The 115,343-nt window shown below is 37.9% G+C and carries 112 protein-coding genes and 1 other annotated feature (2 of these 113 running past the window's edge); of the genes, 107 read left to right on the top strand and 5 right to left on the bottom strand.

What is annotated here, in order from left to right; translation table 11 throughout:
• From ACM26V_RS08800 to pyrE, 36 genes are all read left to right on the top strand, one after another.
• Positions 1 to 1,711: the 3' portion of a stage V sporulation protein D gene (locus ACM26V_RS08800; protein WP_416151046.1), read on the top strand. 221 nt of this gene lie to the left of the window's left edge; the window shows 1,711 of its 1,932 coding nt (coding positions 222-1,932); its start codon lies beyond the left edge, outside the window; the stop codon is at positions 1,709 to 1,711.
• Positions 1,712 to 1,791: 80 nt separating this feature from the next.
• Entirely contained in the window at positions 1,792 to 3,255 is a 1,464-nt protein-coding gene (locus tag ACM26V_RS08795) for a UDP-N-acetylmuramoyl-L-alanyl-D-glutamate--2,6-diaminopimelate ligase (protein ID WP_416151832.1), read from the top strand.
• A 1-nt stretch (position 3,256) separates the two neighbouring features.
• A complete protein-coding gene (locus ACM26V_RS08790) occupies positions 3,257 to 4,609 on the top strand; it encodes a Mur ligase domain-containing protein (protein WP_416151045.1) in 1,353 nt (450 codons plus the stop codon).
• Between the two features lie 15 nt (positions 4,610 to 4,624).
• Positions 4,625 to 5,602 carry a phospho-N-acetylmuramoyl-pentapeptide-transferase gene (gene mraY / locus ACM26V_RS08785; protein WP_416151044.1) on the top strand — a complete coding sequence of 326 codons (978 nt, stop codon included), beginning with the start codon at positions 4,625 to 4,627 and terminating at the stop codon, positions 5,600 to 5,602.
• A complete protein-coding gene (murD, locus tag ACM26V_RS08780) occupies positions 5,599 to 6,957 on the top strand; it encodes a UDP-N-acetylmuramoyl-L-alanine--D-glutamate ligase (RefSeq protein WP_416151043.1) in 1,359 nt (452 codons plus the stop codon). Before mraY ends, murD begins: the two co-directional genes overlap by 4 nt.
• Positions 6,958 to 7,044: 87 nt before the next feature.
• Positions 7,045 to 8,142 carry a stage V sporulation protein E gene (gene spoVE, locus ACM26V_RS08775; protein WP_416151042.1) on the top strand — a complete coding sequence of 366 codons (1,098 nt, stop codon included), beginning with the start codon at positions 7,045 to 7,047 and terminating at the stop codon, positions 8,140 to 8,142.
• A 230-nt stretch (positions 8,143 to 8,372) separates the two neighbouring features.
• Complete coding sequence (gene murG / locus ACM26V_RS08770) at positions 8,373 to 9,482, top strand: undecaprenyldiphospho-muramoylpentapeptide beta-N-acetylglucosaminyltransferase (protein ID WP_416151041.1); 1,110 nt, start codon at positions 8,373 to 8,375, stop codon at positions 9,480 to 9,482.
• A 7-nt stretch (positions 9,483 to 9,489) separates the two neighbouring features.
• The gene (murB, locus tag ACM26V_RS08765) at positions 9,490 to 10,395 is read left to right on the top strand and encodes a UDP-N-acetylmuramate dehydrogenase (RefSeq protein WP_416151831.1); all 906 of its coding nucleotides are present in this window, start codon (positions 9,490 to 9,492) and stop codon (positions 10,393 to 10,395) included.
• A 120-nt stretch (positions 10,396 to 10,515) separates the two neighbouring features.
• Complete coding sequence (locus ACM26V_RS08760; protein ID WP_416151040.1) at positions 10,516 to 11,301, top strand: cell division protein FtsQ/DivIB; 786 nt, start codon at positions 10,516 to 10,518, stop codon at positions 11,299 to 11,301.
• Positions 11,279 to 11,995 (top strand): DUF881 domain-containing protein, encoded by a 717-nt coding sequence (locus ACM26V_RS08755; protein ID WP_416151039.1) that lies wholly within the window; start codon positions 11,279 to 11,281, stop codon positions 11,993 to 11,995. The genes ACM26V_RS08760 and ACM26V_RS08755 overlap by 23 nt, the downstream gene beginning before the upstream one ends.
• Positions 11,992 to 12,690, top strand: a complete 699-nt coding sequence (locus tag ACM26V_RS08750) for a DUF881 domain-containing protein (RefSeq protein WP_416151038.1) — start codon at positions 11,992 to 11,994, stop codon at positions 12,688 to 12,690. Before ACM26V_RS08755 ends, ACM26V_RS08750 begins: the two co-directional genes overlap by 4 nt.
• Before the next feature lies 1 nt (position 12,691).
• A complete protein-coding gene (locus tag ACM26V_RS08745; protein WP_416151037.1) occupies positions 12,692 to 13,042 on the top strand; it encodes a small basic family protein in 351 nt (116 codons plus the stop codon).
• Between the two features lie 149 nt (positions 13,043 to 13,191).
• Complete coding sequence (ftsA, locus tag ACM26V_RS08740; protein ID WP_416151036.1) at positions 13,192 to 14,475, top strand: cell division protein FtsA; 1,284 nt, start codon at positions 13,192 to 13,194, stop codon at positions 14,473 to 14,475.
• Between the two features lie 48 nt (positions 14,476 to 14,523).
• Positions 14,524 to 15,672: a cell division protein FtsZ gene (ftsZ, locus tag ACM26V_RS08735; RefSeq protein ID WP_416151035.1), complete on the top strand. Its 1,149-nt coding sequence runs from the start codon at positions 14,524 to 14,526 to the stop codon at positions 15,670 to 15,672.
• A gap of 556 nt (positions 15,673 to 16,228) precedes the next feature.
• Entirely contained in the window at positions 16,229 to 17,137 is a 909-nt protein-coding gene (gene spoIIGA, locus ACM26V_RS08730; RefSeq protein WP_416151830.1) for a sigma-E processing peptidase SpoIIGA, read from the top strand.
• A 49-nt stretch (positions 17,138 to 17,186) separates the two neighbouring features.
• A complete protein-coding gene (gene sigE / locus ACM26V_RS08725; protein ID WP_416151034.1) occupies positions 17,187 to 17,906 on the top strand; it encodes an RNA polymerase sporulation sigma factor SigE in 720 nt (239 codons plus the stop codon).
• Positions 17,907 to 18,030: 124 nt separating this feature from the next.
• The gene (gene sigG, locus ACM26V_RS08720; RefSeq protein ID WP_416151033.1) at positions 18,031 to 18,819 is read left to right on the top strand and encodes an RNA polymerase sporulation sigma factor SigG; all 789 of its coding nucleotides are present in this window, start codon (positions 18,031 to 18,033) and stop codon (positions 18,817 to 18,819) included.
• 317 nt (positions 18,820 to 19,136) lie between these two features.
• Positions 19,137 to 19,400 (top strand): YlmC/YmxH family sporulation protein, encoded by a 264-nt coding sequence (locus ACM26V_RS08715; protein ID WP_416151032.1) that lies wholly within the window; start codon positions 19,137 to 19,139, stop codon positions 19,398 to 19,400.
• Positions 19,401 to 19,742: 342 nt separating this feature from the next.
• Positions 19,743 to 20,426: a YggS family pyridoxal phosphate-dependent enzyme gene (locus tag ACM26V_RS08710; protein WP_416151031.1), complete on the top strand. Its 684-nt coding sequence runs from the start codon at positions 19,743 to 19,745 to the stop codon at positions 20,424 to 20,426.
• A gap of 16 nt (positions 20,427 to 20,442) precedes the next feature.
• Complete coding sequence (locus ACM26V_RS08705; RefSeq protein ID WP_416151030.1) at positions 20,443 to 20,868, top strand: cell division protein SepF; 426 nt, start codon at positions 20,443 to 20,445, stop codon at positions 20,866 to 20,868.
• 21 nt (positions 20,869 to 20,889) lie between these two features.
• Complete coding sequence (locus ACM26V_RS08700; protein ID WP_416151029.1) at positions 20,890 to 21,153, top strand: YggT family protein; 264 nt, start codon at positions 20,890 to 20,892, stop codon at positions 21,151 to 21,153.
• Positions 21,154 to 21,170: 17 nt separating this feature from the next.
• Entirely contained in the window at positions 21,171 to 21,944 is a 774-nt protein-coding gene (locus ACM26V_RS08695; RefSeq protein WP_416151028.1) for an RNA-binding protein, read from the top strand.
• A gap of 78 nt (positions 21,945 to 22,022) precedes the next feature.
• Positions 22,023 to 22,526 carry a DivIVA domain-containing protein gene (locus tag ACM26V_RS08690; protein ID WP_416151027.1) on the top strand — a complete coding sequence of 168 codons (504 nt, stop codon included), beginning with the start codon at positions 22,023 to 22,025 and terminating at the stop codon, positions 22,524 to 22,526.
• Positions 22,527 to 22,607: 81 nt separating this feature from the next.
• Positions 22,608 to 22,851: a binding site (T-box leader), on the top strand.
• 152 nt (positions 22,852 to 23,003) lie between these two features.
• On the top strand, positions 23,004 to 25,766 hold the full coding sequence (gene ileS, locus ACM26V_RS08685; RefSeq protein WP_416151026.1) for an isoleucine--tRNA ligase: 2,763 nt from the start codon (positions 23,004 to 23,006) through the stop codon (positions 25,764 to 25,766).
• A 1,285-nt stretch (positions 25,767 to 27,051) separates the two neighbouring features.
• Entirely contained in the window at positions 27,052 to 27,519 is a 468-nt protein-coding gene (gene lspA / locus ACM26V_RS08680; RefSeq protein WP_416151025.1) for a signal peptidase II, read from the top strand.
• Position 27,520: 1 nt separating this feature from the next.
• Positions 27,521 to 28,432 (top strand): RluA family pseudouridine synthase, encoded by a 912-nt coding sequence (locus ACM26V_RS08675; protein ID WP_416151024.1) that lies wholly within the window; start codon positions 27,521 to 27,523, stop codon positions 28,430 to 28,432.
• A gap of 238 nt (positions 28,433 to 28,670) precedes the next feature.
• Entirely contained in the window at positions 28,671 to 29,216 is a 546-nt protein-coding gene (gene pyrR / locus ACM26V_RS08670) for a bifunctional pyr operon transcriptional regulator/uracil phosphoribosyltransferase PyrR (RefSeq protein ID WP_416151023.1), read from the top strand.
• Positions 29,217 to 29,364: 148 nt separating this feature from the next.
• Positions 29,365 to 30,684: a solute carrier family 23 protein gene (locus tag ACM26V_RS08665; protein WP_416151022.1), complete on the top strand. Its 1,320-nt coding sequence runs from the start codon at positions 29,365 to 29,367 to the stop codon at positions 30,682 to 30,684.
• Between the two features lie 166 nt (positions 30,685 to 30,850).
• Positions 30,851 to 31,759, top strand: a complete 909-nt coding sequence (locus ACM26V_RS08660; RefSeq protein WP_416151021.1) for an aspartate carbamoyltransferase catalytic subunit — start codon at positions 30,851 to 30,853, stop codon at positions 31,757 to 31,759.
• On the top strand, positions 31,743 to 33,047 hold the full coding sequence (locus tag ACM26V_RS08655; protein ID WP_416151020.1) for a dihydroorotase: 1,305 nt from the start codon (positions 31,743 to 31,745) through the stop codon (positions 33,045 to 33,047). The genes ACM26V_RS08660 and ACM26V_RS08655 overlap by 17 nt, the downstream gene beginning before the upstream one ends.
• Complete coding sequence (carA, locus tag ACM26V_RS08650) at positions 33,044 to 34,141, top strand: glutamine-hydrolyzing carbamoyl-phosphate synthase small subunit (protein WP_416151019.1); 1,098 nt, start codon at positions 33,044 to 33,046, stop codon at positions 34,139 to 34,141. The genes ACM26V_RS08655 and carA overlap by 4 nt, the downstream gene beginning before the upstream one ends.
• On the top strand, positions 34,134 to 37,346 hold the full coding sequence (gene carB / locus ACM26V_RS08645) for a carbamoyl-phosphate synthase large subunit (RefSeq protein ID WP_416151018.1): 3,213 nt from the start codon (positions 34,134 to 34,136) through the stop codon (positions 37,344 to 37,346). The genes carA and carB overlap by 8 nt, the downstream gene beginning before the upstream one ends.
• Positions 37,343 to 38,125, top strand: coding sequence for a dihydroorotate dehydrogenase electron transfer subunit (locus ACM26V_RS08640; protein WP_416151017.1), 783 nt, complete (start codon positions 37,343 to 37,345; stop codon positions 38,123 to 38,125). The genes carB and ACM26V_RS08640 overlap by 4 nt, the downstream gene beginning before the upstream one ends.
• Entirely contained in the window at positions 38,122 to 39,063 is a 942-nt protein-coding gene (locus ACM26V_RS08635) for a dihydroorotate dehydrogenase (protein ID WP_416151016.1), read from the top strand. Before ACM26V_RS08640 ends, ACM26V_RS08635 begins: the two co-directional genes overlap by 4 nt.
• Positions 39,033 to 39,743, top strand: coding sequence for an orotidine-5'-phosphate decarboxylase (gene pyrF, locus ACM26V_RS08630; protein WP_416151015.1), 711 nt, complete (start codon positions 39,033 to 39,035; stop codon positions 39,741 to 39,743). Before ACM26V_RS08635 ends, pyrF begins: the two co-directional genes overlap by 31 nt.
• Before the next feature lie 2 nt (positions 39,744 to 39,745).
• Positions 39,746 to 40,372, top strand: coding sequence for an orotate phosphoribosyltransferase (pyrE, locus tag ACM26V_RS08625; protein ID WP_416151014.1), 627 nt, complete (start codon positions 39,746 to 39,748; stop codon positions 40,370 to 40,372).
• Positions 40,373 to 40,707: 335 nt separating this feature from the next.
• Here pyrE and ACM26V_RS08620 read toward each other — a convergent pair whose 3' ends face one another.
• Entirely contained in the window at positions 40,708 to 42,075 is a 1,368-nt protein-coding gene (locus ACM26V_RS08620; RefSeq protein ID WP_416151013.1) for a transposase, read from the bottom strand.
• Between the two features lie 237 nt (positions 42,076 to 42,312).
• On the opposite strand from ACM26V_RS08620, the gene ACM26V_RS08615 reads away from it, so the two are divergent.
• From ACM26V_RS08615 to ACM26V_RS08600, 4 genes are all read left to right on the top strand, one after another.
• A complete protein-coding gene (locus ACM26V_RS08615) occupies positions 42,313 to 42,762 on the top strand; it encodes a MarR family winged helix-turn-helix transcriptional regulator (RefSeq protein ID WP_416151012.1) in 450 nt (149 codons plus the stop codon).
• Between the two features lie 126 nt (positions 42,763 to 42,888).
• Positions 42,889 to 43,866 (top strand): ring-cleaving dioxygenase, encoded by a 978-nt coding sequence (locus ACM26V_RS08610; RefSeq protein WP_416151011.1) that lies wholly within the window; start codon positions 42,889 to 42,891, stop codon positions 43,864 to 43,866.
• Positions 43,867 to 44,668: 802 nt separating this feature from the next.
• Complete coding sequence (locus ACM26V_RS08605) at positions 44,669 to 46,423, top strand: ABC transporter ATP-binding protein (protein WP_416151010.1); 1,755 nt, start codon at positions 44,669 to 44,671, stop codon at positions 46,421 to 46,423.
• Positions 46,424 to 46,436: 13 nt separating this feature from the next.
• Positions 46,437 to 48,287, top strand: coding sequence for an ABC transporter ATP-binding protein (locus ACM26V_RS08600; protein ID WP_416151009.1), 1,851 nt, complete (start codon positions 46,437 to 46,439; stop codon positions 48,285 to 48,287).
• Positions 48,288 to 48,515: 228 nt separating this feature from the next.
• On the opposite strand, the gene ACM26V_RS08595 is transcribed toward ACM26V_RS08600, so the two are convergent.
• Positions 48,516 to 50,240 (bottom strand): Rqc2 family fibronectin-binding protein, encoded by a 1,725-nt coding sequence (locus ACM26V_RS08595; RefSeq protein ID WP_416151008.1) that lies wholly within the window; start codon positions 50,238 to 50,240, stop codon positions 48,516 to 48,518.
• A 213-nt stretch (positions 50,241 to 50,453) separates the two neighbouring features.
• On the opposite strand from ACM26V_RS08595, the gene ACM26V_RS08590 reads away from it, so the two are divergent.
• From ACM26V_RS08590 to spoVM, 14 genes are all read left to right on the top strand, one after another.
• The gene (locus ACM26V_RS08590) at positions 50,454 to 51,323 is read left to right on the top strand and encodes a YicC/YloC family endoribonuclease (RefSeq protein ID WP_416151007.1); all 870 of its coding nucleotides are present in this window, start codon (positions 50,454 to 50,456) and stop codon (positions 51,321 to 51,323) included.
• 113 nt (positions 51,324 to 51,436) lie between these two features.
• Positions 51,437 to 51,700 carry an extracellular matrix/biofilm regulator RemA gene (remA, locus tag ACM26V_RS08585; RefSeq protein ID WP_416151006.1) on the top strand — a complete coding sequence of 88 codons (264 nt, stop codon included), beginning with the start codon at positions 51,437 to 51,439 and terminating at the stop codon, positions 51,698 to 51,700.
• Between the two features lie 97 nt (positions 51,701 to 51,797).
• Complete coding sequence (gene gmk / locus ACM26V_RS08580) at positions 51,798 to 52,409, top strand: guanylate kinase (RefSeq protein ID WP_416151005.1); 612 nt, start codon at positions 51,798 to 51,800, stop codon at positions 52,407 to 52,409.
• Positions 52,410 to 52,416: 7 nt separating this feature from the next.
• Positions 52,417 to 52,635 carry a DNA-directed RNA polymerase subunit omega gene (rpoZ, locus tag ACM26V_RS08575; RefSeq protein ID WP_416151004.1) on the top strand — a complete coding sequence of 73 codons (219 nt, stop codon included), beginning with the start codon at positions 52,417 to 52,419 and terminating at the stop codon, positions 52,633 to 52,635.
• Positions 52,636 to 52,842: 207 nt separating this feature from the next.
• A complete protein-coding gene (gene coaBC / locus ACM26V_RS08570) occupies positions 52,843 to 54,048 on the top strand; it encodes a bifunctional phosphopantothenoylcysteine decarboxylase/phosphopantothenate--cysteine ligase CoaBC (RefSeq protein WP_416151003.1) in 1,206 nt (401 codons plus the stop codon).
• Positions 54,048 to 56,483 carry a primosomal protein N' gene (priA, locus tag ACM26V_RS08565; RefSeq protein WP_416151002.1) on the top strand — a complete coding sequence of 812 codons (2,436 nt, stop codon included), beginning with the start codon at positions 54,048 to 54,050 and terminating at the stop codon, positions 56,481 to 56,483. Before coaBC ends, priA begins: the two co-directional genes overlap by 1 nt.
• A gap of 20 nt (positions 56,484 to 56,503) precedes the next feature.
• Positions 56,504 to 57,457 (top strand): methionyl-tRNA formyltransferase, encoded by a 954-nt coding sequence (gene fmt / locus ACM26V_RS08560; protein WP_416151001.1) that lies wholly within the window; start codon positions 56,504 to 56,506, stop codon positions 57,455 to 57,457.
• Entirely contained in the window at positions 57,450 to 58,814 is a 1,365-nt protein-coding gene (rsmB, locus tag ACM26V_RS08555; RefSeq protein ID WP_416151829.1) for a 16S rRNA (cytosine(967)-C(5))-methyltransferase RsmB, read from the top strand. Before fmt ends, rsmB begins: the two co-directional genes overlap by 8 nt.
• Before the next feature lie 67 nt (positions 58,815 to 58,881).
• Positions 58,882 to 59,634: a Stp1/IreP family PP2C-type Ser/Thr phosphatase gene (locus ACM26V_RS08550; protein ID WP_416151000.1), complete on the top strand. Its 753-nt coding sequence runs from the start codon at positions 58,882 to 58,884 to the stop codon at positions 59,632 to 59,634.
• On the top strand, positions 59,631 to 61,676 hold the full coding sequence (gene pknB, locus ACM26V_RS08545) for a Stk1 family PASTA domain-containing Ser/Thr kinase (protein ID WP_416150999.1): 2,046 nt from the start codon (positions 59,631 to 59,633) through the stop codon (positions 61,674 to 61,676). Before ACM26V_RS08550 ends, pknB begins: the two co-directional genes overlap by 4 nt.
• Before the next feature lie 20 nt (positions 61,677 to 61,696).
• Positions 61,697 to 62,581 carry a ribosome small subunit-dependent GTPase A gene (gene rsgA, locus ACM26V_RS08540; protein WP_416150998.1) on the top strand — a complete coding sequence of 295 codons (885 nt, stop codon included), beginning with the start codon at positions 61,697 to 61,699 and terminating at the stop codon, positions 62,579 to 62,581.
• Between the two features lie 2 nt (positions 62,582 to 62,583).
• On the top strand, positions 62,584 to 63,234 hold the full coding sequence (rpe, locus tag ACM26V_RS08535; protein ID WP_416150997.1) for a ribulose-phosphate 3-epimerase: 651 nt from the start codon (positions 62,584 to 62,586) through the stop codon (positions 63,232 to 63,234).
• A 235-nt stretch (positions 63,235 to 63,469) separates the two neighbouring features.
• Positions 63,470 to 64,129: a thiamine diphosphokinase gene (locus ACM26V_RS08530; RefSeq protein WP_416150996.1), complete on the top strand. Its 660-nt coding sequence runs from the start codon at positions 63,470 to 63,472 to the stop codon at positions 64,127 to 64,129.
• A gap of 123 nt (positions 64,130 to 64,252) precedes the next feature.
• On the top strand, positions 64,253 to 64,333 hold the full coding sequence (gene spoVM, locus ACM26V_RS08525) for a stage V sporulation protein SpoVM (protein WP_416151828.1): 81 nt from the start codon (positions 64,253 to 64,255) through the stop codon (positions 64,331 to 64,333).
• Between the two features lie 179 nt (positions 64,334 to 64,512).
• On the opposite strand, the gene rpmB is transcribed toward spoVM, so the two are convergent.
• A complete protein-coding gene (gene rpmB / locus ACM26V_RS08520; protein WP_416150995.1) occupies positions 64,513 to 64,701 on the bottom strand; it encodes a 50S ribosomal protein L28 in 189 nt (62 codons plus the stop codon).
• 269 nt (positions 64,702 to 64,970) lie between these two features.
• Between rpmB and ACM26V_RS08515 the strand changes: the two genes are divergently transcribed.
• The 12 genes from ACM26V_RS08515 to ACM26V_RS08460 all read left to right on the top strand — a co-directional run bounded on the left by ACM26V_RS08515 (position 64,971) and on the right by ACM26V_RS08460 (position 75,998).
• Positions 64,971 to 65,336, top strand: a complete 366-nt coding sequence (locus ACM26V_RS08515; protein ID WP_416150994.1) for an Asp23/Gls24 family envelope stress response protein — start codon at positions 64,971 to 64,973, stop codon at positions 65,334 to 65,336.
• 25 nt (positions 65,337 to 65,361) lie between these two features.
• Complete coding sequence (locus ACM26V_RS08510; protein WP_416150993.1) at positions 65,362 to 67,056, top strand: DAK2 domain-containing protein; 1,695 nt, start codon at positions 65,362 to 65,364, stop codon at positions 67,054 to 67,056.
• Positions 67,057 to 67,210: 154 nt separating this feature from the next.
• Positions 67,211 to 68,074 (top strand): DegV family protein, encoded by an 864-nt coding sequence (locus ACM26V_RS08505; RefSeq protein ID WP_416150992.1) that lies wholly within the window; start codon positions 67,211 to 67,213, stop codon positions 68,072 to 68,074.
• 200 nt (positions 68,075 to 68,274) lie between these two features.
• Positions 68,275 to 70,308, top strand: a complete 2,034-nt coding sequence (gene recG / locus ACM26V_RS08500; protein WP_416150991.1) for an ATP-dependent DNA helicase RecG — start codon at positions 68,275 to 68,277, stop codon at positions 70,306 to 70,308.
• Positions 70,309 to 70,387: 79 nt separating this feature from the next.
• Positions 70,388 to 70,966, top strand: coding sequence for a transcription factor FapR (gene fapR / locus ACM26V_RS08495; RefSeq protein ID WP_416150989.1), 579 nt, complete (start codon positions 70,388 to 70,390; stop codon positions 70,964 to 70,966).
• On the top strand, positions 70,963 to 71,970 hold the full coding sequence (plsX, locus tag ACM26V_RS08490) for a phosphate acyltransferase PlsX (protein WP_416150988.1): 1,008 nt from the start codon (positions 70,963 to 70,965) through the stop codon (positions 71,968 to 71,970). Before fapR ends, plsX begins: the two co-directional genes overlap by 4 nt.
• The gene (gene fabD / locus ACM26V_RS08485; RefSeq protein ID WP_416150987.1) at positions 71,967 to 72,914 is read left to right on the top strand and encodes an ACP S-malonyltransferase; all 948 of its coding nucleotides are present in this window, start codon (positions 71,967 to 71,969) and stop codon (positions 72,912 to 72,914) included. Before plsX ends, fabD begins: the two co-directional genes overlap by 4 nt.
• A gap of 4 nt (positions 72,915 to 72,918) precedes the next feature.
• Positions 72,919 to 73,659: a 3-oxoacyl-[acyl-carrier-protein] reductase gene (gene fabG / locus ACM26V_RS08480; RefSeq protein WP_416150986.1), complete on the top strand. Its 741-nt coding sequence runs from the start codon at positions 72,919 to 72,921 to the stop codon at positions 73,657 to 73,659.
• A 59-nt stretch (positions 73,660 to 73,718) separates the two neighbouring features.
• On the top strand, positions 73,719 to 73,952 hold the full coding sequence (acpP, locus tag ACM26V_RS08475; RefSeq protein ID WP_416150985.1) for an acyl carrier protein: 234 nt from the start codon (positions 73,719 to 73,721) through the stop codon (positions 73,950 to 73,952).
• A 171-nt stretch (positions 73,953 to 74,123) separates the two neighbouring features.
• Positions 74,124 to 74,888 carry a ribonuclease III gene (rnc, locus tag ACM26V_RS08470; RefSeq protein ID WP_416150984.1) on the top strand — a complete coding sequence of 255 codons (765 nt, stop codon included), beginning with the start codon at positions 74,124 to 74,126 and terminating at the stop codon, positions 74,886 to 74,888.
• A gap of 364 nt (positions 74,889 to 75,252) precedes the next feature.
• Positions 75,253 to 75,699: a GNAT family N-acetyltransferase gene (locus tag ACM26V_RS08465; RefSeq protein WP_416150983.1), complete on the top strand. Its 447-nt coding sequence runs from the start codon at positions 75,253 to 75,255 to the stop codon at positions 75,697 to 75,699.
• A 68-nt stretch (positions 75,700 to 75,767) separates the two neighbouring features.
• Complete coding sequence (locus ACM26V_RS08460) at positions 75,768 to 75,998, top strand: excisionase family DNA-binding protein (protein WP_416150982.1); 231 nt, start codon at positions 75,768 to 75,770, stop codon at positions 75,996 to 75,998.
• A gap of 104 nt (positions 75,999 to 76,102) precedes the next feature.
• On the opposite strand, the gene ACM26V_RS08455 is transcribed toward ACM26V_RS08460, so the two are convergent.
• Positions 76,103 to 76,492, bottom strand: coding sequence for a kinase-associated lipoprotein B (locus ACM26V_RS08455; RefSeq protein WP_416151827.1), 390 nt, complete (start codon positions 76,490 to 76,492; stop codon positions 76,103 to 76,105).
• A gap of 240 nt (positions 76,493 to 76,732) precedes the next feature.
• Between ACM26V_RS08455 and ACM26V_RS08450 the strand changes: the two genes are divergently transcribed.
• On the top strand, positions 76,733 to 77,860 hold the full coding sequence (locus ACM26V_RS08450; RefSeq protein WP_416150981.1) for an HD-GYP domain-containing protein: 1,128 nt from the start codon (positions 76,733 to 76,735) through the stop codon (positions 77,858 to 77,860).
• An 89-nt stretch (positions 77,861 to 77,949) separates the two neighbouring features.
• Here the strand turns inward: ACM26V_RS08450 and ACM26V_RS08445 are convergent, their stop codons facing one another.
• On the bottom strand, positions 77,950 to 78,177 hold the full coding sequence (locus tag ACM26V_RS08445) for a DUF1128 domain-containing protein (protein ID WP_416150980.1): 228 nt from the start codon (positions 78,175 to 78,177) through the stop codon (positions 77,950 to 77,952).
• 177 nt (positions 78,178 to 78,354) lie between these two features.
• On the opposite strand from ACM26V_RS08445, the gene smc reads away from it, so the two are divergent.
• From smc to fliM, 40 genes are all read left to right on the top strand, one after another.
• The gene (gene smc, locus ACM26V_RS08440) at positions 78,355 to 81,927 is read left to right on the top strand and encodes a chromosome segregation protein SMC (protein ID WP_416150979.1); all 3,573 of its coding nucleotides are present in this window, start codon (positions 78,355 to 78,357) and stop codon (positions 81,925 to 81,927) included.
• A gap of 24 nt (positions 81,928 to 81,951) precedes the next feature.
• On the top strand, positions 81,952 to 82,950 hold the full coding sequence (ftsY, locus tag ACM26V_RS08435) for a signal recognition particle-docking protein FtsY (RefSeq protein ID WP_416150978.1): 999 nt from the start codon (positions 81,952 to 81,954) through the stop codon (positions 82,948 to 82,950).
• A gap of 139 nt (positions 82,951 to 83,089) precedes the next feature.
• Positions 83,090 to 83,419, top strand: coding sequence for a putative DNA-binding protein (locus ACM26V_RS08430; protein ID WP_416150977.1), 330 nt, complete (start codon positions 83,090 to 83,092; stop codon positions 83,417 to 83,419).
• Positions 83,420 to 83,432: 13 nt separating this feature from the next.
• The gene (gene ffh, locus ACM26V_RS08425) at positions 83,433 to 84,791 is read left to right on the top strand and encodes a signal recognition particle protein (RefSeq protein ID WP_416150976.1); all 1,359 of its coding nucleotides are present in this window, start codon (positions 83,433 to 83,435) and stop codon (positions 84,789 to 84,791) included.
• A 144-nt stretch (positions 84,792 to 84,935) separates the two neighbouring features.
• On the top strand, positions 84,936 to 85,208 hold the full coding sequence (gene rpsP / locus ACM26V_RS08420) for a 30S ribosomal protein S16 (protein ID WP_416150975.1): 273 nt from the start codon (positions 84,936 to 84,938) through the stop codon (positions 85,206 to 85,208).
• A 36-nt stretch (positions 85,209 to 85,244) separates the two neighbouring features.
• A complete protein-coding gene (locus ACM26V_RS08415; RefSeq protein WP_416150974.1) occupies positions 85,245 to 85,472 on the top strand; it encodes a KH domain-containing protein in 228 nt (75 codons plus the stop codon).
• Between the two features lie 88 nt (positions 85,473 to 85,560).
• On the top strand, positions 85,561 to 85,974 hold the full coding sequence (locus tag ACM26V_RS08410; protein ID WP_416150973.1) for a YlqD family protein: 414 nt from the start codon (positions 85,561 to 85,563) through the stop codon (positions 85,972 to 85,974).
• On the top strand, positions 85,967 to 86,491 hold the full coding sequence (gene rimM / locus ACM26V_RS08405) for a ribosome maturation factor RimM (protein WP_416150972.1): 525 nt from the start codon (positions 85,967 to 85,969) through the stop codon (positions 86,489 to 86,491). The genes ACM26V_RS08410 and rimM overlap by 8 nt, the downstream gene beginning before the upstream one ends.
• Positions 86,488 to 87,240 carry a tRNA (guanosine(37)-N1)-methyltransferase TrmD gene (trmD, locus tag ACM26V_RS08400; RefSeq protein ID WP_416150971.1) on the top strand — a complete coding sequence of 251 codons (753 nt, stop codon included), beginning with the start codon at positions 86,488 to 86,490 and terminating at the stop codon, positions 87,238 to 87,240. The genes rimM and trmD overlap by 4 nt, the downstream gene beginning before the upstream one ends.
• A 111-nt stretch (positions 87,241 to 87,351) precedes the next feature.
• A complete protein-coding gene (gene rplS / locus ACM26V_RS08395) occupies positions 87,352 to 87,702 on the top strand; it encodes a 50S ribosomal protein L19 (RefSeq protein ID WP_416150970.1) in 351 nt (116 codons plus the stop codon).
• A gap of 252 nt (positions 87,703 to 87,954) precedes the next feature.
• Positions 87,955 to 88,506: a signal peptidase I gene (gene lepB, locus ACM26V_RS08390; RefSeq protein WP_416151826.1), complete on the top strand. Its 552-nt coding sequence runs from the start codon at positions 87,955 to 87,957 to the stop codon at positions 88,504 to 88,506.
• A gap of 13 nt (positions 88,507 to 88,519) precedes the next feature.
• Positions 88,520 to 89,371 (top strand): ribosome biogenesis GTPase YlqF, encoded by an 852-nt coding sequence (gene ylqF, locus ACM26V_RS08385; RefSeq protein WP_416150969.1) that lies wholly within the window; start codon positions 88,520 to 88,522, stop codon positions 89,369 to 89,371.
• Positions 89,372 to 89,865: 494 nt separating this feature from the next.
• Positions 89,866 to 90,636 (top strand): ribonuclease HII, encoded by a 771-nt coding sequence (locus ACM26V_RS08380; RefSeq protein WP_416150968.1) that lies wholly within the window; start codon positions 89,866 to 89,868, stop codon positions 90,634 to 90,636.
• Positions 90,637 to 90,669: 33 nt separating this feature from the next.
• A complete protein-coding gene (locus tag ACM26V_RS08375) occupies positions 90,670 to 92,484 on the top strand; it encodes a hypothetical protein (RefSeq protein ID WP_416150967.1) in 1,815 nt (604 codons plus the stop codon).
• Positions 92,481 to 92,795 carry an EscU/YscU/HrcU family type III secretion system export apparatus switch protein gene (locus tag ACM26V_RS08370; protein ID WP_416150966.1) on the top strand — a complete coding sequence of 105 codons (315 nt, stop codon included), beginning with the start codon at positions 92,481 to 92,483 and terminating at the stop codon, positions 92,793 to 92,795. Before ACM26V_RS08375 ends, ACM26V_RS08370 begins: the two co-directional genes overlap by 4 nt.
• Before the next feature lie 42 nt (positions 92,796 to 92,837).
• Complete coding sequence (locus ACM26V_RS08365; RefSeq protein ID WP_416150965.1) at positions 92,838 to 93,056, top strand: small, acid-soluble spore protein, alpha/beta type; 219 nt, start codon at positions 92,838 to 92,840, stop codon at positions 93,054 to 93,056.
• A gap of 310 nt (positions 93,057 to 93,366) precedes the next feature.
• Positions 93,367 to 94,530, top strand: a complete 1,164-nt coding sequence (sucC, locus tag ACM26V_RS08360; RefSeq protein ID WP_416150964.1) for an ADP-forming succinate--CoA ligase subunit beta — start codon at positions 93,367 to 93,369, stop codon at positions 94,528 to 94,530.
• 16 nt (positions 94,531 to 94,546) lie between these two features.
• Positions 94,547 to 95,455, top strand: coding sequence for a succinate--CoA ligase subunit alpha (gene sucD / locus ACM26V_RS08355; RefSeq protein ID WP_416150963.1), 909 nt, complete (start codon positions 94,547 to 94,549; stop codon positions 95,453 to 95,455).
• A 43-nt stretch (positions 95,456 to 95,498) separates the two neighbouring features.
• Positions 95,499 to 96,407 carry a DNA-processing protein DprA gene (dprA, locus tag ACM26V_RS08350; RefSeq protein WP_416150962.1) on the top strand — a complete coding sequence of 303 codons (909 nt, stop codon included), beginning with the start codon at positions 95,499 to 95,501 and terminating at the stop codon, positions 96,405 to 96,407.
• A 367-nt stretch (positions 96,408 to 96,774) separates the two neighbouring features.
• Positions 96,775 to 98,847: a type I DNA topoisomerase gene (gene topA, locus ACM26V_RS08345; RefSeq protein ID WP_416150961.1), complete on the top strand. Its 2,073-nt coding sequence runs from the start codon at positions 96,775 to 96,777 to the stop codon at positions 98,845 to 98,847.
• 224 nt (positions 98,848 to 99,071) lie between these two features.
• Positions 99,072 to 99,968, top strand: coding sequence for a tyrosine recombinase XerC (locus ACM26V_RS08340; protein WP_416150960.1), 897 nt, complete (start codon positions 99,072 to 99,074; stop codon positions 99,966 to 99,968).
• Between the two features lie 23 nt (positions 99,969 to 99,991).
• Positions 99,992 to 100,540 (top strand): ATP-dependent protease subunit HslV, encoded by a 549-nt coding sequence (gene hslV / locus ACM26V_RS08335; protein WP_416150959.1) that lies wholly within the window; start codon positions 99,992 to 99,994, stop codon positions 100,538 to 100,540.
• Between the two features lie 55 nt (positions 100,541 to 100,595).
• Complete coding sequence (gene hslU, locus ACM26V_RS08330; RefSeq protein WP_416150958.1) at positions 100,596 to 101,999, top strand: ATP-dependent protease ATPase subunit HslU; 1,404 nt, start codon at positions 100,596 to 100,598, stop codon at positions 101,997 to 101,999.
• Positions 102,000 to 102,015: 16 nt separating this feature from the next.
• A complete protein-coding gene (gene codY / locus ACM26V_RS08325) occupies positions 102,016 to 102,792 on the top strand; it encodes a GTP-sensing pleiotropic transcriptional regulator CodY (RefSeq protein ID WP_416150957.1) in 777 nt (258 codons plus the stop codon).
• A 611-nt stretch (positions 102,793 to 103,403) separates the two neighbouring features.
• Positions 103,404 to 103,808, top strand: a complete 405-nt coding sequence (flgB, locus tag ACM26V_RS08320) for a flagellar basal body rod protein FlgB (RefSeq protein WP_416150956.1) — start codon at positions 103,404 to 103,406, stop codon at positions 103,806 to 103,808.
• 6 nt (positions 103,809 to 103,814) lie between these two features.
• Positions 103,815 to 104,270, top strand: a complete 456-nt coding sequence (gene flgC, locus ACM26V_RS08315) for a flagellar basal body rod protein FlgC (protein ID WP_416150955.1) — start codon at positions 103,815 to 103,817, stop codon at positions 104,268 to 104,270.
• Positions 104,271 to 104,314: 44 nt separating this feature from the next.
• On the top strand, positions 104,315 to 104,596 hold the full coding sequence (fliE, locus tag ACM26V_RS08310; protein ID WP_416151825.1) for a flagellar hook-basal body complex protein FliE: 282 nt from the start codon (positions 104,315 to 104,317) through the stop codon (positions 104,594 to 104,596).
• A gap of 180 nt (positions 104,597 to 104,776) precedes the next feature.
• Complete coding sequence (gene fliF, locus ACM26V_RS08305; RefSeq protein ID WP_416150954.1) at positions 104,777 to 106,363, top strand: flagellar basal-body MS-ring/collar protein FliF; 1,587 nt, start codon at positions 104,777 to 104,779, stop codon at positions 106,361 to 106,363.
• Between the two features lie 14 nt (positions 106,364 to 106,377).
• A complete protein-coding gene (gene fliG / locus ACM26V_RS08300; RefSeq protein ID WP_416150953.1) occupies positions 106,378 to 107,388 on the top strand; it encodes a flagellar motor switch protein FliG in 1,011 nt (336 codons plus the stop codon).
• Positions 107,381 to 108,196: a flagellar assembly protein FliH gene (gene fliH / locus ACM26V_RS08295; protein WP_416150952.1), complete on the top strand. Its 816-nt coding sequence runs from the start codon at positions 107,381 to 107,383 to the stop codon at positions 108,194 to 108,196. The genes fliG and fliH overlap by 8 nt, the downstream gene beginning before the upstream one ends.
• Positions 108,186 to 109,508 carry a flagellar protein export ATPase FliI gene (gene fliI / locus ACM26V_RS08290; RefSeq protein WP_416150951.1) on the top strand — a complete coding sequence of 441 codons (1,323 nt, stop codon included), beginning with the start codon at positions 108,186 to 108,188 and terminating at the stop codon, positions 109,506 to 109,508. The genes fliH and fliI overlap by 11 nt, the downstream gene beginning before the upstream one ends.
• A complete protein-coding gene (fliJ, locus tag ACM26V_RS08285; protein WP_416150950.1) occupies positions 109,505 to 109,942 on the top strand; it encodes a flagellar export protein FliJ in 438 nt (145 codons plus the stop codon). The genes fliI and fliJ overlap by 4 nt, the downstream gene beginning before the upstream one ends.
• A gap of 14 nt (positions 109,943 to 109,956) precedes the next feature.
• On the top strand, positions 109,957 to 110,538 hold the full coding sequence (locus ACM26V_RS08280; protein WP_416150949.1) for a hypothetical protein: 582 nt from the start codon (positions 109,957 to 109,959) through the stop codon (positions 110,536 to 110,538).
• A 30-nt stretch (positions 110,539 to 110,568) separates the two neighbouring features.
• The gene (locus ACM26V_RS08275; protein ID WP_416150948.1) at positions 110,569 to 112,197 is read left to right on the top strand and encodes a flagellar hook-length control protein FliK; all 1,629 of its coding nucleotides are present in this window, start codon (positions 110,569 to 110,571) and stop codon (positions 112,195 to 112,197) included.
• Between the two features lie 14 nt (positions 112,198 to 112,211).
• A complete protein-coding gene (flgD, locus tag ACM26V_RS08270; protein ID WP_416150947.1) occupies positions 112,212 to 112,673 on the top strand; it encodes a flagellar hook assembly protein FlgD in 462 nt (153 codons plus the stop codon).
• A 20-nt stretch (positions 112,674 to 112,693) separates the two neighbouring features.
• Positions 112,694 to 113,083, top strand: coding sequence for a TIGR02530 family flagellar biosynthesis protein (locus ACM26V_RS08265; RefSeq protein WP_416150946.1), 390 nt, complete (start codon positions 112,694 to 112,696; stop codon positions 113,081 to 113,083).
• Between the two features lie 97 nt (positions 113,084 to 113,180).
• Positions 113,181 to 114,101, top strand: a complete 921-nt coding sequence (locus tag ACM26V_RS08260) for a flagellar hook-basal body complex protein (RefSeq protein WP_416150945.1) — start codon at positions 113,181 to 113,183, stop codon at positions 114,099 to 114,101.
• 98 nt (positions 114,102 to 114,199) lie between these two features.
• Positions 114,200 to 114,427, top strand: a complete 228-nt coding sequence (locus ACM26V_RS08255) for a flagellar FlbD family protein (RefSeq protein WP_416150944.1) — start codon at positions 114,200 to 114,202, stop codon at positions 114,425 to 114,427.
• Between the two features lie 2 nt (positions 114,428 to 114,429).
• Positions 114,430 to 114,861 carry a flagellar basal body-associated protein FliL gene (gene fliL / locus ACM26V_RS08250; protein WP_416150943.1) on the top strand — a complete coding sequence of 144 codons (432 nt, stop codon included), beginning with the start codon at positions 114,430 to 114,432 and terminating at the stop codon, positions 114,859 to 114,861.
• Positions 114,862 to 114,897: 36 nt separating this feature from the next.
• Positions 114,898 to 115,343 carry the start of a flagellar motor switch protein FliM gene (gene fliM / locus ACM26V_RS08245; protein WP_416150942.1) on the top strand. It continues 541 nt past the right edge of the window, so the window shows 446 of its 987 coding nt (coding positions 1-446); the start codon lies at positions 114,898 to 114,900; the stop codon falls past the right edge of the window.

Below are 115,343 nucleotides of genomic sequence, written 5' to 3'. Positions count from 1 at the left end.
TGTCACTGCCCCATCGATACTAGTTGCACCAAGGCAAATTAAAGATCCTTCAGCTGATGCAGAAAAATTGGCTGAAGTTTTATCTATTTCTACAGAAAAAGCTTATGAAAAACTGACAAAAAATGAATCTATTGTTCGAATAAATCCAGAGGGTAGAAAGATTTCTAATGAATTAGCTAACGAGGTTCGCTCGTTGGGCATAGAAGGAATATATATTGCAGAAGATTATCGAAGGCACTATCCATTTGGGAATTATTTATCTCATGTGTTAGGTTTTGCTGGAATCGATAATCAAGGGTTAACGGGTTTAGAGCTCTTTTATGATGATTTACTTAAAGGGGAACCAGGCCATGTATCGTTCTATTCTGATGCAAAAGGGAGAAGAATGCCTAATTTAGCTGACCGTTATACCCCTCCAAATGATGGGAAAGATCTAAAACTTACTGTGGATGCATCTGTGCAGACGATTATTGAGAGAGAATTAGACGAAGCGGAAGCAATCTATAATCCAGATGGTGCTCTTGCGATAGCGATGGACCCAAATAACGGGGAGATTCTTGCGATGTCCTCTAGGCCGGGATACGATCCTGAAAATTTTCAAGAAGTACCACCTGAAATATATAACCAAAACAAACCGATTTGGAGTCAATATGAACCAGGATCGACTTTTAAGATTATTACGTTAGCGGCAGCTCTTGAAGAGCAACTTGTTGACCTTCAAGAGGATGAGTTTTATGATCCAGGTTACATTAAAGTTTCTGGACAAAGGCTGCGTTGTTGGAAAAAAGGCGGACATGGATCGCAAACATTTTTAGAAGTTGTGCAAAATTCATGTAACCCTGGATTTGTCGTATTAGGAGAACGTTTAGGCAAAGAAAAGCTGTTCCAATATATTGATGACTTTGGTTTTGGACAAGAAACAGGGATTGATTTGCAAGGGGAAGCGAAGGGGATTCTGTTTGACAAAGAAGCTGTAGGACCATTGGAATTGGCTACAACGGCATTTGGTCAGGGAGTTTCAGTGACACCAATTCAGCAAGTTGCAGCCGTTGCAGCCTCTATTAACGGCGGAAAGCTTTACCAACCTTTTTTAGCAAAAGAATGGTTGGATCCATTAACAAATGAAACAGTCCTTGCCAATGGTCCTGTATTGAAGCGGAATGTTATTTCTGAGGAGACGTCAGCAGAGGTTCGATCAGCTCTGGAACACGTTGTAGCGAAGGGGACAGGTCGTGGAGCATTTGTTGATGGTTATCGCGTCGGTGGAAAAACAGGGACAGCTCAAAAAGCAAAAGATGGAAGATATCTTGAAAACAATCATATCGTCTCATTTATTGGGTTTGCTCCTGCTGACGACCCTCAAATAGTAGTCTACCTAGCGATAGATAACCCTAAAGATACTGTGCAATTTGGTGGCGTTGTTGCCGCGCCAATTGTTGGAAATATTATTGAAGATTCTTTGAGTGCGATGGGGATTCCAAAGAGAATAGACCAGATTAAAAAAGAAACAACATGGACAGATATACCAATTGTTGAAGTGCCAGATCTTGTGGGACGGACGATTAGAGATATTCATGAATCCTATTATGAACTGAAATTAGAAATAGATGGAGATGGGGAAGCTGTCGTCCTTCAATCACCGGAACCAGGGGTCCGTATTCAAGAAGGATCTACGATTCGCGTTTATATGGGTGACAAACCAAGCGAGTAACAGTAAAATGAAAATGAGAAATCATGAGATTTATGATTTTTAAAACAGGCTATTGAGAATGAAAGAGGGATTTATAAATGATACCGTTAAAAAAACTTGTCGATCTCTTACCTGCGTATAATTATATTGGGGAAGAAGATCCTTTAATTGAAAGTTTGGAAATGGACTCGCGTGAAATTAAAAAAGGGAGCTTATTCTTTTGTGTTCCAGGATACACAGTTGATGGCCACGATTTTGCAGAGCAAGCAGTGCAAATGGGGGCCGTGGCATTAGTCGTAGAAAAAGAGTTACCTGTAAATGTACCGATGATTAAAGTGAGAGATGTGAAGCGAACAATGGCGATTTTGTCTGCTCATTTTTATCAACTACCAAGTTCTAAAATGCATATGATTGGTGTGACAGGTACAAATGGGAAAACAACAACGACCCATCTTATTCATAAAATATTATCAGATTATCAAGTGGAGACAGCGATTATTGGAACGATGTATATGAAATATAAAGGAAAAGAAGTTAAAGTAAAAAATACAACTCCAGAGTCTCTCGTTCTTCAGAAAGAATTTTCTGCTATGTATAATGAAGGTGTAAAGGCAGTGGCAATGGAGGTTTCTTCTCATGCGCTTGAATTGGGGAGAGTGCATGGAACGGGCTTCAATATTGGCGTATTTACAAATCTTTCGCAAGATCACTTAGACTATCATGTAACGATGGAGAGGTATGGGCAAGCAAAAGGCTTGCTATTCTCACAGTTAGGTAGTAGTTATGATAAGTCAGAGCAAAACGTTGCTATTCTAAATATGGATGATTCGTTTTTCAATAAATTAGAAATAATGACTGCTGTTCCAATTCTCACATATGGGATAGACAGCCAAGCTGATTTTCGTGCAACGGAAGTAAATATTCATGAAAATGGCGCTAATTTCACACTTGATTTTGCTGGTGTAAACTATGACATTGATTTACAACTTACTGGAAGGTTCTCTGTTTATAATGCGTTAGCAGCAATAGCTACCGCTTATGCTTCGGGTGTTCCACTAGCTTCCATCCAAGCAAGTCTAGCGCAAATCCCAGGAGTTTCGGGGAGGTTTGAAAAAGTTGATATTGATGCCCCTTTTCATGTTATTGTAGATTATGCACACACGCCTGACAGTCTAAAAAATGTGTTGGAAACAATTAGGGAGTTTGCTAAAGGGAAAGTATCTGTCATTATTGGATGCGGTGGAGATCGTGATCGTTCTAAACGACCGAAAATGGCTTCAATCGCTGAGGAATTAGCAGATTTTGTCTATTTAACTTCCGATAATCCGCGCTCTGAAGATCCGCTATCGATCATTCGTGAAATGGAAACTGGGATGACAAAAGAAAACTATCAAGTCATTGAAAACAGAAAGTCCGCTATTTTCGCTGCAATACAACATGCGGAAGAAAATGAAGTGATTTTAATTGCGGGAAAGGGACATGAGACGTATCAAATCATTGGCAACGACACGTATGAATTTGATGATAGAACGGTAGCAATGGAAGCAGCAAAGGAGTTGAACTGACATGAATGGACATATCGATAGTCAACTCATAAAATCTGTATGTAATCAGATCGACGGAGCATTCACAATTACATTTTCTGCTAAAGGTGTTTGTTTGGATACGAATAGATTAAAACCTGGAGAGATATTTGTACCAATAAAAGGCCAACACTATGACGGTCACCACTTTATTGAGACGGCGATTGAAAATGGTGCGATTGCAACTTTTTGGCAGAAAGAAGAAACGCTCCCGAAGACTGTTCCTAAAGATTTTCCTGTTTTTTATGTTGATGATTCGTTGGATGCCGTTATACAAATGGCTGACCAATATCTATTTGAAATCGATCCGGTAACAATTGCTATTACTGGGGATTATTCAAGGTTTGTTACTAAAACGTTATTGGAAAAAGTTTTAGCCTCTTCGTATAATATTCACGAATCCAAACGGCATTCTGGAGATCGAACAGAAATTATTGAAACGATATTATCGATGCCACCGGAGACAGATGCTTTAATATGTGATTTATCCTCTAATTCAAAGGATTCTTTAATAAGTTCAAGTAAACTATTACAACCTAGTTTTGCAATCATCTCCGAGTCGGATGACTTTTCTAAGTATGGTGCTATTTCAAGTGCAATTGAACAAGGGATGAAACGGAGCGGAACTATATTTATTAATGGCGACCTCTCGATTTATGATGGGGATTGGAAAGCGGACGTAATGAAATACGGAATAAATGAAGAAAATCTTTTTCAAGTGCATAAGATTGAAAAAAGCGATGAAATCGTCACATTTCAGATCCCTGGAGTTTTATTCATGGATTTTGAACTTCCAGTTTTGTTTAGTAACCATCTCAAATCAGTTGCAGCAGTGATTGGAATGGCGATACATTTAGGGATAGATGCAGAAAAAATATATTCGGCATTAAAAAAGACTAGCCTAGAAGAACTTTCATTAGATCAAATTGGAATGGCGAATGAATCGGTCGTTTTATTTGATCATGATTATGTAGAAGAAAGTGATGTGGAATATTCTTTAGGAATGTTGAAACATTTGCATGATTTCAAACGACGCGTATTAATCGTCGATGAAGGCTTTCAGGCAAACCCGTTAGATAAGACGTTACATGAAACCTTCGCTATTCACATTAATGCTCCGATTACAGATGTGATAACAATAGGGGAGAAGGCTTTTTGGGTGACCGAGGCATTAAATAGATCTGCTGATGATAAACTTAATAGCAAGCACTTCAAAAATCATGCGCAAGCAATGGAGATATTTAAAGAGTTACTTCAATCATCAAGTTTGATATTATACAGGGGTGCGAATCGAAAGTTGTTAGAACAAATGATTCACGAATTGAACAGGCGGTAGAAAGGAGTTCCTTTCATGTTGGAACAAGGATTATTATTTACTCTATTATTATCATTTTTATTATCGGTGTTTTTATTACCGATCTTCATTCCGTTTTTAAGAAGGTTGAAATTCGGTCAAAGTATTCGCGAGGAAGGGCCGAAATCTCACCAGAAAAAAACAGGGACACCAACTATGGGAGGAATCGTGATTATTATCTCGATCGTCCTTTCCGCGACAGTTATGGCTGCTCAATTTCAAACAATTGGGGTCGAAGTAGCTTTACTACTATTAGTCATGGTTGGGTTTGGGTTGTTAGGTTTTTTAGACGATTATATCAAAGTAGTGAAAAAAAGAAACTTAGGTTTAACATCGAAACAGAAATTTTTAGGCCAAGTGGCGATTTCTGCGCTAGTCTATTTTATTCTTGTGCAAACAGGCGTGTCCACAGAGGTTCATGTTCCCGGTACGACGCTTTCAATTGAATTCGGGTGGTTTTACCTGCCATTAATCATTGTGATGCTTGTAGGGGCTAGTAACGCTGTGAACTTAACGGATGGACTAGATGGTCTTCTAGCAGGAACTGCGGCTGTCGCTTTTGGTGCTTTTGCAATTATTGCTTATTCCGTTGATTTGTTGACCGTCTCATTGTTTTCGATAGCTGTCGTAGGTGCAGTATTAGGTTTTCTTGTATTTAATGCCCATCCGGCAAAAGTATTTATGGGTGACACAGGTTCGTTAGCTTTAGGTGGAGGATTGGCAATGATTGCGATCCTAACAAAAATGGAATTATTATTAGTTGTCATCGGTGGCGTCTTTGTGATTGAAACTTTATCAGTAATTATTCAAGTGGCTTCGTTTAAAACGCGTGGGAAAAGAATTTTCAAGATGAGCCCACTTCACCACCATTATGAATTATCAGGATGGAGTGAATGGCGAGTTGTTGTGACATTTTGGCTTGTTGGAATTATATTTGCAATAACAGGTGTCTATTTAGAGGTGTGGATGTCATGAAGATGATTGATAAGTTCTATAAAAAAAATATATTAGTTTTAGGCTTGGCAAAAAGCGGGACAGAGGCAGCAAAATTGTTGCACTTACTTGGCGCTCAAGTGACAGTAAATGATCAAAAGCCTTATGAAGAAAACAGCCAAGCTCGGGAATTGGAAAAGCAAGGCATGACGGTTGTCTGTGGGTCCCATCCTAATGATCTCGTAAATGATTCTTTGGATTATCTAGTAAAAAATCCAGGAATAAGATATGATCATCCACTGATATTAGAAGCGTCTAAACGTGATATTCCGATTATTACAGAAGTTGAGTTGGCCTTTTTGATTTCTGAAGCGGATATGATCGGTATTACTGGTTCAAATGGAAAAACAACGACAACGACGTATATTGGCGACATGTTAAAAGGCGGCGAGAAAGAGCCTTTACTAGCGGGAAACATCGGTGAAGTAGCATGTGGTGTTGCTCAGAACGCTACGAACAAACACGAAATGGTAGTGGAATTATCCAGTTTTCAGTTAATGGGAATTGATACATTTTCTCCTAAAATTGCTGTTTTATTAAATTTTGTCGAGGCCCATCTAGATTATCATGGTTCAATGAAAGCTTATATTGAAGCGAAAATGAATGTTTTTAAGAATCAGACGGAGGAAGATTTTCTTATTTACAACATGGATGATCAGAAGGTGTCAGAGGTAGTAGAAAAAGGACGAGCTCGATTGATTCCATTTTCAACAAAACAAGTTGTGGCGAATGGTGCTTGTATTGTCGATGACTGGTTAACTGTTTTTGATGAAAAGTTGATTCATGTAAGTGAAATGTCCTTACCAGGAGAGCATAATATTGCAAATGGATTGGCAGCAGCAGCGGCTGCGTTATTAGCTGGTGCAAAAAAAGATCAAGTGTGTAACGTTTTACGGAACTTTGCTGGTGTTGCCCATCGCCTTCAATTTATTGGCGAATTAAACGGACGGAGATTTTTTAATAATTCCAAAGCTACGAACGTACCAGCGACGATTACAGCTTTAAAAGCATTTGAAGATCAGGTTGTACTCATTGCTGGTGGTTTGGACCGCGGACTTTCTTTTGATGAATTAATCCCCTTGTTATCTGAGCAAGTTTCAACAATGATTACATATGGTGAAACGAAGTTGAAATTGTCTGAAGCTGCGGAACAGGCGGGCGTGCCTCAGATTTTTTCTGTTGAGTCACTGGAAGAAGCGACGCATATGGCATATAAGAAGTCCGAAGCAAAAGATGTAATACTGTTATCACCTGCATGTGCGTCTTGGGATCAGTTTAAGACTTTCGAAGAACGAGGCGATATGTTTACGGAAACTTTCTATAAATTAAGTCAGTGAAAATAGTAGGCATGTTTGTCCTACTTTAACATAGGAATAGGTAATAGAAACCCTCTCTAGGGTGATGAAGAATCGAGGTGGATTCTATTGCCTAAAGTACGAACAACTCCTGACTTCTTGCTCGCTCTAGTCACTTTAATTCTTGTGATTATAGGATGTGTCATGGTTTATAGTGCAAGTGCCGTAATAGCAGAATATCGTTTCGAAGACGCTTATTTCTTTTTGAAAAGACAGCTTTTCTTTGTATTCGTTGGATTCATTGCTATGTTTTTGATGATGCAAGTAGATTATTGGCGATTGAAACGATTTGCCAATATCGTTTTGCTAATCTGTTTTGTTCTGCTCATCATTGTGCTGATTCCTGGTATTGGATTAGTTAGAGGTGGAGCGCAGAGTTGGCTTGGTGTTGGAGCTTTTTCTATACAACCATCGGAATTTATGAAGTTAGCCATGATTCTTTTTTTGGCTAAATACGTATCTGAAAAGCAAAAATACATCACGACATGGAGGCGTGGATTGATTCCAATCTTTTCATTAATCTTAGTCGCCTTTGGTTTAATAATGCTCCAACCAGATTTAGGGACCGGCGCTGTGATGGTATTTACTTGTGTCTTGTTAATTTTTGTTTCTGGAGCACAATTGTCCCATTTTTATTTTTTGGCATCATTAGGACTTGCTGGGTTAGCAGGCTTGATTATTTCTGCTCCTTATCGGCTCGAGAGAATTACTTCATTTTTGAATCCTTGGGAAGATCCACTAGGAAGTGGGTTTCAAATTATCCAGTCATTGTTTGCTATTGGACCTGGTGGGATTTTAGGATTAGGATTGGGGAATAGTCGTCAAAAATATTTCTATTTACCAGAACCTCAAACAGACTTTATTTTTGCGATTCTAGCTGAAGAATTAGGCTTTCTCGGTGGGGCCTTTGTACTTGCATGTTTTGCTATCTTGTTATGGCGAGGATTGAGAATAGCGATTCACGCACCAGATTTATATGGAACATTGTTTGCTACAGGTATCATTAGTATGATTGCGATCCAAGTAATGATTAATATTGGCGTTGTGATTGGTTTAATGCCAGTCACAGGAATAACTCTACCACTGCTAAGTTACGGAGGTTCATCATTAACACTTATGCTAACTACCATTGGAATATTGTTGAATATTAGTCGCCATATTCGATAGAAATAAAAGCATCAGCTCATTTCTTTAGGCACCTACTTAAAAGTAGGTGCTATTTTCAAGAAAAAGTCCAGTGTGAAATTCACTAAAATGAACGAGATATAATGGAAATTTAAAAAACTAAAGAATTCACTTAAAATTCCTTTTAAATTCGGTTAAACTAAGGTTATCACATTTTTACTCTAGTTTTATTTATTTACCCGTGTTTAATTGGACCATCAAGGAGGAAGAGTATGAGAATACTTGTATCTGGTGGAGGAACGGGAGGACATATTTATCCAGCCCTCGCATTAATTCGCCACTTAAAAAGTCAAGATAAATCAATTGAGTGCTTATATATTGGAACTGAAAATGGCCTTGAATCAAAAATAGTACCTAAAGAAGGTATTGCATTTGAGACGGTCAAAATTTCAGGTTTTAAACGAAAGGTATCAATAGATAATGTAAGAACAATTTTTCGTTTTTTAAATGCAGTGAGAAAATCAAAAAAATATATAAAGGAGTTTCAACCGGATGTTGTGATTGGAACTGGAGGATATGTATGTGGGCCCGTTGTCTATGCCGCGGCAAAAAGTAAAATACCTACTCTTATTCACGAACAAAATAGCGTTCCAGGTCTGACAAATAAGTTTTTAGCAAAATATGTCACAAAAGTAGCGGTTTCATTTCCTGATTCAGCTGAATTTTTTCCGAAAGAAAAGGTGGTTATGACGGGGAATCCGCGCGCTAGTGAAGTGGTGAAAAAAGAGTATAAAAATAGCGTGTCTCGCCTAAAAGAATTAGGGTTAGACCCTAGTAAAAAGACAGTACTTGTTGTTGGTGGAAGTCGCGGAGCAAAACCTATTAATGACGCGATTATGAACACACTTCATCATTGGAGCGAAAAAGAATATCAATGCTTATATGTCACGGGTGAGGCACATTATTCGAAGGTAAGAGAGCAGTTAGATCAAGAAGAAGTAGAGATTCGCAATATCGTATTCGTTCCTTACATTCACGATATGCCAGCTGTGTTAAACGAAGTCGATTTAATCGTTGCTCGCGCCGGTGCAACGACATTAGCGGAGATAACAGCCTTAGGACTGCCGTCTATTCTTATTCCGAGTCCTTATGTAACAAACAACCATCAAGAAAAAAATGCACGATCGCTTGAGAAAGCATTCGCTGCGAAAGTCATTCTTGAAAAAGAGTCTACTCCTGAAAAGTTAATGAATGAAATGGACAGTATTTTAAATAGTGAAAAAACATGGTTGGCGATGAAAGAAGGTGCCCTTCACTTAGGAAAACCCGATGCATCTGCAACAATTGAAAAGCTCATTAAAGAGGTGATACAACATGACTGAAACGGAAATCAATGAGCTAATAGCACAATTCAAAAAAAATGGAATTGATAATGTTATTCAGAATGAACCATTAAAAAATCATACAACTTGGAAAATTGGCGGTCCAGCTAAACTTTTTTTTGAACCGAGTTCTGTCAAAGAATTGCAAGAAGGACTAGCGGAAATAAAAAAGCGATCAATTCCTTGGTTTGCTCTAGGAAGAGGGTCGAATGTCCTTGTAGCTGATGAAGGTCTAGATGGTGTAGTTATCAAACTGGGAGATGGGCTTGCACAACTTGATCAACAAGATGAATTATTCACTGTTGGATCAGGCTATTCATTGATAAAATTAGCTACAATTGTCAGCAAGAAAGGGTATTCTGGGTTGGAGTTTGCCGGTGGTATTCCTGGTTCAGTTGGTGGGGCAGTATTTATGAATGCAGGGGCTCATAATGCAGATATATCTACGATCTTAACAAAAGCTCTTATTCTGATGCCTGATGGCGAGTTATATTGGATCAACCGTGATGATTTAGGATTTAATTACAGAACTTCCAATCTTCATCAAAATGGTGGTATTTGTATAGCAGCACAATTTTGTTTGGAAAAAGGAAATACGGTTGAAATTCGTAAAAGGTTACAAAAAAATAAAGCGTATCGTAAAAATACGCAACCATGGAATGATCCTTGTTGTGGTAGTGTTTTTCGCAATCCATTACCTTTGTACGCTGGGGAAATTATTGAAAACCTTGGTTTGAAAGGGGAAGCTGTTGGCGGAGCTCAGGTATCTGAGAAACATGCAAATTTTATTATTAATGCTGGAGGAGCAACAGCTAATGATGTCCTCACACTAATTAAGAAAATTCAAGACCTTGCACTGAATCGATATGGCGTCGAAATGAAAACAGAAGTAGAATACGTTGGCGAAAAGTGAAACGTAGGACAAATAGGGGACGTTTGATGTGAAAATGAAGGTAAATTATTCCTTTTCAACTTTTAGTTGAAATAGTTGTATGTTCGTTTGATCCCTTGTTATACAATGGAGGAAAGACTCATGAAAGAAAAAAAAGTTGTTGAAATAGAAGATAGGATTCCTAAGCTTAAAGAACGAAGAAAACAGAGAACAAATCGACGCTTGATCTTTTATGTTTCCATCTTTTTTACTTTAATGCTAATGATCATATATTTTCAAAGTTCATTTAGTAAAGTACAGCAAGTGAATGTCGAAGGAAATGGATTTGCATCCGATGATTGGGTTATAGAGCGGTCTGAGCTACTTGAAGAGGTGAGTATGTGGAATATAAACGAAAATGAAATGGTCGAAAGAATCTCTGAACATGAAGCCATTGACTTTATTGAAATTTCGAGAGAGTGGTTGAACACTGTGAATATAGCAGTTAACGAGTATGCACGTGTTGCCTATATCCATGATAGTGGGACATATTATCCCGTACTAGAAACAGGGGATATTTATCAGACTGATAACCATGAGACGTTCAACCCTCATGATGCGCCAGTCCTTCATGACTTTGAGAATGATGACATTAGAAGAACGATGGTTCATCAACTTGTCGGCACACAAACGGGGATTCGACACAGAATTTCGGATATTTTTCTAGACCCTGTTGAAAACGATCAACAACGATTGACGATACTAATGAACGACGGATTTGTTGTTAGTTCAACAGTAAATAATTTTGCTGATAGAATATCATCTTATCCTTCCGTAGTAGAACAGTTAGATCCAGAAGTAGCTGGCATCGTCCACATGCGTATGAACCCTTATTTTGAACGGTTTGATATGGATGAGGAGGAAGATGAAATTGAAAGTGAAGGGTAGTTACGTTATATTTTCTTTTGCATTGTTAGTGACGGGATTTTTAGCATCACTCAGTTATCAAAACGTAAAAGAGACTGACACGAAAAGCCTACTGACTGATTCGCAGTGGGAAGAGGAAGAAGAATTGAGAAATGAATTTCTCTTGGAGCAACAAGTGAATCGAGAACTTGCAGAGGATTTACGAGATGTACAAGCCCAAATTAAAATGATTGAAGAAGAGGTTTCAAACCAAGAGCGGACTTATTTTAATATGGTTGAAGACATTGATCGTCTGAGAATGGTTACCGGAGAAGTTGCCGTGAAAGGGGAAGGGATACATGTCACTCTGGCTGATGCCGAATATGAGCATGGTGATGAGGACCCGAATAATTATATTGTCCATGAACAACATATTCAGCAGGTTGTTGATGAATTATTAGTGGCGGGTGCAGAAGCAGTAGCTATTAACGGAGAGCGTATCAATCAGCAGACGTATATACAATGTATTGGACCAGTAATTGACATTGATGGAAATATCTCTTTTGCCCCATTTGAAATTTCGGCTATTGGGAATCAAGAAACACTAGATGAATCTTTGAATCTCATAGGTGGTGTAAAGGATCAATTGGTCAATGAAAACGTTCAGGTACGCATTCAAAAGAAGAATGAAATTATTTTAGATCCACGATTTAATGAAAGTGGAGAAGAATCATGAAGGGTAGCATGATAATATTTGCATGTCTCACTACTATCATTGCATTCATCATCGCGGTTCAGTTTCAATCTTTAAGTGATCCTAATTCTCGAGATACAAGAAACATGGGAGAACTTCGCCAAGCATTAATTTCGGAAAAAGAAACGAGACAGCAACTCCACGAAGAGCTAGATCGACAAATAGAAATTTTGAATCAGTTGGACGAAACAGAGGAAGTTGAGGAAGTCATGGGAGAAGTCATGGAGAAGTTGCAAGAACAAGCTGGCTTAACAGAAGTGAGTGGACCTGGAATTATCATTGAAGTGAATGTTGTATTTGATCAACACTACACAGGTGGTGGGATTAATTCAGTACCAGCTTATCTTCTTCGTTTGCTAGTTAATGAATTGAATATTCAGGGAGCCGAGCACATTGCGATTGGAAATCAACGGATTGTTGCAACTACAGCGATTCGAGAAGCCAACGGTCGAACTCTGGTGAACGGAAATTGGCTAAGTTATTTCCCACTTGAGATTAAGGTCATTGCAGATGATCCAGAATCGATACATCATGCGATGATGTCTTCCCAGTCAAGCGAGCTTTTTAGCTATGAATATTTAGGGTTTTCTTCTACACCTATGGACAATGTGACGATACCAGCAATAGATAAGAACTATCGTGTTCGATTCATGGAACCTGTACTGGAGGGGTCTTAGAATGTGGTTACCCCTTATAGGACTTTTGCTTGGACTTTTATTAGGTTTTTTTACTGATTTTCGTATCCCTGAAGAGTATTCTATTTATTTATCTATTATGGTTTTAGCGGGACTGGATTCATTGTTTGGAGGCGTTCGAGCTCACTTGCAAAGATCATTTGATGATAAGGTATTTATATCAGGTTTTTTCACAAATTTATTTTTGGCAATTAGTTTAGCTTTTCTCGGTGTTCATCTTGGTGTAGACTTGTATTTAGCGGCAATATTCGCATTTGGAGTTAGACTTTTTCACAATATCGGTATTATTCGACGTTTCCTATTAAGGAAATGGTCAAAAAAACAAGAATTATAGTATTTTCAATTGTAATTACTGTAATGATTTCTTGATTATTAAATAATTAAAAAGAGGGAATGAACAAAATTTGTTGAATACATTCCATAATGAACAAGAGCATTTTATTTTTAGAAATTTACTGTATGTTTTAAAGGAGGTGCCAGCCAATGAATAATCATGATACATATGTAACTCTAGATATCGGTACATCATCTGTTCGAGTCATAATAGGCGAAATGACAAATGGGTCATTAAATATTCTCGGAGTAGGAGAATCAAGTTCTGAAGGAATAAAAAAAGGATCGATTGTTGATATTGATGAAACGGTTCAATCTATCCGCAAAGCAGTGGAAAAAGCGGAAAGAATGATCGGAATGAGTATAGAGCATGTTATTGTAGGTGTGACTGGAAATCACATTAAGTTGCAACCGTGTCATGGAGTGGTTGCAGTATCAAGTGATGATAGAGAAATTGGAGACGAAGATATTACGAGAGTGATAGATGCGGCTCAAGTCATATCCGTTCCACCAGAAAGAGAAATAATCGATGTTATTCCTAAACAATTTATTGTCGATGGATTAGATGAAATCAACGATCCACGTGGAATGATTGGTGTTCGACTAGAAATGGAAGGTACGATTATTACAGGGTCGAAAACAATGTTACATAATTCACTTCGTTGTGTTGAAAAAGCAGGACTTCATGTATCAGATATCGTATTACAACCATTAGCAGCTGGTACAGTTGCTTTGTCAAAAGATGAGAGAAGCCTAGGTGTTGCCCTTGTAGATATGGGGGGAGGATCTACCACTGTATCTATATTTGAAGGTGGAATGTTGCAAGGTACGAGTCAAATTTCTGTAGGTGGAGATCATATTTCAAATGATATTTCGGTCGGATTTCGTACATCAACAGAAGAAGCTGAAGAAGTTAAGACATCTTTTGGACATGCATTTATTAACGATGCCTCCGATGAAGAAACTTTCCAAGTTTCGGAGATTGGCAGTGATCAAACGCAAGAATTCTCACAATGGCAGCTTGCGAACATTATTGAACCACGTTTAGAAGAAATGTTTGAAATTGTCTTAAAAGAAATTTACAAATTAGGATATCAAGATTTATCTGGAGGTTTTGTTCTTACAGGAGGAACAGCTAAAATGCCTGGTGTCCTTGAATTAGCAAGAGATGTTCTTAAGAAAAATGTTCGAGTAGCTTTTCCTGATTATATTGGTGTGCGGGAACCGCAATATACAAATGGTGTTGGACTTATTACGTTTGCACATCGAAATGTTCGAATTCAAGGGAAAGATATTAAAATCGGTTTAGAACCTAGTCGTGAAGGGAATTCAGAACCGCGGCATAGAGAAAAATCCAGACAGCAGAAAGAAGTCAAAAACAGTCTCGGAGTAAAAAAGAAAGTTACGAATATGTTTAAAACGTTTTTTGAATAACAAAAAACAACTTGTGAATTGGAACGAACTTGGATTGGGGGATCGAAAATGTTGGAATTTGAAATGGATATGGAACAATTAGCAACAATAAAAGTAATCGGTGTAGGGGGTGGCGGTAGCAACGCAGTCAACCGTATGATCGAAAACGGGTTACAGGGTGTTGATTTTATAGCAGTTAATACAGACGCTCAAGCGCTTCATCTTTCAAAAGCAGATCACAAGCTTCAATTAGGTGGAAAATTAACTCGTGGATTAGGTGCGGGTGCGAATCCTGATATAGGTAAAAAAGCTGCTGAGGAAAGTCGTGATCAATTAGAAGAACTTTTATCTGGTGCTGATATGGTCTTCATTACAGCTGGAATGGGTGGAGGTACTGGTACAGGTGCTGCTCCTGTTATCGCTGAAATTGCAAAGGAAGCTGGCGCGTTAACTGTAGGTGTTGTTACTCGTCCGTTCACTTTTGAAGGGCGTAAGCGTATGTTGCAAGCGACGAATGGTATTGATGCACTAAAAGAAAAAGTGGACACTCTCATTGTCATTCCAAATGATAGACTGTTGGAAATAGTTGATAAAAACACGCCAATGCTTGAAGCGTTTAGAGAAGCGGATAATGTTTTACGACAAGGGGTTCAAGGTATATCTGATTTAATCGCTGTTCCTGGATTAATAAACCTAGACTTTGCTGATGTGAAAACGATAATGAGTGAAAAAGGTTCTGCTCTCATGGGTATTGGTGTAGCTACAGGTGAAAGTAGAGCTGCTGAAGCAGCGAAAAAAGCGATTTCGTCACCTCTACTTGAAACAAGTGTAGACGGTGCACAGGGTGTTCTTATGAACATTACTGGTGGAACAAATTTGAGTTTATTTGAAGTTCATGAGGCTGCTGAAATTGTCTCATCAGCATCAGATAGCGAAGTGAATATGATTTTCGGTTCTGTCATCAATGAAAATTTAAAAGATGAAATTGTTGTCACGGTGATCGCTACCGGCTTTGATGAGCAACAAAATGAGAAGCCAGTGAGTCCGCGAGCTTCGTCTGGGAAACAGCGACCAAGTCAACCTGCTACTTCTCATTCAAGAAATGAAACTGCGGCATCTCAGGAGTCTCAGAAACCACCAGCAAGCCAACCTTCTTCTGAAGAAGAAATGGATACGTTGGATATCCCTACATTTCTAAGAAATCGAAGAAATCGATAAATTGTTTATCGCAAATATAAGGTATCAGGGCAAACCTACTTAGGTTAGCTCTGGTACCTTTTTTGTCGTGATGGCAAAATTTATTGCGAATAGGAAATTACCTGTGTGCTATGAAGGCGTGACGCGCATTTTAGGGGAATGAAAGTAGGAATTAGACAATTAAGGAAGTGCTTTAGATTTTGACACAGGTCGGATAAAGCTACTTTTTATTTTCGTTCTGCCCTCTTAATTGCGAGGGATGTGGAAAGAAGGATTACAAGCGAAAGCATCTTGTGACTTATGTGAGTTCATTTTGGAAAAGAAGGTCACAAGAGCAGAAGGGGCACAACTGCAACAAAAGAAAATAAACTGCAGAAGATGCTTGTAGCTCCAAATTACGTATCTTCAAATAAGTGATGAACGTCCGAATCCCCATCTAACAGTATTCAAAGGAGTTCATGACAAAATCATCTAAAAAAAACTAAAATAAGTATGTTTAGTGTGTCAAATAGTGACAGACTTAGTTGTTTTAGTGAGATATACTTATCCTTAAATTCGAGGGTGGACGGTGGCAGTAATGACGATTTATCTGGACATTATTTGGTTACTAAATTTTTGTGTAGATTTGTTATTGCTTATGCTTACCTCTTTTGTTTTAAAGAAAAGAACGACCAAACTAAGATTTTTTTTAGGGGCATTGTTTGCTTCAATGTATATTGTATTTTTATTTTATCCGCAAGTAGCATTTATGACTCACCCGATAATGAAGGGAATCTATTCTGTTTTTATTCTCTTAATTACATTTCGTTTTCAACAATTTCGCTCATTTGTCCAAGCCTTACTTATGTTTTATTTTGTTAATTTTGCAGTTGGAGGGGGGCTTATAGGACTTCACTTTTTCCTACAAGTTGATCATTCATTTATTCAAGGTACTTTCGCAACAAGGGGAAACCAATTTGGTAGTCCAATAAGTTGGTTGTTTGTGATTGTAGGATTCCCTTTCATGTTCTTCTATGCAAAAAAGAGATTTGATTCCGTTGAGGCAGTGACAATCCGCTATGAAGAAACAATGGACGTTAGTATTCAAATAGATGATCAGGTTTATGATCTTAAAGGTTTTGTTGATAGTGGAAATCAGTTGACGGACCCATTCTCCAAAAAACCAGTCATGATTATAGATATGACAAAAGTATCAAACGAATTTCCTAAGGAATTATTTCTACTTTCTATGGCGAAACCGAATGACTTTCAGCAAATACCAGAAAAATTCGCAGGGAAAATCTCTCTTGTCCCCTATCGAACGATTGGAAGTAACCAACAATTTATATGGACTGTTAGACCCGATAAAGTCACTGTTTATGAAGGTGAGAATGCCTTTGACTGCTCCAAGACGTTAGTTGGATTAAGTAATAAATCTCTTGGAGAGAACGGTGAGTATGATTGTTTGCTTCATCCCACTATGATGCAAAAAAGAAAACAGGCCTGATCATTCAAAATGATTCCAAGACTATCAAACCACTCAAGGAGGAGATTTAATGAAAAAGAATATGATCCGTATCAAATTATTGTGGTATCGATTACTTGCGAAATTTGGATTGAAGTCCAATGAAGTTTATTACATAGGTGGAAGTGAAGCACTACCGCCCCCATTATCAAAAGATGAGGAAGCTTATTTACTAGGAAAACTTCCCGACGGTGATGAATCTGTTCGAGCTATATTAATTGAACGAAACTTGCGTCTTGTTGTTTATATTGCACGTAAATTTGAGAACACAGGAATTAATATTGAAGATTTAATAAGTATTGGAACAATCGGCCTAATCAAAGCTGTAAATACGTTTAACCCTGAAAAAAAGATAAAACTTGCCACATACGCGTCAAGATGCATTGAAAATGAAATTTTAATGTATTTAAGAAGAAATAATAAATTAAGATCAGAAGTGTCTTTTGATGAACCGCTTAATATTGATTGGGATGGAAATGAACTTTTATTATCTGATGTTTTAGGTACAGAGGAAGATATTATTACAAAAGGAATGGAAGAAAAAGTAGATAGAAAATTACTGGTTAAAGCTCTACTTTCTTTAAATGACCGTGAAAAACAGATTATGGAACTTCGATTCGGACTCGCTGGAGAGGAAGAAAAAACACAAAAGGATGTAGCAGACATGCTTGGGATTTCACAATCTTATATATCAAGGTTAGAAAAGAGGATCATCAAACGTCTGCAAAAAGAATTTAATAAAATGATATAGCGTGAACGATTCTCCCGCTTAGGTTTAAGCAGTAATCTTTATTTTTCGAATAAGCTAGTCTGCATAAATTTCCCTCCTGAGGAGATACTGATTCTGTAACTATCTCCTGATGGGAGGGAATCCATTGTCACGAAATAAAGTGGAAATTTGCGGTGTAGATACGTCCAAACTACCTGTGTTAAAAAACAAAGAAATGCGTATTCTCTTTAAAAAAATGCAAGAAGAAGATGATCCTGATGCGAGAGAAGAACTCGTTAACGGAAATCTACGTTTAGTGTTGAGTGTTATCCAACGTTTTAATAATAGGGGAGAATATGTTGACGACCTTTTTCAAGTTGGGTGTATTGGGTTGATGAAATCAATTGATAATTTTGATCTTGGACAGAATGTAAAATTTTCTACCTATGCGGTGCCTATGATTATTGGGGAAATTAGGCGGTATTTACGAGACAACAACCCTATTCGAGTTTCGAGATCGTTGCGTGATATTGCTTATAAGGCACTTCAAGTTCGAGACAACCTCATGAGTGAAAAGAAAAGGGAAGGAGAGCCAACTGTTCAAGAAATTGCGAAAGTGCTAGGAGTTCCCAAAGAAGAAGTAGTTTTTGCTTTGGATGCGATACAAGATCCAGTCTCATTATTTGAACCGATTTATAACGATGGTGGGGACCCGATCTATGTGATGGATCAAATAAGTGATGACAAACTGAAAGATTCTAATTGGATTGAAGAAATTGCTTTGAAAGAAGCGATGATTCGTTTAAATGAAAGGGAAAAAACAATTTTAGATATGCGTTTCTTCCAAGGAAAAACACAAATGGAAGTTGCCGATGAAATTGGAATATCTCAAGCACAAGTTTCTCGTTTAGAGAAAGCAGCAATTAATCAAATGAATAAGCACGCTGGCGAATAACCTGGGAAATACCAGGTTATTTTTTTAGTACTTTAAGAATGTCTACTTTCGTTAAAGGATTAAAATATTAGATAAAATAAGCCTTTCGCCATGAAGAACTTGGCGACAAGCCAAGTTTTTCTAATGTGTTGACCAGATTAGGTATACTTATGTCTCTCTTTTCAAGACACTCAACGTGTATCTTCCTCCCGGAGTGTCCATAACTCATGCATAAATAGAAATTGTAATAAGGCAATCATCGTCTAACTTTAGATTATATCTAATCCGTATGAAGCATAAGATTAATGAAGGACAGGGATAAGAAAGGGGATTAGAAAATGTTAAATATGTCAGAGCTTCAGTCGAAAGATATCGTAAATTTAGCTGACGGCACATTGCTAGGTCATCTTACTGATATTGATATCAATTTGGAAAAAGGTCGCGTAGAAGCAATTATTATTGGTGGAGGAAGAATGAAAAGTTTGTTTCAGAGGGATGAAGAGACGATTGTTCCTTGGAAAAACATTGTAAAAATAGGGTCGGATGTTATTCTTGTGCGTTTAGAAAGAAGAGGGGCTTCAGAACATTTAGGTAAAGAATAATGCCCCAAAATATAAAGTCCATGAACAACAACAAAATGACAAAAACTATCTTTTTCCAAACAATTTCGAGATCCTTAATGGAAACCATTGCTTGATTGAACAAATTTCTTTATACTTTAAGAGAGTTTATTATATGATAATCATAAAATAATTCGAATGATAGGTTATTTATCACATTAGAAGAACTAGAACACAGTGACAAAAAGAGTAAATCATTTATGGGGTGTTGTTTAGCCCCATGTGACTTTCCGCTTGGAGGATTTCACTCGACTAACTTCAGCTTCAAAGTCCCTTATCAAAGCGCATGTGCTTTTTATATCCGTCACGAAAGGAGTTTGTCGATTGTCAGTTAAACAGAATGTTAAAAATGTACAAGCATCTATTAGTGAAGCTTGTCAACGATCAAATAGGAATCCAGAAGATATAAAAATTATTGCTGTGACGAAATATGTGTCGATTGAAACGGCGAATGAAGCAGTAATCGCTGGTATTAAACATCTTGGTGAAAACCGTATTGAAGAAGGTTTAGATAAATGGAATGCGATAGGTGATAACGTAGGGTGGCATTTTATCGGAAACTTGCAATCAAAGAAAGTAAAAAAGATGATCCATGCATTTGATTATATTCATTCACTCGATCGTCTTTCTTTAGCGAAAGAAATTGATCATCGCATGCGTGAAGGTCGTAAAATGAAATGTTTTGTTCAAGTGAATGTGACTGGAGAAGAATCCAAATCAGGAATTGCTCCTAATGAAGTTACCTCCTTTATTGAGGAATTAAAAAAATTCGATTCGATTGAAGTCGTTGGATTGATGACGATGGCACCTTATGTAGAAGATACGGAAAGTCTCCGTCCAGCTTTTAAAAAACTACGTCAGTTGAAAGAAGAAGTAAAAGAAAAGAAGTGGCTACACGCTCCTTGTCAAGAATTGTCCATGGGAATGTCTAATGATTATGAAATAGCAATTGAAGAAGGGGCCACATTTATTCGGGTCGGATCATCACTTGTAGGAAAAGAAAACTAAAAGGTGAGGTGAAATCATGACCTTAAAAAGAAAATTTCAACGTTTTTTTGAACTTGATGATGAATATAATGAGAATGAGGAAGAAGTGGACGAAGAGTTTAAAGAAACAGACTTCCATACTCCAGAAAGTAAACAAAGAAAAGACAAAGGAAATATAGTTAGTTTAAGTAGTGTCCAGAGCCAGGCTAAGGTGATTCTTCTTGAACCACACAGTTATGACGAAGTACAAGAAATAGCAGACCAATTGAAAAATCGTAAGGCTGTCGTAATTAATTTACAGCGAATTTCAAGAGATCAAGCAAAAAGAATTGTGGATTTTCTAAGCGGAACAGTATACGCTATTGGTGGGGATATTCAAAAGCTTGGTAATTGCATTTTTCTCTGTACACCTGATAATGTAGATGTAACAGGATCGATTTCAGAAATGTTTCAAGAATCATAGAAGTAAGGGAAGGTGATAAAAGTGGCAGTTGTTGCAGAGATTATTTTAACAGGCATGCGCCTTTATTGGTTTGTTTGTATTATATATATTTTTATGTCGTGGATCCCAAATTCTAGAGAGTCAGCCTTTGGTCAAACGATAAGTAAAATAGTTGAACCATTTTTTGCTCCTTTCAGACAAATTATTCCACCATTAGGAATGATTGATCTTTCACCACTTGTTGCAATATTTTCGCTTCGTTTTGCGATGGATGGAGTAAGATACTTATTCTCTCTTATTATTTAAAGTAGGAAGTGTTTTTAATGTCTATTTACGAGCATTATCGTAAAGATGAGCATGCTTTTGTTGATCAAGTTGTCGATTGGAAATCTTTAGTTGAACTAGAATATCGATCGAAGATAACAGATTTTTTAGATCCAAGGCAACAAAAAATGCTACTATCATTAATTGGAAACTCTGATGAAGTTAATGTAAGTTTTTGGGGTGGCCATGAGAGTGCTGAAAGAAAGAGAGCACTTCTTTATCCTGATTATTTAACCCCTAAAAAAGATGACTTTCAAGTTTGTGCATTTGAATTACATTATCCTAGCAAATTTGTTACGATCGAACATCCGCAAATTCTTGGTTCCTTGATGAGCATAGGAATGAAGCGTGATAAGTTTGGTGACATTCTTTCCAAGGAAGGAAGGTTCCAAATTATTATGTCACAAGAAGTAGCTGATTATATACTCGTCAACTTTCAATCAGTAGGAAAGGCTAAAATCGAATTAGAACCGATACCTGATGATCAAGTGATCGAGCAAGTTAAGATGTTAGAAGAATCATTTGTTACAGTGTCTTCGATGCGATTGGATACAGTTATTTCAGAGGCGTTTCGTATTTCAAGATCTAAAGTGAAACCGCAAATAGTAAGTGAAAGTGTAAAAGTCAATTGGAAAGTTGTTGTTGATCCCTCGTATCAATTAGAAGAGGGAGATGTCCTTTCAATGAAAGGACAAGGTAGATGTGAATTAATGGAAAAAAATGGTGAAACGAAAAAAGGGAAACAAAGACTTGTTCTAGGATTTCCTAAATAAGTTTGTTTTTAAAAGGGTTCTTGCTTGGTTATGTCGAAATATGATACATACTAACTAACATTCGGAGGTGTTTTTCATATGCCATTAACTCCCTTAGATATTCATAACAAGGAGTTTACAAGAGGATTTCGAGGCTATGATGAGGACGAAGTCAATGAATTTTTAGATCAAATTATTAAAGATTACGAAATGGTTATGCGTGAAAAGAAGGAACTATATGATCGTGTTCAAGAATTGGAAGACAAATTGACTCATTTTTCTAACATTGAAATGACGTTGAACAAATCAATCCTCGTTGCTCAAGAAACAGCCGAGGGTGTTACGAGAAATGCCGATAAAGAGGCGAAATTGATTATTAAAGAGTCAGAAAAAAATTCCGATCGAATTATCAATGAAGCTCTTGGTAAGTCAAGAAAAGTCGCACTTGAGATAGAAGAATTGAAGAAAGAGGCATCTGTTTATCGGACACGCTTTAGAATGTTATTAGAAGCGCAATTAGAAATGTTAAACACAGATGATTGGGATGATTTAAGTCAGACTGCTACTGAAAAAGATGAAGAAGAGTCATATGAAAACATATAAACATTCTTGACGAAGAAAATGAATGTATCTTATACTGTAAATGATATGATTAAGGTTAGAAATTCTTTGCTAAGATTTTAATAAATAGCGTTGAAAGGGCTAGTAAAAATAGAATGGTGACTAAAGCGAATCGGTGACGGTGTGAGACCGATGTCTATCTATTTTGAATATCCCCCTGGAGCTGCATACTGAACAAAAAGAGTAGTCTTTTTTAGTAAATTATGCCGGTTCATGACCGATATGTCATGCTGAGTGAGTTATTGTTTTTATTATGAAGACAATACTTATAAGGGTGGTAACGCGGGTTTTCCTTCTCGTCCCTATGTGGATGAGGAGGTTTTTTTGTTTAGCTAATTGGTGATTTTTTAAGAATCAGCAAAGGTGCTTAACAGAGTCTAGGTTTATAAGTGTTATGTCATGGTAAGCTTTCATGAATAGTACCGCATAAATGAAGTATAGAAATCAGGAGGAATAACGATGGAATATAAAGAGACATTATTGATGCCAAAAACAGAATTTCCGATGAGGGGAAACCTTCCGAATCGGGAGCCAGAAATGCAGATGAATTGGAATGAAATGGGAATTTATGAAAAAGTACAAGAACGAACAAAAGGCAGACCGTTATTTGTATTACACGACGGTCCTCCATATGCAAATGGTGATATTCACATGGGTCATGCGTTAAATAAGGTTTTAAAGGACTTTATTGTTCGCTATAAATCAATGAGCGGTTTCCATGCACCTTACGTACCAGGTTGGGATACACATGGTCTTCCAATCGAAACAGCTTTGACGAAAAAAGGGAAAGTAGACCGTAAAAAATTATCGATTGCAGAATTCCGTAAAAAGTGTGAGGAATATGCTTTGGTACAGATCGATAGCCAACGTGAACAATTTAAACGACTAGGAGTACGAGGAGATTGGGAAAATCCATATGTGACTTTGACCCATGAATATGAAGCGCAACAGATTAAAGTTTTTGGGGATATGGCAAAGAAGGGGTACATTTATAAAGGAAAAAAACCTGTTTATTGGTCCCCATCTTCCGAGTCTGCTTTGGCTGAAGCGGAGATTGAATATCATGATACACGCTCTCCATCGATTTATGTTGCATTCGATGTGATGGACGGAAAAGGTGTCTTATCAGGAGATGAGAAGTTTGTCATCTGGACGACAACACCATGGACGATTCCAGCAAACCTTGCGATCGCTTTGCATCCAGAATTAACTTATGCAGTTGTAAAGGTGAATGGTAGTAAATTAGTCGTAGCAAAAGATCTGATTGAGACGTTAGAAAAAGAACTGGAATGGGAAACGAATGAGATTGTTGATACGTTCAAAGGGGCAGAGTTAGAAAATATTAAAGCGAAGCACCCTTTATATGAGAGAGAATCTCTCGTTATCCTTGGAGATCATGTCACAACAGAGGCTGGTACAGGTTGTGTGCACACAGCACCTGGACACGGGGAAGATGACTATATTGTTGGACAACATTACGGGTTAGATGTTTTATGTCCAGTCAATGATAAAGGTGTTTTTACAGACGAAGCGCCGATGTTTGAAGGTTTATTTTACGATGCTGCTAATAAGCCAATTTCTGAAAAATTGGAAGAAGTAGGAGCATTATTGAAATTGAATTTCTTCACACATTCATATCCACATGATTGGCGTACGAAGAAACCTGTCATTTTTCGTGCTACAGCTCAATGGTTTGCATCAATTAAAGATTTCAGAGAACAGTTACTAGAAGAAGTTCAAGCAGTGGAGTGGTTACCTAAGTGGGGCGAAACGAGGCTGTTTAATATGGTTCGAGACCGTGGAGACTGGTGTATTTCTCGCCAACGTGCATGGGGCGTTCCGATCCCAGTTTTTTATGGGGAAGATGAACAGCCGATTATCAATGATGAGACGATCACACATGTTTCTGACTTGTTCCGGCAACATGGTTCAAATATTTGGTTTGAGTGGGATACGAAAGACTTACTCCCAGAAGGGTTTACTTCTGAGCAGAGTCCGAACGGAACATTCACAAAAGAAACAGATATCATGGATGTATGGTTTGATTCAGGCTCTTCTCACCAAGCAGTTTTAGAAGAGAGAGACGATCTCGTTCGACCGGCAGATGTTTATCTTGAAGGTTCTGACCAATATCGTGGTTGGTTTAATTCATCTTTATCTACTGCAGTCGCAGTGACGGGAAAAGCGCCTTTTAAATCGGTTATTAGTCATGGATTTGCGTTAGATGGTAAAGGGAAGAAGATGAGCAAATCGATCGGAAACGTAGTTGTTCCGAATAAAGTCATGAAACAACTAGGAGCTGATATCTTACGCTTGTGGGTTGCTTCTGCAGACTATCAAGCTGACGTAAGAGTCTCAGACGATATTTTGAAACAAGTTGCAGAAGTGTACCGTAAGATTCGCAACACATTTCGTTTTCTTCTTGGGAATTTACACGACTTTGATCCAAAGGTAAATGCTGTTCCGTTTGAAAACCTTTCACAAGTCGATAAATATATGATGGTGAAGTTAAATGATTTAGTTCGCGATGTCAAAAAAGGATACGAAGAGTATCAATTTGCTGCAGTTTATAACAAAGTTCACAACTTTTGTACGATCGAGCTAAGTTCATTTTATATGGATATTGCCAAGGATACTCTCTATATTAAGCATGCGGACGATCTTGGTCGTCGTCGTATTCAAACCGTTATGTATGAAACAATTTCTGTTCTTGTAAAGCTTCTTTCACCAATTCTTTCTCATACTGCAGATGAAGTGTGGAAACACATTCCAGCGGTTAAGGAAAATAGCGTTCAATTAACGGATATGCCTGAAGTGCAATCGTACGAAGGTGTATCAGAGCTTTGTGATAAGTGGGACCGTTTCATGGTGTTACGAGATGACGTATTAAAGGCGTTAGAAGATGCGAGAAATGAGCAGGGGATCAAGAAAACTCTTCATGCTCACGTTAACGTTTATGCGAATGGAAAAGATCGAGAGCTTTTAGAATCAATTGATGATTTGAATAAACTTTTCATTACTTCTGGAGCGACAATCGTTGGCAATCGTGCTGATGCTTCGACGGAAGCGAAAGCCTACGATAACTTATCCGTTGCAATTATGCGTGCTGAGGGTGAGACGTGTGAACGTTGTTGGATCGTTTCGACTGAACTAGGAACAAATGCTGACCATCCTGGGTTGTGCCTAGATTGTACTGATACGATCGTGAATCATTACGAATAGTAATAAAGGAAGAGTGCCTTCTAAAAAATAGGAGGCACCCTTTTTTAATTGATTTTTAGTTTTTGGTATCATCGTCATAAGGAGAGCCAGTGAACACATTGCGAATTATGTCGAAATATGTTATGTGTCGGAAGCATTGATTTTTATGTACGAATTGGCAGTCTATATGTAGCAATTTAACGTTTATCTGTAAGGGTTCGGACCGTTAGAAGGATGAGAATGGGAAAACGATCCGAATAAGAGAAGGATTCGGACCGTTAGAACGATGAGAATGAGAAAACGGTCCGAATAAGAGAAGGATTCGGACCGTTAGAAGGTAGAGATTGAGAAAACGATCCGAATAAGAGAAGGATTCGAACCGTTAGAAGGATGAGAATGGGAAAACGGTCCGAATAAGAGAAGGATTCGGACCGTTAGAAGGTAGAGATTGAGAAAACGATCCGAATAAGAGAAGGGTTCGAACCGCTAGAAGGTAGAGAATGAGAAAACGGTCCGAATAAGAGAAGGATTCGGACCGTTAGAAGGATGAGAATGAGAAAACGATCCGAATAAGAGAAGGATTCGGACCGTTAGAAGGTAGAGAATGAGAAAACGGTCCGAATAAGAGAAGGATTCGGACCGTTAGAAGGATGAGAATGAGAAAACGGTCCGAATAAGAGAAGGATTCGGACCGTTAGAAGGATGAGAATGAGAAAACGGTCCGAATAAGAGAAGGATTCGGACCGTTAGAAGGATGAGAATGAGAAAACGGTCCGAATAAGAGAAGGATTCGGACCGTTAGAAGGATGAGAATGGGAAAACGATCCGAATAAGAGAAGGATTCGGACCGTTAGAAGGTAGAGATTGAGAAAACGATCCGAATAAGAGAAGGATTCGGACCGCTAGAAGGATGAGAATGAGAAAACGGTCCGAATAAGAGAAGGATTCGGACCGTTAGAAGGATGAGAATGGGAAAACGGTCCGAATAAGAGAAGGATTCGAACCGTTAGAAGGATGAGATTGAGAAAACGATCCGAATAAGAGAAGGGTTCGAACCGCTAGAAGGTAGAGAATGAGAAAACGGTCCGAATAAGAGAAGGATTCGGACCGTTAGAGGAATAGAACCGAAAAAAAACTAGCTACGAAAACAATTTTATAAAGACTTATCATGAACACTAAACAACATTTATTATAAAATAAAATACATCTAAAGTACTTTGTACTACATATTTCAATTGTCTGATGACTGTGGCTGTGCTAAAATGCATAGGGTACATATAAACAGTTTGAATGGAGGAGATTGTCTTTGGTATACTATCTCATTGCTCTAGGAGTAATTATTTTAGACCAACTTACAAAATGGCTGGTCGTTCAATATATGGAAATCCGCGAAAGCATTCCACTAATAGAAAATGTCCTTTACTTAACGTCACATCGTAACGCTGGCGCTGCTTTTGGAATATTGCAAGGTCAGTTATGGTTGTTTTTTATTGCTACCGTAGGTGTCGTAGTTGGTGTGTCATATTATATTCAGAAACACACAAAAGGGGAACGATGGTTCGGTATTTCATTAGGTCTTGTTTTAGGTGGAGCAATTGGTAACTTTATTGACCGTGTTTTAGAAGGTGCCGTAGTGGACTTTATTGATGTATATATCTTTTCTTACAATTTCCCGATTTTTAATGTAGCTGATTCGGCACTCGTTGTTGGGGTTATAATGTTAATGATTCACGTGTTTAAAGAAGAAAAAAAGCAAAAGCAGAGGAAGTCATAAAATGAACACACATACATTTATATCAGAAGAAGAAGCGATTCGTATTGATAAATGGATCGCTGAGCAAAATCCTAATTGGTCGAGAAGTCATGTGCAATACTGGATTCAGGATGGACATGTCAAAGTAAATGGAAAACGAATCAAAAGTAATTATAAAGTTAAAGTTGATGATGAAGTTGTCATTGAAGAACCTGATGTTGAAGAGTTGGAAGTGGAAGCGGAAGACTTGGACTTGGATATAATATTTGAGGATTCTGATGTCATTGTTGTTAACAAACGGAGAGGTATGGTTGTTCACCCTGCACCTGGGCATCCGTCAGGAACCCTCGTTAATGGATTAATGGCTCATTGCGATGATTTATCAGGGATTAATGGGATTGTACGTCCGGGAATCGTACACCGTATAGACAAAGATACGTCAGGGCTGCTTATGGTCGCAAAAAATGACCTGGCTCATGTATCACTTGTTGACCAATTGAAAAATAAAACTACAAAACGACGTTATGAAGCATTAGTAATAGGTGTGATTCCGCACGATAAAGGAACAATTGATGCTCCAATCGGACGTGATCCGGAAGATCGGCAAAAGATGACGGTCACAGAACATCATTCTAGAGACGCTGTGACACATTTTCAGGTAGTCGAACGGTTTGACAATCACACACATGTTGCTTGTGAATTAGAAACAGGAAGAACGCATCAAATTAGAGCACATATGAAGTATATTGGTTTTCCAATTGTTGGAGACCCAAAATATGGTCCAAGGAAAAAAAATAAGTTTCCGATCGTAGGTCAAGTGTTACATGCCGAGCTTTTAGGGTTCTTTCATCCACGAACAAACGAAGAAATGATATTTCGAGCCCCGGTACCAGAAGATTTCAAAGCTTGTTTAAAAGAAGTGAAAAAGATATAGCTATTGACAGAAACAAGGTAGCATGAAATAATACTAATAGATGAATAAGCACCTTTTAAACGCAGTCCCGTGAGGCTGAGAAGGGTATCGGTATTCTAGGAGCATTCGTGTATGCTCTTGAGAATAATGATAGTATAATTCCCCTCTCGCTGATCGGCGTGAGGGTTTTTTATGTCAACTATGATGTTATTTCCCTTTCATTCCAAGGGTTTATGATGAAAGAAACGAGGTGAGCGAGATGTCAAAAACGATATTAGATGAACAAGCGATTCGCCGAGCGCTTACTCGAATTGCTCACGAAATTATTGAACGGAATAAAGGCATCTCAGATTGCATCCTTGTCGGAATAAAAACGAGAGGCGTATACATTGCTCGACGTTTAGCTGAGAGGATTGAAGAAATTGAAGGTGAGAAAGTTAGCACTGGAGAAGTTGACATTACTCTCTATAGAGATGATTTAACTCATAAGACGAAAGACAAGCAGCCAGAACTAAAAGGGACGAACATAAGTAATCTGGTTACCGATAAAAAAGTGATCCTTATAGATGATGTCCTTTACACGGGAAGGACTGTCCGTGCCGCCTTGGACGCGATCATGGATCTGGGGAGACCTTCACAAATACAGCTAGCTGTATTAATTGATCGTGGGCATCGTGAACTACCGATTCGTCCAGATTTTATTGGTAAAAATGTTCCTACATCGAAAAATGAAGTAGTCGAAGCTAAATTGATAGAAGTAGATGGAGAAGAAGAAGTAATCATCACACAAAAAACCTCCCTTTAACCCAGTCCGGAGAGGCTGAAAAGGGGTATATTCTTCCTCTGTAACTAGAGGCGCTTTAGTGCCTGTTTGTTAGAGAGACGAATAACCTCTTTCGCCTAGAAAGAGGTTTTTTGTATAACTAGTTAGATACAGCAGGGGGAATAATATAATGAAACAAACAACAGTTGGAATTCAGGAAATACCAAGATTAGATAAGTGGATTGTGTTAAGTATTCAGCATTTATTTGCGATGTTTGGGGCAACGATTTTAGTCCCGATGCTTACCGAATTAAGTCCAGCAGTTGCGCTCGTTTCTAGTGGGCTAGGGACGCTTGCTTACATCATTGTTACAAAGGGAAAGATTCCAGCTTACTTAGGTTCTTCCTTTGCGTTTATTATGCCTATCATTGCTGCGATTACAATCGGTGGTCCTGAAGGTGCAATGATAGGAAGTTTCTTTGCCGGCCTACTTTACGGTGTAGTTGCAGTATTTATTAAATTAACGGGAGTTCAATGGCTAATGAAGTTGTTACCACCGATCGTTGTCGGACCAGTAATCATGGTAATTGGACTCGGGTTAGCTGGTGTAGCGATTGAGATGGCTATGATTGATCCAGCAACGGAGGTTTACAGTGGACTCCATCTATCTGTAGCTATGTTTACCCTTGTGTTAACGATTATTGCTTCGATATTTTTTAGAGGGTTCTTTGGTCTTATTCCAATCTTAATAGGGATAGTCGGAGGGTATAGTTTTGCTGCTGTTCGCGGACTTGTTGATTTTGCACCGGTTGCAGAAGCTAAGTGGCTGCAATCACCAGAGTTTCTTGTCCCATATGTGACGTATACACCAAATTTTTCCTGGGAAATATTCTTTATTCTCGTTCCAATAGCTTTCGTGACACTATCAGAACACATTGGCGATCAAATGGTTTTAAGTAAAGTAGCGGAGAAAAACTTCATAAAAAAACCAGGATTGCATCGTTCATTGTTTGGTGACGGTTTGGCGACTGTTATAAGCTCGCTTATAGGTGGCCCACCAAATACAACATACGGAGAAAATATTGGTGTCGTTGCACTTACTAGAGTCTTTAGTGTGTTTGTTATCGGTGGAGCAGCAACATTAGCAATCATGTTTGGTTTTATTGGTAAGGTTTCTGCGTTAATTTTGACGATTCCTAGTGCCGTTATGGGTGGGGTATCGATCCTCTTATTTGGGATTATTGCATCAAATGGATTAAGAATGTTAATTGATAACCAAGTAGATATTGGTAAAAAGCGTAATCTTATTATCTCTTCCGTTATCCTTGTAATTGGGATAGGTGGGGCATTTATACAAGTGACAGATGAGGTTCAAATTGCCGGAATGGCACTGGCTACTATGATTGGAATCGGATTAAATTTGATTTTACCTGACCGAGATAGGGTGAAAACGAGCGAAGAAATGTTTTATGATATGAGTTCTAAGAAGGAAGATGAACAACTAACATAGCAACATCCTTTAAGGAAGTCCTGAGAGACTTCAAAGGGTGGTTTCTGATTGGAGAGAAGCGTTCTCTTCTCCTTTCGAGCACCCTAGACTTTTCAAGGGTGCTCTTTTTTGTAAAAAATAATTTTACAAAAACCACCCTCATCCACTTTTTGAAGGAGAGGATTAAATGAGACAGCTCAGAACGTTAAATGATTTAAGTTTGACAGAGATTCAAGCATTGTTATCAGAAGCGGACAAAGACACGAAAATCCCAGCTAAGAAGATGGCAGGGGAACCGATAGTTGCAAACCTGTTCTTTGAGCCGAGTACGCGAACGAAATGTAGTTTTGAAATGGCTGAAAAACAGTTAGGGATAGAAACGATCTCATTTGATGTCACTCATTCTAGTGTACTAAAAGGGGAATCGCTTTATGATACAGCGAAGACTCTCGAGGCGATTGGATGTCAGGCACTGATTATTCGTCATCCTGAAACGAAATATTATCAACAATTAAGCGGATTAACGATTCCAATTATTAATGCTGGAGATGGGAATGGTGATCACCCTACACAATCATTGCTTGATTTATTAACAATAAAACAAGAATTTAAACATTTTGATTCGTTGCATGTTGTCATATGCGGGGATATTCTTCATAGTCGAGTGGCGCATACAAATGCTAAAATATTAGAAAAACTAGGAGCTAAGGTGTCTTATTCCGGTCCTTTGGAATGGATGGATCCTGACCTTCAAGAAGATCAATATGTGACGATGGATGAAGCAGTTGACCAAGCAGATGTGCTAATGTTATTAAGAATCCAAACAGAACGGCATGACGGTGACGGTGGGTATACGAAAGAAACATACCATCATCAATATGGATTAACAGTTGAGCGTGAAAAAAGAATGAAAGCGAATAGTATAATTATGCATCCAGCACCTGTTAATCGAGATGTTGAGTTAGCGGACCCATTAGTTGAATGCGATCGTTCACGAATTTTTAAACAAATGAAAAATGGGGTACATGTAAGAAAAGCTGTTTTGACTCACATCTTAAATCTTAAGGGGGAAAAGAAATATGATCACGTTATTTAAAAACGCTAGCATATACCAAGAACAAAATCAATTACAGGTGACAGATCTTCTCGTAGATGAAGAAAAAGGAACGATCTTAGAAATATCACCTGTATCTTTAAATGAAGCGAAAGCAGATAAAGTCATCGATTTGAACGAGCAACTTGTTATTCCTGGTATGGTTGATTTACATATACACCTTCGAGAACCAGGTGGAGAGAAAAAAGAAACGATTGAAACGGGGACATTAGCAGCGGCTAGAGGCGGATTCACGACTGTTGCGGCGATGCCGAATACAAGACCTGTTCCTGATTCAGTCGAGACCTTCACTGCTATTAATCAACAAATGATCGAGAAAGGACATATTCGCGTGCTTCCGTATGCCGCAATTACAGAACGTCAATTAGGTAAAACAATCACAAATATGGCTGACTTAGTTGAGCATGGTGCATTTGCTTTCACAGATGATGGCGTTGGTGTTCAAGAAGCAGGAAAAATGTATGAAGCAATGAAACAAGCAGTTTTAGTTGGTAAACCAGTTGTTGCACATTGTGAAGATAACTCGCTTTTATATGGCGGTGCAGTTCACGAAGGTGAATTTTCAGAGCGAATGAAAATTCCAGGAATTCTATCCGTAACCGAATCTGTTCATATTGCGAGGGACGTTTTGTTAGCTGAAGCTACTGGTGCCCATTATCATGTTTGCCATGTAAGCACGAAAGAGTCAGTTAGGGTGATCCGGGATGCGAAGAGGGCTGGTATTCATGTAACTGCAGAAGTGACTCCGCATCATTTAATATTATCGGAAAAGGCCATTCCTGCTGATGATGCGAATTATAAAATGAATCCACCGCTTCGAAGTGAAGAAGATCGTCAAGCACTCATTGAAGGGCTTTTAGATGGCACATTGGATTTCATCGCAACAGATCATGCTCCTCATACAGTTGAGGAGAAAAAACTTCCGATGGTTGAAGCACCATTTGGAATAGTAGGCTTAGAAATTGCCTACCCGTTACTTTATACAAAGCTAGTTAAAGAAGGTGTCATCACAGAAAAAGATTTAATAGATTGGTTGACAGTAAAACCAGCTCAAGCATTTAATCTACCATATGGAGAATTAAAAACAGGGGGATCAGCTGATTTTGCGATAATTGATCGTTCAAAATTGGCAGAAGTAGATCCAACGACTTTTTACTCAAAAGGAAAAAACACGCCATTTGCTGGAGTGCAGTTACAGGCTTGGCCAACGATGACAATATATCAAGGAACAGTAGTATGGCAAGAAACAAAAGAGGAGGCAACGAAATGAAACGACAACTTATTCTAGAAAATGGTGAAAGATTAATTGGTGAAGCAATTGGTAGTAATGAGGAACGAGCGGGCGAGGTTGTTTTTAATACAGGTATGACTGGTTATCAGGAAATTCTCTCGGATCCTTCCTACTGCGGACAGATTGTCACGATGACATACCCGCTTATCGGAAACTACGGAATCAATCGGGATGATTTTGAAAGTGTTGATCCTAGTATTCACGGGTTAATTGTTAGAGAAGCTAGTGAATATCCAAGCCACTTTCGCTCGCAACTTACTATAAATGACTGGTTAAAAAAAGAAAACATACCAGGTATTCAAGGTATTGATACTAGGAAATTAACAAGATTGATCCGAGAAACTGGTACATTAAAGGGACGTATATGCGCAATCGATGCTGATGTAGATACAGTTGTAAATGAGTTAAGAGCTACACCAACTCCAACAGATCAAGTTTCTAGGGTATCGACGAAAAATCGGTATATGAATCCAGGGATGAAAGAAAGAATCGTGTTAATAGACTATGGAGCGAAAAAGGGAATTGTGAAAGACCTTGTTGCAGAGGGATATGAAGTGGTCGTTGTCCCTTATTCGCTAACAGCTGATGAAATCATGGCCTTGCAGCCTGATGGTGTCGTTTTAAGTAATGGTCCCGGGAATCCAACAAGTATTCCAGAGTCAGTAGAAACGGTAAAAGGCTTACTAGGTAAAACACCGATATTTGGCATTTGCTTAGGTCATCAATTACTTGCGTTGGCCTGTGGAGCAAAAACTACAAAGATGAAGTTTGGACATCGTGGCAGTAATCACCCAGTGAAAGATTTGCAAACTGGATATATTTCGATTACATCACAAAACCACGGGTACACAGTTGATGAAGCGTCTCTTGAGGCAACGCCGCTTGAAATTACACATATCAATGTGAACGATCAATCAGTTGAAGGTGTGAAACATATTGAATATCCTGCATTCAGTGTGCAGTATCATCCAGAGGCATCACCAGGACCAGAGGATGCTAAAGGATTATTCCGAGAATTTAAAGCGATCGTACAGAATCAACTAGAATTAACAGGAGGGAAAACACATGCCTAAACGTAATGATATCAAAAGAATTCTTGTTATAGGTTCAGGTCCGATTATCATTGGACAAGCTGCAGAATTTGATTATGCAGGCACGCAAGCATGTCAAACGTTAAGAGAAGAAGGATATGAAGTTGTTTTAGTAAATTCAAATCCTGCGACGATCATGACTGATGAAACGACAGCTGATCGTGTTTATATTGAGCCACTGACGTTAGAATTTGTTAGCCGGATAATTCGTCAAGAGTGTCCCGATGGGGTTCTAGCAACATTAGGTGGACAGACGGGTTTAAATTTAGCAGTAGAACTTTCCGAGAGTGGAATTCTCGATGAATATAATGTTGAGCTTTTAGGAACAACCTTAGATGCAATTCAAAACGCTGAAGACCGGGAGAAATTTCGAAACTTAATGAATCAACTAAACGAACCGGTTCCTGAGAGTGATATTATTCATTCAATGGAAGAAGCGGAAGCATTTGTCGCTCGAATTGGCTATCCGATTATTGTTAGACCAGCTTATACACTTGGAGGCACGGGTGGCGGAATCGTTGATAATGATAAAGAACTGAAAGAGATCGTCGCTGGCGGCCTAGATGCAAGTCCGGTTCACCAATGTCTGATTGAGAAAAGTATCGCTGGATTTAAAGAGGTTGAGTATGAAGTCATGCGTGATGCTAATGATCAGGCAATTGTCGTTTGTAACATGGAGAATGTCGATCCAGTTGGTATTCATACAGGAGATTCTATTGTTGTCGCTCCAAGCCAAACGTTATCAGATCGTGAGTATCAAATTTTAAGAAACTCTTCATTGAAAATTATTCGTGCGTTAGGAATTGAAGGAGGGTGCAACGTTCAATGTGCACTTGATCCTCACAGCGAGCAATACTTTATCATTGAAGTTAACCCTCGAGTGAGTCGTTCATCAGCACTTGCTTCAAAGGCGACTGGTTATCCGATTGCGAAATTATCTGCAAAGATCGCCGTTGGGTATCATCTAGATGAATGTATTAACCCGATAACGAAAACGACGTATGCAAGCTTTGAACCGGCGTTGGATTATATCGTTACAAAGATTCCACGATGGCCGTTTGATAAGTTTGATGCTGCTAATCGTACTTTAGGGACGCAAATGAAAGCAACTGGTGAAGTGATGGCTATCGGAAGAAGTTTTCCTGAATCTTTATTAAAAGCGATTCGCTCTACGGAAGTAGATTTAACACACCTTCAGCATTCGAAAAAAACAGGGTTCCAAAGAGAAGATTTAGAAGAGAGGATTTCGCATGCTGATGATGAACGTATTCTTTATGTAGCAGAAGCTTTTCGTATTGGGATGTCACTAGAAGAGATTCATGAGCTAACAAAAATTGACCGATATTTCTTGTACCATATTGAGAAAGTTATTCTATTTGAAAAGGAAATAAGTCAGAGAGGTTTAGAGCACGATACCATTTACCGTGCGAAACAACTTGGTTTTTCAAATGGTACGTTAGCCGATCTTTGTAAGGTTTCGGTAGAAAAAGTAGAGGAATACTTACAACGAGAACAGATTACCCCTGTCTTTAAAATGGTCGACACTTGTGCAGCCGAGTTTGCGTCAGAAACACCATATTATTATGGAACTTATGAAGAAGAGCAAGAGTCTATCGTCACAACAAAACCATCGATTCTTGTTTTAGGCTCAGGACCGATCCGAATTGGGCAAGGAATTGAATTCGACTATGCGACTGTTCATACTGTAAAGGCGATTCAAGAGTCAGGTTATGAAGCAATTATCATCAATAATAATCCTGAAACAGTTTCTACCGATTATGAAATCTCGGATAAATTATATTTTGAGCCTTTAACAATTGAAGATGTCATGCACGTCGTCAATCATGAAAAACCTGAAGGTGTTATTGTTCAATTTGGCGGACAGACAGCCTTGAATTTAGCAGAAGAGTTAGTTGATCGTGGTGTCAAGTTACTAGGTACGAGCCTCGAAGAAATGGATGCTGCTGAAAATCGTGATAAGTTTGAGCAAAAGCTATTAGAACTTGATATTCGCCAACCATTAGGTAAAACTGCTACATCAGTAGACGAGGCGTTAGTTATTGCTGAAAGAATTGGATATCCTGTCCTTGTTCGTCCTTCATATGTATTAGGTGGACGCGCAATGGAAATTACGTACAATAAGAGTGACTTGCTTCGATATATGGAGCGAGCAGTGAAAGTAAATGAAAAGCATCCTGTGTTAATAGACCGTTATTTAACAGGAAAAGAAATAGAAGTAGATGCGATTTCGGATGGAGAAACAGTTGTTATCCCTGGTGTGATGGAGCACATTGAACGAGCAGGTGTTCACTCAGGTGACTCGATTGCTGTTTATCCAACACAAAACATTTCTGAAGATTTGAAAAAACAAATCATTGATTATACGATCCGTTTGGCGAAAGGTTTTCATATCAAAGGCCTAATGAATATTCAATTCGTCATTCATAAAGAAGAGGTATATGTATTAGAAGTAAATCCTAGATCAAGTAGAACCGTACCATTTTTAAGTAAAATCACGCATGTTAATATGGCTAACCTTGCCACGAAAGCGATCTTGGGTGAGTCTTTAGAGAAGCTAGGGTATCAAACAGGATGTTTACCTGAACCAGATCTCGTATCTGTGAAAGTACCCGTATTTTCTTTTGCGAAACTAAGAAGTGTGGATATCACATTAGGACCAGAAATGAAATCAACTGGAGAGGTGATGGGAAAAGACTACTCGTTGGAAAAGGCTCTCTATAAAGGCTTGATTGCATCTGGAATGAAAATTCCTACTCATGGATCTGTATTGTTCACCCTCGCTGATAAAGACAAAGAAGAAGCGATGGTGCTTGCACGACGCTTCCATCAAATTGGTTATCATTTAATGGCGACGGAAGGAACTGCTCAACGAATTAGTGAAGAAGGCATTCCGTGCACAGTTATTTCTAAAATCGGTGGAGAATCACCCGACATGCTCGATGTGATCAAAGAAGGAAAGGCACAGTTTATTGTCAATACATTAACGAAGGGGAAGCGACCAGCTCGTGACGGATTCCGCATCCGTAGAGAAGCAGTAGAGCACGGGATTGTTTGTCTTACTTCAATGGATACGGCATCGGCATTATTAAAAGTGTTGGAACTATTCACATTTTCAGCTGAACCGATGGGACACGTAAGAAAAGAAAAGAAGGAAGTGTTGGTATGATCGTTGAGGAACTCAAGATCACGGACCATAGACAGCTTAGCAAAGGAATTTATCAGATGAAGCTGTCTGGTGAATCGGTGACGGAAATGACGATTCCAGGCCAATTTGTTCATTTGAAAGTGGCTACTGGAATCGAACCGCTTTTACGTCGGCCGATTAGTATTTGCGATGTTGATTTACCAGCTAAAGAGTTGACGATTATTTACCGTGTTGAAGGAAAAGGCACGAAAGTATTATCTGAACGAAACGTGAATGAAACGATTAATGTGTTAGGACCATTAGGACATGGCTTTCCAATGGAGGAACTTGTTGAAGGGGATACTGCTCTGCTAGTTGGTGGCGGAGTAGGTGTTCCTCCTCTATATTATTTAGCAAAACAGTTAGTTAAAAAAGGAATCCTTTTAAAAGTAATTCTTGGTTTTCGATCGGCGGAGGATATTTTTTTGGAGGAAGAGTTCAAAAAAATAGCTGATGTAATGATTTCAACCGAAGATGGATCTAAGGGGACTGAAGGATTTGTAACAGACGCAATGACACAATTGCAAGCACCATATAAAAGATATTTCACATGTGGACCAACACCGATGCTTCGTGCTGTTCAGAATGCAGCTAATTCAGAAGGGTTCGTTTCATTGGAAGAACGAATGGGGTGTGGGATTGGTGCATGCCTCGCTTGTGTCTGTGATGTTGCTGAGGGTTATAAGGGTGAAGACTCGAGAAATTATCGAAAAGCATGTAGTGATGGACCGGTCTTTCGAGCAGGGGAGGTAATGATATGATGAACTTACGAGTTGAATTGCCTGGATTATCGATGAAAAATCCTGTGATGCCTGCTTCAGGTTGTTTCGGATTCGGTCAAGAGTTTGCGAGATTTTATGATTTAAACCAATTAGGTGCAATTACAGTGAAAGCTGTGACAACAGAGCAACGTGCTGGCAATGCCACTCCGAGAGTGGCAGAAGTCGAGGGTGGAATGCTGAACGCGATTGGATTACAGAACCCTGGTCTGGATCACGTTACGAAGCATGAACTTCCTTGGCTTGAAAAATATGATATCCCTATCGTTGTCAACGTCGCTGGAAACGTCATTGAAGATTACGTTCATGTTTCAAAGAACCTATCAAAAATCAACAATGTGTCTGCAATTGAATTGAATGTTTCTTGTCCAAATGTGAAGATTGGAGGTATTCAATTCGGTAGTGACCCTGATGTTGCGGCAGAGTTAACAAGAAAAGTCAAAGAAGTTGCAACAGTTCCTGTCTATGTGAAACTATCGCCAAATGTCTCTAACATAGCTGATATGGCAAAGGCAGTAGAGAAAGCAGGCGCAGATGGCTTGAGCATGATCAATACATTGGTAGGTATGAAAATTGATATAAAGACCGGAAAACCGGTGATTGCAAATAAAACAGGAGGGTTATCAGGTCCAGCGATAAAACCTGTAGCGATCCGTATGATTCATGAAGTCAGCCAAGTGGTTGACATTCCAATTATTGGGATGGGTGGGATTCATACGGCCGATGATATATTAGAATTCTTAATGGCGGGAGCAAGTGCAGTAGCTATTGGAACAGCAAACTTTGTTGACCCATTTGCTTGTCCAAATTTAGTTCGTGATTTGGAAGCAAGGATGAACGAGTTAGAGATCGAAGACGTGAATGACATAATTGGAAGGAGTTGGGGAAAATGCAAGGAAGGCCTCTCATCGTCGCGTTAGATTTTGAAACAAAGCAAGAAGTCACCTCCTTTTTGACCCGGTTTCCTAACGAAAATCTTTTTTTAAAAGTCGGAATGGAACTATTCTACCGAGAAGGCCCAAGACTTATCTATGAGCTTAAAGAGCAAGGACATCAACTGTTCTTAGATTTAAAACTCCATGATATCCCTACGACGGTGAAACGAGCGATGAGTCAGTTAGCGAAGCTTGAAGTTGATTTAGTCAACGTTCATGCATTAGGTGGAGTGAATATGATGATAGCTGCAAAAGAGGGGCTTGAAGCAGGCACTAACATGGGGAAAGTAGCTCCTCCTTGTATAGCGGTGACGCAATTAACGAGTACGACCCCTGAGATGCTGCTTCATGAGTTGGATGTGCAAACAAAACTAGATAAACACGTGATTCATTTATGCGATCAGGTTAGCAAAGCTGAACTTGCAGGGGTTGTATGTTCTGCATTGGAAGTGCCAGTAATTCAAGAAAAATTTTCATCGTCTTTTTTAACGATAACGCCTGGAATTCGTCGCCAAGAGGATTCGACAGATGATCAGGCGCGTGTTGTTACCCCGACAAAAGCGAAACTACTAGGTAGCACAGGCATTGTCGTAGGAAGAGGTATTACTAGAGCAAAAGATCCTGTAACAGCTTATTATCATTATTTACAAGAATGGGGGAAATGAACATGCGAGAAAAACAAGTCGCGGACCTATTATTATCTATTAAGGCGGTGACATTGAGACCTGATAATCCATTTACATGGAGTTCGGGGATAAAATCACCAATCTACTGTGATAACCGTTTAATTATGTCATTTCCAGAACAACGGAGACGAGTTATTGATTATTTTGTATCTTACATACAAGAGCATTTTCCTGATGTTGAGGTGTTAGCAGGAACAGCAACAGCAGGGATTCCTCATGCAGCATGGATTGCTGATCGAATGGATTTACCAATGATCTATGTCAGGTCATCGTCAAAAGGTCATGGCAAGCAAAACAAAATTGAAGGCATGTTAGAAACAGGCAAAAAAGTATTGGTAATTGAAGATCTCATTTCAACTGGAGGTTCTTCAATCGAAGCGGCAAAAGCGGTTGAAGCCTCAGGAGGAAAGGTTATCGGGGTTTGTTCTATCTTTACCTACGAATTACCTTCAGCAAAAGAAGCGGAACATTCCGTAGGGTATCCATTAAAGTCATTAACGACTTATTCTATCCTCTTAAATATGGCAGCTGACCAAGGTATTATTAACGAAAGTGATGTGGAGATTTTGCAAGACTGGTCAAAGGATCCGGAAGGATGGCTTGGCTAAACGAAAATAAAAAGAGACCATTTGAGACCATTCAATCATAATCGCGTAGGAAAAAGTTAAGGAAGAGTCACTCCCTTACTTTTTTCTTTTTTTATATGTAGAGTCAATTTCATAATGCATTTTCTGAATAAAGTCAGAAGCGCAGAATATCAAAAGTACTCTTTTAAAAAATCGTCACTTTAAAAGCTAGTGTTGATAGTTGAAAACTTGCTCGCTTGCCGCAGGCAATGCTTCAGCTAATCGGGGGGAACCGCCCCGATGGATCTTCAGCTATTGCTTTTCCTGCAGGCGTCTCACAGATTTTCAACATCAACGATCAAAAATTTTGTATACCTTTAAGCAGCTTTCTGTTCTTGGCTTCTCTTTGTTTTCAGTCGTAATCCTGCGAGTTTCATGGCATTGTAAACAAGTGTAGTAAAGTCAAAATGAACTTTCGCTCTTTCTCCTGTTCGGTATCGTATATTGTTTAGTTGAAATTGTTCTTTTAGATACGCAATCACTCGTTCAGAGGAACTTCGTTCTTTATAGATCGTCTTCCATGATTCAGTACCTCTTGCTGGAGCACTATATTTCCGCAAGTCTGTATCCATTTTTATCTTAAAGACCTTTTGACATAGCGAGTCATGAGCGAGTGGACACTCTCCACATTCTTTTGGTTGGGTAAATTTTAATGTTTGGTACTTCTTATCAAAGCTGTCATATCGGTAAGAATGTTCTCTCACACAGGTTGGGGCAAAGTGTTTATCAAAGCCAAGTGGCTCCGGTTCATTCCGCTTATTATAAGCTATAATCGAATAGCCTTTCATCCGATGAACCTGTTCATAGATAGCTGGATAATCATAGCCAGCATCCATCGTCACGTGTTTCATCTGAAAATGAGGAAAATGCGTTTGAATGCCCTTTAATAACGGAATCGCAGCTTTACCATCATTTAAGTTACCGCTAGACATGAGAGATTCGAGAATAAATTGACTCTTTGTTTCAACGGCGATATGACCCTTGAAGCCATACCAAAAAACATTTTTACCGTCACTGTTCTTTTTGATGCCCCATTCTGGACCGAGAGGGATCTCATCTTCAAGGTTGTCAAAAGGTATGTCCAATTGATCTTCGATTTTCTTTTTATAAACCGGAAGAGAAGCTTCAAATTCTTCTTTTTCTTTGAGCCATGCCGATTGTTCTTCCTTGTTTTTACGGCCGCGTTTTTTCGGCTCGGGTTTCGGTGTATCATCTTTCTTTTCTTTGGAAGGGGCTTTATCTTTCGCTTCGATATGTGTCGCATCAATGGCCACATTGAAGTCCGAAATATACCCATCATCTATAGCTTCATGGACGAGTTGATGGTTGATATCTTTCAGTACAGAAGAAGCTTTAATCTCACTTACCATGCGGGAGTAAGAAGCTTCCGAAGGAATTGCGTCTGCCACACCAAATCCGCAATCTCTTTTAAACTGAATGTCATCTTTCAGGCGTTTAACTAAGAGTTTTACTTCACTAATTCTTTCCACATAACGAATGATCAACGATTGGATCATCGCTGGATAATTCAGCTTTACAGGGCGACCCAAACGTGATTTTTTGAGCACCATGAGTACAATAGGACCGGTGGTCAGTGTTGAAAATAACTCATCGTAACGTTGGGTAGGTTCTAAATCGTATAAAACATCTATACTTAGTAGGCTCTCTTGTCGTAAAATGGACATAGGAGTCTTCCCTCCAGTCAAATTAGTTTGTTCGCTACTTACTAAATTCGACAGTTGGGGAGGTACTCCTTTTTTTGTTTCTTAAATCTCTTGGGCCACAAGGGCTCTGAATTATGAAATTGACTCATGTAGTGAAAGATTTGACAAATAAAGAGAATTTAATGTACAATTATCTTTAATTCGAGATAATTTCATTTGAGATATTAATTTTAATTACATGTAGAAAGGAAGATCATATTGGAGGTACAACATCAATTGGATGAAGAACTATCTTTGAAGTTATTTGTTGTTTTGTCCCGCGCTTTACAATCCGTGAAGAAACGAGTAGAAGAAGATATAAAAAGCCATCAACTTAATCCAACGGAGTTTGCAGTGTTGGAGTTGATTTATAACAAAGGGGAGCAACCAATACAAAAAATCGGTGAAAAGGTATTGATAGCAAGTAGTAGCATTACGTATGTAGTCGATAAGTTAGAAAAAAAACTTTTGTTAGAAAGAAGACCATGTCCAAAGGATCGACGGATTACTCATGCTGTCATTACAGCAAAAGGATATGAATTAATGACAGAAATTTTTCCGAAACATAAAGAAGCAATTAACGAGATATTTGCCGGTTTGGACGCAAGTGAGAAAGAGTTTATGATTCATCAGTTAAAAAAATTAGGTTATTATGCTCAAGATATGTAAATATTTTTGAGTATTATCTCGATTTAATAATATATTAAATCGTTTTAAATACTTTATAGAATAAGAATAAGATTCAATTTAATAAATAAAACGGGGCAAATGATGCTCTTATTGGAGGAAGTTATCATGAATGAATTAAAAGGTTTGCACCATGTAACAGCAATTACAAGTAGTGCCGAGAAGAACTATGAATTTTTTACTTATGTGTTAGGGATGAGGTTAGTTAAAAAAACAGTCAATCAAGATGATATCCAAACGTATCATTTATTTTTTGCGGATGACAAAGGTAATGCTGGAACAGACATGACTTTTTTTGATTTTCCGGGAATTCCAAAAGGTGTCCATGGAACGAATGAAATATCAAAAACATCCTTCCGTCTACCATCGGATGCTGCATTAGACTATTGGGTTAAGAGATTTGATCGATTAGAAGTTAAGCATTTAGGGATAAAGGAAAGTTTTGGGAAAAAGACACTTTCTTTTGTGGATTTCGATGATCAGCAGTACCAATTGATTTCAGATGAAAAGAATAAAGGCGTCAAGTCAGGAACTCCTTGGCAAGATGGTCCGGTTCCATTAGAATATGCAATTACCGGATTAGGACCAATATTCATTAGAATAGCAGAATTTAATAATCTCAAACAAGTATTAGAAGATGTGTTATTATTTAGAGAGATATCTCAAGAGGGATCTTTTCACTTATTTGAATTAGGTGAAGGTGGAAATGGTGCACAAGTTATCGTAGAGCATAATGTCGTTCTACCACCAGCGCAGCAAGGTTTCGGTACAGTTCATCACACAGCATTTCGAATAAATGATCGTGCTGAATTAGATGCTTGGGATAATCGTTTGCGAGGATTTGGAATGAACACTTCCGGCTTTGTTGATCGTTTCTTCTTTAAATCTCTTTACGCAAGAGTCGCTCCGCAAATTTTATTTGAATTTGCTACTGATGGGCCTGGATTTATGGGAGACGAACCATATGAAACACTTGGAGAAAAGTTATCCTTGCCTCCTTTTTTAGAAGGCCAGCGAGAGCAAATTGAAAAAATGGTACGTCCGATTGATACGGTCAGAAGTACGATAGAATTCAAGAAAGAATAAGCAGGTGTAGAAGAACTAATCACTTTGAAGGGAAATTTAACTCTTCGCAAGTTTACATGAAAAGCTTAAAACGAAGCGCTTGGATTCAAAGCAAGAATCTAAGCGTTTTATTACTTTTTATACTTTAAAAATGTTTGCGACAAGCATAAGCCGAGTTTTTCTAATGGAATTAGCTTCGTAAAAGTAAAGAGGCAATAAACCACGCTTTTTTTTCGTAAATGAAAAACTTCTCTTTTCGTCTCAGTCCATCATTAACATAATAGAAAATTCAAAAAAAGAATATGCAAAAGTCATGGTTTTAAAAGAAAAGAATGTATATCTGTTTGTGGACGTTACTATATCTTCAAATAAGGTTATTTTTAATAATGGTATATCTTCTCGAGAGTCGGCTATGTATAAATTCTTCAGTCAATCAGTGGTTGAAATAAAGGGATGCTATTTTCAACGTTATTATTTTATTATTATTTCGCACAATTATAATAATTACAGGAAAGAGGCGTAATTCGTTGTAATTGTAAAATACTATCGACTATATTCCGTATAACAAAGTAAATTTAGCTAATATGCTACTTTTTGACAACGATTTCAGATAGAAATTTACTTCGTAAACCGATATATTATATTTGTTGCTTAAAATCCATGAGTAACATACGTCTCCATGCATCCGGAACCTGTCAGACACTTGTGGAAAAATCGAAGAATTCACTGAAGAAAATATTTATTTACTCGCGACTCAGTCAATAAACTAAGAACTTCAGCAGAAGATATCAAAAGTAACAAAGATATAAAAGGAGGTGGAAAAATGGACACTTTCAAACGTTTAAAAGATTTTTATTGGCCTTATAAACGCTTTTTCTTTTTGTCCATTATATTTTTATTAGCTGTTACAGCATTTACAGTAGCTTATCCAGTCATTTTACAAGTGACAATTGACCATGTTGTGTTAGGTGAGAACTTTCAGCTAGTACCATATGTGGCTATAGGATTTTTAATAATCACTCTACTGAAATCCGTTGCTGTATATTATCATCAATACTTAGGTGATTTATTTGGGATTCAGGCTGTTTACGAACTTCGTAACGCCCTGTACAAAAAACTACAATTCTTACCATTCCGCTATTACGATAATGCGCGAACTGGTGATTTGATGTCACGCTTAACAGCGGATGTAGAAGGATTTCGTTTCTTTTTATCCTTTGGTTTTGCTCAATTAATTAACTTAGTAATGCTGGTCGGGTTAAGTATGGGAATTATGTTTTACTACAGTCCATCTTTGGCCATCGTTACATTGGCAGCAATGCCATTTCTTGTAGTTACTGTGTACAAATTTGATAAGGAAGTTCATCCAGCATTTACACGTATTCGTAAATCATTAGCTAGTATGACGACGAAAGCACAAGAAAACATTAGTGGGATGAACACGGTAAAATCGTTATCAAAAGAAGGTTATGAGATAGGTAGATTTGATGCTACAAATAATGATTATAAAGACAAATTTATTCACACTTCTAATATATGGGCTCGCTACTTTCCTTTAATGGAATTAATTGGACATATTTGTGTTGTTGTCTTGTTGGGTTACGGTGGTTGGCTAGTAATTAATGGTACAATTCAGCCTGGTGTTCTCGTTGCGTTTTTTAGCTTAATTTGGTTCATTATCAATCCATTGATGAATCTAGGGTTTATCGTCAATACTTTCTCTCAAGCAAAAGCTTCAGGAGAAAGGCTTATCCAAGTTCTTGATGAACGCGAAGACATTTTCGATGGAGAAGATGCGATTGAAAAGAGTCAACTTGATGGGCATGTTGTGTTTGAGAATGTAAGCCACAGTTATGACGAGGACGAGGATCTCGCACTAAATAATATTTCTTTTGAAGCCAAACCTGGTAAAACAGTTGGTCTCATTGGAGCTACAGGATCGGGAAAAACATCGATTACTCAACTTATTACGCGTTTTTATGAGCCTGAAAGAGGTAAAATTACGATTGATGGAAGAACAATTTCTGACTATTCATTAAAAACGATTCGAAAAAATACAGGTGTTGTGCTACAAGAATCTTTTCTTTTCTCATCTTCAGTAAAAGATAATATTTCCTATGGTGCTCCTGAGAAGACATTGGATCAAATTATAGATGCGGCCAAACGAGCCGATGCCCATGAGTTTATTATGGATTTACCGAAAGGCTACGATACAGTATTAGGTGAACGTGGTGGTGGATTATCTGGTGGACAGAAACAAAGAATTGCGATTGCAAGAGCGATTTGTATAAATCCAAGTATTCTTATACTTGATGATGCAACAAGTGCCGTTGATATGGAAACAGAAGCTAAAATTCAAGCGGCATTTCGTGAAGTGATGCAAGGAAGGACGACATTCATTATTGCTCATAGAATTTCATCTCTAATGCATGCTGACGAAATTCTTGTTCTTGAAGAAGGGAAAATTGTTGAACAAGGAACTCACAAAGAGCTTCTACAAAACAGTGATGGACAATACCGTCGGATCTATGATATTCAATTCCAAGACCGAAATCAATTTTTAGAAGAAGCAAAATGAGGGGGTGAACAATATGACGAAAGAGGAAAAACGTGCAAAGAACCAATACGAAAATGAGACGGAATCTCGCACATTAAAAAGATTCCATTACTCGATGGATCAAGCAATAGAAAAGCCGTTTAATTGGATGCAGATGACCCGTTTATTTGCTTATATGAAACCTTACGCAACAAATATTTTGCCGATTGCGATCCTTGGAATGATCTTGTCGACTGCAGTTCGACTTTTGGCTCCTATTTTGATTGGTAGTTACATTTTAGATAGAATTATGGAAACTGGTGACATGAATTTTTTAATGCTTATGGTTTTAGTCATCACCTTACTTTATGTGATTTCATGGATAGGAAATACGTTACGAATAAAATACATGAATAAATTGGGTCAACTTGTCATATTTGATTTAAGAAAAGGATTGTTTAATCATATTCAACGGCTTTCGCACCGATTTTTTGACCAGCGATCTGCAGGTTCGATACTCGTTCGTATTACAAACGACGTAAATAGCTTACAAGATTTATTTACAAATGGTGTCATCAATTTATTAATGGATATGATTATGCTGATTGGGATTATTGTTATGTTGTTTATTATTAGTCCTGAATTAACGTTAGCGATTATGATCGTTCTACCGTTGATGTTCTTTTTATCGACAAAACTTAGAAGAAAAATCCGCCGTTCTTGGCAGGATGTTCGGATTAAGCAATCAATGATTAACTCTCACTTAAATGAAAGCATTCAAGGTATTCGTGTGACACAATCTTATACGCAGGAAAAAGAGAACATTGGTTTTTTTAATCAAATGAATGAAGGAAACTTTCAAGCCTGGAGAAATGCAACAAAGAAGAGCGCAATGTTCCGACCAATGGTAGAAATGAGTGGTGCCATTGGTACGGCTATCCTCCTTTGGTATGGTGTTTATTTAATTCAAGTTGAGTCACTATCGATTGGAGCTTTCTTTGCCTTTTCTCTATATGTTGGAATGTTCTGGGAACCAATTTCTCGCTTAGGACAAATGTATAATCAACTGCTTGTCGGTATGGCTTCATCTGAACGAATTTTCGAATTCCTTGATGAACAACCGTCTGTTCCAGAAAAAACGAAAGCTAAAACGTTAAATGAAGTTCATGGCCATATTCAATTTGAAAATGTTGAATTCGCTTATGATTCAGATCGAATAGCGCTAAATCAGATTGATTTAGAAATGAAACCGGGTCAGACGGTCGCTTTAGTCGGTCATACAGGAAGCGGAAAATCGACGATTGTTAGTTTAATTAGTCGGTTCTATGATCCAACGAAAGGTCGAGTACTTCTCGATGGGAATGACCTAAGAGATATTCGTCTTGATAGTCTGCGTGAAAAGGTAAGTATCGTGCTTCAAGATACGTTTATCTTTTCAGGGACGATTCTCGATAATATCCGATTTGGTCGGCCAGATGCAAGTAAGGAAGAGATTATTGAGGCTGCCCAAACGGTAGGCGCAGATAAGTTCATTACTCAGTTAAACAACGGTTATGAAACGGAAGTGGAAGAACGTGGAAATATTCTTTCAGTTGGAGAAAGGCAGCTTATTTCTTTCGCTAGAGCGTTGTTAGCTGATCCTAAAATTTTGATTTTAGATGAAGCAACGGCGTCAATTGATACAGAAACAGAACAATTGATCCAACGTGCGTTGAAAAAGTTGCTTCATGGTCGAACAGCGATTATGATTGCTCATCGATTGTCGACGATTCGTGAAGCCGATAATATCATTGTTTTGGAAAATGGCAATATTTTAGAACAAGGTAATCATCAAGAATTAATTGATCAACGTGGAGAGTACTACGGCCTTGTGAAATCTCAATTTAAAGTATTAGATGCAGGGTGAGAAGAATGAAGCTAGGTTTGTAGAGTTCTTTCAATCACTTTTAGTTAGTTTAGAAGCTGTCCTCAAAATGATCATTTGGGGGATAGCTTCTTTTGGTTGATGAGATGTAATTCTGGAGCTGGAAGCGGAAGAGGAGCCTTGTGCAGTATAGAAGAATCATTTCAACAATAAATTAGTGAACTTAAAAAAGGATCGAATTTGAGCATCGCTCTCATTCGATCCTTTTATCTATTTCTTTGCGTTTAGTTCAAGTTGCCGGATAATGTTAGGATCGGGATTTACAAACACTGTCGTTTGATTGTCATAAGTAACAAACCCAGGTTTTGCTCCATTAGGTTTCTTGACGTACCGCACGAGTGTGTAATCAACTGGCACTTGACCAGACATGCGACTTTTACTGAAATAAGCGGATAAATTAGCAGCTTCAAGTAACGTCTGTTCAGAAAAATCTTGATCTCGAATAATGACATGAGAACCAGGAATATCCTTAGTGTGAAGCCATGTATCGTCTTGTCGAGCAAGACGATTCGTCAAGTATTCATTTTGCTTGTTGTTTTTACCAACATAAAGGTCAACGCCTTCAGATGAAACATATCTCTCAACAGTAGGCTTACTTGGCTTTTTCTTTTTTTTCTTATTTTTATCGGCTTTCTTTTTTAAATAACCACCGTTTTCTAACTCTTCACGTATATCTGCTAGATCCCTCGTTGTTGCGATTTCAACCTGCTGAATCAACGTATCGAAATAATCCATTTCTCTCTCAGCATCAGCAATTTGTTTTTTTACAAAGGCCACAGAATTTTTAAGTTTATGGTATTTTTTGAAAAATTGCTGTGCATTTTCTGAGATAGATTTTTGCTGATTGAGTGGGATTGTTATTTCATTTTGATCTGGATCGTAATAATCTACGACAGTTAATTCTTTTTGACCTGGAGAAGCTAGATGCATGTGAGCTGTTAGTAGCTCTCCATATTTTTGCTGTTTCTTAGCTTTGTCTGCATCTTTCAAGGTATTTTCTAACTTGCCTATTTTCTTTTTGTTTTTTGAATACTCATTTCTCAAAAAACGTTCTAAATCATGGGCTCTTTGTTTGACGCGATCTCGTTCAGCTTTGTCAACATAGTAACGGTCTAACATTTCATGAACAGAGTCAAAGTGCTGGCGTTCTCCTTCAAGATGATTCAAAGGAATCACGGAGAAAGCATCTTTTGCCGAACCTGTAATCATAAAAGGATAGTAATCTCCACTTTGCACTGGTTCAAGCACCTTTAAAAATGAAGGTGGTAATGTCTCTCGATTGCTAAACTTTGCTTGAAATAGAATTTCCTTAATTACTTGAGGAGAAAGCCCGCTAAAGGTATCTCTCATTTGTTGGTCCATTTTCCCTTTATTAAAATCTAAGTTTTTTAATAATAAATCCTCGTCCATTTTCAAAGGATTTAATTTATCCATGTGAGGAGGTTCTTTATAAAATTGACCAGGTAAGACAGTTCGGTGCTGAGATTGAGCAGGTGAGATATGTTTGATACTATCTAATATGAGATCATTCTCTTTGTCGACAAAGAGAATGTTACTATGTCTTCCCATCAGCTCAAGAATTAATTTTTTGTAAGAAACATCCCCTAATTCATTTCGGCCTTTAAAAGAAAAAGTGACAATTCTTTCTAACCCATCTTGTTCAATGCTCTCTAAAATACTTCCTTCAAGATGTTTTCTTAATACCATGCAAAACATCGGGGGCTCTTGAGGGTTATCAAACTTAATATTTGTTAAATGAAAACGTGCAAATGACGGGTTAACAGAGAAAAATAATGAATGATTTTTTCCATTCGCTCTAACTGTCAACATCAGGTCTGTTGGAAAGGGCTGGTGAATTTTAGCTATTCTACCACTTACAATAGTTTGTTTTAAATCATCGGTGACCGCTCGTGTAACAATGCCATCAAAAGACATCGGGACACCTCCTTTTTATATTCTTGAAGAATCATTTTATGTTCCCTGTACATTATAGCAAACACAGAGGTTCTGACAAATAAAAAGCTGTATTGTACTTTAAAATATGTGATAATCTGGTCATAATTCAGCTAAATATGCTAGCCCCCCTTGTTGTATTCGTCAAAATTGTTTAGAATATAGATTGTGGATGTGATAGAAATGATAATGAGTATGACAGGATATGGACGATCTTCAAAGGAAAATCACAATTGTCAGCTTACAGTGGAAATGAAGGCAGTAAATCATCGTTTTTGCGAAATTAATATACGGATGCCAAGACAATTATTTTTTTTAGAAGATCGGATAAAAAAGATAATTACATATTATGTGAAACGTGGTAAAGTCGACGTGTTTTTAAACGTACATGACGAAGGTGTCGTAAAAAGGGCATTGTCCGTTGATTGGGATCTCTTTGATCAGTATCACAAAATATATAATCAAATGTCAGAAAAAGTGAGTAATCCAGTTGCAATGCCAATTGATCAGTTACTTCTTCATGAGGAGATTGTAACTGTTAACGAGGCAGATGAGGTTTCAGAAGAACTTGAAAATATGGTGGAAGCGGCAGTGGAAGCGGCTACCTTACAATTAGTCGAGATGAGAAATGCTGAAGGTAAGGCGCTTCGGAAAGATATGATTCAGCGACTCAACTACTTAAATGGAGCTTTAGAAGGTCTGCGTAAGTTTGCCCCTCAAGTGCAACAAGAACATCGAGACCGGCTTCTGAAAAAGGTAGAGGAATTTATTGATGGAACGGTGGAAGTGGACTCTTCGCGAATATTAACGGAAGTTGCTGTATTTGCGGATAAATCAGATATTGAAGAGGAATTAACAAGAATTGATAGTCATGTAAGGCAATTCTTAGAAATCTTAAATGATGCAACTGTCGTAGGACGAAAACTAGATTTTCTTGTCCAAGAATTAAACAGGGAAACAAATACGATTGGTTCTAAGGCTAGTCATATTGAAATCAGCCAAATTGTCGTGAATGTAAAAGCAGAGTTAGAGAAAATTCGCGAGCAAGTTCAAAACATAGAATAGTTCATTTATTAGAGCTAAATAAAGATTGAGAAATTGGCTAACATCATTTTTGGCGTGAGCCAGTAACTTATAAATTGTATTTTAAAATTGTAATTATAGATAGGAGAATGAAATTGGATATTAAGTTAATTAACATAGGTTTTGGAAATATCGTATCTGCGAATCGAGTGATTTCGATTGTGAGCCCTGAATCGGCTCCTATTAAACGGATTATTTCTGATGCAAGAGAGAGAAATATGTTGGTAGATGCTACATATGGTCGGCGAACGAGGGCCGTTATTATTGCTGATAGCGATCATGTTATTTTATCGGCAGTACAACCTGAAACGGTTGCACAACGGGTCATCACGAGCAAAGAGGATGCAACGGAAGAATAAAATGATGTCAGATCCTTTATCGTTTAATGAAGTTAACCTTTCCTAAAATGTAAATAACATGATAAACTAAATTGATAAATGATTGTTGGAGGTTTGTATGAAAAGAGAAAAAGGTCTGTTAATTGTTCTGTCGGGCCCTTCAGGGGTTGGGAAGGGAACGGTTTGTGGTGCACTAAGAAAACACGATACTCATATTCAATATTCTGTTTCCGCTACGACGCGACTACCTCGTAAAGGTGAACAAGATGGGCTAAGTTATTTCTTTAAGTCAAAAGAAGAATTTGAAAGAATGATTCGTGAGAACGAATTATTAGAATATGCTCAATATGTTGATAATTTTTACGGAACACCTAGAAACTATGTTGAAGATACATTGGCTATTGGACACGATGTCATATTGGAAATTGAAGTCCAGGGTGCTCTACAAGTAAAAAAAACCTTTCCTGAGGCAGTATTTATTTTTCTCATGCCACCAAGCATCAAAGAGTTGAGAAATCGTATTGAAGGACGAGGAACTGAATCAAAAGATCTGATTGATAGCAGAATGACAATTGCCAAAGATGAGATTGATCTTATGGATAAATATGATTATGTTGTAGAAAATGACGAAGTCGAATTAGCAGTAGAACGAATAAAATCTATCGTAACTGCCGAGAATTGCAAAAAGGAACGTTTAATACATCTTTATAAACAACTTGTTGAGGAGTAGTGATATCATGCTAGACCCATCTATTGATTCGTTAATGACAAAAATTAATTCAAAATACACATTAGTAACGGTGTCTGCACATAGAGCAAGACAACTTAGAGAGAACCCGAGTTTATTTCATAAAATAAGTACGTCAAAATCGGTAAACTATGTTGGTAAAGCGCTTGAAGAGATTGATTCGGAAAGATTAACATATAAAATCCACGAAGAAGAAGAAACAACCTGATTAATAGGTTGTTTTTCTTTTGTCTTTTTGCTCAATTTTCGGTATCGTATAATTAGAAATATATAAAGGTACGCAATCATTTTTATATCCTGTGGAAATCAGCAATGAACGATAACGGTATTAGACGAAAAATGAAAACGCCTGTTCAAAATCATTATTGATGAACAGAGAAATAAATTACGTTTATTGTAATCGGAGGCGAAAGTGATGGAGAGAGAAAAGCGAATTTTATTATGTGTTACAGGAGGGATTGCTGTTTTCAAAGCAGCAGCTTTAACGAGCAAACTTGTTCAGCAAGGATATAAAGTAAAGGTAATTATGACTGAATCAGCTAAAGAATTTGTTACTCCGCTTACCTTCCAGGCTCTTTCGAGAGATCATGTTTATATGGATACTTTTACAGAGCCCAATCCTGAAAAAATAGCTCATATTGATATTGCCGATTGGGCCGATCTTGTTGTGATTGCTCCAGCGACGGCAAATATTATTGGGAAACTAGCGAATGGAATTGCTGATGATATGATGACAACAACATTATTAGCGGCGACTGCTCCGATTATGATAGCTCCTGCGATGAATGTTCACATGTATGATCACCCTGCTGTTAGAAAGAATATGGAGACGTTACGCCAATTTGGGTATACCTATATTGAACCAAACGAAGGTTATTTAGCTTGTGGTTATACTGGAAAAGGACGCATGGCTGAACCAGAAGATTTATTATCGATGGTTGATCATCATTTTATTCGGCAAGAAAATCCCCTTTGGTACGGAAAAAAAGTTCTTGTAACTGCTGGACCGACACAAGAAGAGATTGATCCTGTCAGGTTCTTCTCCAACCGGTCATCCGGAAAAATGGGCTATGCGATTGCGGAAATAGCAGCTGCAAGAGGGGCAACGGTTACTCTAGTGAGTGGACCTAGTGCATTAACTGAACCACACGGGGTAGAGTTAATTTCGGTTAGAACTGCTGAAGAAATGTACAAAGCCGTTGATTCACGATTCGCTGGAACGGATGTAGTCATTAAAGCCGCAGCCGTTGCTGATTACCGGCCGAAACATTCACATACAAATAAGATGAAAAAAACAGATGTTGATATTTCTATAGAAATGGAACGAACAACGGATATCCTCAAATCTTTAGGAGAAAAAAAAGAAAAGCAAATATTGGTTGGTTTTGCGGCAGAGTCTGAAAATATAGCAGAAAATGCTAGGAAAAAAATTCGCACGAAAAACTTGGATTTAATCGCAGCAAATTCGATAACTAGCGATGGGGTAGGTTTTCAAGTTGATACGAATGAATTAATGCTCTATGATGCAAATGGACAAGAGTACCTCATTCCACTTACGACAAAAAAGCAGGCTGCTGAGTATTTGTTAGATGCGATTAACCCCCTTATGGAGGAAAAGTAATGATAGCAAAAGTTATCGTCGATGTGGCAGTTAATCAAACGGATCGACTATTTGATTACCTTGTTCCACCAGAATATGAGGAAACGATCGTTCCTGGTGTTCGCGTAAATGTGTCATTTGGACCACGAAAAGTGCAAGGATTTGTTGTGGAGACAGGGAACGATACCGATTACGACGCAACAAAACTGAAGCCTTTAGCAGAATTAATTGATTTATATCCTCCTTTAACTAAGGAACTGATTGATTTATCTATATGGATGAAAGACGACACATTATCGTTTCACATATCTGTGTTGAAGTCGATGTTACCAGCGGCGATGAGGGCTAAATATCAAAAGAAACTATCCGTAAAATCTATCGATGAATTTGATTTACTTCCGATGCGACTGCAACACCTATTTAAAGAGAAGAAGCAAATAGAAAACTGGGATGAATGGCGAAAGACTGCCACTGAAGAAGATAAGAAACAAGTGATGAAAGCGGTAAGAGACAATTTGATACTTGTTACGCCTGTTGTAACAACCAAAGATAAGAAAAAGACGCAGGTTATGATTTCGACTCCGTTAACAGACAATGAATTAGGGGAAGCATCACATCAACTTACACGTGCTGAAAAACAAAAACAGGTAATTGAGTTTTTCCGCACTAGTCTGCAACGCCATGAAAAGATCGCTCTCGTGCAACTTTTAGAAAAAGCTAATGTGTCGAGACAATCTATACAAGAATTGGTGAAAAAGCAATTGTTGATTAAAGAAGAAGTCGTGGTAGGCCGCGATCCATTTCAAGGACGTACATTCGAGTCAACAGAACCATTACCTTTAATGGATGAGCAACAACAAGCACTTGATCCGATTGTCTCTTCCATAGAGGAAAAAATGCACGAGACTTTTTTATTGCGTGGTGTGACTGGCAGTGGGAAAACAGAAGTCTACATGCAGGCGATCGATGTTGCGTTACAAAAAGGAAAAGAAGCGATTGTTCTTGTACCGGAAATATCGTTGACTCCGCAAATGGTTACTCGCTTTAAGGGGCGATTTGGATCACGTGTAGCGGTTCTTCATAGTGCTTTATCTAAAGGAGAGAAATATGATGAATGGCTGAAAATTCGTGAAGGTAAAGTAGATGTAGCAGTTGGAGCAAGATCTGCTATTTTTGCTCCGTTTGAAAACTTGGGAATTATCATTATTGATGAAGAACATGAAACGAGTTATAAACAGGAAGAATTACCTAGGTATCATGCGAGACAAGTTGCGATTAAACGAGGTAAATATTATGATTGTCCAGTGATTTTAGGGAGTGCAACTCCGTCATTGGAAAGCTATGCACGCGCCAAGAAAGGTGTTTACCATCTGTTGACTATGGAGCGCCGTGTAAATAACGTTAAGATGCCTGAAGTGTCTTTGATCGATATGAGAGAGGAATTGAGAAAAGGAAACAGATCGATGTTTTCCAATGATTTACTCGAGGCGATTCAGGATCGAAAAGATAAAAATGAGCAAACGGTGTTGTTTCTAAATAGGAGAGGGTATTCAACGTTCATTATGTGTCGAGACTGTGGCTATGTTGCAGAGTGTCCTCATTGTGATATATCTTTAACGTATCATCGGTCGAACCAATCATTGCAATGTCATTATTGCGGACATACGGAAACGATCCCGAGCATATGTCCTGAATGTAGTAGTGATTCGATTCGCTTTTTTGGCACAGGTACTCAAAAAGTAGAAGAAGAACTATTAAAAGTATTTCCTGACATCCGTGTGATTAGGATGGATGTCGATACGACCCGACGAAAAGGATCACATGAGAAATTACTCAACCAGTTTGGAGAAGGAAAAGGAGACATTCTTTTAGGGACACAAATGATTGCGAAAGGGCTTGATTTTCCTAATATTACCCTTGTTGGTGTGTTAGCGGCAGATTCGATGCTCCATTTACCTGATTTCCGTTCTTCTGAGCGAACGTTCCAATTATTGACGCAAGTCAGCGGAAGGGCAGGCAGACATGAAAAGACAGGAGAAGTAATGGTACAAACGTATACCCCAGATCATTATAGTATCTTAGATGTGAAATCTCATGATTTTCTGTCATTTTTTGAAAAAGAGATGGCGATTCGAAAACAAGGGGGCTATCCTCCGTACTATTATTTAGTACTCATTCATGTTAGTTACGAAGAACTAGACCGCGTCGTTTCTGTAACTGAAAAAATTACGGCTTTTCTGAAGAGGGAGCTATCAAAAGAAACAATGGTATATGGTCCTGTTGCATCTTCTATCCCGCGTATAAAGGATAGATATCGGTATCAATGCATGATAAAATATAAAGTTGAGCCTAGTCTGACAAAGTCACTGCAAGAACTTATCCGTACCTACCAAGGGGAGATGGCACGAACAGGTTTAGCAATAAATATTGATACAAATCCATATATGATGCTTTGATAAAAGGGGGTTTATAGAATATGAAAATAGTATTTATGGGAACACCGGATTTTGCAGTTCCAGTATTACATACGTTAGTGAAGGATGGATACGACGTTTCTCTCGTCGTTACTCAACCTGATAGACCTAAAGGAAGAAAGCAAGTCTTGACGCCTCCACCTGTAAAGGTTGCGGCTGAGGCATTAGAGATTCCTGTGTTTCAACCAGAGAAAATAAAGAACGCAACAGAATGGATGAAAGTGAAAGAGATTGATCCTGATTTAATTGTGACAGCTGCTTTTGGTCAGATTTTACCGAAAGAACTTCTTAATATTCCGTCAAAAGGATGTGTCAATGTTCATGCCTCTCTTCTACCAAAATACAGGGGCGGAGCGCCAATTCACCAATCGGTTATTGATGGAGAAAAAGAGACAGGAATTACGATAATGTATATGGTTGAAAAGCTAGATGCTGGAGATATTATCGCTCAAAAAGCGATCCCTATCTTACAAGAAGATACAGCAGGGACGATGCATGATAAATTAAGTGAATTAGGGGCTCAACTTCTTCAGGAGACGATTCCATTGATTGAGGCTGGAGATATCCAAGCGATTGCACAGGATCCACAGCTAGTGACATTTGCACCTAACATAAAAAAAGAACAAGAACTGATCGATTGGAATAAAAGTGCGACAGAAATTTCCAATCAAGTTCGTGGTTTAAATCCTTGGCCAGTTGCTTTTACACTTGTCGAGGAAAAACGCTTTAAAATATGGGGAACGTACGTTTATTCTATATCGACGAATCATGAACCAGGAACGGTGATTGAATTGCTAGATGACGCGATCTTAGTCGCTTGTGGTAAAGGGACTGTGCTTGCATTAACAAATGTGCAACCATCTGGAAAAAAACCGATGGATGTATCAATATTTTTAAGAGGTGCAGGAAGTACATGGAGTAGTGGAATGAGGTTAGGAAAGCATGATGATGAGTAAACAGAAGCAGCAAGGTAATGTACGAGAAGCGGCATTAGATGTTTTATTGAAAATAGAAAAAAATCAAGCCTATAGTAACTTGCTCCTTAATGACACAATTAAGAAAATGACTGTATCAGCAATAGATGTTCCTCTATTAACCGAGGTAGTTTATGGAACGATTCAACAGCAAAAAAAAATAGATTTTTATCTTGAAGCTTTTTCTAAAAAGCCATTAAATAAACTTGAAACATGGGTTCATATACTGCTTCGTTTATCTGTATACCAACTTGTCTTTTTAGAACGAATTCCAGATCATGCAGCGATTAATGAAGCTGTCGAAATTGCTAAAAAACGTGGCCACAAAGGCATCTCAGGAATGGTGAACGGTATTCTTAGGTCGATGTTACGAAGTGATCTTCCGAGTACTGAAACAATTGAAGATGCAAGGGAGAGGCTTGCAGTGGAAACAAGTCATCCTGAATGGCTCATAAATAGATGGGCCGATCAATTTGGATTGGATAAGGCAAAGGAAATTGCGATAGCGAATTTAACGCCTCCGATCCACTCTGTTCGTGTAAATACTACACTGGTGTCAAAACAAAAAGTAATTGACTCTCTTATAGAAGAGGGCTTTGAAGTGGAAGAAAGTGCAAATGTTGAAGAAAGCTTACACGTGAAACGAGGTTCGATCGTTAAAACGAAGGCATTTCAGCAAGGCTGGTTGTCGATTCAAGATGAAGGGTCTATGCTTGTTTCCCACGTTCTAGCTCCTGAACCAGGGGAAAAAATCCTTGATGCTTGCGGGGCACCAGGAGGAAAATCGACTCATATTGCGGAACGTATGAATAATAAAGGAGAACTCAAGAGCGTCGATATTCACGGTCATAAGGTGAAATTGATCATGGATCAGCAAGAGAGGTTAAAATTATCTATCATTGAGGGTGACGTCTCGGATGCTCGGAAATTATCTGAAAAATACAGTGCTGAGACTTTTGATCGAATTTTAGTTGATGCTCCTTGTTCAGGTCTTGGTGTTATCCAACGAAAGCCTGATTTAAAATGGTCCAAGCGTGAGAGTGATATTCAGAGGTTGTCAGTGATTCAAAAAGAGATTATTCAATCTATTTGGCCACTTCTAAAAAAAGGTGGACGGCTCGTTTACAGTACATGTACGATCGATTCTGTTGAAAATGAAGGTGTTATTACGACATTTGTAGAAAATCATGATGACGCATCTTTTGATGAAGGATTTAAAGAGAGGTTGCCGAAAGTTATGAGAGAATCTCCTAATAATGCTATTGGAAGGATTCAATTATTTCCTGGAGAGTTTGACACAGATGGATTTTTCATATCGTCTGTGATGAAACATAAATGATCACTTGGATGAAGATACCATAAAACGGTTTGAAAAAGAATGCAAGAAGAAATGAGGGGATAGACAGATGGAAGGGATTTTTCTTACAGATATCGGGAAATTAAGAGCTCATAACGAAGATAATGGTGGTGTAGTTAAAGACACAACTGGTCAGTTATTAGCCTTCGTTGCAGATGGAATGGGTGGTCATCAGGCAGGCGATGTAGCAAGCGCAATGGCCAAAGAGAAGTTGTTGAACTTTTGGAATGAGAATAATGAAGAGTTTAACCCTAAAGGAGCAGAAAAGTGGTTGTTAGATAGAGTTAAAACTATAAATGACGAATTATTTGATTATGCACAAAACAACCCAAATTGTGAAGGGATGGGGACAACACTTGTTGCTGCGGTTTGTTCAGAAGAATTTGTAACCTATTCGAACGTCGGTGACTCAAGAGTTTATTTGTTTGAGGAAGAAACGTTAAAACAAATGACAGATGATCACTCCTTAGTTCGAGAACTCGTACGTTCAGGCCAGTTAACTGAAGAAGAAGCAGAACACCACCCGCGAAAAAATGTCTTATTAAGAGCGTTGGGAACAGAAAAAACAATTGAAGTCGATGTAGAAACAATCAGTTGGAAAAGCGGTTCTGCGTTACTACTTTGCTCAGACGGACTCACAAATAAATTATCTGACCTTGAAATTCAAGACCATTTGAAAACAGAGGATTCTATAGCTAAGATTTCTGATGATTTGGTGAAACAGGCTAATGATTACGGCGGTGAAGATAATATTACGATTGCACTCGTTCGGCATGAGACGAAGGAAGTGAGTCAGTCATGAGTCAGAAAAGAATAAACGATCGTTATGAAATAGAGCGTCCTATTGGTGGAGGTGGGATGGCTGATGTTTACTTAGCAAGGGATCTGATTTTAGATCGATCTGTTGCTGTTAAAATGCTTAAGTCTCAATTTTCAAAAGATGATGAATTCATTCGTCGCTTTAGAAGAGAAGCGCAATCGGCAACAAGTTTATCACACCCGAACGTTGTTAACATTTATGATGTCGGTGAAGAAGAAGATCTTTATTATATCGTTATGGAGTATGTAGAAGGCCAAACATTAAAAGACTATATTCAAGAGCAAGGCAATTTATCCGTTCGTGAGACAATTAGGATTTTGAAACAAATGACGTCTGCTGTTAGTCATGCACACGAAAATCATATTGTACACCGAGATTTAAAACCTCACAACATTTTAATGAGCCTAGATGGAACACCAAAAGTGACTGATTTTGGTATTGCTAGAGCAATTAGTGAAGCAACGATTACCCATACCAATTCGGTTTTAGGATCTGTTCACTATCTCTCGCCAGAACAAGCAAGAGGGGGCCAGGTCACCTATAAATCGGATCTCTATTCACTAGGGGTAGTCATGTATGAAATGCTTACAGGTGAGGTTCCATTTAGTGGAGACACACCGGTTTCAGTAGCGATCAAACACTTGCAAGAACCGTTACCTTTATTAAGAGAAAAGATGCCTGAAATACCTCAAAGCGTAGAGAATTTTGTAATGAAAGCAACAGCTAAAGATCCGACGTTAAGGTTTGCAACTGCTGATGCTATGATTAGTGATTTATCTTTAGTACTTCATCCTGATCGATTAGATGAAGAACCTAATTATTTGCCGATACCTGATGAGGAAATGACAAAAGCTGTCCCGATAGTTGGCAATCAACCAAAGGAAAATTATCATGAAACGATAGTTCATCCTAATCCTAAGTCTAAAAAAAGAGATAATACCCCAGATGAAAACCAGGAAGCAGTGGCACCTAAAAAACAGAAAAAAGGTATTAAATTTTGGATTAAAACATCCATCCTTGCACTTATGTTTTTAATTGGTTTAATTTTTGTTGCATTTTACCTTATTCCAAGTTGGCTTCATGTTGATGATGTAGAAATTCCTGAAGGGTTAATAGGGATGCATTATGAAGAAGCGTCAGAGATTCTTATGGAATTAAATTTGGAAGTAGAACAAGACAAACGCCATGATGATGAGATAGAAGAAGACCATGTTATTTCTCATCATCCAGAAGAGGGACAATTTGTGAAAGAAGGGACTACCATTTCTTTAATTGTTAGTGAAGGTGCGGAACCTGTTGAGATGGAAGGTGTCGTTGGCGAAACGAGATCGCTTGCAGAACAGATGTTGGAAGAATTCCAAGGAATTGAAATTGAGTTACAAGAAACATCAGATCATGATGACGACATAGTGCTTGGGCAGAGCCCTGAACCTGGGGAATTAATTTATCCTAGAGAAACAGTTGTCACGTTAACAGTAAGTGAAAGACCGACTCATATTATGAATAATTATTATGGGATGACTCGAGTTGATGTATTGAATTCAGTATCGGGTAACCCCCTCCTTGATTTGGAATTCGAAGAAGACTATGATCCTTTTATAGAAGAAGGGAAAGTTATTTCACAATCTCCAACTCATGGAACGGAAATTCGTGAACTTACAAAGGTCACCGTCATTTTATCAAGGGGACCTGAACCTGAAGAAGAGGTTGAAGAAGTGGAAGAAGAACAAGAAGAGGCGGAACCTATTAACGTGAATGTTCCGTTTATCATGAACGTGCCTGAAAATGGTGGCGAGGAGAACTCGTCTTACCGAATTCAAATTTCTGTCACTGATAGTAACAATCCAACACCAAATCGAGTAATTGATGAAGAAATTAGTGAGGGGAAGACATATGAAATCCCAATGACGGTTGCTCCAGGGGAATCTGGATTTTTAATCCTTATAGTTGATGGGGAGGAATTTGATAATTCTCCATATGAATACACTTATGAGGAATTAAGAAGAGAATTTGGTGATGAGTAATAAATTTGAAGGAGGTCCGAATGCCAAAAGGACAAATTGTTAAAGCGTTGAGTGGTTTTTACTATGTAGAAAATGAGGATGGAATTTTTCAGTGTCGAGCGAGGGGAATTTTTCGAAAGCGAAAGGTTTCCCCACTCGTTGGGGATTGGGTCGAGTTCGATGCAGAAAACCGAACTGATGGATACATTATGGTGCTAAATAAACGAAAAAACGAGCTCGTTCGGCCACCAATTGCTAATGTTGACCAAGCGATTCTCATTTTTTCTGTTGAAAAGCCTTCTTTCAACCCTGTTTTACTCGATCGGTTTCTTGTTCATGTAGAAGCGAATAATGTTGAACCAATCATTTGCTTATCGAAGGTTGATTTAGAAAGAGATGAAGAGAAAGATGCTATGATAAGCTATGTAGAAGACTATAAAAAACTAGGTTACGAAGTATTAAAAACATCGATATACATTGAAGAGACACTCAAAAGTCTTGAGCCATTTATCAATGGGAAAGTATCTGTCTTTGCTGGCCAATCAGGCGTAGGGAAATCATCGCTTCTTAACGCATTGAAGCCGGGTATTAATATCGAAACCAATGAAATATCGAAAAGTTTAGGGCGAGGGAAGCATACGACACGGCACGTAGAATTAATCTCGTTAAATGGTGGAGGATATGTGGCTGATACGCCTGGATTTAGTTCGTTGGACTTTATCGATTTTAAAGCAGAAGATTTATCACTGTATTTCCCTGAAATGCGTCAACGAATAAACGATTGTAAATTTCGCCAATGCACACATGTAAACGAACCTGGATGTGCGGTGAAAGACGCTTTTAATAAAGGTGAAATTGCGCCTCATCGATATACTCACTATGTTGAATTTTTAGATGAAATAAAAAAGCAAAAGCGGAGGTACTGAAAATGATAAAAATAGCGCCATCGATTTTGGCAGCAAACTTTTCAAAGCTAGGAGAAGATATTAAAGAAGTAGAAGAAGGGGGAGCGGATTATATCCACGTTGACGTAATGGATGGTCATTTCGTTCCAAATATAACGATAGGTCCTCTTGTAGTAGAAGCGATTAGACCATTGACGAAACTCCCTTTAGATGTCCATTTAATGATTGAAAATCCCGATAAATTTATCCCCTCGTTTGTAAAAGCAGGAGCGGATATTATTAGTGTGCATGTAGAAGCTTGTCCTCACCTGCACCGTACAATACATATGGTGAAAGACCTAGGTGTGAAAGTTGGCGTCGTGTTAAATCCAGCTTCCTCAGTCGATACGATCAAACACGTTATTGACGATGTAGATTTAGTACTTCTTATGACTGTTAATCCTGGTTTTGGTGGACAGTCATTCATAGAACCGGTAATGACAAAAGTAAAAGAAGTCAAAGAATTAGTTGATATTTCGGGGAGAGATATCGATATTGAAATTGATGGTGGTGTAAACGTAGAAACGGCGAAGCTTTGTATAGATGCAGGCGCGAACGTGTTAGTTGCTGGTTCTGCTGTTTATGGTAAAGAAGATCGCAAAAAGGCAATTGAATCGATTCGTCAAGCAAGATAACATAATGGGATTTAAATAAATATGAACCACGAGGGGAGTCCGATGAAGACTGAGGGGCGACCCTTTAAACCTTGGAATCTGTAAGTTCATGCTTGCGTAGGGATTGTGGAGCCCATATTATTAACGGCTGTTGCATGAAGCAATAGTCGTTTCTTTTGCGTACACTTTTCTCAAACTTGTGGTTAAACAAGCAAGATTTAAAAATTGCTGAATCATAATAAAGGAGCGAAATTTTTTGACTTATATATTGATGGCAGGCGGACCAATTCAACAAGTACCTTTAGTCGATAAAATTATAAAGGAATACCCTGATGCACATTGGATTGGGGTAGATCGTGGCGTTTTTATCTTATTAAAACATGGGATAGAACCTGAGCATGCTTTTGGTGACTTTGATTCATTAACTAAGGAAGAACGTGACTGGATTGACAAAACTGGAATAAAACTAAATGTATTTCCTTGTGAAAAAGATGAAACAGACATGGAAATTGCATTAAAATGGACATTGAAACAACATCCATCTCAAGTGATTCTCTTTGGAGGCACAGGAGGTAGGCTTGATCATTTATTTATGAATGCACAATTAATATTGCAAGGTTTACAGCAAAAAATTCCTGTTTATATTCAAGATCGTTGGAATAAATTGACGATTTGGAATCCTGGTACATACACAATTGAAACAAGTAATTATCCCTATGTGTCTCTCATTCCACATTCTAGCGAGGTGAAAGGTTTAATGTTAGAAGGGTTTCGATATCCATTAGTGAATGCTTCTATTAAACAAGGATCTAGTCAGTGTGTGAGTAATGAAATTATTGCTAATCAAGGAACAATCACATTTTCAGAAGGTCGTTTATATGTCTTTCAAACAATGGACGAAATAACTGATAAGTAATCGTAGAAAAAGAGGTACTATTTTTCCCTTTCTGAATATAATGTGTAATAACGAGATGCTGAATAGTGATTTCTCAATCATAAGAATCATTCACTTCGAATGTTCTTTCGGGGAGGGGAAAGCATGAAGTTTTATACAATTAAATTACCTAAATTTATTGGAGGATTTGTTCGTGCGGTACTTGGGACCTTTCGTAAAGGTTAACAAAGGATTTAGTGAGAGGCGATTTTTTTAACTCTATAAAGATGGCTATTTTATTTATTTAAGTTGTCTCTAATATTGGAATACTGTGATTTCATCGAAGTAGAATGCGCATGAGGATATCATCAGGTCTAAAAGAATAAAAAAACGGCGCAACATGCGCCGTTTTTTATCCCTGTAATTTACACACGTTCCACTTTACCTGATTTCAGTGCGCGAGCAGAAACATAAACCTTTTTCGGCTTGCCATTAACTAAAATACGTACTTTTTGTACGTTTGCACCCCAACGGCGCTTTGTAGTGTTCAACGCATGAGAACGTTTATTTCCAGTTCTAGGGCCACGACCCGTTATAACACATTTACGTGCCATAAATATCCCTCCTTCTCTTTCACAATAAAAAAACCATTTGTATACTTATTAAATTCAAATCAGACACTTGGTTATATTAGCATAGGAAGTTAAAGAATTCAAGTTATTTGTATATTTATATCAAGGAGAGAAGCTTGACAGCTAATAATAAACCAAGTATGGTTAAATTGCTTTTGGATTGACAGAAGTTTTCTTTTAAAAGTTGTTATTATATAGTAAAATAACGGTAGCCATAAAGGTAAAATACCTTATAAGGAGGCATATTTCCTATGACCATAGAGATGAGAACAAAGTTTGGCAGTATTGACGTATCAAAAGAAGTAGTTGCTGTTATAGCAGGTGGCGCAGCGGTCGATTGTTATGGCATTGTTGGCATGGCTTCACAGAAGCAATTAAAAGACGGTATTACAGATTTACTAAGGAAAGAAAATTTGGGGCGCGGTGTGGTCATCCGTGAACTAGAAAATGAAGAAGTTCACATCGATATGTACATTATTGTAAGTTACGGAACGAAAATATCTGAAGTAGCTCACAATGTTCAATCCAAAGTGAAGTATCAGCTAGATCAGATGCTTGGTTTGAAAGTCGATTCAGTAAACATTTTCGTTCAAGGCGTTCGCGTTACAAACCTATAGAAGTTTATAGTTAGGAGGAACATTCGTGACTACGAAGATTATCGAAGGAGAGAAATTTGCACAAATGCTTGTAGAGGGTGCAAACAACCTTTCCAGTAATTCAAAAATTATTGATTCATTAAATGTGTTTCCCGTTCCAGATGGAGATACGGGAACGAATATGAACCTGACCATCACTTCAGGAGTCAAAGAAGTGAGGGCGAAATCAGATAATCATGTTGGAGCTATTGCTTCTCGATTTGCCAAAGGGCTCCTAATGGGAGCAAGAGGGAATTCAGGAGTAATCCTTTCGCAACTTTTTCGAGGATTCTCTAAATCCGTAGAAGGAAAAGAAACGATTACAGCAAAGGATTTAAGTAAAGCCTTTGAATATGGAGTTGAAATGGCTTATAAAGCAGTTATGAAACCTGTTGAAGGAACGATATTAACAGTTGCGAAAGATTCAGCTAACTTAGCGCATGAATACAGTAAAAATAACGATGATGTTATTGACTTGATGGCTGCTGTTCTAAAAGAGTCAAAAGCATCTTTAGAACGTACACCTGATTTATTGCCTGTTCTGAAGGAAGTTGGAGTGGTTGATTCTGGTGGTCAAGGCTTAGTAACAATTTATGAAGGTTTCCTTGCCGTTTTAAAAGGAGAAAAAATTTCAGATGCGACTCATCAAGATGAGCCACATATGGACGAGCTTGTAAAATTGGAACATCACCAATCTGCGCAAAGTCATATGTCAACAGAAGATATTGAATTTGGATATTGCACAGAAGTAATGGTGCAGTTTGAAGATGAAAAAATCGCTGAGAATCCATTTAGTGAAGATGGGTTTCGTCAACATTTAGATCAATATGGGGATTCTTTGTTGGTAGTTGCTGATGACGATTTATTGAAAATTCATATTCATGTTGAGTATCCTGGAAACGTCATTTCAGCTGCGCAGAAGTTCGGTTCTCTTGTAAACGTTAAAATAGAAAATATGCGCGAACAGCATACGACTATTTTGAACGAAAAGGGGACAGAACCGACGCAACCAACAAAAAAAGCAACGAGCAAGCCAATCCAAAAAACGGAATATGCTGTTATCACTGTTGGAATGGGAACAGGAATTGCTGATCTATTCAGAGGATTGGGTGTGAAGAAAGTCATTGAAGGTGGGCAAACAATGAACCCATCAACAGAAGACTTCGTCAAGGCGATAGAAGAGTGTCAAGCGGAAAAAATAATTCTATTACCTAACAACAGTAATATTATAATGGCGGCAAATCAAGCCGCAGAAGTATCGGATCTAGAGGTAACTGTTGTTCCTTCAAAGTCTGTTCCACAAGGTCTAGCTGCTATGCTGGCATTTAATCCAGTGCAAGGTTTAGAAGAGAATGCTGAGGGTATGAAAGAAGCGATGCAGGAAGTGAAAACTGGTGAAGTAACTTACGCTGTTCGAGATACAAGTTTAAATGGCGTGGCAATTAAAAAAGGTGACTTCATGGGAATTTATGAAAAAACAATTATATCTACAGGGCCTTCTGTTCAGTCAGTCGCGAAAGAGCTTATTGCTAAAATTGTTGATGATGAGAGTGAAATTCTTACAATTATAAGAGGTGAAGATAGAACAGAAGCGGAAGCGAAGGAACTCGTTCAATACATCGAAGAACAACATGAAGAAATAGAAGTAGAAGTTCATACTGGGAATCAGCCACTCTATTCTTATATATTATCCATAGAATAGAATAATCTGGTCAAAGGTCGGGACCATCTATTTGTTTATCAATGCATTTGGTAGTTGGCTATCTTATATGGGTTTCGATCTTTAATTAGTCCGGATCTTTGGACATCCTCTTTATGGAACGTCATTTACTACTATTATACAGGGGGTTGTTTTGATGAGTATTGTAAAAATTGTCACGGATTCAACAGCTGATATACCGGTAGCAATTCAACAAGAGTTAAACATTTCTGTTATCCCATTGAAAGTTCATTTTGAAGAAGAGACGTTTGAAGATGGTGTTAATTTAACAGCGAGTGAATTTTACCGAAAGTTGGCCAAAGAAAATTTTATTCCAACAACATCTCAACCAACGCCACATCAATTTGAAACAGAATATCGTCAGTTGTTTGAGGAGTATGATCATCCCGATATCATTTCTATTCATTTATCTTCAAAATTAAGCGGAACGTTTCAATCTGCCTATATCGCTTCTCAAACATTGGGTGACGAGATTCCGGTTACGGTAGTCGATTCCAAGCGAGCATCCTATGCTATTGGTGTCATAGTTGTTGAAATCGCTACAATGGCGAAGGCAGGCGCATCAAAAGAAAAATGTTTAAATAGAATAGACGAACTATTGGTAGATACCTCAGTCTTTTTCATGGTAGATACATTAAAATACCTTGAAAAAAATGGGCGGATTGGTAAAGCTTCAGCAATTTTAGGATCGATGTTGAAAATCAAACCTATCTTATCCCTGACAGAAGAAGGGGAAGTATATCCGTTTGAAAAAGTTCGGGGTCAAAAGAAAGCAGTTCAGCGAATTATTCAAGAATTCGAAAATCGCTATGGCAAAGACGACGTTCATGTGGGGATTTCACATGCTGAAGCTGAAACAGAGGCTAAAGCATTGATGAGCAAATTGCACGATCATTTCTCGATTAAAAAAGAAGTGATAACGAACATTGGTCCAGTTATTGGAACGCATGTTGGCCCAGGAACGATTTCTATTGCTGTAACTAAAATGGCGAAACAATAAACAATTGAGAAACTGTCCTATTTGATATGGGGCAGTTTTTTAGTGATGAATGTTTGCGAAAGGTTACAAAACAGAAACGAAAGTAGTTTGTGATCATTGGCAATTGATGGTTGATTGGGAATGAATTTAATAAGATAATAAGGTGTAATTAAATTTTGGTGTAGAATCGATTCCAACCAAATCAAGTAAGGTGTGATGGAATGTTTCAATCAGTATCAACATTAACAGGTGTAGGTCCTAAAGCAATGGAACAACTTAATCAAATGGGAATAGACACCATCCAAGATTTATTTGAGTATTTTCCTTTTCGATATGAAGATCACGCGATCCGTCCGATAACTGAAGTCCAACATGATGAGCGGGTGACACTTCAAGGAAAGGTACATAGTGAACCTGACTTGCGCTTTTTTGGAAAAAAGAAGTCGAGACTGTCCGTGCGAGTTCTTGTGGACGGTCTCCTAGTGCAAGCGATCTTCTTTAATCAACCGTATTTAAAAAAGCAAATTAACCTAGGTGATTTATTGGTTTTTTCTGGGAAACTAGACCGTAATCGTTTAGCAATCACAGGTGGGACGGTAAAGCCGAAGACAGTGGAAAGAGAAAACGGGTTAGAACCTGTTTATTCCGTGAAAGCTGATATCAAGGTTCAGATGCTGAAGAAATTGATTGACCAAGCATTTAAGCAATATGGTCAGACGATCAGTGAGATTTTACCAGAGCAGCTTTTAGCGACCTACCGATTAATGGAGCGAAAGGCAGCGCTCTATCATTTGCATTTCCCAGCAGATATTAATACATTTCAGCAGGCAAAACGCAGAATGATTTATGAAGAGCTCTTGTTATTCCAAATGAAAATGCAATTATTTCGTAAGAAACGAAGAGAAGAAGAAAAAGGACAAGAAAAATCTTTTTCTGAGAAGAAAATTTCTATGTTTATCGAAAAACTCCCGTTCCCACTTACTGGAGCACAGAATCGCGTTTTAAAAGAAATTCTTGCTGATCTCCATTCTTCTTATCGAATGAATAGACTACTACAAGGGGATGTTGGATCAGGAAAGACAATTATAGCCGCCATTTCACTCTATGCAAATGTTTTATCTGGGTACCAAGGTGCATTGATGGTACCAACTGAAATTCTTGCTGAACAACACGTAGAGTCCCTTCAAGAATTGTTTGTGGGAATGGATATCCGTATTGCACAGTTATCAGGGTCGGCAAAAGCGAAAGAACGAAGAAAAACTTTACAGAATTTGAGTGACGGAACTATAAACATCATTGTCGGTACTCACGCGCTTATTCAAGAGGGAGTTGACTTTGCTAACCTAGGATTCGTTATCACCGATGAGCAACACCGATTTGGAGTAGAACAGCGGCGTGTCCTAAAGACGAAAGGGTTGCAACCGGATGTGATGTTCATGACAGCAACACCTATTCCAAGAACGCTAGCAATTAGTGCTTTTGGTGATATGGATGTTTCAACAATCGATGAAATGCCAAAAGGACGGAAACCAGTAAAAACACATTGGGCTAACCATGATAAGTTACCAAGAGTAATAGACTTTATGAAAAAAGAATTAGTAAAAGGTCACCAAATCTATGTCATTTGCCCTTTAATAGAAGAATCAGAGAAGTTAGATGTTCAAAATGCGATCGATTTACACCACCAGCTTTCGCAAGTTTTAGCTGACACATCTGTCGGGTTAATGCACGGACGACTTCATCATGATGAGAAAGATGCGACAATGAGTGCATTTGCTAACAATGAGAAGCAAATTCTTGTATCGACTACTGTAGTAGAAGTAGGTGTGAACGTTCCAAATGCTACGATGATGGTGATTTATGATGCAGATCGATTTGGTTTATCCCAACTTCATCAACTTCGGGGGAGAGTTGGCCGAGGGTCAGAACAAGCCCATTGTATCTTACTAGCCAATCCTAAAACGGATGTAGGCAAAGAAAGAATGACGATTATGACAGAGACAAATGATGGATTTGAGCTTTCGCAGCGAGATTTAGAATTAAGAGGACCTGGAGATTTTTTTGGCGTGAAACAAAGTGGATTACCCCAATTTAAGATAGCTGATATCGTCGAAGATTACCGAGTGTTAGAGATTGCTCGGCAAGATGCAGCAAAGTTAGTTAATTCAAGTGCGTTTTGGTCCAGTGAAGATTATCGAATGTTGAGGGAAACGTTGGAGAAGCAAGGTGCCTTTAGAGAATCAAAGTTCGACTAATAAATTTCTGGTTGAAAACTTTATCTGCGAGATATATACTACTGTTAGTACCTAGTCATATGAGTGTGGATGTGATCTGATGAAATTATCTAAAAGACAGCGTCAGCCTAGGCTGAAAGAAAAAATAGAAGAGAATCCTTTTGTTACTGATGATGCTTTAGCAGTGGAGTTTAATGTGAGTGTCCAAACTGTTCGACTTGATCGTTTGGAGTTGAATATTCCTGAAGTTAGAGCGAGGATCAAGCACGTAGCAAAACAGCAATATGACACCGTTAAAGCTCTACCGATAGAAGAGGTTATTGGTGAGGTGATTGATTTGGAATTAGATCATCATGCCATTTCGATTTTAGATATAAAGGCTGAACATGTGTTTTCGAGAACTGGGATTGCTCGTGGACATCATTTATTTGCCCAAGCTAATTCATTGGCTGTTGCAATTATTGATGATGAATTCGCGCTAACTGCTCAAGCAGATGTATCCTTTAAGAGTCAGGTTAATGTAGACGAAAGAGTTGTAGCTAAAGCGAAAGTGAAAGAAATTCATGAAAATAGAACGCTCGTTGAAGTACTGAGTTATGTCGAGCAAGAACTGGTGTTCAAAGGGAATTTCTCTATGTTTCGTGAGGAGCTTAGTGAAAAGGGGGAAACGACCGAATGAAATTAGCCGTAGACGCTATGGGAGGCGACAAGGCACCTGAAAGTATAATCCTAGGCTGTGAAAAAGGTTTGCATGCGTATAAAGATTTACATATTATTTTAGTTGGTGATGAGAAGAAAATTCGTCCATTACTGAAAACAACGGAGAGAATTGAGATCGTTCATACAGAGGTTATTATTGATAATGATGATTCACCTGTTAGAGCTGTGAGAAGAAAGAAAGATTCCTCTATGGTTTTGACCATTGAGCAAGTGAAACAGGGCAAAGCGGATGCGGCCGTATCCGCTGGGAACACAGGGGCTTTGATGACAGCTGGTTTGCTCATTGTTGGACGGACGAAAGGGATTGAGCGTCCTGCTTTGTCACCGATGTTACCGACACTAGACGGAAATGGTTTTTTACTACTAGATGTTGGGGCAAATATGGATGCAAAACCTTCACACCTTATTCAATATGCTCTAATGGGTGACGTTTATATGAGGAAAGTACAGGGTATTACACAGCCGCGGATTGGATTATTAAATGTAGGTTCAGAAGCTGGTAAAGGAACAGATTTAACAAAACATGTATTTACACAACTACAAGATAGTTCGATGAACTTCGTTGGAAATGTGGAAGCACGAGATTTATTAAATGGTGTAGCTGATGTTGTTGTATGTGATGGTTTTACGGGAAACATTGTATTAAAGTCGATAGAAGGAGCAGCTATGTCGTTGTTTTCATTATTAAAAGAAGAGTTTACTTCATCTTTGAAAAACAAGTTAGCTGCAGGAGTATTGCGACCTTCACTAAAACGAGTGAAACAAAAAATGGATTACTCAGAATATGGAGGGGCTGGATTATTTGGTTTGCAAGCACCAGTGATAAAAGCACACGGTTCATCTGATGACCATGCATTTTTCAGTGCTATTCGACAAGCTAAAAAAATCCACGATGAAGAAGTTATAAATACGATTCAACGGGAAATAGCAAAGCTTCCTTCCCAGAAAGGAGGGCATGAATGACTAAAATTGCCTTATTATTTCCTGGACAAGGATCCCAACAAATAGGGATGGGAAAAGAACTTGCGGAAACGTATCCAACTTGTTCTGCTATTTTTAATGAAGCAGATCAAGTACTTGGTGAGAATTTCAGTGATCTTATTTTCAATGGTGATTCAGAAGAACTTAAAAAAACGGAAAATACGCAACCTGCATTATTAACAACGAGTATCGCTATTTGGCAAATTTTAAAAGAGAAAAAAATCCATCCTGAATATGTAGCGGGACATAGTTTAGGTGAGTACTCAGCGTTAGTAGCAAGTGAAGCAATTAGTTTTCAAGAAGCGGTCAAAGCTGTTCGGTTGCGTGGTCAGCTAATGGAAGCAGCTGTTCCAAAAGGGAAAGGAACTATGGCTGCGATTCTTGGCATGGACCGTGAAAGTGTGATTGCTGTGACGAAGCAAGCTTCGGAACAAGCTGGAGCAGTTCAGCCAGCAAATTATAATTGTCCTGGACAAATTGTTATTTCTGGAACAACAGCAGGTGTAGAGCGAGCGATAGAAATTGCTAAGGAAAAGGGTGCAAAACGTGCTCTGATGCTTTCTGTCAGTGGACCATTTCATTCTAGCTTAATGAAGCCAGCCTCGGAACAGATGGAAAAAGAATTAGCAAAGATGTCGTTTCAAACTCCTAAATTAGAAGTCATAGCTAACGTTACAGCTCAACCTATCGAGAGTGCAGCTGAAATACAACCTCTTCTTATTGAGCAAATCTACTCTCCAGTTTTATGGGAAGATACGATCAACAGGTTAGTAGCAGATGGGGTTGATCTGTTTATTGAAGTAGGCCCTGGGAAAGTACTTAGTGGACTTGTGAAAAAAGTGTCTAGAAGAGCAACGGTGCTTCCGGTGTTTGATGTAGAAAGTTTAGATAAAGCACTAGCAACTATAGAAAGTAAAGGAGAGTGATTCCATGCAAGGACAACATGCCCTCGTTACAGGAGGATCACGCGGAATTGGTAAAGCGATCTGCCTTGAACTTGCGAAACAAGGTGTACATATAGCTGTTAACTATTCTGGTAACAAACAGAAAGCGGAAGAAGTAGTGGAAGAGTGCAAGAGTTATGGGGTAGAATCAATAGCGATCCAAGCAAACGTTGCAGACTCAACGAGTGTACAAACAATGGTGAAATCGGTTATTGAGGCATTTGGTTCGATTGAGATTCTAGTTAATAATGCTGGGATCACTAGGGACACGTTAATCATGCGTATGAAAGAAGAAGATTTCGATGCAGTGATTGATACAAACTTAAAGGGTGTATTTAATTGTGCTAAAGCTGTAACTCGTCCGATGATGAAACAACGCTATGGTCGAATAATAACTATTTCGTCGGTGGTAGGTGTTTTAGGAAACGCTGGACAGGCAAATTATGTAGCTAGTAAAGCGGGAGTCATCGGATTGACAAAATCGCTAGCGAGAGAGTTAGCTAATCGGAATATTCGTGCAAACGCAATTGCTCCTGGGTTTATTGAAACGGAAATGACAGAGAAATTACCAGAATCAACGAAAGATGAATTGTTGAAACAAATTCCACTTGGTGAGTTAGGGAAGCCAGAAGACGTCGCGAGAGTTGTCACATTTTTAGCGAGTGAATCAGCTTCGTACATGACTGGACAAACGATTCATGTAGACGGTGGAATGGTAATGCCATAAAATAATGTAGTATTTTGATGTCGTTTATCCTATAATGACTGAGAGGAGGTGAAGTGAAAATGGCAACGATTAACGAAAGAATAATTAAAATCGTATCCGAGCGCCTCGGTGTTGATGAATCAGAGGTTAAAGCAACTGCAACTTTCAAAGAGGATTTAGGAGCTGATTCTTTAGATGTTGTTGAATTGGTAATGGAACTTGAAGACGAATTCGACTTAGAAATTTCCGATGAGGATGCTGAGAAAATCGCTACGGTCGGTGACGTGATAGAATACATAGAACGTCATCAATAAAATAATATGTAACCAAGTCCTCTCTAATTGGGAGGGCTTGGATTTTAAACATGGGTCTTGTGTCATGTGATTGTTCGTATGATTTCCACTAGTTTTAGAAGATAACTGAGAGGATGTCTACTGGCGTCGTTAGCGCATGAAAATCAAATGGGACAAGTGATGGAGGTTCTCATGCAACAGTCAAGAAAGATCTTTAGAAGGGGAATAAAGCGTCAAGCTAAGAAAATGCAAATGACCGATGCTCAAAAAACAAAATATCGTAATTTTTTAAAAACGATGCATGTCGAATATGAAAATGAAGATTTATTTATTCAAGCATTTACTCACTCTTCTTATGTAAATGAACATCGTATCCGTCCACATGATGACAATGAACGGCTTGAGTTTCTCGGCGATGCAGTTTTGGAATTGGCCATCTCGCAGTACCTTTTTAAGCTCTTCGATCATATGAGCGAAGGAGAGATGACCAAACTCAGAGCTGCAATCGTATGTGAGCCATCATTGGCAAAAAATGCGGATGAATTGCATTTTGGTGACTACGTATTACTAGGTAAGGGAGAAGAGATGACAGGTGGTCGAAGACGTCCGGCTCTTTTAGCAGATGTATTCGAAGCCTTTATAGGTGCTTTGTATTTAGATCGCGGCATGGATGCTGTTTATCAATTTTTAAAAGATTACGTTTACCCTAAAATTCATAATGGTGCTTTTTCACATATGATGGATTTTAAAAGCCAACTCCAAGAATTGATTCAGCGCGAAAATCAAGGACAAATACAATATAAAATCATACAAGAAAAAGGACCAGCTCACGCACGAGAATTTGTTTCTGAAGTTTCGCTAGATAAAGATCAATTAGGGGTAGGTACTGGAAAATCTAAAAAAGAAGCAGAGCAAATGGCTGCGCAAAAAGCTCTTGAAAAATTGAATTCAAAATAAGCAAAATGTATGTTAACTGTCATAGCCCGCTTTTACTTTTTTCTTAATGTAATTCTACATTATAGGGAAAGGTGAGTGCGGGTGATTTTTATTTTGGTTTAGATGACTTCATAGGGTAACTTTATCGCCTTCTTAAGCTAAACTCTTTTGGATTTGATTATTGTTTTGGAGTTAATGCACGAAATCATTGCATATTTATAATTATCGGAATATGATAGGAATTAAAATATTGTGTGTTGCTTCTATGAACTGAATTTTGAACTTAAAGACCACGATATATGTTGTCGGAGAGCGTTCTTGTAGGAATTCTAAGGAATCTTTATTTACAATGGAAACAAACTAGTGATAAAGGAGTGAGATGACCATGGCAGTAGTGAAAGAATTACGAAGTCAAGCGGAAATCGAATCTGCTTATCCAACGATGCGCCAACTGCGAAATCATCTGGACGAAAAAACATATGTAGAACTAGTTTTAGAAGCCCAAATAAAAGAGCAATACCGTTTATTTGCTCTTATTGAAAAAGAAGAAATCGTTGCTGTTATCGGATTTATGCCTATGATTACGTTGTATTACGGAAGGTTTATTTGGATTTGTGATCTTGTTACGGATGAAAAACAAAGGTCTATAGGGTATGGTGAACAGCTATTAAATTACGTTCATGAATGGGCGATGGAACATAAATATAATTCTGTTGCATTGTCTTCAGGAGTTGATCGAAAAGAAACGCATCATTTTTATGAAGAGAAAATGAAATACGAAAAAGCAAGTTATGTTTTTACCAAAACACTTCCTCAAAATAAAAAATACTGACTTTATGGGCGGGATTAGTAAGATAGAGTATTGCTGTAAATCATTTACTTTAAAGAAGGTGGTTGCTGATGTATAAAACGATAAAAGAAACTTCGGAATTATTAGCGATACCGGAAACAACTCTTCTTCATCTCGTTCACAACAATCGTATTCGTGCTGTGCATGATGGACATGAATTCTTAGTTAATGAAGATCAATTTAACAACCATCTTGATCAATTAGAAAAGGCGAAGCAGTTAATTGAAGAGTGGAAAAATGAACCGATTCCAGAAGATATTGATGTGAAGGATGAAGACTAAAAGTACCGAGGCACAAGGCTTTTAATATCAAAACAAGAAAAAACTTGGTGAATAATCGCCAAGTTTTTTCTATTCCTATTATTTTTAAAAAGGAGCATCGTTCATCATTTAAAGTATTCTTTTTCTAATGAGGCAAGTGTTTTAAGCGATTCTTTAGACCAATCATTTTCATCTTCTTGTAAAGAATATTTTTGTTCGCGAAGTGCCTCTTTCAATGACTCGTGATAGTCTGGTATTTCCTTGTCAAACGACTTCAAGTGAGAGAGGGGGATATTTGTTTTTTCAAATTGACTTAATGCTTTTCTTTCATGGAACAAGGCAACATCTACACTATTCGGATTGTGAAGGTCACCTTGAACTGGGTGTTTTAATACGGCATGAACTTTCAACACGCCCAAACCTTTATCTCGATTAATATCAACAATTTCTCCAACATATTTGCCTGTTTTATATATACCTGTAGCGATTTGTCCAATTTCTAGGTCGTGCATAATTTATGATCATCCTTTCCTTTTTTATAAGTTTAACATCATATACCAATTTTGTTTTATAATCAATTGAAACTAAATAGACTTTAGTAATTCTAAAGATTTATGACAATTTTAAAATATAAAATGTAAACGCACCAAATTCCTATTTTTTCTGATAAAATAGTCTATAACAACTACCTTTATTTTCATAAATGGTATTAAATTAAGTATAAAGGTGGGGAACGTGGTAGGGAGGGTTAAAAGATGAGATTAGTAGCTACACATTCTATAAAAACAGGGGAAAAGATAGGCAAGCCACTTACAAACAATAATGGCCAAATTTTAGTTCAAGAAGGAGTCACGATTACAAAACGAATGATCGAGCGGTTAAAAAAATTGAATATAACTTTCATCTACATAGATGATGAGGAGTCTGAAGGTATTGAACCTACAAGTGTCATAACGGATCAAACGAAGGCAGAAGCGATACATGATATTAGACATGCCTTTGGATCATTGGCAGAGGAAACAACGTTGTCGAAATCCTTTATTTTAGATAGATTAGGAAAAAACTTCAAAAAAACAGTTAAAAATATTCTAGTTGATGTAAGAGAAAGTGGTGAAGCAATTTCTTTGCTTTCTGACACGATTGGTCATGATCGATATACGTTTTTTCATTCGCTAAACGTCGCTGTTTATTCAATTGCAATGGCTAAGGAACTAAAGTTCACCGAAGACGAGCAACTAACGATCGGTATAGGGGCGTTACTTCATGATATTGGAAAAACAGAGATTTCTTCTAGTATTTTAAAAAAGCCTGATAAACTTTCAAGCGAGGAAATGGTGGAAATTAAAAAGCATCCCGATATTGGTTTTAATATTCTTAGAAAATGTTTTGAACTATCGACAGTGAGTGCACACTGTGCGTATCAACATCATGAGCGAGTCGATGGGACAGGATATCCTAGAGGAATCAAAGGCAATGATATCCATCGCTATGCTAAAGTCATAGCGATTGCAGATGTGTTTGGAGCAGTTACTTCGAATCGTGTCTATTCAAAAGCAATTTTACCTCATGAAGGAATGGAATTAGTGTTTGCAGGTGCCGGTTCACAATTTGACTTAAAAACGATTCAAGCATTTCGAAAAACAGTAGCAATCTATCCTGTTGGTTTAACGGTTATCCTTAGTGATGGTAGAAAAGCTATCGTTGTGCAACAACATAGACACAATAGTGAAAGACCGGTGATTCGAATCATTGAAGAAAATGATCGAAAAGTATTGCGACCTTATTATGTAGATTTAAATAAAGAATTAACAATTACGATTGTCGAAACAGAAACGACTCTTTCAGCTAATGAAAATAAATTAATTAGCCGATTTTATTTCTAGTAGTTGATGTGAAAAAGTTATCACCCTTGTTCTTAAATAAAAAGGAGTTCCTTCGAAAAGTGAAGGAGCTCCTTTTATTAATCTTTAGATTATTTTTGTTCGCGCATGGTGCGTAATTCCGAAACGATTGCGTCTAGTTCGCTCACACTAAAATTACTCTTTTTCATAACCATTGTATGAAGTTCTTCGATTTCATCGTATTTTTCAAATGAAAAGTCTTCTGGTTTAATGGCAGCACCGTTGACGATGTGTAATTTCATTTTGATATCTTCAATCATAGTAGACAATGCTTCTCTATTTTTTTCGTTGATTGACATTAGTAACACCCTTCCAAATATTATTCGCTACGTTACTATTTTAACATGCAAGTCGAAAAAGACCATAGCTCGATAGAAAAGACATTTATTAATAGCATGAATTTATGATAAAATATATAAGTTAAGGTCTACAAGTATGGTCAATCAAAGATTTAATTAAAATTGAGGTGAATGACATTGTTGCTAAAACGACTTGAACTCGTCGGATTCAAATCTTTTGCAGAACGTTTATCAATTGATTTCGTTCCAGGTGTGACTGCAGTTGTCGGACCGAACGGCAGCGGGAAAAGTAATATTTCTGATGCGATTCGTTGGGTTTTAGGGGAGCAATCTGCTAAAAATCTGCGTGGTGGAAAAATGGAGGACGTCATTTTTTCTGGGAGTGACAGTCGATCAAGGTTGAACATGGCAGAAATTTCTCTTGTATTAGATAACGAAGACCAGCATTTAGCGATTGATTATAGTGAAGTTGCCGTAACGAGGCGAGTATACAGGTCAGGTGACAGTGAGTATTTAATAAATAAGCAACCTTGTCGACTAAAAGATATTGTTGATTTATTCATGGATTCGGGCTTGGGGAAAGAAGCTTTCTCAATCATTGGTCAAGGACGAGTAGAAGAGATTCTTAGTAGTAAATCGGAAGACAGGCGGATGATTTTTGAAGAAGCTGCTGGTGTATTAAAATATAAACATCGGAAATTAAAATCAGAAAGAAAACTTAATGATACGCAAGATAACTTGAACCGGGTAAAGGATATTTTACACGAATTAGAAGTGCAGGTGGAGCCTTTAAAAGAGCAATCCTCCGTAGCTACAGAGTACCTTGAAAAAAAGGATGAACTGAAAAACGTTGAAGTAGGCGTACTTGTAAAAGAGATTGAGGACTTACATCAGGATTGGACCGATGGGAAAAAAGAATGGGAACAATTACAAGACAAGGAAGTCCATTTACAATCAGAAGTGCAAGGTCAAGAAGCGAAAATCCAACGTGACAGAACGGATATGCAAACGATGGATGAATCTATCGAAGACTTGCAAAGTATCCTTCTTTCAACAAGTGAAGATTTGGAAAAGCATGAAGGACAGAAAGAAGTTTGGAAAGAGCGACGTAAAAACTTTTCGCAAAACAAAGAGCAGTTCAGAGAAGAACTTGTACAACTTAAAAAGAAAAAACAGGAATTAAGTTTATCTCTAAACGATCAAATGGATATGCTTGAAAAAACAAAAAAAGTCACAGCTGAAACAGAGCAAATTAAAAATGAACTTGAGGATCAATTGTCCAAGTTAGAAGAAGGCTCAGAAGAACGGGTAGAGCGGCTCAAGTCAGATTACATAGAATGGCTTAATGAAAAAGCCTCACAGACAAATGAACAGAACTATTTGGTTGAACAAGTGTCAAAAAGTGAAGAGAAAAGAGCAAGGTTAGAGAAGGATAATCAAGAATTGCTCCAACGAAGACAAACGGTCGTAAAAGGCCGGGAAGAAGCTCAAACGGCTTGGGAATATGCAAAGCAATTGCTTGAAGAAATATCTACTGAGTATAAAAAAGTGAAGATAGAAGAAGAGCAAAAAGTAAAAGAATATGAAAAGAAAGAAAAGCTTCTTTATGAAGCATTAAATCATGTACAGCAGTTAAAATCTCGTAAACAAGTTTTGGAAGAGATGCAACAAGACTATTCAGGTTTTTTTCATGGTGTAAAAGAAATCTTAAAAGAGCGAGACCAAAGATTCCCAGGTATATTTGGTGCTGTAGCGGAAGTGATAGATGTAGGTCGTGAGATTCAAACAGCGATGGAGATTGCTTTAGGGGCAGCACAACAACATGTGATTGTGCAAGATGAATCGACGGGGAGACAGGCTATCCAGTTTCTTAAACAAAAACGACTTGGACGAGCAACGTTCTTGCCTTTAGATGTTGTAAAGCCGAGATCGATTCCATCTCAAGATGTTGGGCGGATTCAGTCGATTGCTGGTTTCGTTGGTGTTGCGAGTGAATTAATTAAGTATGACTCAGCCTATACTTCTGTGATTCGGCACATACTAGGAAATGTTGTCATTGCAAAAGATATGAAAGCTGCTCAGGAAATAGCGAGGTCATTAAATTACCGCTTTCGCATTGTTACCCTTGATGGGGATGTTGTTAATCCCGGTGGTGCGATGACTGGCGGTAGTGTGAAACAAAAGCAAAGTCAGATTATCGGGCGCCAACAAGAATTAGAAAGAGTTGTTGCGAAGTTTAATCAGCTAGAGGAACAGACGAATGACCTTCAGCATCAAGTAGCAACGTTAAAGCAAGAAAAGTACCAGCTTCAAGAGGACGTTCAGAAGCTTACTAAAGACGGGGAACTCCAGCGTGCTGATGAGCAGGACAAAAAATCATTACTAACAGAAGTTCAGTTATCGGAAGACAATGTTAATGAGCGATTGAAAGTATATGACCTAGAATATGATGAATATAAGCAGGATTTAGATTATAAGCGAAATAGAATTGAACAGCTAAATGGAGCTATTAAACATTCCGAAGCAAAAGTGAACGAAATAAATAATGAAATTGATCGACAATCTAAACAGAAGCAACAAGATCAATCAATAAGAGAGAGTATCTCTACTAAGTTAATGGATATTAAAATTCGTTATGCTAAAGAAGAAGAACAGCGTTCCTATGCTCAGAAATCTTATGACCGTCTTTCAGAAGAAGTAAAAACAATAAGTGAAAGCATATCAGAAAAAGACGAGATTTTTTCCAAATTAGAAAAAGACTTGTCTGATACAGCTATCGATGCTTCCGCTATTGATGAACAGATAGAAAAAAGACGTGATGAAAAGGAACGAGCGATTGGTCTCATCTCCAAACGCCGTGCAGAACGTTTAAATATCCAGCAAAATCATGATGATAGAGAAGAAGAATTGAAGGAGCAGAAACGTCAACTGAAATTTGTTTCTCAAACCCTTCATGAAAAAGAAGTGTTAATCAACAGATTGGATGTGGAATTGGACACACGACTAAATAAATTGCAGGAAGAGTATGAAGTGAGTTTTGAAGGTGCTAAAGGTTCTTACAAGTTACAGATAGATTTAGACGATGCAAGAAATCAAGTCAAATTAATCAAAATGGCGATTGAAGAACTTGGGACAGTGAATATTGGTGCGATTGAAGAATACGAAAGGGTTAAAGAACGATTTGATTTTATAACAGAGCAGAAAGAAGATTTAGAAGAAGCGAAATTCACTTTACACCAAGTAATCGCTGAAATGGATGAAGAAATGACTCGTCGATTTAAAGAGACGTTCGATGAAATTCAGAGCCATTTTCACGAAGTATTCAGAGAGTTGTTTGGTGGTGGAAAGGCTTCTTTGGAATTAACGGATCCTGATGATCTTCTTCTAACTGGTGTTGATATTGTCGCACAACCTCCAGGAAAAAATTTGCAAAATTTAAGTTTATTATCAGGTGGTGAAAGAGCATTAACTGCGATTGCTCTGTTATTTTCTATCTTAAAAGTTCGTCCTGTTCCGTTTTGTGTTCTTGATGAGGTAGAAGCAGCATTAGATGAGGCAAATGTAGCTAGATTTGCACAGTATTTAAAAGGCTTCAGCCAAGAAACACAATTTATTGTCGTTACTCACCGAAAAGGAACGATGGAAGAGGCAGATGTGCTCTACGGAGTAACGATGCAAGAATCAGGAGTATCTAATTTAGTTTCCGTAAGGTTAGAAGAAACAAAAGAATTAATTGGTACCCAAGGTTAAATACAAGGCTGTGGAGGAGTTCATATGAGTTTTTTTAAAAAATTAAAAGAAAAAGTTTCAGGGCAAACGGATTCTGTTACAAATAAATTTCGCGATGGTCTTTCTAAAACACGCGATTCATTTGTAGGTGCGATGAATGATTTAGTCAAAGATTATCGAACGGTCGATGAAGAGTTTTTTGAAGAGTTAGAAGAAATTCTGATTTCTGCCGACGTCGGTGTTCATACTGTTATGCAGCTTATTGATGATTTAAAAGATGAAGCGCGGACGAGAAATATAAGTGATGCAAAAGATATTCAACCTGTTATATCAGAAAAACTGGCAGAATTATTACAAAAGTCGGATCAGGAAACAAAATTAAATATGAAAGAGAATGATCTAACAGTAATTCTCTTTGTCGGTGTTAATGGGGTAGGCAAAACAACAACGATTGGAAAGCTAGCCCATAAGTTCAAACAAGAAGGGAAGCATGTTGTCATGGCAGCTGGAGATACTTTTCGTGCTGGTGCCATTGAACAACTAGAAGTGTGGGGAGAGCGTGTTGGAGTGGATGTAATTAAGCAACAAGCTGGTTCTGACCCAGCTGCTGTAATGTATGACGCAATTCGGTCTGCTCAATCAAAGAAAGCAGATGTACTGCTTTGCGATACAGCGGGGCGTTTGCAAAATAAAGTGAATTTAATGAATGAATTAGAGAAAGTTAAACGTGTTTTAACGAGAGAAGTGCCGGATGCCCCTCACGAAGTCTTGCTCGTTTTGGATGCTACGACTGGTCAGAATGCGATGAGTCAAGCAAAAACATTTGGAAAAGCAACAGATGTTTCTGGAATTGTGTTAACAAAGCTTGATGGTACAGCAAAAGGTGGGATTGTCCTTGCTATTCGGCATGAGTTGGACATTCCTGTGAAACTTGTAGGATTGGGTGAAGGGATGGATGACCTTCAAGAATTCAAAGCAGAACAATACGTTCATGGTCTTTTCGCGGAAGTGTTGGAGCAAGTAGAAGAAGTGGCTGAAGACTAAGAAGAAAGAGAAATGAGAACGTCACTGTAGAAGGCGACTGCGCTTTTCTAATTGACAAGATAAAAACTTGACAGGTCTTTGTTGCTCTTGTATCATTAGCAATCGTAAAGTTAAATCCCTTAACAAGGCGGTGGGCTTCGTGATTGAAAAGACAATCCGCATGAATTACTTATACGACTTTTACCAATCATTACTTACAAATAAACAAAACCATTACATGAGTATGTATTATTTGGATGATTGGTCTCTTGGAGAAATTGCCGAGCATTTTGTAGTAAGTCGTCAAGCTATTTATGATAATATCAAACGGACAGAAGCCTTATTAGAGGAATATGAAGAAAAGTTACAACTTTTTTCACGATACCAAAAGCGCCTGGAATTACTAAGGGAATTGAAGATGATTACTAAAGAGAATGAAAGTCCCGATAGATTGATCCAGATTGTTGAATCTCTCGAAAAACTGGAATAGGGGGGCAAATTAAATGGCATTTGAAGGATTAGCAGAACGCCTGCAAGGAACACTTAAGAAAATTCGCGGCAAAGGGAAAGTAAATGAACAAGACGTAAAAGAAATGATGCGTGAAGTTCGACTAGCGTTGCTAGAAGCAGATGTTAACTTTAAAGTAGTGAAGAAATTTATTTCAGACGTGAAAGAACGAGCAGTTGGGCAAGAAGTACTTAATAGCTTAACACCAGGTCAACAAGTGATTAAAGTAGTTAATGAAGAATTGACGAAATTAATGGGTGGAGAGCAAAGTAAAATTGCCGTCTCACAAAAGCCACCAACAGTTGTAATGATGGTTGGACTTCAAGGGGCTGGTAAAACTACAACAAGTGGTAAACTAGCTAATCATTTAAGAAAAAGTCATAATCGTAACCCTTTGTTAGTAGCGGCAGATATCTATCGCCCGGCAGCAATAAAACAGCTTGAAACACTTGGGAAACAATTGGATATACCAGTATTTTCTTTAGGAGATCAAGTTAGCCCGGTTGAAATTGCTAAGCAAGCAATGGAAAAAGCGAAAGAAGATCATCATGATTATGTTTTGATTGATACGGCAGGTCGCTTACATGTTGATAATGAGTTGATGAATGAACTTGTTGAAATCAAAGAAGCAACGTCTCCTGATGAGATATTGTTAGTTATTGACGCCATGACTGGGCAAGACGCAGTTAATGTGGCGCAGAACTTTAATGAACAAATCAACATAACAGGGGCTATTTTAACAAAGTTAGATGGTGATACCCGTGGTGGTGCGGCTATCTCAGTTAAGGCTGTCACAGGAATGCCAATTAAGTTTGCGGGGATTGGTGAAAAAACCGATGCACTTGAACCGTTTCATCCTGAAAGAATGGCATCGAGAATATTGGGGATGGGAGATGTTCTCACCCTTATTGAAAAAGCACAAACAAATGTCGATGAAGATAAAGCAAAAGAATTAGAACGAAAAATGCGTACGAATGAATTAACTTTTGATGACTTCCTAGAACAACTCTCCCAAGTCCGAGATATGGGACCTTTAGATGAACTCTTGGATATGATGCCTGGTGCAGGTAAAATGAAAGGGTTAAAAAATGTTCAAATGGATGAAAAACAAATAGGTCACATTGAGGCGATCGTTAAATCAATGACGAAGCGAGAGAGAGAAGAACCTTCCGTATTAAATGCGAGTCGCAGAAAGCGAATTGCAAAAGGAAGCGGGACATCGATTCAAGAAGTTAACCGATTGATTAAGCAGTTTGATGAAATGAAAAAAATGATGAAGCAAATGTCAGGAATGCAAAAAGGAAAAGGAAAGAAAAAAGGTGGTTTAGGTGGAATGAATTTCCCATTTATGTAAATTCCCTTGTATTATAAAGCTTATTTAACAGCTTTTTAATAAAAAATAAGAGGTGTAAAGTTTTTTTACTTTACTAGGGTTGATCCTTGGTACCTTTTATGATAATATAATTAATTGTGTGAAAGATTTATGGAGGTGAAACACATGGCAGTTAAAATTCGTTTGAAACGTATAGGAGCAAAGAAATCCCCGGTCTATCGTGTAGTAGTAGCGGATTCCCGTTCCCCACGTGATGGTCGTTTAATTGAAGAATTAGGAATTTACAATCCATTGAGAACACCAGTTGAATTCAGAGTGAATGAAGAGCAAGCTTTGAAATGGATGTTAGATGGTGCGAAACCTTCTGATACGGTTCGTAACTTGTTCTCAAAAGTTGGCTTAATGGAAAAGCTTCACAATGCGAAGAACGCTAAATAGTCCTTCGTGTGGAAATAATCCTAGAAGGTGAGTGACATGAAAGAACTTGTTGAATCGATTGCAAAAGCGCTCGTAGATCACCCTGATGATGTCTTAGTAACTGAAGTGGAAAACGGACGTTCACTCACACTGAAGCTGGAAGTACACTCAGATGACATGGGGAAAGTGATCGGAAAACAAGGGCGAATTGCTAAGTCTATTCGTTCGGTTGTTAGTGCAGCTGGCGCAAATCAAAACAAACGTATTCAGTTGGAAATCGGTTAAAAGGGTGAGGGGAGACCTCTCCCTTTTTCCGTTTTTTAATAAATGATTTATGATAAAATATCTTTAGTACACATTTGGAGGTGCTTTGATGGAAATCATTAAAAAAGTAGTCGTAAAACAAATTTTGACTGAAAAGAGTAGAACAAAACTGAAAGAGCAATTTCTTTCTAATCAGTACCAAATCTCAAAAGAATTAAAGCAATTGGAGTTTGTATTACATAAAAAAATGAAAGAAAATAAAAGTGCTAATTATCAAAGTTCTTTGAAAGAAAGCTTTAATAAAGAAGTGGCAAAACGAAAAGAACGTTTACGCCAATCTGAACTGAAGCTTGGACAAATGGATGAACTTGAATTAGGTGCTGAACTTCGTGAGGGCACAATACAAATGATAGAGCAAGTAGAAGAAGGAGACAACTGGGAAGAAATCATGAAAGGGACGGAAATTGTGATTAAAGACGGTTTGGTTTATGAGCTTCGTCAAGGAGGCATGGAGGATGACTGAGTGGTTAAAGGTTGGGAAGATTGTCAACACTCACGGTATCCTTGGAGAAGTTCGTGTCGTATCAAGCACGGATTTCTCTGAAGCAAGATATGCTGTAGGGAACGAACTGACAATTGTTGATGATCAGAACCGAACAACCTCTGTGATCATTCGTTCTTGGCGTAAACACAAAAAGTTTGATTTATTAACCTTTGAAGGATATTTTAACGTAAATGATGTAGAGAAATTTAAAGGATCTATGCTCAAGATAAATGTCGAGAAACTTAATGATGAAATGGTAGAGGGAGAATTTTATTATCATGAAATCATCGGGTTATCTGTCTTTACAGAAGATGGAGAATGCATTGGAAAAGTGAAAGAGATCCTCTCCCCTGGAGCAAATGATGTCTGGGTCGTACAACCTAAAAACAAAGGCAGAGACATCTTGATTCCGTACATTGATTCAGTTGTTAAAGAAGTAAATATTCCTGAAGAAACGGTCGTGATCACTCCGATGGAAGGATTGTTGGACTTATGAAAATCTCTATCTTAACATTGTTTCCTGAAATGTTTCACGGAGTATTTTCTCACTCTATCTTAAAACAGGCGCAAGAGAAAGAGATTGTTGAGTTTAACGTCATTAATTTTAGAGATTACACGGAAGATCGTCATGGTCGTGTTGACGATTACCCATACGGTGGAGGAGGTGGGATGGTCCTAACTCCTCAGCCTGTTTTTGATGCAGTAGATGATTTGAAAACAAGTGGGACCGATGACTATAAAAAACAAAGAGTCGTTTTACTCTGTCCGCAAGGGGAACCTTATTCACAAAAAAAAGCAGAAGAATTGGCTAAAGAAGAACACCTTGTTTTAATTTGTGGTCATTACGAAGGGTATGACGAGAGGATCCGTGAACATGTTATTACGGATGAAATCTCTATTGGAGATTACGTGCTTACAGGTGGCGAAATTGGCGCAATGGTAATTTCTGACAGTATCACACGACTGCTCCCTGGAGCGCTTGGCAATGCAAAATCGGCTGTGACAGATTCACATAGTACAGGCCTACTAGAGTACCCGCACTACACTCGTCCAGCAGTTTTTAGAGGTCTTCAAGTACCCGATATTTTATTGTCAGGTCACCATGAGCGAATAGAGATGTGGCGTCATCAACAGGCGTTAAAACGTACGTTTGAAAGGCGACCGGATATGCTAGAAAGACTGCCACTTTCAAAAGAAGACAATCATTATTTACAAGAATTGAAATCAAAAGAAATAAATGATTGAGATCTTTTGTCATTTATGATATGATTTCTCTTGTGGCTTTGGCCAGATCAAGGTGTTCCGCTGTTCTATTGTTGAGACAAGAAGACCTGTAGGGAAGGAGGCGAACAGATAATGGAACAAATTATTCGTGATATTACTAAAGAGCAACTGAAAACGGATCTTCCAACTTTCCGTCCTGGAGATACTCTTAAAGTACATGCAAAGGTCGTAGAGGGTACTCGAGAACGTATTCAGGTATTCGAAGGTGTTGTCATTAAACGCCGAGGTACTGGGATCAGCGAAACATTCACTGTTCGTAAGATATCTTACGGAGTTGGTGTTGAGCGTACATTCCCTTTACACTCTCCACGTGTTGACAAGATTGAAGTAGCTAGATTCGGTAAAGTCCGACGTGCGAAGCTTTATTACTTGCGTGCACTTCGCGGTAAAGCAGCTCGTATTAAAGAAAAAGCGTGGCGTTAAGCTACGTTCATAATGGAAATGATTTAAAAGGAGCTTGGTTACAAGCTCCTTTTGTCGTACATTTTAACTTGAGGACGTAAAGAATGGTCCGTACTATAAATAGTCTATTTCATTCATGAAATGGAAGAACACACCATCACAAAAATGTGGTAAAATTATATCCGATTGAAAGTTCAAACTTTTTTTTATTGGTTACAAGAAATTTATAACAATCTTCGCGCTTTTCGTTAAAGAGATATGTTAAAAGGATGGATGATCATGGCTAAATCAGAATCTTGGGAATGGATAAAAGCTGTTGTTGTCGCACTTGTATTGGCTATTGTTATACGTTCCTTCTTCTTCGCACCTATTGTAGTGGACGGACAATCAATGATGCCAACGCTTGAGCATAATGACAGAATGATTGTAAATAAAATTGGCTACAATATTTCAGAGCCAGATCGGTTTGATATTATCGTTTTCCATGCACCACAAAACAAGGATTATATCAAACGTGTAATTGGTCTTCCAGGAGACTCTGTCCGTTATGAGGACGATGTTTTATACATCAATGATGAAGCTTATGAGGAAGATTATTTAGATGATTTTAAAGCTTTAGCAGATAATCAACCGTTTACCGGTGATTTCGAGTTAGAAGACTTTACAGGCTATGAAACGATTCCTGAAGGACATGTGTTTGTTCTGGGGGATAATCGTCAACATAGCAAAGATAGTCGCCACATTGGGGTGATTCCTTACGACGAAGTGGTTGGCAAAGCAAACTTTGTTTTCTGGCCAGTTCAGGAAGTAAGGATTGCAGATTAGGAGATGATGTTGTATGACAATTCAATGGTACCCTGGCCATATGGCGAAAGCAAAAAGGCAAGTTCTCGAGAAACTTAAACTCATTGACGTTGTAATTGAAATCGTTGATGCAAGAATTCCACTTTCTTCAAGAAATCCTATGGTTGATGAATTAACTTCACATAAACCTAGGCTTGTCCTATTAAATAAATCAGATCTAGCAGATCCTGTTGCTACTGAAAAATGGACTACTTATTTTGAGACGAAAGGATGGGCCAGTCTTGTCATTGATGCGCAACGAGGGAAAGGGATGAGTGATATTCCTTTGAAAGTGAAGGAACTGTCAAAGACCCTCTTAGATAAATTTGCAGCAAAAGGAATAAACCCTCGTGCATTAAGGGCGTTGATTTTAGGGATTCCGAATGTTGGAAAATCTACGGTTATTAATCGTATAGCAAATAAAAGAATTACTAAAATTGGCGATCGACCAGGAATAACGAAACAACAGCAGTGGATTAAGGTTGGAAAAGAAATTGAATTATTAGATACACCAGGAATTTTATGGCCTAAATTTGAAGATCAAGATGTGGGATTTCGGTTAGCCCTTACAGGTGCGATCAAAGAAGAAATCTTTGATTTTCAAGAGACAGTTGTATTTTTACTTGATTATTTGAAAGAGGTATATCCGAACTTACTAAAAAATCGTTATAACTTAACGGAGTTACCAGAAGACGTTGGAGAGTTATTCGATGCAATTGGTAAACGTCGTGGTTGTCTTGTTTCTGGCGGACTCGTGGATTATGACCGAGTAGCTGAAATTGTTTTCAGGGACTTCCGACAAGGCAAGTTAGGCAAAATAAGTTTAGAACACCCTGAGCAAGGATAAAAGATGCGCAATCTTGCGTATCTTTTTTATTTTGAAAACGGTGCGAAAGAGAGAGGGATTCAGACTGATAGTGGATTGGAATTGGGGGAGGGGTCCCTTTTGTCGTGTTCCAGCAGTGTCCTGACTCAAACATTTTCAGGACACTTAGCTAGCTTTTTTTCGAGAGAGATTCAAACTAGATCGGTTATTTTAAGGTAGGGTTGCCACCTTCGAAAGTTACTTTTAAACTATTAAAAAGAGAGCTCCTTTTTATAATTTTTTCATTTATAGGGTGGAACTGTTAAAAGCCGGTAAAATCATCTGATATAACTAATCAGTCAATTTTAAACTGTTTTTATGAATAATCTATGATGGCAATTGTTTTGTAAAGTCAATAAAAATAACGATGAACCGGAACCTAGATGAAACAAAAAATTAAATAAATCTATATTTTTTCCGATATATAAACAATAGTGGAAATACCTTAAGCACCGATGGAGAAGGGATAACATTCTATGAAAAAATTAACAATGAAAGAAATAACGGAAGCTTTGGTCAATATAAAAGATGAAAATGATCCCTTTCTAGCAACATTATATAAAGACGAAAGAAAAGGAGTCCAAGAACTCATTGGTCGTTGGCATAAGAAAAAAATAAAAAACAACCTATTAGAAAAACAATTTTCAGATATGATGTTTTATGAAAACGAAGCGCGTCAACGCGGATACACTGCGATTGCTGGTTTAGATGAAGTAGGCAGAGGACCACTAGCAGGACCGGTGGTGGCTGCTTGTGTCATCCTCCCTGACAATTTTAAACTACTCGGATTAACCGATTCAAAGAAATTGTCTAAAATAAAACGCAATTTATTTTATGATGACATTATTGAAAATGCACTTGCCGTCGGAATTGGTGAAGTGACAGCTAGAGAAATAGATGAAATTAATATTTATCAAGCTTCTAAAAAAGCAATGATGAGAGCCATGAATAAATTAAGTGCTGCAGTTCCTGATTACTTATTAGTTGATGCAATGAAACTACCGGTAAATATTCCTCAAGAGAGTATTATTAAAGGGGATGCCAAATCGGTATCGATTGCTGCAAGTTCCGTTATTGCAAAAGTAACAAGAGATCGTTACATGGAGAAACTACATACTAAATATCCGGACTACCAATTCGACAAGCATATGGGGTATGGAACTGCAATCCACTTAAATGCATTAGAGAAGTACGGTGTCCTAGATGAGCATCGAAAAAGCTTTGCCCCTGTTAAAGCTCATATATAACCAATTGGAAATCCAGTGAAAGGGGTGCGGAAAATGTTTGAGTCAACGATGCTAAATAACATGGTTCGTGGATTGGATCCTATACATTCTAAAACGATCAATCTAAGGCCTGGCCAAGTATTTCAAGGAACAATTGCACAACTTTACCCAGGGCAATTAGCTCAATTAAAGTTAGGAAATATGAATTTAACAGCTAAATTAGAGGCTCAATTGGAAAAAGGCCAGCAATATTGGTTTCGTGTCATGTCGGGTGATGGTATTCCAAAGTTGAAAGTAATGGAGAATGTACCTGCTCCTCAATCATCAGCAAATAAAGAGATGACGAATGCGCAAACTATTTTACAGAGAATGGGTATTCACCAAGGTGGAGCGCCAGAGCGATTATTTCAACATTTAAATCAACTGAGCCTTCCTTTTACGAAAGCAAATATTGCCGATGGTGCTCGATTGTTACAAGAATCTTCGATGCCACGTCAAACGACGCTTGATTTAATATCTAGTATGATCCAGAAAGGTATGCCTCTGACGAAAGACACGTTCCAATCATTAGCGGCGCTTCAATCCAATCAAAGTTTAGCAGAAACGATGCACCAGCTTCAGTCTCAATTAAAAACAATGACTAATTCAAATACAGCTATACCTTCGACTGGAACTTTACCTACAAATGAAAATACAAATACGTCTAGTCAAGTCCTTCAGCAAACACTCTCGCAAATGTTAGCTCAATCTGATCCATTAAGGCAAGGTGACGCATTTCAAGTCCTTTTAAGACAGATAAACTCAAGTGATACGTCAACCCAACAGCAAGCAGTGCAAATGGCTAGACAAATAGGCATCATTCCACAAAATATGAGTGAGGGGCAATTTTTTAACGAATTTAAAGCAGCCATTTTACGCCCCGAAAATCAAGATGCGGTTCGTCAATTATGGCCACAGTTATTTCAAGGAAATCAGGGTTCACCTCTACAAGAAATGCCACCGAGAGCTTTATTTACCTTTTTGATGGGTGCGGTTCGATTAGATCAACCGCAAGCGATGCAGCAACTATTGCAATTAATGAACCCACAAGCTTCACCAAGCCAAGTCTCGGCTTCGCTTGACCAATGGATGTCAAACCAGCCAACGGACGCCTCAAGACCCCTTTGGACGATGGTCAACGAGACGAGAGCGGACTCCTTTCTGTTAACTAGTGGTGGAAGAGAGGATTCACCGTTAAGGATGTTCCTACAACAGTTAGGGTTACATTATGAAAATGATTTACGGATCGGCGGACCAAATCAAGAAGCGTCTCAAAAAGCACAAACTCTAAAGGCTGCTTTGTTACAATTCCTTCAACAGTCGCAGGCTACTGCTCATCCTGCTGTTAGAGACCAAGCAGAGTTTTTATTACAACGATTAACTGGATACCAATTGATGTCATCTGAGCAAAATGGCCCCATTCAACACACACTTTTTGAAGTTCCTTTGAAAATGACAAATAAATATCAAGATATGACAATTCAATGGGAGGGGCGCCAGACAGAAAGTGGCTCAATTGATGAATCACATTGTCGAATTTTGTTTTATTTGACACTAGAAGCAATTGCAGAAACGGTTGTTGACGTACAAATTCAAAATCGGGTAATGACGCTTACTATTTTTAATGAGTATGATAAACCAGATTCTGTTCAAGATATATGGTTCCCTTTGCTTAAAGAAAAATTACAAAAGCTTGACTACCAATTATCAACTATTAAGTGGAAGCAGCCTTCGGAGGAGAAAGAATTAGTCGATTCAATCCAGCAGATGGGGAGTAATGTTTATCAAAAAGATGACTACGGCTACAGAGGGGTTGATGTTCGCATATGACAAACAATAAAGATAATAATTCTTATTTGAGAGAGCCAAACCGCAAACGCGCAGTTGCACTAGGATACGATGGGAAAATAGATTCAGCACCAACGATAAAAGCAAAAGGAAAAGGTTATGTTGCTGATGAAATTATTCGTCGAGCAAAAGAGAATCAAATCCCTATTCAAGAGGACTCTTCGTTAGTAGAAATTCTATCCCAGCTTGAAATGAGTGAACGTATCCCTGAAAACTTATATGAAGTAGTAGCTGAAGTTTTTGCATTTATCTATAAGGTTGATCGTGAACAAGTGAAAAAAAATAATTTATAATTGGTTCGTATTAAGGCAACCTTAACTTCAAGGGGTTGGATAATGAAAAAAACATCACCACTAATCGTTCCAGAATTAAATGAATATTTAGACAAGTATAAAGAAGAAATTGCTCATGAATTTGGTATTTTTCTTTCCGCAGATCAATCTTCTGAACGAGGAAATATTCACTATGTGATTAACAAAATACTCAAACATAAAAAAACAAAAAGAGCGAAACTTCACGAAAAAGAAAATATAGAGTCGGATAAAGAACAGTGATTTATTTCAGACCATTAACGATGACGGAAACAGGGGGCATGACAAGTTTTAGTTCATCTAATTAGATTATTTCATGACTATGTTTAAGTGCTAAAAGATAAAAATTTAATTTTTTGAGCGTATTATTCACAAAATTGTCGGAATGTATAGTAAAATGTAAGTTGTGTGAAAAGATAAGAGCGCTTATCTCTGATTTCTTTCCACGTCTTTTCTTTGAATTTTATATTCAAGAAAAGATTTTATGAAAGGCGTCGCGAAGTAAAACGCGCCGCGAGAGATATATTATTTTGACTTAGTTAGGAGGATGGCTATGAATATCCATGAGTATCAAGGTAAAGAGTTGTTAAGAAAGTATGGCGTAGCTGTTCCTGATGGGAAAGTTGCATATTCAGCTACTGAAGCTGTGGATGCTGCTAAATCTCTAGGGACGGAAGTTACCGTTGTTAAGGCCCAAATCCATGCAGGTGGACGTGGGAAAGCAGGCGGAGTGAAAATTGCCAAGAATCTTGATGAGGTTCGTACATATGCAAGCGAGATTTTAGGAAGTACTCTCGTCACTCATCAAACTGGTCCAGAAGGTAAGAAAGTTAATCGATTGTTAATTGAACAAGGCTGCGATATTCAAAATGAATATTATGTTGGTCTCGTTGTAGATCGTGCAACATCTCGCATCGTTATGATGGCCTCTGAAGAAGGTGGAACAGAGATTGAAGAAGTAGCAGAAAAAACTCCTGAGAAAATCTTTAAAGAAGTAGTTGATCCTGTAACAGGATTAATGCCTTACCAAGCAAGAAGATTAGCTTTTAATATCAACATTCCTAAAGAAATGTTGAAAGAAGCTGTTAAATTTATGATGGGATTATACAAAGTTTTTGAGGCGAAAGATTGCTCAATAGCTGAGATTAACCCACTAGTTACAACCGGAGATGGGAAAGTCATGGCATTAGATGCAAAGTTTAATTTTGATTCCAATGCGCTTTTCCGTCAAAAAGATATCGTTGAATATCGTGATTTAGACGAAGAAGACGAAAAAGAAATTGAAGCATCTAAGTATGACTTGAGCTATATCTCACTTGATGGAAACATCGGTTGTATGGTTAATGGCGCTGGGTTAGCGATGTCTACAATGGACATTATCAAGCACTTTTCCGGTGATCCAGCTAATTTCCTTGACGTTGGAGGCGGTGCTACGAAAGAAAAAGTAACAGAAGCTTTCAAAATTATTCTTTCTGATAAAAACGTACAAGGAATTTATGTAAACATTTTCGGTGGAATTATGAAGTGTGACATCATTGCTGATGGTGTAATAGCTGCAACAAAAGAAGTTGGATTACAAATTCCGCTCGTTGTTCGTCTTGAAGGGACGAATGTTGAATTAGGTAAGAAATTACTTAAAGAATCAGGATTAGATATTACTACAGCAGATTCTATGGCTGATGGTGCAGAAAAAATCGTATCGCTAGTTAAAGCGTAAGAAAGGCGGGATATAAATGAGCATCTTGATCAATAAAGATACAAAAGTCATTGTTCAGGGAATTACCGGAGCTACTGGTTTATTCCATACAAAACAAGCCGTTGAATATGGCACAAATATTGTCGGTGGTGTCACGCCAGGAAAAGGAGGGACTGAAGTTGAAGGCATCCCTGTTTTCGATACAGTATCAGACGCAGTAGCGAAGACTGGTGCGAATGCCTCAGTTGTCTACGTTCCACCTCCGTTCGCTGCAGATGCGATTATGGAAGCGACAGATGCAGGTTTAGACTTAGTAATCACGATTACTGAAGGAATTCCTGTTGTTGACATGATTAAAGTGAAGCGTTATATGGAAGGTAAGAAAACACGTTTAATTGGGCCAAACTGTCCAGGTGTTATTACACCTGATGAATGTAAGATTGGTATTATGCCAGGTTATATTCATAATAAAGGCCATGTAGGCGTTGTATCAAGATCTGGGACGCTAACATATGAAGCGGTTCATCAATTATCTACAAATGGCATAGGTCAATCTACTGCTGTTGGGATTGGTGGAGACCCGGTTAATGGAACAGATTTCATTGATGTGTTAAATCTTTTTAATGAAGATCCTGATACGTATGCTGTCATTATGATTGGTGAAATTGGTGGAACTGCTGAAGAAGAAGCAGCCGATTGGATTAAAACCAATATGACGAAACCAGTTATCGGATTCATCGGTGGACAAACGGCTCCTGAGGGAAAACGTATGGGCCATGCTGGTGCAATTATCTCTGGTGGTAAAGGGACTGCAGACGACAAGATTAAAGCATTGAATGCAGCAGACGTAAAAGTAGCTGAGACACCAGCTGTTATGGGTGAAACTCTAATTTCTGTTTTAAAAGAAAAAGATTTACTCAACAAGTGCCTCACTCATAAAGTATAAAAAAATTCAGGGCCCGCTTTTAAAAGCGGGCCCTGAAAATAATATGTATTTTGAGAAAGGAACATGCTCCGTGTTTATCCCTCGAACGTTTGATGATCGACTTCTACACCTTCACTATTCTTCATTTGGTAATTATTCATTTATAAAAAAATGTTTGCAATACGATCAAAGCTTAACATCAATTTATGAATTAAGTAGTGATAATTTTCGACAGTTTTTTCCACGATCACACAAAAAAGCAGCAACTATCTTCGAATCTATCCAAACCGTTCATATTGACTATTTAAAAGCTGAATTTATAAATGAAGAAATATTTTATTTTAATGTTTTTGAAGAAGGATATCCCTCGCTCTTAAAAGAAATTTATGATCCCCCTTGGATTTTATATTACAAAGGCAATAGGAGCATTTTAAATAACCCTCATCGTTTAGCAGTAGTAGGGACAAGGCATCCCTCTGAATTTCTTAAAGTGGAAATGGATCCCCTTCTGATCCCAATTGTTAACACACCGATTACGGTAGTTAGCGGAATGGCAATGGGGGTTGATACGATGGCTCATGAATTGTCAATGAACCAAAGTGGCGAAACAATCGCGGTGCTAGCTTATGGGTTAAATCAGCTTTATCCTCTTCATTTGAAAGAATTAAAAGACAGGTTACAACAAAGACAATTAGTTATCACCGAATATCCTCCATATGTTCGTCCACAAAGGTGGCACTTTCCCGAACGAAATCGTATTATTAGCGGATTATCTCAAGCAACTTTGATTTTAGAAGCAAAACAGAAAAGTGGATCATTAATAACAGGTGACTGTGCTTTACAACAAAATAGAGATGTATTCGCATTACCAGGAAGAATTTCTAACCCTCAGTCAGAAGGTACAAACCGTTTAATTCAACAAGGAGCTAAATTAATTCTTAGTGCAAATGACATTATAGAGGAATACCTTTAGATGTCACCGATGTATTCTTCCCCTGCATATGTTATCCTTTAGAAAGTCTTTCATTTCTAATAAATGAAAAAATTTATAATATTTTAACTAAACGGTATTAACTATTAATGTCGATTTTTCTGTTAGTGATGTATAAGTAGGAGTGCTAGTACTATGCGAGAGTCTTGGTACGCCCAACGTGACAAGGAATTGGTACCCTTCATTGAATGTGTCGAATTAAAGAGTTTAACACTACCGATAAATGGTCTTTATCCTTCTTTTACGTGCTTATATAAATCATTCTTATAAACAGAAGTTTGACAAATGGTAAAAGAGTGTTTAATAATAGGGAAGATTTAATCTACCTCTGAAGGGGAGGAAATAGTGTATGTCCGATTACTTAGTAATCGTGGAATCTCCCGCAAAAGCGAAAACAATAGGGAAATATTTAGGGAAAAAATATACTGTGAAAGCATCGATGGGTCATGTCATTGATCTACCAAAAAGTCAAATGGGTGTCGATGTAGAACAGGATTATACACCTAAATATATTACCATCCGCGGGAAAGGCCCGATTTTAAAAGAATTGAAACAAGCGGCAAAAAAGGCAAAACGAATTTATCTAGCTGCCGACCCTGATAGAGAAGGGGAAGCAATCGCATGGCACTTAGCTGATAGTTTGAATATTGATAAAGATTCTGAATGTCGAGTAGTGTTTAATGAAATTACTAAGCAGGCAATAAAAGACTCGTTTAAACACCCAAGAACGATTAATACTAATTTGGTCGATGCTCAACAAGCGAGACGCGTACTTGATCGATTAGTGGGGTATAACATTAGTCCGTTATTATGGAAAAAAGTTAAAAAAGGACTAAGTGCTGGTCGAGTCCAATCTGTTGCCGTAAAAATGATTATTGATCGTGAGAATGAAATTAAAGCGTTTCAACCAGAAGAATATTGGTCTATAGAGGCTTCGATGACAAAAGATGGCCAAGAGTTTGAAGCTAAATTTATGAATTTAGATGGGAAAAAGAAGGACTTGAAGTCAAAAGAAGATGTCGACCAAGTACTTGGAAAACTCCAAGGTGATATCTTCCAAATTGGTCAAGTGAAGAAACGAGAAAGAAAAAGAAATCCAGTTGTTCCTTTTATTACTTCATCACTTCAACAAGAAGCAGCAAGGAAGTTGAATTTCCGTGCAAAGAAAACAATGATGCTTGCGCAACAATTATATGAAGGGATCGATTTAGGGAAATCTGGGACTGTTGGTTTGATTACGTATATGAGAACTGACTCAACACGTCTCTCTGATACGGTAAAGGCTGAGGCAAAAGAATATATTGAAAAACAATATGGAAAAGAATTTCATAATGAAACACAAGTAAAGGTCAAACAGGGTCAGAAAACGCAGGACGCTCACGAAGCAGTTCGGCCAACGTCGGTCATGATGGATCCAAAATCAATGAAAGCCTTCTTGAGCCGGGATCAATATCGTTTGTACAAATTGATATGGGAACGGATGGTTGCGAGTCAAATGGCGCCAGCTGTGATGGATACCATGTCAGTAGATTTAACAAACAACGGTGTTATGTTTCGTGCAACAGGATCTAAAATGAAATTTGCTGGATTTATGAAAGTTTATATTGAAGGAAATGACGATGGGAAAGAAGAAAAAGATCGTCTGCTTCCAGATTTGATTGAAGGAGAAGAAGTATCTTCCATAAAGATTGATCCAAATCAACACTTTACCCAACCGCCGCCAAGATATACAGAGGCTAGGCTTGTAAGGACGTTGGAAGAGCTAGGAATTGGTCGTCCATCAACGTTTGCTCCGACTTTGGATACAGTTCAACGGAGAGGGTATGTAGCTTTAGAAGAGAAGCGATTTGTTCCTACAGAACTTGGAGGGATTGTTCTTGAGTTAATCGAAGAATTCTTCCCAGAAATTTTAAATGTTGAATTTACCGCTGAGATGGAATCAAACTTGGACTCAATTGAAGAAGGAGAGAAAAAGTGGGTTCATATTATTGACGATTTCTATCAAGGTTTTGAAAAGAGGTTAAGAACTGCTGAGGAAGAAATGAAGGAAGTAGAAATAAAAGACGAGCCAGCCGGTGAAGATTGCGAGAAATGCGGTCATGAAATGGTCTATAAAATGGGACGATACGGAAAATTTATGGCTTGTTCAAATTTTCCTAACTGCAGAAATACAAAAGCAATTATTAAAGAAATTGGCGTGAAATGTCCTAAGTGTTCGGAAGGGAATGTCGTAGAAAGAAAGAGTAAAAAGAAACGAATTTTTTATGGGTGTGATCGTTATCCAGAGTGTGATTTCATCTCTTGGGATAAGCCGATTTCTAGACCATGTCCTAAATGTGAAAGCTTATTGGTTGAAAAGAAATCGAAGAAAGGTGTTAACGTTAACTGTACAGAATGTGATTACAAAGAAGAAGTAAATTAGGAAGTTTTAATCCAATATTGTAGCTATTAATGTTGGATTAAAACTCTGACAATAAAAAGTCAAAATTATGTGTAAGTATTGAGAACAATTCAGAATTTTGTGAAATAAAAGTGAATTTCATTGAAAGAGCTACTAAACTGTGATAAGATTTAGTAGCTCTAAATGTTTATGAGTAAAGATAACAAAAACGTTGAAATATCATTCTTTATAAAAAGGTGACGTCCATGTCGAACGATTGGATTAAGAAATTTATTGATTATTTACAAATAGAAAAAAGCGCGTCCGCTCACACGATAAATAGTTATAAATGTGATATTGATGAATTTTGCGGATTTGCAGAGCAGCATTTGAGTAAATCAATCGCTGCTGTTTCGTATGTAGATATTCGTATTTTTTTATCTGAGTTACATACAGAGAGTTATGCTAGAAGAACGGTTGCTAGAAAGATTTCTGTTTTACGTTCTTTTTGGTCGTTTCTTGTTCGAGAAGAGCTTGTATTAACGAATCCGTTCAAAATAGTCACCACTCCAAAATTGCAAAAAAGATTCCCTTCTTTTTTTTACGAGAATGAAATGAAAGCTATTTTTGAGTCGATCGATGTAGGCTCTCATCTTGGTTTACGTAATCTTGCGTTAATAGAAGTTCTGTATGGAACTGGAATTCGTGTAAACGAATGTGCAAGTTTGAACTTAGAAGATTTTGACAAAGAGTTAGGTACACTATTCATTCATGGGCAAGGGCGAAAAGAGAGATATGTACCAATTGGAAGTTACGCAATCGATGCGTTGGATGTTTACTTTAGAGATAGCAGACCGAAACTAATTAGAAAAGCTAATAAAGCGACAAATTCAATGTTTTTAAGTTATCGTGATTGGAAGCTAGAAGATCGGAGTATTAGGAAAGTTCTAAATAACATCGTACAAGATGCTGCTTTTTCATCTAGGATGAGTCCTCATGCTTTACGTCATACATTTGCGACTCATTTATTGAATGAAGGGGCAGACTTGCGAACGGTACAAGAACTATTGGGACTTAGTGACTTAGCTTCGACACAAGTTTACACTCATGTGACAAAAGATCGGTTAAGGGAAGTTTACCTCTCGTCACATCCAAGAGCGTAGCTAAAGGGAAAGGGTGATAAAGAATGGAACCTATTAAGGGAACGACAATATTTGCTATTCAACACAAAGGCCAGGCGGCGATAGCGGGTGACGGCCAAGTGACGTTCGGGAACGCCATAGTCATGAAACATTCAGCGAAGAAAGTTCGTAGGTTATACAGGGGAAAAGTCATTGCAGGTTTTGCAGGTTCTGTCGCAGATGCTTTTACCTTATACGAAAAATTTGAAAGTAAACTAGAAGAATTTGGTGGAAACTTACAGCGAGCTGCTGTAGAATTGGCGAAAGAATGGCGCAGTGATCGTGTGTTAAGAAAATTAGAAGCTATGCTTGTAGTGATGGACAAAACTAATTTATATCTGATTGCTGGAACTGGAGAAGTGATTGAGCCTGATGATGGGATTCTTGCTATTGGTTCAGGTGGAAGTTATGCACTATCAGCTGGAAGAGCATTGAAGAAACATACTGATCATCTATCTGCAAAAGAAATTGCAGAGGCAAGTTTAACAATTGCAGCCGATATTTGTGTTTATACGAATCATCAAATTATTGTCGAAGAACTATCAAAGGACTAGCTCGTTCATAAGCAAATGATTAATTACCCAAATTGTAAAGTGAGGGATGAAAAGTATGAGTAGTTCGTTAACCCCTAAACAAATTGTAGAAAAATTAGATCAATCTATCGTTGGTCAAAATCAAGCAAAGAAATCCGTCGCCATTGCATTAAGAAATAGGTATCGTCGAGGATTATTAGACGATATGCTAAAAGAAGAAATCACTCCGAAAAATATATTAATGATTGGCCCAACTGGAGTGGGGAAAACGGAAATTGCCCGGAGGTTAGCTAAGTTAGTTGGTGCACCTTTCGTTAAAGTCGAGGCGACCAAATTTACTGAAGTTGGATATGTTGGTCGTGACGTTGAATCAATGGTGCGAGATTTAGTAGAAACATCGATACGAATCGTTCAAGAAGAAAAAATGAAGAGTGTCACCGTTAGAGCTGAACAAAATGCAAACCATCGACTCGTAGATTATCTAGTTCCATCTGAAAAAAAAGAGTCGAATTATCGAAATCCGTTTGAAATGTTGTTTCAAGGGAACGAGGATACTGAGCAAGATCAATCGGAAAATAACCAAGAAGAAGAAACGTCAAGAAGAGATCGAAGACGGCAAGTTGCTAAGAAACTTGCAGCGGGTGAATTGGAAAATGAAGAAGTTAGTGTGGAAGTAGAGGAGAATCAATCAAACTTCATGGATATGTTCCAAGGATCAGGCATGGAACAAATGGGTAATAATATGCAAGACATGCTTGGGAGTATGATGCCTAAGAAGAAGAAAAAACGAAAACTGAAGGTTAAAGAAGCTAGAAAAATATTAACAGAAGATGAAGCAAAAAAGCTGATTGATATGGAAGAAGTAACTCAAGAAGCTGTAACTAAAGCAGAGCAGCTAGGGATGATTTTTATTGATGAAATTGATAAAGTAGCTGGGAAAAGTCAACAACAGTCAGCCGATATATCAAGAGAAGGTGTTCAACGAGACATTCTTCCTATTGTTGAAGGCTCGACGGTCATTACAAAGTACGGACCTGTTAAAACGGACCATATGCTTTTTATTGCAGCTGGAGCTTTCCATTTCTCAAAACCATCTGACTTAATTCCTGAACTACAAGGACGTTTTCCAATTCGAGTTGAGTTAAATAGTCTGACGGTAGATGATTTTGTGCGAATTTTAGTAGAGCCAAAACACGCATTAGCGAAGCAGTATCAAGCATTATTAGGAGTAGAAGGAATAAAATTGAAATTTTCAGACGATGCTATTCGTAGAATTGCCGAAATAGCAACTGAAGTGAATGAAGAAACAGAAAATATTGGAGCACGAAGACTTCATACAATTTTAGAAAAATTACTAGAAGATCTTTCTTACGAAGCATCAGAAATCACAATGGAAGAGATCGTGATCACTCCTGCTTATGTCGAAGAAAAACTACAAAGTGTCGTGAAAAATCGCGATTTGAGCCAATATATATTATAAAACAGGAGGAAATACAATGGATTTATTATCAAAAACAAGGAAAATAAATGACTTACTTCAAAAAAGTGGTGGGCAAGCAGTGAACTTTAAGGATATGGCGGTAACATTACGCGATGTAATTGAATCAAATATCTTTATTGTTAGTAGAAGAGGTAAGCTTTTAGGATATTCGATTAAGCAAGAAATTGAAAATACCCGTATGAAACAAATGCTCGAAGACAGAAGATTTCCAGATGAGTATACGAATGGTTTATTCAAAATAGAAGATACGTCTTCTAACTTAGATATTAATAGTGACTATACTGCATTCCCTGTAGAGAACAAAGATTTATTCGCAAATGGTCTAACGACAATTGTTCCTATTCAAGGTGGTGGACAACGTTTAGGTACACTCATATTAGCTCGTCTTGACAATACCTTTGATGATGATGATCTATTATTAGCGGAATATGGATCAACTGTTGTAGGCATGGAAATCCTTCATGAAAAAACAGAGGAGATTGAACAAGAAGCCCGAAGTAAAGCTGTCGTTCAGATGGCGATTAGTTCGCTATCTTATAGTGAACTTGAGGCTGTTGATCATATTTTTGAAGAGTTAGATGGTAATGAAGGATTGTTAGTTGCTAGTAAAATTGCGGATAGAGTTGGGATTACTCGGTCTGTTATTGTTAATGCTCTAAGAAAACTTGAGAGTGCTGGTGTAATTGAGTCAAGATCATTAGGGATGAAAGGAACATATATTAAAGTATTAAATAATAAGTTTCTAATGGAATTAGAAAAACATAAAGACTAAACCCACGTTCGCAGATCTTATTTAATGCACAGTGAAAAGGCTAATTTTAATTAGCCTTTTTTGTGTACTTTAAAAATATTTAACTTCGCTAAGGATTAAAGTATAAGATAAACTAAGACTTTCGTCATGATGGACTTGGCGACAAGCCAAGTTTTTCTAATGTGAAAATAAAACTACTTGCTATTAAACTTATGTTCAACTCAAATCATCTACTTTTTTTAGAATTAATTCCCCTTAATCTTCCACTTAATTATAGCGAAAATACTTTAAATGGTTGTAATCCCATATTAGACAAGAGACTTAACAACTTGAATGTTTTTAATAATAGACGAGAATAATTATTTTTTTGAAAAAATGTCACAGAAAGATGTGAAAATATGATAAAGTTCAACTATAGATAAATGATGTATTTTGTCGTGATGTGTCGAATGCGAAAAAAAGGCCTACCATAATAAGACTATTTTCGTGTTAATCATAGGTCTTTTCCATTAATGTATATCTAATTTATGAGACCGTTAGACAAAAGCAGGAATATTATATAAAATACACCTAGGTACTGGTTTAATAGGCAAGTAAAACTTGGTTTATATTTAAGTGAATGGGGTATGAAAATGAATTTGATTAATAATTCGACAACTCAATTACTAGAGACGGCAATGTCTGCTGCTTCGACAAGACAAAACACAATATCTCAAAATATTGCAAATGTAGATACGCCAAATTATAAGGCGCAAAAAACCGTCTTTTCACATGAATTGAATCGTGCACGAGAAGGTCAACGTTTAAATGCTGCTCGAACTGATGACCGCCATGTTACTTTTGGCGGAGGACCAAGAGATGAATCAGCAATTGTTACTAAAAAAACAAATACGACGTATAATCACAACGGAAACAATGTTGATATGGACCATGAAATGAGTCAGTTAGCGGAAAATCAAATTTATTACAATACATTGGTAGATCGTTTGAGTGGTAGGTTTAACAGTATCCGAACTGTATTAGGTCAAGGGAGGTAGATGAAAATGTCAATGTTTCATGGTATGAATATATCCGCCTCTGCATTAACCTCTCAGCGGTTAAGAATGGATGTCGTGTCAAGTAATATGGCAAATGCAGATTCCACAAGAGGGCGTCTTGTAGATGGAGAGTGGGAACCTTATCGTAGGAAGATGGTCACGATGGAGCCAAATCAAGCAGGAGGCTTTAAAAACTATCTGCACAAGGCGATGGGTGCTAGTGAAGATATTGGCAAAGGTGTGAAAGTCGGTAATATCATTGAAGATCAATCGCCATTTAGACAAGCTTATCAACCAGATCACCCTGATGCGAATGAAGATGGTTATGTCGAGTTACCGAATGTCGATCCACTCAAGGAAATGATTGATTTAATGAGTACTACTCGTTCTTATGAAGCAAATGTAACAACGCTAGATGCACAAAAAAATATGTTACTTAAAGCTTTGGAGATTGGTAGATAAGCGAATAAGGAGGCAAGACTATGGAAACTAATCCGATACAACAAATGAACTCTGTGATGAGTCCACAGCAAGTTCGTTTAAATCAAGCAACTCCACATGAAGCACAACAATCTTTTAAAACATGGATGAGTGATGCGATTGCTGATGTAAATAATGCACAAGTAGACTCTACTAATATGACAGAAAAAATGGCTAGAGGCGAGAAAGTAGACTTACACGATGTAATGATTACTGCAGAAAAGGCCAGTGTGACGTTACAAACAACATTAGAAGTTAGAAACAAAGCAATAGAAGCATATCAAGAAATCATGAGGATGCAAGTGTAAATATTTCAAGCCTAAAAATGAATACATAACTACATTCGCCCTTGAATTTTTATATATGGGGGCTAATGATGATATTATCGGGTAAATTATTTTAAATTTTAATAGCTAAATTAAGAAAAATGAAAATCTCTTAAGTGGAAAGCTCATTTTTTCTAATGGAGTAGCGGTATTGGAGGAAAAATGAACGATAACCTGGTTGAATATAAAAATAAGACAATTAAATTTTGGCAATCAAGAACTACGAAACAAAAAGGGTTGCTAGTAGGATCAATCACACTTATCTTAGTTCTACTCCTGTTATTTTCTTTAGTTGGGTCTCGAACAAACTTTGTTCCGCTATACTCAAATTTAACAATTCAAGAAACTGGTGAAATAAAAGCAACGTTAGATAGCCGAAATGTAGCTAACGAAGTAAGTAGTGATGGCACTTCGATACTTGTTCCAGAAGCACTTGTTGATGATTTAAAAGTTAGTTTAGCAGCAGAGGGTATTCCCCAAACTGGTAGAATCGATTATGGAACATTTAGAGATAATATGGGATTTGGTACTACTGATAGTGAGTTTGAACTACTTGAAAGGGCCGCAATTCAAACTTCTTTGGAAGATCTAATTAGAAGTGTTGATGGTGTCCAAGGCTCACAAGTAATGATTACATTACCAGAAGAAAGTATATGGCTTGGAGATGAACCGGATCAATCTACAGCATCTGTCCTGTTAAATATGCAAGCAGGATACTCATTAGATGAGAATCAAATACGAGCTCTCTATCATCTAGTTGCACAAAGTGTCCCAGGATTAACAGTGGAAAATATTGTGATGATGGATCAAATGTCTCGATACCTAGAACTTAATGAGCAACCATCCACAGCTAATTCCGCACTTTCAGTATACGAACAACATCGAAATATTCAGAGAGATATTGAAAGAGATTTGCAAAGAGATGTGCAACAAATGCTCGGAACGATGGTAGGACAAGATAAAGTCCTCGTTTCAATTTCTACGGATTTAGATTTCACTCAGGAGAACAGACAAGAAGAACTAGTAGAACCTGTGGATGAGGAAAACATGGAAGGACTTGCTGTCAGCGTTGAACGGATTACAGAAACATACGAAGGAGAAGATCTTGAAGAGGGTGGGGTTGTTGGTGCTGGAGAAGATGATATCCCGAATTTTCCTGGGGCATTTGGCGCTGGTCAAGGTGATTATGAACGAATAGAAGAACGAATTAATAATGATGTTAATCGGATTTCACGTGACATAGTTGAGAGTCCTTATAAAATTCGTGATGTTGCCATTCAAGTAATGGTAGAACCACCAGATCCAGAAGATCCATTATCTCTTCCCCAAGAGAGATTGAATGATATTCAGCAAATTCTTGGTCAGATAGTGCGTACGTCTATTGATGCAGAATTGACTGCTGAGTGGGGTCAAGAAGAGTTGGAAGAAAGAGTCCTTGTCTCTTCTCAAGAATTCTTTGGGAAAGTTGAATTTGAAGAACCAGCAGGTGGCATACCATTTTGGTATTATATTGTTGGTGCTCTTGGCCTAGTTGTTCTGCTTCTCATTTTTATGTTAATGAAAAAACGAAATAAAGATGAAGAGTTAGAAGAAATAGAAGTTGATGATCGTTCTCAGTACGATTTACCTCCTATGGATGAAGGACCAGAATCAGAGGAGAAGGCCCGTCGAAAGCAGTTAGAGAAATTAGCTAAAGATAAACCAGAGGAATTCTCTAAACTTGTTCGAACATGGTTATCAGATGACTAAGAGGAGGGGAAATAGTGGCGAAGAAAAAAAACTTAACAGGTAAACAAAAGGCCGCCATTTTACTAATCTCTTTAGGTCCAGATGTATCGGCACAAGTATATAAACACTTATCTGAGGAAGAGATTGAAAAATTAACTTTGGAAATTGCTGGTGTAAGAAGAGTTGAACAAGATACAAAAGAAGAAGTTATCGATCAATTTCACCAATTAGCGATCGCACAAGATTACATTACTCAAGGTGGAATAGGTTATGCAAAAGACGTTCTTGAAAAAGCATTAGGGTCAGAAGAAGCGATGGAGATGATTAACAGACTTACATCGACTTTACAAGTGAGACCATTTGATTTTGCTCGAAAAACAGAAGCGTCTCAAATTTTCAACTTCATTCAAAATGAACATCCACAAACGATTGCTCTCATCTTGTCCTATTTAGAGAGTGAGCAATCGGGTCAAATACTTTCTGCGCTTCCGCAGGAAGTTCAAGCGGATGTGGCAAAAAGAATTGCAATTATGGATAGTACTTCTCCTGAAATTGTAAATGAAGTTGAGAGTATTCTAGAACGTAAATTATCTGCTACTGTAACGCAAGATTACACACAAGCTGGTGGAATTGAGTCGGTAGTAGAAGTTCTGAATAGTGTAGATAGAAGTACGGAAAGAACAATTCTTGATGCGTTAGAAATTCAAGACCCTGAGTTGGCAGAAGAAATCAAGAAGAGAATGTTCGTCTTTGAAGATATTGTTACTCTTGATAATCGATCAATTCAAAGAGTTATACGTGATGTGGAGAATGAAGATTTACAACTTTCATTGAAAGTAGCTAGTGATGAAGTGAAAGAAATCGTCTTTAGTAACATGTCACAAAGGATGTCAGAAACCTTTAAAGAGGAAATGGAATTTATGGGTCCGGTTAGATTGCGTGATGTAGAAGAAGCGCAAACAAGAATCGTAGCCGTGATTCGCAGATTAGAGGAAGCGGGAGAAATCGTTATCGCACGTGGTGGAGGAGATGATATTATTGTCTAGGCTTATTAAGTCACCGTATACCAATCAACCTGAATTTGGTAATAGGACAATAAAACTCCGAACCATTGAGAAGCCAGCTAGAAATGAAACTGCCGCTACGCATGAAGATGGTCTCGGTGAAATTGATGAAGAAACACGCAATGCTATTCAATATAAAGAACACGAGCGAATGATTGAAAGTGAGAAAGAAAACATTGAGTACTTAAAGCAAGAATTTCAAACTGAAGTAGAAGAATGGCAGGCTCAACTGGAAGAACAGAAGAAACAGATCGAAATGGAAGCTGAAGTGAGATTTAATCAAGCAGCAGAAGAAGGTTATAACCAAGGGTATCAGGATGGGGTTACGCAAGTAAACCAAGAATACTCTAACTACATTAATCAGGCTAAAGAGACAGTTGAAAACTCTAAATTTGATTATCATAGTAAATTGAGTGAATCTGCTCCTGTTATGTTAGAACTAGCAATGACAGTTGCCGAAAAAATAATTGGGGACACTTTGCTAGAACAAGATTCAGCTTGGTTAAACCTTGTGAAAGATGCTGTAACTGAAGTTCGTGAACACGAAGAAGTTAAAATATACATTCACCCTGCTTGGTATGAAACTACTTTGCAACAAAAGAAAGAATTACAGGCAATTGCTCTTCATACGAGAGAATTATTGATTTTTCCAGATGAATCAATGAATGAGAATGATTGTATTATTGAAACTCCTTTTGGACAAATCGATGCCTCTGTAGACAGCCAGTTACGTGAATTGAAGCGAGTATTAGTTGAAAAATTAGCAGAAGGAGTAACCGATGAGCATTGATACATTAATCCCACAAATCAAAGAGGTTTCTTCTTATAAGCATTACGGGAAAGTCTCACAAGTCGTAGGACTTATGATTGAATCAAAGGGGCCACAGGCTTCTGTGGGAGATTTGTGTTTCATCATTGTTGGAAAGAAACAACGTCGCAAAATTCTCGTGGAAGTCGTGGGGTTTCGTAATCAACATGTATTATTGATGCCCTTTGAGAGGGTGGATGAAATTGCTCCTGGCAGTTTAGTAGAAACAAATAACCAACCTTTACAGATTAAAGTCGGTTCAGGTTTGATAGGAAACGCCCTAGATAGTTTAGGCAGACCATTTGATGGTAGTGACGTACCAGGAGGAGCTCAACCCGTTTCGACAGATAATCCTCCCCCTAACCCATTGAGTCGCCCTAGAATTTCCACTCCTTTGACGATGGGAGTTAAAGCAATTGATGGCCTATTTTCAGTAGGGAAAGGTCAAAGGATGGGAATATTTGCAGGTAGTGGTGTAGGGAAAAGTACACTAATGGCGATGATTGCAAAAAATTCAGATGCAGACGTAAACGTTATTGCGTTGATAGGTGAACGAGGTCGAGAGGTTCGTGATTTTATTGAGCGTGATTTAGGACCTAAAGGAATGGAAAATACGATTGTTATTGTAGCGACTTCAGATCAACCAGCGTTAATGAGAATTAAAGGTGCCATGACGGCAACAGCTATTTGTGAATATTTTCGGGATCAGGGACTAAACGTTACACTTATGATGGATTCAGTCACACGAGTGGCGATGGCACAAAGAGAGATTGGCCTTGCTATAGGCGAACCGCCAACGACAAAAGGATATACTCCATCTGTCTTTGCACTTCTACCACGCCTTCTCGAGAGAAGTGGAACAAATGAAGCGGGGTCGATTACCGCTTTTTATACAGTATTAGTTGATGGGGACGATATGAATGAACCGATCGCTGATAGTGTTCGCGGAATTTTAGATGGTCACCTTGTATTGGATAGAAAACTGGCAAATAAAGGTCATTTTCCAGCAATTGATGTCTTAACAAGCATTAGCCGTGTGATGAACGATATCGTTAGTGAAGAACATCGTCAAACAGCCGATTATATTCGTAATATGTTAGCAACGTATCATGATTCTGAAGACTTAATTAATATTGGTGCCTATAAAAAAGGTTCAAATAAGGAAGTCGATGAAGCTATTAAAAAGTATCCAGAGATCATGGCGTTTTTAAAGCAAAGCCTCGACGAATCTGATGGTTTTTCAAAAACAGTCAAGTTAATGCAGGGGCTGTTTGGTAAAGGAGGGAAAGGATGAGCTTTAAATTTTCGTTAGCAAAAGTTCTTGAAGTGAAAGACTATGAAAAAACGGAAGCTGAGCTCGCGTATACGGAGTCAGTAAAACAATTTGAAGACGTTGCTACAAAATTGTTTGATCTTCTGAAGCGAAAAGAAGAATTAAATTCTGCAGCAGAAGAAAAATTAGGAAAAGGCTTAACAATCTCAATGATTCAAATGAATGAAAAAACAATTGCTTATTTGCAAAAAGAAATTGATAAATTACAATTCAATACACAAAAAGCAAGAAAAGTAATGAATGAAAAAGAACGGTACTTAACGTACAAATCTATTGATGTAAAAAAGTATGAAAAGATGAAAGAGATTAAACATCAGCAATATATACATGACGAAAAACGAAGTGAGCAGAGGTATTTAGACGAAGTTTCTGTTCAACAATTTGTCAGGCGATGAAATCAGGTGAAACAATGAGTAAAAACAAACAAAAAGAAAAGTCGCAAAGTAAATTTCAAGTCATTTTTATGGTGATAGTAATCCCTGCTTTTTTTGCAGTAATTCTAGCGGTCGTGCTACTTTATTATTTAGGATTTGACGTTGGTGGGACCGTTAAACAAGCTGCAAGTGCTTTGCCATTTATATCGGAGGATGAAGAATTAGAAGATGGAGAAGAGCGACTTACAGATGAAGAATCAATTGCTCAGTTGGAGCATGAAAATCAATCTTATCTTCAACAGATTCAGCAATTAGAAAATCAACTGGAAACGTCAGAAGCAGAATTAGAGACATTACAAGAAGAACTCTTAACTTTACAAAGTGATGAGGTTGATTTAGATGAAGAAGCGTTGGGTGAGGTCACAGCTGATGTTAATGATATTGTGAAAACGCTAGAAGAAATGACCTCATCCAAAGCGGCAGATATTATTAGTGAACTTCCTGAAGGCGAGGCTGTTACTTACTTAAGGATGATGAACGTTCGTAATCGATCTGACATATTGGGTAGAGTGGAAGCTGAGACAGCTGCTGAATTGCTAAGTCAAATGTCTAACTGATGAAATAAGGACTTGAAGGGGGGTGAAAAAATGAATGGAATGATGGCTATGATGCCGTTGGTTAGTATGAATAAGGGCGCCAAGGTTGATTCAACAGCGATGGTTGCTTTAGAAGGAGAAAGTAAATCTTCTTTTATCAAGGCGTTAACATCAATTATGGATGGGGATAAAAAGGTCCTAAAAGATGGAGCGAACGAAGGACAATCTTTATTATCTCACAACTCATTAAAAGAGCTTGTCGACAATTTAGATGAACCTTTAACAGAGCTATTAGGCCTGATTGAGCAAGTTGCTTTAGAGGATAGTTTTATGTCGGCTGAGACGCTCCAATCAGATGAAATCATTCAATTAATGAGTGTGCTACCAGAAGACTGGCAGGAAGAGTTACTATCATTATTTGAAAATCACAGTTCACTCGAAGGTATTATTGAGGAGTTTAAAAGTACTGGAGACCCGGTGACTTTGATAACCATAGTTTTCTCCTTTTCGCAAATGGAATCGGAAATCACTGTAAATGAAGATTCAGAGAATGCTCATCAAAAAGTACAGGAATTACTATCAACATATTTTCCAGAATTGATACAAAATGACGAGAATCAAAGTATCCAAGAAACGTTGATTCATTTAAGCAATTTTCTAGCTAATGGTGATCAATTTCAACAAGATAGTTTACTTTCGCAAGAGATGCTTGAGGATGAAGAGTTAGAGAAACTTATCAGTGTATTGCCTGATGAGGTTCTACAAGAATTGATCGCATTGTTTGAAAATCAGACGTCTCTTAATGAAGTTCTTGAAGAATTCACTAATACGGGCGAGATTGCTCCTTTATTAGCACTGGTGGCTTCATTTTCTGCAAGCGGAAATGGCATAAAACCTGAAGGCGAAAATAGAGCGCAACATGCTATTCAGCAATTAATATCAACGTATTTCCCTGAACTGTCACTAAACGATAAGAATCAGAGTACACGTCAAACTCTCGTTCAATTAACCGAGTTTTTAGCTAGTGGAGACCGTTCGTCTAGTAGTAGTCAGCTTCGTTCGGATGTACCATTAAATACAACTAGATTTGCTGAATTAGCTTACATGAACCAATTAGCTTCTGAAAATGCACAAACTAAATCTTCAAATCATTCACAGCCAACTTCTATGTTGTTAGATACGACAAATAGTCAGATGGCAAGGTTTCAAGCGATGGTGCTTCCATCAGGAGAGGCAACTCCTGAACGACCATCTCAAGAACAATTTATTCGCCAGTTTCAACATCTTTTATCGAGAAGTACGTTTCAGCAATTTGCAAATGGTACACAACAGCTGAGCATGAAACTTCACCCTGCTTCACTAGGTCGGATGGATATCACGATTCAACAAGTGAACGGAGTGATGATGGCAACATTAATGACAACGACAAAAGTCGCTAGGGATTTAATGGACGGTCAGTTGGCGCAATTGAGAAATGCCTTTCAATCACAAAACATCCAAGTGGATAAGATTGAAGTGACGCAACAACAGCAGAATCTACTTCATAAAGATTCTAATCAAGATGAAACGAAACAACAACCAGAAAATGACACAAGAGACAACGAACTAGCGGATGATGACGATGAAGATGCAGAGCAATTTGCTGACTTACTGGAAAATACGATTAACATTGAAGCTTAAAGGTGGGATGAAGAATGCCAATAAACAATCAAGTGACACAAAGCTTGTATCATGCTGAATACATGCAACAACAGCAGCAAAAAAGCGGCGCTGCTGCAGATTTAGACAAAGATGCGTTTCTTAAAATTTTGTTAACGCAATTACAAAATCAAGATCCAATGAATCCGATGGAAGACCAAGAATTTATCGCACAAATGGCGCAATTCACTAGCTTAGAGCAGATGACAAACATGAATGAAAATTTACAGAAGTTTATAGATATGCAGGTACAGAATGATTTTGTATCACATAGTGACCTTATTGGAAAGAAAGTAGAATGGGAGAAAGTTATTACTGAAGGAGAAAACGAAGAGACGGAATTGATGGAAGGAATAGTCACATCTGTCGTTTTCAAAGATGGCCAATCACAGCTTGTCATTGATGGAGATGCTAGAGTAACTGCTAAAGATCTCTTGTCTGTGACAAACCCAGAATAAAATACGGTGAGGTGAGTAACATGAGTGCTAAAATCATGCCCCATCACCTGCAACAGCCACTACCGAAACCGGCGGTTAAAAGACCTGTCTCGGAAAGTAAAACTGAAAATAGTTTTCAAAACATGTTGGCAAATAAAATTGATGAACAACAAGAACTAAAAATAAGCAAGCATGCCGAGCAGCGAATATCAGACCGAGGAATCAATATAAACGGTGATGTATGGAATGAAATTCAGATTAAGATAAAAGAAGCGAAACAAAAAGGTGTGCAAGATTCACTCGTATTAACAAATGATGCGGCTTTCGTTGTAAGTGCAAAAAACGAAACGGTTATTACCGCAATGGATCGTGAAGAAGCATCGTCACAAGTTTTTACTAACATCAGTGGAGCAATCATCATTAATAAGTAGTGATTAACTGGCTGGACCTAATTGATAGGAAGCCACATGCTGTGGACCGATGGAAGCAGCAAACAAAAATAGAGGGTGTCGAAGGGAGAACGAACATATGATTCGATCGTTATATTCAGGTATAGGTGGAATGAACAACTTCCAAACAAAGTTAGATGTTATTGGTAATAATATTGCCAACGTGAATACATTCGGTTTCAAAAAAGGTCGTGCAACATTTAATGATATGGTTAGTCAACAAATGCAAGGTGCAGGTGCTGCGATTGATGGAGCACGCGGTGGTACAAATCCAATGCAGATTGGTTTAGGTGGAAGTACTTCTTCGATCGATACGATTACAACTCAAGGACCACCACAGTCAACAGGGAGAGATTTGGACCTTGCGATTTCAGGTGATGGATATTTCGTTGTGAATGACGGAGATCAAAATTTTTACACTCGTGCCGGTAACTTTTATTTAGATGAAAATGGCACACTTGTAAATGCTGATGGGTTGAATTTACAAGGGTATTCAGCTGCGGTACTTGATGAGGATGATGTTGTTCTTGATGATGCAAATTTATCAAATCTGTTTATTCCAGCAGGGCAAAGTATAGAGCAAATGAGAGATAATCCTATTTTTGGAGGTACATTTGCTGAAGATGTTGATGATGCTGCTGATATCTTCTTACAAAGCTTCAACATCTCTGACTCTGGTATCATTACAGGGGTCTTCTCAGATAGTGAGAATCGTGTCCTTGGTCAACTTTCTATGGCTACCTTTGCCAATCCAGATGGTTTAAATAAAGCAGGTAGTAATACATTTACACCAACAAATAACTCTGGGGCACCGCAAATTGGGATCTCAGGTGAAGAAGGCCGTGGCGGAATTATCCCTTCTGCACTAGAAATGTCTAACGTTGACCTTTCTGAGGAGTTTGCAGAAATGATTGTCGCTCAGCGTGGGTTCCAAGCAAATACGAGAATGATTACAACATCAGATGAAATTCTACAAGAGCTTGTCAACTTAAAACGATAGACTAGTGGCTTGGCTTAGCGTTGAGGTAACGCTAAGCCAATCCAATTTTACATACGGAGGAGGAAGAGCCTCGCTTATAAAAGTGGTGCTTGAACAAAATGGTGACATTGACTCGCTTAAATGACCAAATATTTACTTTAAATGCAATATATATAGAGCAAATTCAATCGTTTCCAGATACGACGATAACATTAACGAATGGAAAGATGATTGTCGTTAAGGAAACTGAACAAGAATTAATCACTCAGATTGAGCATTTTTACAAGCGTATTGGGTTAATTCCTCTAATTACAAATCAATTTGAAGAAGAGAGTAAGGAGGAATAATCATGTTCCAAAATCGCTTAATCAATATTATGCTGATTATTCTTGTTGCATTAACGCTGGTTGGCGTTCTTGCATTGGTTTTATACACGCAAGTGTTTCAAGACTCAGACCCAGAAGGGGAGCCGACGATTGATCAGGTATTAGAGAGATCTGTAGAAACCGATGAAATTACGACGAATTTATTATCAAATCATATTATTAGGTCCCAATTTGTTATTCAATTAGAAAATGACAATGCCAAAGATGAATTTGAAAAACGTAGTTTTCAAATCGAGAATATCATTATTCAGGAATTGTCTGACATGAGTGCGTCAGATTTTCAAGGATCTGAAGGGATTCAACAACTTGAAGATCGTATTAGAAATGAAATCAATCAACTTATGGAAGATGGGGACGTGATTCAAGTTTATATGAATCAACGTGTGATTCAGTAATGCAGTTAGTGATGATAGAAAGTGAGGTGAGGTTAGATGGCAGATGTTCTGTCACAAGGTGAGATTGATGCGTTATTGTCTGCGATATCAACTGGCGAGATGGATGCTGATGAGTTAAAAAAAGAAGACACCGAGAGAAAGGTTCGTTCGTACGACTTTAAACGTGCGCTTCGGTTTTCTAAGGATCAGGTTAGAAGTTTAACAAGGATCCATGAGAATTTCGCTCGCCTATTAACGACGCAACTTTCAGCGCAATTGCGTACGTTTGTTCAAATTAGCGTCGCGTCAGTTGATCAACTCCCTTATGATGAATTCATTCGGTCTGTGCCGAAAATGACCATCTTAAATGTATTCGAACCTTTCCCATTAGACGGTAGGTTTGTGATGGAAGTGAATCCTAATATCGCATATGCGATACTTGATCGTTTGCTTGGAGGGCAAGGAGAAGCATATAACAAAGTTGATAGTTTAACAGAAATTGA

The sequence above is a fragment of the Salipaludibacillus sp. HK11 genome, assembly GCF_047795645.1.
Lineage (GTDB): Bacteria > Bacillota > Bacilli > Bacillales > Salisediminibacteriaceae > Salipaludibacillus.
This window is presented reverse-complemented; position numbering and strand designations above follow the sequence as displayed.

Bases quoted from the DNA above. Each gene is read 5' to 3' on its own strand.
- ACM26V_RS08790 (WP_416151045.1), top strand. From the start codon at position 3,257: ATGAATGGACATATCGATAGTCAACTCATAAAATCTGTATGTAATCAG.
- mraY (WP_416151044.1), top strand. From the start codon at position 4,625: ATGTTGGAACAAGGATTATTATTTACTCTATTATTATCATTTTTATTA.
- murD (WP_416151043.1), top strand. From the start codon at position 5,599: ATGAAGATGATTGATAAGTTCTATAAAAAAAATATATTAGTTTTAGGC.
- murG (WP_416151041.1), top strand. From the start codon at position 8,373: ATGAGAATACTTGTATCTGGTGGAGGAACGGGAGGACATATTTATCCA.
- ACM26V_RS08760 (WP_416151040.1), top strand. From the start codon at position 10,516: ATGAAAGAAAAAAAAGTTGTTGAAATAGAAGATAGGATTCCTAAGCTT.
- ACM26V_RS08755 (WP_416151039.1), top strand. From the start codon at position 11,279: ATGAAATTGAAAGTGAAGGGTAGTTACGTTATATTTTCTTTTGCATTG.
- ACM26V_RS08750 (WP_416151038.1), top strand. From the start codon at position 11,992: ATGAAGGGTAGCATGATAATATTTGCATGTCTCACTACTATCATTGCA.
- ACM26V_RS08745 (WP_416151037.1), top strand. From the start codon at position 12,692: ATGTGGTTACCCCTTATAGGACTTTTGCTTGGACTTTTATTAGGTTTT.
- ftsA (WP_416151036.1), top strand. From the start codon at position 13,192: ATGAATAATCATGATACATATGTAACTCTAGATATCGGTACATCATCT.
- ftsZ (WP_416151035.1), top strand. From the start codon at position 14,524: ATGTTGGAATTTGAAATGGATATGGAACAATTAGCAACAATAAAAGTA.
- spoIIGA (WP_416151830.1), top strand. From the start codon at position 16,229: ATGACGATTTATCTGGACATTATTTGGTTACTAAATTTTTGTGTAGAT.
- sigE (WP_416151034.1), top strand. From the start codon at position 17,187: ATGAAAAAGAATATGATCCGTATCAAATTATTGTGGTATCGATTACTT.
- ACM26V_RS08715 (WP_416151032.1), top strand. From the start codon at position 19,137: ATGTTAAATATGTCAGAGCTTCAGTCGAAAGATATCGTAAATTTAGCT.
- ACM26V_RS08705 (WP_416151030.1), top strand. From the start codon at position 20,443: ATGACCTTAAAAAGAAAATTTCAACGTTTTTTTGAACTTGATGATGAA.
- ACM26V_RS08695 (WP_416151028.1), top strand. From the start codon at position 21,171: ATGTCTATTTACGAGCATTATCGTAAAGATGAGCATGCTTTTGTTGAT.
- ACM26V_RS08690 (WP_416151027.1), top strand. From the start codon at position 22,023: ATGCCATTAACTCCCTTAGATATTCATAACAAGGAGTTTACAAGAGGA.
- ileS (WP_416151026.1), top strand. From the start codon at position 23,004: ATGGAATATAAAGAGACATTATTGATGCCAAAAACAGAATTTCCGATG.
- ACM26V_RS08675 (WP_416151024.1), top strand. From the start codon at position 27,521: ATGAACACACATACATTTATATCAGAAGAAGAAGCGATTCGTATTGAT.
- pyrR (WP_416151023.1), top strand. From the start codon at position 28,671: ATGTCAAAAACGATATTAGATGAACAAGCGATTCGCCGAGCGCTTACT.
- ACM26V_RS08665 (WP_416151022.1), top strand. From the start codon at position 29,365: ATGAAACAAACAACAGTTGGAATTCAGGAAATACCAAGATTAGATAAG.
- ACM26V_RS08660 (WP_416151021.1), top strand. From the start codon at position 30,851: ATGAGACAGCTCAGAACGTTAAATGATTTAAGTTTGACAGAGATTCAA.
- ACM26V_RS08655 (WP_416151020.1), top strand. From the start codon at position 31,743: ATGATCACGTTATTTAAAAACGCTAGCATATACCAAGAACAAAATCAA.
- carA (WP_416151019.1), top strand. From the start codon at position 33,044: ATGAAACGACAACTTATTCTAGAAAATGGTGAAAGATTAATTGGTGAA.
- carB (WP_416151018.1), top strand. From the start codon at position 34,134: ATGCCTAAACGTAATGATATCAAAAGAATTCTTGTTATAGGTTCAGGT.
- ACM26V_RS08640 (WP_416151017.1), top strand. From the start codon at position 37,343: ATGATCGTTGAGGAACTCAAGATCACGGACCATAGACAGCTTAGCAAA.
- ACM26V_RS08635 (WP_416151016.1), top strand. From the start codon at position 38,122: ATGATGAACTTACGAGTTGAATTGCCTGGATTATCGATGAAAAATCCT.
- pyrF (WP_416151015.1), top strand. From the start codon at position 39,033: ATGCAAGGAAGGCCTCTCATCGTCGCGTTAGATTTTGAAACAAAGCAA.
- pyrE (WP_416151014.1), top strand. From the start codon at position 39,746: ATGCGAGAAAAACAAGTCGCGGACCTATTATTATCTATTAAGGCGGTG.
- ACM26V_RS08620 (WP_416151013.1), bottom strand. From the start codon at position 42,075: ATGTCCATTTTACGACAAGAGAGCCTACTAAGTATAGATGTTTTATAC.
- ACM26V_RS08610 (WP_416151011.1), top strand. From the start codon at position 42,889: ATGAATGAATTAAAAGGTTTGCACCATGTAACAGCAATTACAAGTAGT.
- ACM26V_RS08605 (WP_416151010.1), top strand. From the start codon at position 44,669: ATGGACACTTTCAAACGTTTAAAAGATTTTTATTGGCCTTATAAACGC.
- ACM26V_RS08600 (WP_416151009.1), top strand. From the start codon at position 46,437: ATGACGAAAGAGGAAAAACGTGCAAAGAACCAATACGAAAATGAGACG.
- ACM26V_RS08595 (WP_416151008.1), bottom strand. From the start codon at position 50,240: ATGTCTTTTGATGGCATTGTTACACGAGCGGTCACCGATGATTTAAAA.
- ACM26V_RS08590 (WP_416151007.1), top strand. From the start codon at position 50,454: ATGACAGGATATGGACGATCTTCAAAGGAAAATCACAATTGTCAGCTT.
- gmk (WP_416151005.1), top strand. From the start codon at position 51,798: ATGAAAAGAGAAAAAGGTCTGTTAATTGTTCTGTCGGGCCCTTCAGGG.
- rpoZ (WP_416151004.1), top strand. From the start codon at position 52,417: ATGCTAGACCCATCTATTGATTCGTTAATGACAAAAATTAATTCAAAA.
- coaBC (WP_416151003.1), top strand. From the start codon at position 52,843: ATGGAGAGAGAAAAGCGAATTTTATTATGTGTTACAGGAGGGATTGCT.
- priA (WP_416151002.1), top strand. From the start codon at position 54,048: ATGATAGCAAAAGTTATCGTCGATGTGGCAGTTAATCAAACGGATCGA.
- fmt (WP_416151001.1), top strand. From the start codon at position 56,504: ATGAAAATAGTATTTATGGGAACACCGGATTTTGCAGTTCCAGTATTA.
- rsmB (WP_416151829.1), top strand. From the start codon at position 57,450: ATGAGTAAACAGAAGCAGCAAGGTAATGTACGAGAAGCGGCATTAGAT.
- ACM26V_RS08550 (WP_416151000.1), top strand. From the start codon at position 58,882: ATGGAAGGGATTTTTCTTACAGATATCGGGAAATTAAGAGCTCATAAC.
- pknB (WP_416150999.1), top strand. From the start codon at position 59,631: ATGAGTCAGAAAAGAATAAACGATCGTTATGAAATAGAGCGTCCTATT.
- rsgA (WP_416150998.1), top strand. From the start codon at position 61,697: ATGCCAAAAGGACAAATTGTTAAAGCGTTGAGTGGTTTTTACTATGTA.
- rpe (WP_416150997.1), top strand. From the start codon at position 62,584: ATGATAAAAATAGCGCCATCGATTTTGGCAGCAAACTTTTCAAAGCTA.
- spoVM (WP_416151828.1), top strand. From the start codon at position 64,253: ATGAAGTTTTATACAATTAAATTACCTAAATTTATTGGAGGATTTGTT.
- rpmB (WP_416150995.1), bottom strand. From the start codon at position 64,701: ATGGCACGTAAATGTGTTATAACGGGTCGTGGCCCTAGAACTGGAAAT.
- ACM26V_RS08515 (WP_416150994.1), top strand. From the start codon at position 64,971: ATGACCATAGAGATGAGAACAAAGTTTGGCAGTATTGACGTATCAAAA.
- ACM26V_RS08505 (WP_416150992.1), top strand. From the start codon at position 67,211: ATGAGTATTGTAAAAATTGTCACGGATTCAACAGCTGATATACCGGTA.
- recG (WP_416150991.1), top strand. From the start codon at position 68,275: ATGTTTCAATCAGTATCAACATTAACAGGTGTAGGTCCTAAAGCAATG.
- fapR (WP_416150989.1), top strand. From the start codon at position 70,388: ATGAAATTATCTAAAAGACAGCGTCAGCCTAGGCTGAAAGAAAAAATA.
- plsX (WP_416150988.1), top strand. From the start codon at position 70,963: ATGAAATTAGCCGTAGACGCTATGGGAGGCGACAAGGCACCTGAAAGT.
- fabD (WP_416150987.1), top strand. From the start codon at position 71,967: ATGACTAAAATTGCCTTATTATTTCCTGGACAAGGATCCCAACAAATA.
- fabG (WP_416150986.1), top strand. From the start codon at position 72,919: ATGCAAGGACAACATGCCCTCGTTACAGGAGGATCACGCGGAATTGGT.
- acpP (WP_416150985.1), top strand. From the start codon at position 73,719: ATGGCAACGATTAACGAAAGAATAATTAAAATCGTATCCGAGCGCCTC.
- rnc (WP_416150984.1), top strand. From the start codon at position 74,124: ATGCAACAGTCAAGAAAGATCTTTAGAAGGGGAATAAAGCGTCAAGCT.
- ACM26V_RS08465 (WP_416150983.1), top strand. From the start codon at position 75,253: ATGGCAGTAGTGAAAGAATTACGAAGTCAAGCGGAAATCGAATCTGCT.
- ACM26V_RS08460 (WP_416150982.1), top strand. From the start codon at position 75,768: ATGTATAAAACGATAAAAGAAACTTCGGAATTATTAGCGATACCGGAA.
- ACM26V_RS08450 (WP_416150981.1), top strand. From the start codon at position 76,733: ATGAGATTAGTAGCTACACATTCTATAAAAACAGGGGAAAAGATAGGC.
- ACM26V_RS08445 (WP_416150980.1), bottom strand. From the start codon at position 78,177: ATGTCAATCAACGAAAAAAATAGAGAAGCATTGTCTACTATGATTGAA.
- ftsY (WP_416150978.1), top strand. From the start codon at position 81,952: ATGAGTTTTTTTAAAAAATTAAAAGAAAAAGTTTCAGGGCAAACGGAT.
- ffh (WP_416150976.1), top strand. From the start codon at position 83,433: ATGGCATTTGAAGGATTAGCAGAACGCCTGCAAGGAACACTTAAGAAA.
- rpsP (WP_416150975.1), top strand. From the start codon at position 84,936: ATGGCAGTTAAAATTCGTTTGAAACGTATAGGAGCAAAGAAATCCCCG.
- ACM26V_RS08415 (WP_416150974.1), top strand. From the start codon at position 85,245: ATGAAAGAACTTGTTGAATCGATTGCAAAAGCGCTCGTAGATCACCCT.
- ACM26V_RS08410 (WP_416150973.1), top strand. From the start codon at position 85,561: ATGGAAATCATTAAAAAAGTAGTCGTAAAACAAATTTTGACTGAAAAG.
- rimM (WP_416150972.1), top strand. From the start codon at position 85,967: ATGACTGAGTGGTTAAAGGTTGGGAAGATTGTCAACACTCACGGTATC.
- trmD (WP_416150971.1), top strand. From the start codon at position 86,488: ATGAAAATCTCTATCTTAACATTGTTTCCTGAAATGTTTCACGGAGTA.
- rplS (WP_416150970.1), top strand. From the start codon at position 87,352: ATGGAACAAATTATTCGTGATATTACTAAAGAGCAACTGAAAACGGAT.
- lepB (WP_416151826.1), top strand. From the start codon at position 87,955: ATGATCATGGCTAAATCAGAATCTTGGGAATGGATAAAAGCTGTTGTT.
- ylqF (WP_416150969.1), top strand. From the start codon at position 88,520: ATGACAATTCAATGGTACCCTGGCCATATGGCGAAAGCAAAAAGGCAA.
- ACM26V_RS08380 (WP_416150968.1), top strand. From the start codon at position 89,866: ATGAAAAAATTAACAATGAAAGAAATAACGGAAGCTTTGGTCAATATA.
- ACM26V_RS08375 (WP_416150967.1), top strand. From the start codon at position 90,670: ATGTTTGAGTCAACGATGCTAAATAACATGGTTCGTGGATTGGATCCT.
- ACM26V_RS08370 (WP_416150966.1), top strand. From the start codon at position 92,481: ATGACAAACAATAAAGATAATAATTCTTATTTGAGAGAGCCAAACCGC.
- ACM26V_RS08365 (WP_416150965.1), top strand. From the start codon at position 92,838: ATGAAAAAAACATCACCACTAATCGTTCCAGAATTAAATGAATATTTA.
- sucC (WP_416150964.1), top strand. From the start codon at position 93,367: ATGAATATCCATGAGTATCAAGGTAAAGAGTTGTTAAGAAAGTATGGC.
- sucD (WP_416150963.1), top strand. From the start codon at position 94,547: ATGAGCATCTTGATCAATAAAGATACAAAAGTCATTGTTCAGGGAATT.
- dprA (WP_416150962.1), top strand. From the start codon at position 95,499: ATGTATTTTGAGAAAGGAACATGCTCCGTGTTTATCCCTCGAACGTTT.
- topA (WP_416150961.1), top strand. From the start codon at position 96,775: ATGTCCGATTACTTAGTAATCGTGGAATCTCCCGCAAAAGCGAAAACA.
- ACM26V_RS08340 (WP_416150960.1), top strand. From the start codon at position 99,072: ATGTCGAACGATTGGATTAAGAAATTTATTGATTATTTACAAATAGAA.
- hslV (WP_416150959.1), top strand. From the start codon at position 99,992: ATGGAACCTATTAAGGGAACGACAATATTTGCTATTCAACACAAAGGC.
- hslU (WP_416150958.1), top strand. From the start codon at position 100,596: ATGAGTAGTTCGTTAACCCCTAAACAAATTGTAGAAAAATTAGATCAA.
- codY (WP_416150957.1), top strand. From the start codon at position 102,016: ATGGATTTATTATCAAAAACAAGGAAAATAAATGACTTACTTCAAAAA.
- flgB (WP_416150956.1), top strand. From the start codon at position 103,404: ATGAATTTGATTAATAATTCGACAACTCAATTACTAGAGACGGCAATG.
- flgC (WP_416150955.1), top strand. From the start codon at position 103,815: ATGTCAATGTTTCATGGTATGAATATATCCGCCTCTGCATTAACCTCT.
- fliE (WP_416151825.1), top strand. From the start codon at position 104,315: ATGAACTCTGTGATGAGTCCACAGCAAGTTCGTTTAAATCAAGCAACT.
- fliF (WP_416150954.1), top strand. From the start codon at position 104,777: ATGAACGATAACCTGGTTGAATATAAAAATAAGACAATTAAATTTTGG.
- fliI (WP_416150951.1), top strand. From the start codon at position 108,186: ATGAGCATTGATACATTAATCCCACAAATCAAAGAGGTTTCTTCTTAT.
- fliJ (WP_416150950.1), top strand. From the start codon at position 109,505: ATGAGCTTTAAATTTTCGTTAGCAAAAGTTCTTGAAGTGAAAGACTAT.
- ACM26V_RS08280 (WP_416150949.1), top strand. From the start codon at position 109,957: ATGAGTAAAAACAAACAAAAAGAAAAGTCGCAAAGTAAATTTCAAGTC.
- ACM26V_RS08275 (WP_416150948.1), top strand. From the start codon at position 110,569: ATGAATGGAATGATGGCTATGATGCCGTTGGTTAGTATGAATAAGGGC.
- flgD (WP_416150947.1), top strand. From the start codon at position 112,212: ATGCCAATAAACAATCAAGTGACACAAAGCTTGTATCATGCTGAATAC.
- ACM26V_RS08265 (WP_416150946.1), top strand. From the start codon at position 112,694: ATGAGTGCTAAAATCATGCCCCATCACCTGCAACAGCCACTACCGAAA.
- ACM26V_RS08260 (WP_416150945.1), top strand. From the start codon at position 113,181: ATGATTCGATCGTTATATTCAGGTATAGGTGGAATGAACAACTTCCAA.
- ACM26V_RS08255 (WP_416150944.1), top strand. From the start codon at position 114,200: ATGGTGACATTGACTCGCTTAAATGACCAAATATTTACTTTAAATGCA.
- fliL (WP_416150943.1), top strand. From the start codon at position 114,430: ATGTTCCAAAATCGCTTAATCAATATTATGCTGATTATTCTTGTTGCA.